This window comes from Slackia exigua ATCC 700122 (assembly GCF_000162875.1).
GTDB lineage: Bacteria > Actinomycetota > Coriobacteriia > Coriobacteriales > Eggerthellaceae > Slackia > Slackia exigua.
On the sequence record NZ_GG700631.1, the window covers coordinates 48,258 to 163,600 of the forward strand.

93 protein-coding genes, 1 pseudogene and 1 riboswitch (1 of these 95 only partly in view) are annotated in these 115,343 nt (G+C 61.8%); of the genes and pseudogenes, 31 read left to right on the forward strand and 63 right to left on the reverse strand.

Annotation, left to right across the window (positions count from 1 at the left end; translation table 11 throughout):
- A partial coding sequence (locus HMPREF0762_RS09330) for an IS3 family transposase (protein WP_040619359.1) occupies window positions 1-894 on the reverse strand: 894 nt, incomplete at its 3' end.
- Between the two features lie 276 nt (window positions 895-1,170).
- Window positions 1,171-4,290 carry a Cna B-type domain-containing protein gene (locus HMPREF0762_RS06375; protein ID WP_115314258.1) on the reverse strand — a complete coding sequence of 1,040 codons (3,120 nt, stop codon included), beginning with the start codon at window positions 4,288-4,290 and terminating at the stop codon, window positions 1,171-1,173.
- Between the two features lie 525 nt (window positions 4,291-4,815).
- A riboswitch (cyclic di-GMP riboswitch) is annotated at window positions 4,816-4,891 on the reverse strand.
- A 122-nt stretch (window positions 4,892-5,013) separates the two neighbouring features.
- Between HMPREF0762_RS06375 and HMPREF0762_RS06385 the strand changes: the two genes are divergently transcribed.
- Window positions 5,014-6,360 (forward strand): GGDEF domain-containing protein, encoded by a 1,347-nt coding sequence (locus HMPREF0762_RS06385; protein WP_245935540.1) that lies wholly within the window; start codon window positions 5,014-5,016, stop codon window positions 6,358-6,360.
- Here the strand turns inward: HMPREF0762_RS06385 and HMPREF0762_RS06390 are convergent.
- From HMPREF0762_RS06390 to HMPREF0762_RS06430, 9 genes are all read right to left on the reverse strand, one after another.
- A complete protein-coding gene (locus HMPREF0762_RS06390; protein ID WP_006362723.1) occupies window positions 6,326-8,701 on the reverse strand; it encodes an acetyl-CoA carboxylase carboxyl transferase subunit in 2,376 nt (791 codons plus the stop codon). The two genes, HMPREF0762_RS06385 and HMPREF0762_RS06390, sit on opposite strands and share 35 nt — an antisense overlap.
- 30 nt (window positions 8,702-8,731) lie before the next feature.
- The gene (gene fabZ / locus HMPREF0762_RS06395) at window positions 8,732-9,334 is read right to left on the reverse strand and encodes a 3-hydroxyacyl-ACP dehydratase FabZ (protein ID WP_245935539.1); all 603 of its coding nucleotides are present in this window, start codon (window positions 9,332-9,334) and stop codon (window positions 8,732-8,734) included.
- Window positions 9,335-9,354: 20 nt separating this feature from the next.
- Window positions 9,355-10,704 carry a beta-ketoacyl-ACP synthase II gene (gene fabF / locus HMPREF0762_RS06400; protein WP_006362725.1) on the reverse strand — a complete coding sequence of 450 codons (1,350 nt, stop codon included), beginning with the start codon at window positions 10,702-10,704 and terminating at the stop codon, window positions 9,355-9,357.
- A gap of 56 nt (window positions 10,705-10,760) precedes the next feature.
- On the reverse strand, window positions 10,761-11,582 hold the full coding sequence (gene fabG / locus HMPREF0762_RS06405) for a 3-oxoacyl-[acyl-carrier-protein] reductase (protein ID WP_040619364.1): 822 nt from the start codon (window positions 11,580-11,582) through the stop codon (window positions 10,761-10,763).
- Window positions 11,583-11,605: 23 nt separating this feature from the next.
- A complete protein-coding gene (locus HMPREF0762_RS06410; RefSeq protein ID WP_282644810.1) occupies window positions 11,606-12,553 on the reverse strand; it encodes an ACP S-malonyltransferase in 948 nt (315 codons plus the stop codon).
- Window positions 12,528-13,499 (reverse strand): nitronate monooxygenase, encoded by a 972-nt coding sequence (locus HMPREF0762_RS06415; RefSeq protein WP_006362728.1) that lies wholly within the window; start codon window positions 13,497-13,499, stop codon window positions 12,528-12,530. The genes HMPREF0762_RS06410 and HMPREF0762_RS06415 overlap by 26 nt, the downstream gene beginning before the upstream one ends.
- 12 nt (window positions 13,500-13,511) lie before the next feature.
- Window positions 13,512-13,736, reverse strand: coding sequence for an acyl carrier protein (locus tag HMPREF0762_RS06420; protein WP_006362729.1), 225 nt, complete (start codon window positions 13,734-13,736; stop codon window positions 13,512-13,514).
- Between the two features lie 233 nt (window positions 13,737-13,969).
- Window positions 13,970-14,485, reverse strand: coding sequence for a MarR family winged helix-turn-helix transcriptional regulator (locus HMPREF0762_RS06425; protein ID WP_009076150.1), 516 nt, complete (start codon window positions 14,483-14,485; stop codon window positions 13,970-13,972).
- Between the two features lie 79 nt (window positions 14,486-14,564).
- Window positions 14,565-15,416 carry a DegV family protein gene (locus HMPREF0762_RS06430; RefSeq protein ID WP_006362732.1) on the reverse strand — a complete coding sequence of 284 codons (852 nt, stop codon included), beginning with the start codon at window positions 15,414-15,416 and terminating at the stop codon, window positions 14,565-14,567.
- Between the two features lie 446 nt (window positions 15,417-15,862).
- On the opposite strand from HMPREF0762_RS06430, the gene HMPREF0762_RS06435 reads away from it, so the two are divergent.
- A complete protein-coding gene (locus HMPREF0762_RS06435; protein ID WP_006362734.1) occupies window positions 15,863-17,257 on the forward strand; it encodes a GntP family permease in 1,395 nt (464 codons plus the stop codon).
- Between the two features lie 215 nt (window positions 17,258-17,472).
- A complete protein-coding gene (locus HMPREF0762_RS06440) occupies window positions 17,473-18,651 on the forward strand; it encodes a glycerate kinase family protein (RefSeq protein ID WP_006362735.1) in 1,179 nt (392 codons plus the stop codon).
- An 862-nt stretch (window positions 18,652-19,513) separates the two neighbouring features.
- Here HMPREF0762_RS06440 and HMPREF0762_RS06445 read toward each other — a convergent pair.
- Window positions 19,514-20,986 (reverse strand): FAD-dependent oxidoreductase, encoded by a 1,473-nt coding sequence (locus tag HMPREF0762_RS06445; protein ID WP_245935537.1) that lies wholly within the window; start codon window positions 20,984-20,986, stop codon window positions 19,514-19,516.
- A 381-nt stretch (window positions 20,987-21,367) separates the two neighbouring features.
- Here HMPREF0762_RS06445 and HMPREF0762_RS06450 point away from each other — a divergent pair, with 381 nt between their 5' ends.
- Complete coding sequence (locus HMPREF0762_RS06450) at window positions 21,368-22,876, forward strand: helix-turn-helix transcriptional regulator (RefSeq protein ID WP_006362738.1); 1,509 nt, start codon at window positions 21,368-21,370, stop codon at window positions 22,874-22,876.
- 207 nt (window positions 22,877-23,083) lie between these two features.
- Here the strand turns inward: HMPREF0762_RS06450 and HMPREF0762_RS06455 are convergent, their stop codons facing one another.
- Both HMPREF0762_RS06455 and HMPREF0762_RS06460 read right to left on the reverse strand, forming a co-directional pair.
- Entirely contained in the window at window positions 23,084-25,630 is a 2,547-nt protein-coding gene (locus HMPREF0762_RS06455; RefSeq protein WP_006362739.1) for a Cna B-type domain-containing protein, read from the reverse strand.
- Window positions 25,631-25,921: 291 nt separating this feature from the next.
- On the reverse strand, window positions 25,922-27,499 hold the full coding sequence (locus HMPREF0762_RS06460) for a helix-turn-helix transcriptional regulator (protein WP_147286826.1): 1,578 nt from the start codon (window positions 27,497-27,499) through the stop codon (window positions 25,922-25,924).
- 209 nt (window positions 27,500-27,708) lie between these two features.
- Between HMPREF0762_RS06460 and HMPREF0762_RS06465 the strand changes: the two genes are divergently transcribed.
- Window positions 27,709-29,463 carry an FAD-dependent oxidoreductase gene (locus tag HMPREF0762_RS06465; RefSeq protein WP_006362744.1) on the forward strand — a complete coding sequence of 585 codons (1,755 nt, stop codon included), beginning with the start codon at window positions 27,709-27,711 and terminating at the stop codon, window positions 29,461-29,463.
- A gap of 236 nt (window positions 29,464-29,699) precedes the next feature.
- Here the strand turns inward: HMPREF0762_RS06465 and HMPREF0762_RS06470 are convergent, their stop codons facing one another.
- From HMPREF0762_RS06470 to HMPREF0762_RS06480, 3 genes are all read right to left on the reverse strand, one after another.
- A complete protein-coding gene (locus HMPREF0762_RS06470) occupies window positions 29,700-30,437 on the reverse strand; it encodes a MerR family transcriptional regulator (protein WP_006362745.1) in 738 nt (245 codons plus the stop codon).
- A gap of 83 nt (window positions 30,438-30,520) precedes the next feature.
- The gene (locus HMPREF0762_RS06475) at window positions 30,521-31,255 is read right to left on the reverse strand and encodes a membrane protein (RefSeq protein ID WP_006362746.1); all 735 of its coding nucleotides are present in this window, start codon (window positions 31,253-31,255) and stop codon (window positions 30,521-30,523) included.
- 243 nt (window positions 31,256-31,498) lie between these two features.
- A complete protein-coding gene (locus tag HMPREF0762_RS06480) occupies window positions 31,499-32,995 on the reverse strand; it encodes a helix-turn-helix transcriptional regulator (RefSeq protein WP_160150969.1) in 1,497 nt (498 codons plus the stop codon).
- 323 nt (window positions 32,996-33,318) lie between these two features.
- On the opposite strand from HMPREF0762_RS06480, the gene HMPREF0762_RS06485 reads away from it, so the two are divergent.
- Both HMPREF0762_RS06485 and HMPREF0762_RS06490 read left to right on the forward strand, forming a co-directional pair.
- Window positions 33,319-35,247, forward strand: coding sequence for an FAD-binding protein (locus HMPREF0762_RS06485; protein ID WP_006362750.1), 1,929 nt, complete (start codon window positions 33,319-33,321; stop codon window positions 35,245-35,247).
- 236 nt (window positions 35,248-35,483) lie between these two features.
- Complete coding sequence (locus HMPREF0762_RS06490; protein WP_245935536.1) at window positions 35,484-37,043, forward strand: helix-turn-helix transcriptional regulator; 1,560 nt, start codon at window positions 35,484-35,486, stop codon at window positions 37,041-37,043.
- 198 nt (window positions 37,044-37,241) lie between these two features.
- Here HMPREF0762_RS06490 and HMPREF0762_RS06495 read toward each other — a convergent pair whose 3' ends face one another.
- Together HMPREF0762_RS06495 and HMPREF0762_RS06500 are read right to left on the reverse strand one after the other, a co-directional pair.
- Complete coding sequence (locus HMPREF0762_RS06495; RefSeq protein ID WP_040619368.1) at window positions 37,242-39,044, reverse strand: flavocytochrome c; 1,803 nt, start codon at window positions 39,042-39,044, stop codon at window positions 37,242-37,244.
- A gap of 244 nt (window positions 39,045-39,288) precedes the next feature.
- Window positions 39,289-39,654, reverse strand: coding sequence for an MGMT family protein (locus tag HMPREF0762_RS06500; RefSeq protein WP_006362754.1), 366 nt, complete (start codon window positions 39,652-39,654; stop codon window positions 39,289-39,291).
- 1,069 nt (window positions 39,655-40,723) lie between these two features.
- Here HMPREF0762_RS06500 and HMPREF0762_RS06505 point away from each other — a divergent pair.
- The 5 genes from HMPREF0762_RS06505 (at window position 40,724) to HMPREF0762_RS06525 (ending at window position 44,979) form a co-directional block, all read left to right on the forward strand.
- Window positions 40,724-42,349, forward strand: a complete 1,626-nt coding sequence (locus HMPREF0762_RS06505; protein ID WP_050759696.1) for a P-loop NTPase family protein — start codon at window positions 40,724-40,726, stop codon at window positions 42,347-42,349.
- Between the two features lie 231 nt (window positions 42,350-42,580).
- Window positions 42,581-43,093: a methionine--tRNA ligase gene (locus HMPREF0762_RS06510; RefSeq protein WP_006362759.1), complete on the forward strand. Its 513-nt coding sequence runs from the start codon at window positions 42,581-42,583 to the stop codon at window positions 43,091-43,093.
- A gap of 175 nt (window positions 43,094-43,268) precedes the next feature.
- Window positions 43,269-43,487, forward strand: a complete 219-nt coding sequence (locus HMPREF0762_RS06515; protein ID WP_115314254.1) for a hypothetical protein — start codon at window positions 43,269-43,271, stop codon at window positions 43,485-43,487.
- Window positions 43,484-44,602, forward strand: a complete 1,119-nt coding sequence (locus HMPREF0762_RS06520) for a hypothetical protein (RefSeq protein WP_006362762.1) — start codon at window positions 43,484-43,486, stop codon at window positions 44,600-44,602. The genes HMPREF0762_RS06515 and HMPREF0762_RS06520 overlap by 4 nt, the downstream gene beginning before the upstream one ends.
- A complete protein-coding gene (locus HMPREF0762_RS06525) occupies window positions 44,599-44,979 on the forward strand; it encodes a hypothetical protein (protein ID WP_006362764.1) in 381 nt (126 codons plus the stop codon). Before HMPREF0762_RS06520 ends, HMPREF0762_RS06525 begins: the two co-directional genes overlap by 4 nt.
- A 148-nt stretch (window positions 44,980-45,127) precedes the next feature.
- Here HMPREF0762_RS06525 and HMPREF0762_RS06530 read toward each other — a convergent pair.
- Window positions 45,128-45,301, reverse strand: a pseudogene (locus HMPREF0762_RS06530) (FAD-binding protein); the annotation flags it as partial.
- Window positions 45,302-45,369: 68 nt separating this feature from the next.
- On the opposite strand from HMPREF0762_RS06530, the gene relB reads away from it, so the two are divergent.
- Both relB and HMPREF0762_RS06540 read left to right on the forward strand, forming a co-directional pair.
- Window positions 45,370-45,585: a type II toxin-antitoxin system RelB family antitoxin gene (gene relB / locus HMPREF0762_RS06535; RefSeq protein WP_009076098.1), complete on the forward strand. Its 216-nt coding sequence runs from the start codon at window positions 45,370-45,372 to the stop codon at window positions 45,583-45,585.
- A complete protein-coding gene (locus HMPREF0762_RS06540) occupies window positions 45,586-45,855 on the forward strand; it encodes a type II toxin-antitoxin system RelE family toxin (protein WP_006362768.1) in 270 nt (89 codons plus the stop codon).
- Window positions 45,856-45,949: 94 nt separating this feature from the next.
- Here HMPREF0762_RS06540 and HMPREF0762_RS06545 read toward each other — a convergent pair whose 3' ends face one another.
- The 6 genes from HMPREF0762_RS06545 to fic all read right to left on the reverse strand — a co-directional run bounded on the left by HMPREF0762_RS06545 (window position 45,950) and on the right by fic (window position 51,446).
- A complete protein-coding gene (locus HMPREF0762_RS06545) occupies window positions 45,950-47,431 on the reverse strand; it encodes a HAMP domain-containing sensor histidine kinase (RefSeq protein WP_040619371.1) in 1,482 nt (493 codons plus the stop codon).
- Window positions 47,419-48,081 carry a response regulator transcription factor gene (locus tag HMPREF0762_RS06550; protein WP_039993098.1) on the reverse strand — a complete coding sequence of 221 codons (663 nt, stop codon included), beginning with the start codon at window positions 48,079-48,081 and terminating at the stop codon, window positions 47,419-47,421. The genes HMPREF0762_RS06545 and HMPREF0762_RS06550 overlap by 13 nt, the downstream gene beginning before the upstream one ends.
- A gap of 101 nt (window positions 48,082-48,182) precedes the next feature.
- The gene (locus HMPREF0762_RS06555) at window positions 48,183-49,076 is read right to left on the reverse strand and encodes an ABC transporter permease (RefSeq protein ID WP_006362771.1); all 894 of its coding nucleotides are present in this window, start codon (window positions 49,074-49,076) and stop codon (window positions 48,183-48,185) included.
- Entirely contained in the window at window positions 49,073-49,978 is a 906-nt protein-coding gene (locus HMPREF0762_RS06560) for an ABC-2 family transporter permease (protein ID WP_006362772.1), read from the reverse strand. Before HMPREF0762_RS06560 ends, HMPREF0762_RS06555 begins: the two co-directional genes overlap by 4 nt.
- On the reverse strand, window positions 49,975-50,688 hold the full coding sequence (locus HMPREF0762_RS06565) for a lantibiotic protection ABC transporter ATP-binding protein (protein ID WP_006362773.1): 714 nt from the start codon (window positions 50,686-50,688) through the stop codon (window positions 49,975-49,977). The genes HMPREF0762_RS06560 and HMPREF0762_RS06565 overlap by 4 nt, the downstream gene beginning before the upstream one ends.
- Window positions 50,689-50,828: 140 nt before the next feature.
- Window positions 50,829-51,446 (reverse strand): protein adenylyltransferase Fic, encoded by a 618-nt coding sequence (fic, locus tag HMPREF0762_RS06570; RefSeq protein WP_009076085.1) that lies wholly within the window; start codon window positions 51,444-51,446, stop codon window positions 50,829-50,831.
- Between the two features lie 359 nt (window positions 51,447-51,805).
- Between fic and HMPREF0762_RS06575 the strand changes: the two genes are divergently transcribed.
- Window positions 51,806-52,504: a B3/B4 domain-containing protein gene (locus HMPREF0762_RS06575; protein ID WP_040619372.1), complete on the forward strand. Its 699-nt coding sequence runs from the start codon at window positions 51,806-51,808 to the stop codon at window positions 52,502-52,504.
- Between the two features lie 157 nt (window positions 52,505-52,661).
- Here the strand turns inward: HMPREF0762_RS06575 and HMPREF0762_RS06580 are convergent, their stop codons facing one another.
- The 8 genes from HMPREF0762_RS06580 to pdxR form a co-directional block, all read right to left on the reverse strand.
- On the reverse strand, window positions 52,662-53,543 hold the full coding sequence (locus HMPREF0762_RS06580) for a Fic family protein (RefSeq protein ID WP_006362776.1): 882 nt from the start codon (window positions 53,541-53,543) through the stop codon (window positions 52,662-52,664).
- Window positions 53,544-53,745: 202 nt separating this feature from the next.
- Window positions 53,746-55,503 (reverse strand): ABC transporter ATP-binding protein, encoded by a 1,758-nt coding sequence (locus tag HMPREF0762_RS06585; protein ID WP_006362777.1) that lies wholly within the window; start codon window positions 55,501-55,503, stop codon window positions 53,746-53,748.
- Window positions 55,503-57,299 (reverse strand): ABC transporter ATP-binding protein, encoded by a 1,797-nt coding sequence (locus HMPREF0762_RS06590; RefSeq protein WP_006362778.1) that lies wholly within the window; start codon window positions 57,297-57,299, stop codon window positions 55,503-55,505. The genes HMPREF0762_RS06585 and HMPREF0762_RS06590 overlap by 1 nt, the downstream gene beginning before the upstream one ends.
- Complete coding sequence (locus HMPREF0762_RS06595; protein ID WP_006362779.1) at window positions 57,296-58,837, reverse strand: ABC transporter ATP-binding protein; 1,542 nt, start codon at window positions 58,835-58,837, stop codon at window positions 57,296-57,298. The genes HMPREF0762_RS06590 and HMPREF0762_RS06595 overlap by 4 nt, the downstream gene beginning before the upstream one ends.
- Window positions 58,837-59,535, reverse strand: a complete 699-nt coding sequence (locus HMPREF0762_RS06600) for an energy-coupling factor transporter transmembrane component T (RefSeq protein WP_006362780.1) — start codon at window positions 59,533-59,535, stop codon at window positions 58,837-58,839. Before HMPREF0762_RS06600 ends, HMPREF0762_RS06595 begins: the two co-directional genes overlap by 1 nt.
- On the reverse strand, window positions 59,536-60,138 hold the full coding sequence (locus HMPREF0762_RS06605) for an MptD family putative ECF transporter S component (RefSeq protein WP_006362781.1): 603 nt from the start codon (window positions 60,136-60,138) through the stop codon (window positions 59,536-59,538).
- Window positions 60,139-60,334: 196 nt separating this feature from the next.
- Window positions 60,335-60,949 carry a TetR/AcrR family transcriptional regulator gene (locus HMPREF0762_RS06610; protein ID WP_006362782.1) on the reverse strand — a complete coding sequence of 205 codons (615 nt, stop codon included), beginning with the start codon at window positions 60,947-60,949 and terminating at the stop codon, window positions 60,335-60,337.
- A gap of 251 nt (window positions 60,950-61,200) precedes the next feature.
- Entirely contained in the window at window positions 61,201-62,634 is a 1,434-nt protein-coding gene (pdxR, locus tag HMPREF0762_RS06615; RefSeq protein WP_040619374.1) for a MocR-like pyridoxine biosynthesis transcription factor PdxR, read from the reverse strand.
- Between the two features lie 142 nt (window positions 62,635-62,776).
- Between pdxR and pdxS the strand changes: the two genes are divergently transcribed.
- The 7 genes from pdxS to HMPREF0762_RS06650 all read left to right on the forward strand — a co-directional run bounded on the left by pdxS (window position 62,777) and on the right by HMPREF0762_RS06650 (window position 70,562).
- Entirely contained in the window at window positions 62,777-63,652 is an 876-nt protein-coding gene (pdxS, locus tag HMPREF0762_RS06620; protein ID WP_006362785.1) for a pyridoxal 5'-phosphate synthase lyase subunit PdxS, read from the forward strand.
- Window positions 63,652-64,251 carry a pyridoxal 5'-phosphate synthase glutaminase subunit PdxT gene (gene pdxT / locus HMPREF0762_RS06625; RefSeq protein ID WP_006362786.1) on the forward strand — a complete coding sequence of 200 codons (600 nt, stop codon included), beginning with the start codon at window positions 63,652-63,654 and terminating at the stop codon, window positions 64,249-64,251. The genes pdxS and pdxT overlap by 1 nt, the downstream gene beginning before the upstream one ends.
- A gap of 364 nt (window positions 64,252-64,615) precedes the next feature.
- Complete coding sequence (locus HMPREF0762_RS06630) at window positions 64,616-65,608, forward strand: CPBP family intramembrane glutamic endopeptidase (protein ID WP_115314252.1); 993 nt, start codon at window positions 64,616-64,618, stop codon at window positions 65,606-65,608.
- 231 nt (window positions 65,609-65,839) lie between these two features.
- Window positions 65,840-66,442, forward strand: a complete 603-nt coding sequence (locus HMPREF0762_RS06635; RefSeq protein WP_006362790.1) for a helix-turn-helix transcriptional regulator — start codon at window positions 65,840-65,842, stop codon at window positions 66,440-66,442.
- Between the two features lie 170 nt (window positions 66,443-66,612).
- Window positions 66,613-67,278 carry a nitroreductase family protein gene (locus HMPREF0762_RS06640; protein WP_006362791.1) on the forward strand — a complete coding sequence of 222 codons (666 nt, stop codon included), beginning with the start codon at window positions 66,613-66,615 and terminating at the stop codon, window positions 67,276-67,278.
- A gap of 900 nt (window positions 67,279-68,178) precedes the next feature.
- Entirely contained in the window at window positions 68,179-69,582 is a 1,404-nt protein-coding gene (locus HMPREF0762_RS06645) for a molybdopterin-binding protein (protein ID WP_006362794.1), read from the forward strand.
- A 101-nt stretch (window positions 69,583-69,683) separates the two neighbouring features.
- Complete coding sequence (locus tag HMPREF0762_RS06650; RefSeq protein ID WP_006362795.1) at window positions 69,684-70,562, forward strand: MaoC/PaaZ C-terminal domain-containing protein; 879 nt, start codon at window positions 69,684-69,686, stop codon at window positions 70,560-70,562.
- 39 nt (window positions 70,563-70,601) lie between these two features.
- On the opposite strand, the gene HMPREF0762_RS06655 is transcribed toward HMPREF0762_RS06650, so the two are convergent.
- A complete protein-coding gene (locus HMPREF0762_RS06655; RefSeq protein WP_006362796.1) occupies window positions 70,602-71,678 on the reverse strand; it encodes a helix-turn-helix domain-containing protein in 1,077 nt (358 codons plus the stop codon).
- A gap of 155 nt (window positions 71,679-71,833) precedes the next feature.
- On the opposite strand from HMPREF0762_RS06655, the gene HMPREF0762_RS06660 reads away from it, so the two are divergent.
- Together HMPREF0762_RS06660 and feoB are read left to right on the forward strand one after the other, a co-directional pair.
- Window positions 71,834-72,058, forward strand: a complete 225-nt coding sequence (locus HMPREF0762_RS06660; protein WP_040619376.1) for a FeoA family protein — start codon at window positions 71,834-71,836, stop codon at window positions 72,056-72,058.
- Complete coding sequence (gene feoB / locus HMPREF0762_RS06665) at window positions 72,055-73,995, forward strand: ferrous iron transport protein B (RefSeq protein WP_040619378.1); 1,941 nt, start codon at window positions 72,055-72,057, stop codon at window positions 73,993-73,995. The genes HMPREF0762_RS06660 and feoB overlap by 4 nt, the downstream gene beginning before the upstream one ends.
- A gap of 77 nt (window positions 73,996-74,072) precedes the next feature.
- Here the strand turns inward: feoB and HMPREF0762_RS06670 are convergent, their stop codons facing one another.
- The 6 genes from HMPREF0762_RS06670 to HMPREF0762_RS06700 all read right to left on the reverse strand — a co-directional run bounded on the left by HMPREF0762_RS06670 (window position 74,073) and on the right by HMPREF0762_RS06700 (window position 87,183).
- Window positions 74,073-74,501 (reverse strand): hypothetical protein, encoded by a 429-nt coding sequence (locus HMPREF0762_RS06670; protein WP_006362799.1) that lies wholly within the window; start codon window positions 74,499-74,501, stop codon window positions 74,073-74,075.
- A 91-nt stretch (window positions 74,502-74,592) separates the two neighbouring features.
- A complete protein-coding gene (locus HMPREF0762_RS06675; protein WP_006362800.1) occupies window positions 74,593-81,645 on the reverse strand; it encodes an MBG domain-containing protein in 7,053 nt (2,350 codons plus the stop codon).
- 239 nt (window positions 81,646-81,884) lie between these two features.
- A complete protein-coding gene (locus HMPREF0762_RS06680) occupies window positions 81,885-82,469 on the reverse strand; it encodes a hypothetical protein (RefSeq protein WP_006362801.1) in 585 nt (194 codons plus the stop codon).
- A gap of 175 nt (window positions 82,470-82,644) precedes the next feature.
- Window positions 82,645-85,008 carry a LuxR C-terminal-related transcriptional regulator gene (locus tag HMPREF0762_RS06685; RefSeq protein ID WP_006362802.1) on the reverse strand — a complete coding sequence of 788 codons (2,364 nt, stop codon included), beginning with the start codon at window positions 85,006-85,008 and terminating at the stop codon, window positions 82,645-82,647.
- A 203-nt stretch (window positions 85,009-85,211) separates the two neighbouring features.
- Window positions 85,212-85,586 carry a hypothetical protein gene (locus tag HMPREF0762_RS06695; protein ID WP_040619381.1) on the reverse strand — a complete coding sequence of 125 codons (375 nt, stop codon included), beginning with the start codon at window positions 85,584-85,586 and terminating at the stop codon, window positions 85,212-85,214.
- A 154-nt stretch (window positions 85,587-85,740) separates the two neighbouring features.
- Window positions 85,741-87,183: a helix-turn-helix transcriptional regulator gene (locus HMPREF0762_RS06700; RefSeq protein ID WP_050759697.1), complete on the reverse strand. Its 1,443-nt coding sequence runs from the start codon at window positions 87,181-87,183 to the stop codon at window positions 85,741-85,743.
- A gap of 211 nt (window positions 87,184-87,394) precedes the next feature.
- Here HMPREF0762_RS06700 and HMPREF0762_RS06705 point away from each other — a divergent pair, with 211 nt between their 5' ends.
- Entirely contained in the window at window positions 87,395-89,203 is a 1,809-nt protein-coding gene (locus tag HMPREF0762_RS06705) for a flavocytochrome c (RefSeq protein WP_006362806.1), read from the forward strand.
- A 273-nt stretch (window positions 89,204-89,476) separates the two neighbouring features.
- Here HMPREF0762_RS06705 and modD read toward each other — a convergent pair whose 3' ends face one another.
- From modD to HMPREF0762_RS06740, 7 genes are all read right to left on the reverse strand, one after another.
- Window positions 89,477-90,337 (reverse strand): ModD protein, encoded by an 861-nt coding sequence (modD, locus tag HMPREF0762_RS06710; RefSeq protein WP_006362809.1) that lies wholly within the window; start codon window positions 90,335-90,337, stop codon window positions 89,477-89,479.
- Between the two features lie 12 nt (window positions 90,338-90,349).
- Window positions 90,350-91,066: an ABC transporter ATP-binding protein gene (locus HMPREF0762_RS06715; RefSeq protein ID WP_006362810.1), complete on the reverse strand. Its 717-nt coding sequence runs from the start codon at window positions 91,064-91,066 to the stop codon at window positions 90,350-90,352.
- A complete protein-coding gene (locus HMPREF0762_RS06720; RefSeq protein ID WP_248676519.1) occupies window positions 91,066-91,800 on the reverse strand; it encodes an ABC transporter permease in 735 nt (244 codons plus the stop codon). The genes HMPREF0762_RS06715 and HMPREF0762_RS06720 overlap by 1 nt, the downstream gene beginning before the upstream one ends.
- Window positions 91,801-91,914: 114 nt before the next feature.
- The gene (gene modA / locus HMPREF0762_RS06725; protein WP_050759698.1) at window positions 91,915-92,760 is read right to left on the reverse strand and encodes a molybdate ABC transporter substrate-binding protein; all 846 of its coding nucleotides are present in this window, start codon (window positions 92,758-92,760) and stop codon (window positions 91,915-91,917) included.
- Between the two features lie 229 nt (window positions 92,761-92,989).
- A complete protein-coding gene (locus HMPREF0762_RS06730; RefSeq protein WP_040619383.1) occupies window positions 92,990-93,628 on the reverse strand; it encodes a GSU2403 family nucleotidyltransferase fold protein in 639 nt (212 codons plus the stop codon).
- Window positions 93,609-93,908, reverse strand: a complete 300-nt coding sequence (locus HMPREF0762_RS06735) for a nucleotidyltransferase family protein (RefSeq protein WP_238319021.1) — start codon at window positions 93,906-93,908, stop codon at window positions 93,609-93,611. Before HMPREF0762_RS06735 ends, HMPREF0762_RS06730 begins: the two co-directional genes overlap by 20 nt.
- Before the next feature lie 192 nt (window positions 93,909-94,100).
- Complete coding sequence (locus HMPREF0762_RS06740) at window positions 94,101-94,799, reverse strand: TetR/AcrR family transcriptional regulator (protein WP_006362815.1); 699 nt, start codon at window positions 94,797-94,799, stop codon at window positions 94,101-94,103.
- Window positions 94,800-95,046: 247 nt separating this feature from the next.
- Between HMPREF0762_RS06740 and HMPREF0762_RS06745 the strand changes: the two genes are divergently transcribed.
- Window positions 95,047-96,009: a hypothetical protein gene (locus HMPREF0762_RS06745; RefSeq protein ID WP_040619386.1), complete on the forward strand. Its 963-nt coding sequence runs from the start codon at window positions 95,047-95,049 to the stop codon at window positions 96,007-96,009.
- 150 nt (window positions 96,010-96,159) lie between these two features.
- A complete protein-coding gene (locus HMPREF0762_RS06750) occupies window positions 96,160-97,122 on the forward strand; it encodes a DUF5692 family protein (protein WP_006362817.1) in 963 nt (320 codons plus the stop codon).
- A 37-nt stretch (window positions 97,123-97,159) separates the two neighbouring features.
- On the opposite strand, the gene HMPREF0762_RS09245 is transcribed toward HMPREF0762_RS06750, so the two are convergent.
- From HMPREF0762_RS09245 to HMPREF0762_RS09440, 9 genes are all read right to left on the reverse strand, one after another.
- Window positions 97,160-97,312 (reverse strand): hypothetical protein, encoded by a 153-nt coding sequence (locus tag HMPREF0762_RS09245; protein ID WP_006362818.1) that lies wholly within the window; start codon window positions 97,310-97,312, stop codon window positions 97,160-97,162.
- A gap of 193 nt (window positions 97,313-97,505) precedes the next feature.
- Window positions 97,506-98,321, reverse strand: a complete 816-nt coding sequence (locus tag HMPREF0762_RS06755; protein WP_040619527.1) for a nucleotide-binding protein — start codon at window positions 98,319-98,321, stop codon at window positions 97,506-97,508.
- Between the two features lie 186 nt (window positions 98,322-98,507).
- Entirely contained in the window at window positions 98,508-100,067 is a 1,560-nt protein-coding gene (locus tag HMPREF0762_RS06760; protein WP_006362820.1) for a nitrogenase component 1, read from the reverse strand.
- A complete protein-coding gene (locus tag HMPREF0762_RS06765; RefSeq protein ID WP_040619388.1) occupies window positions 100,060-101,556 on the reverse strand; it encodes a nitrogenase component 1 in 1,497 nt (498 codons plus the stop codon). Before HMPREF0762_RS06765 ends, HMPREF0762_RS06760 begins: the two co-directional genes overlap by 8 nt.
- Before the next feature lie 156 nt (window positions 101,557-101,712).
- The gene (locus tag HMPREF0762_RS06770; RefSeq protein WP_006362823.1) at window positions 101,713-102,864 is read right to left on the reverse strand and encodes an ABC transporter substrate-binding protein; all 1,152 of its coding nucleotides are present in this window, start codon (window positions 102,862-102,864) and stop codon (window positions 101,713-101,715) included.
- A gap of 101 nt (window positions 102,865-102,965) precedes the next feature.
- Window positions 102,966-103,763, reverse strand: coding sequence for an ABC transporter ATP-binding protein (locus HMPREF0762_RS06775; RefSeq protein ID WP_006362824.1), 798 nt, complete (start codon window positions 103,761-103,763; stop codon window positions 102,966-102,968).
- On the reverse strand, window positions 103,763-104,791 hold the full coding sequence (locus HMPREF0762_RS06780; RefSeq protein WP_115314290.1) for a FecCD family ABC transporter permease: 1,029 nt from the start codon (window positions 104,789-104,791) through the stop codon (window positions 103,763-103,765). Before HMPREF0762_RS06780 ends, HMPREF0762_RS06775 begins: the two co-directional genes overlap by 1 nt.
- A 267-nt stretch (window positions 104,792-105,058) precedes the next feature.
- Window positions 105,059-105,508, reverse strand: coding sequence for a hypothetical protein (locus HMPREF0762_RS06785; RefSeq protein WP_006362826.1), 450 nt, complete (start codon window positions 105,506-105,508; stop codon window positions 105,059-105,061).
- A 96-nt stretch (window positions 105,509-105,604) separates the two neighbouring features.
- Window positions 105,605-105,736 (reverse strand): hypothetical protein, encoded by a 132-nt coding sequence (locus HMPREF0762_RS09440; protein WP_281269794.1) that lies wholly within the window; start codon window positions 105,734-105,736, stop codon window positions 105,605-105,607.
- 81 nt (window positions 105,737-105,817) lie between these two features.
- Here HMPREF0762_RS09440 and HMPREF0762_RS06790 point away from each other — a divergent pair, with 81 nt between their 5' ends.
- Window positions 105,818-107,164 (forward strand): replication-associated recombination protein A, encoded by a 1,347-nt coding sequence (locus HMPREF0762_RS06790; protein WP_006362828.1) that lies wholly within the window; start codon window positions 105,818-105,820, stop codon window positions 107,162-107,164.
- Window positions 107,165-107,380: 216 nt separating this feature from the next.
- On the opposite strand, the gene HMPREF0762_RS06795 is transcribed toward HMPREF0762_RS06790, so the two are convergent.
- Together HMPREF0762_RS06795 and HMPREF0762_RS06800 are read right to left on the reverse strand one after the other, a co-directional pair.
- Window positions 107,381-108,397 carry a DMT family transporter gene (locus tag HMPREF0762_RS06795; RefSeq protein WP_040619394.1) on the reverse strand — a complete coding sequence of 339 codons (1,017 nt, stop codon included), beginning with the start codon at window positions 108,395-108,397 and terminating at the stop codon, window positions 107,381-107,383.
- Between the two features lie 142 nt (window positions 108,398-108,539).
- On the reverse strand, window positions 108,540-108,743 hold the full coding sequence (locus tag HMPREF0762_RS06800; RefSeq protein WP_006362833.1) for a type II toxin-antitoxin system RelE/ParE family toxin: 204 nt from the start codon (window positions 108,741-108,743) through the stop codon (window positions 108,540-108,542).
- A 155-nt stretch (window positions 108,744-108,898) separates the two neighbouring features.
- Here HMPREF0762_RS06800 and HMPREF0762_RS08985 point away from each other — a divergent pair, with 155 nt between their 5' ends.
- Window positions 108,899-109,138, forward strand: a complete 240-nt coding sequence (locus HMPREF0762_RS08985; protein ID WP_006362834.1) for a type II toxin-antitoxin system RelB/DinJ family antitoxin — start codon at window positions 108,899-108,901, stop codon at window positions 109,136-109,138.
- Window positions 109,139-109,207: 69 nt separating this feature from the next.
- Window positions 109,208-109,573: a type II toxin-antitoxin system VapC family toxin gene (locus tag HMPREF0762_RS06810; protein WP_407695454.1), complete on the forward strand. Its 366-nt coding sequence runs from the start codon at window positions 109,208-109,210 to the stop codon at window positions 109,571-109,573.
- A 281-nt stretch (window positions 109,574-109,854) separates the two neighbouring features.
- Here the strand turns inward: HMPREF0762_RS06810 and HMPREF0762_RS06815 are convergent, their stop codons facing one another.
- The 4 genes from HMPREF0762_RS06815 to HMPREF0762_RS06830 form a co-directional block, all read right to left on the reverse strand.
- Entirely contained in the window at window positions 109,855-110,670 is an 816-nt protein-coding gene (locus tag HMPREF0762_RS06815; RefSeq protein ID WP_040619534.1) for a class I SAM-dependent methyltransferase, read from the reverse strand.
- A gap of 99 nt (window positions 110,671-110,769) precedes the next feature.
- A complete protein-coding gene (locus HMPREF0762_RS06820) occupies window positions 110,770-112,257 on the reverse strand; it encodes a helix-turn-helix transcriptional regulator (protein ID WP_245935534.1) in 1,488 nt (495 codons plus the stop codon).
- A gap of 262 nt (window positions 112,258-112,519) precedes the next feature.
- Window positions 112,520-114,010, reverse strand: a complete 1,491-nt coding sequence (locus HMPREF0762_RS06825; RefSeq protein ID WP_006362838.1) for a flavocytochrome c — start codon at window positions 114,008-114,010, stop codon at window positions 112,520-112,522.
- 14 nt (window positions 114,011-114,024) lie between these two features.
- A complete protein-coding gene (locus HMPREF0762_RS06830; RefSeq protein ID WP_006362839.1) occupies window positions 114,025-114,651 on the reverse strand; it encodes a cytochrome c3 family protein in 627 nt (208 codons plus the stop codon).
- Window positions 114,652-114,963: 312 nt separating this feature from the next.
- Here HMPREF0762_RS06830 and HMPREF0762_RS06835 point away from each other — a divergent pair, with 312 nt between their 5' ends.
- Window positions 114,964-115,343: the 5' end (the start) of an ABC transporter ATP-binding protein gene (locus tag HMPREF0762_RS06835; RefSeq protein ID WP_006362840.1), read on the forward strand. 550 nt of this gene lie beyond the right edge of the window; 380 of the gene's 930 nt are visible here — the first part of the coding sequence; the start codon lies at window positions 114,964-114,966; its stop codon lies off the right edge, out of view.

The window sequence follows — 115,343 nt, forward strand, 5'->3', positions numbered from 1 at the left end:
GAGGGCCGCGTCGGGCCGCGGGCCCGCGGCCCAGCCGGCGGGCCTGCCGTCGAAGCAGTCCACGACGGCGCTCAGGTAGGCCTTCGAGCCGCACGGCAGGCGGAACTCGGTGATGTCGGTGAGCCACAGCTCGTCGGGGGAGTCGGCGCGGAAGTCGCGCCCGACCAGGTTGGGAGGGGCCTCCGAGATCTCCCCGGCGTAGGAGCTGTAGCGCCTGCGGCGGCGCCTCGCGTAGACGGCCCCGACGCCCTCCTCGCGCATGATGCGGCGCACGACCTTCTCCGAGACGAGGATCCCCCGCCGCCTCAGCCGGGCCCATATCACGCGGTAGCCCCAGGCCCGCCTCCCCTCCTCGGACAGGGAACGGACCTCGCGCCTCAGGTCGGCGTACTTGTCGCGCCCGAGCCTCGCCCTGTGGTACTCATAGGAGCTCTTCGATATCCTCAAGAAACCGGTGATCGAGCGGAGGGGCAGGCCGGTCGCCCGCCTCAATCTCTCGCCGAGCTCGCACTTGCTCCTGTTCGAGATCGAAGCCGGGTCCCACCCGCCCGCTTTTAGGTCGGCCAACACCGCCCTGAGCAGCAGGTTCTCTATCTGGGCAGGCTCAAGGCCCGCCAGCGGCCCGCTCCTCGGCGGCTCGTAGGTCCCCTTCTCGCGCTCGCTCGGCCCCATCGCGGCATCCTCCTTCGGCGCAGGCTTCGCTTCCCCCGTCGGCAGGATCCTACCACGCCGGCCCTGGAGCCTGAGCGGGACGCCGCGGTCGTGCGGAAGCCTTCCGGCCGCCCAGTTTCCCACGCTCACGCGACCGACGCCGGCGATCGCGGCGGCCTCGGCCTGCGTCATGCCCTCCTCGAGCGCCCACAGCGCCAGCTCGACGACCTTCCTGTCGTACATGCGGACCCCTTCCCGGACCTTCGCGGTCCAACTTTTTGTCCGCATCCCCGAACTTAAGAAATTCGGCATCAGCGACAAGAAGGAGCAACAGAGAGACAGGCGAAGAGCGACAAGGAGACAGAGAGTGCAACTTGGCTGCAACGTTTTCGATGCTGCATCCGTACCATAGGTTCTGCAAGAAGAGGGGGCTCCGGACGAATCGTCCGGAGCCCCCTCGCATGACGCGTCTCCGTCAGGCGCGGGCAGCGGCGTCAGGCCCCTGCGGGCCGCGCCGGGCTATTCAGCCCTGCGCCCGCGGAAGGCGAGGCCGAGCAGGCCTAAGGAGAGCAGGCCCGCGAGGCCGGCCCCGAGCGCCATGGCGCCCGTGCCGTCGCCCGTCTTCGGCATGGCCTTCTTGCCGCCGCCGGGGGCGGGCGCCTTGGGCTTCTCGTCCTTGGTGTTGGTGACGGTGAAGCCCTTGGAGGCGTCGCCCGTGACCTTGGAGGAGTAGCCCTCCACGGCGTCCTCGGCCACGGTGTAGGCGATCCTCTTGCCGTCCTTGAACGCAGGCAGGCCGTCGAAGGAGCCCTTCCAGTTATTGCCGGCGTTGAGCTTGAGCGACTTGCCCGCGTCCTTGCCGTCGGCGAGCAGGCGCACCGTCACCTCGCCGCCCTCGCCGCCGACCCATTTCTTCTCGACCGGGACCGACACGGTCTCGGGCCCATGGGCGTTGGTCAGCGTGTAGCCCGCCTTGGCGTCGCCCGCCACGGAGGCCTCGTAGCCCTTCGGGACCGAAACCTCCTCGACGGTGTAGGCGACGTCCTTGCCGGCCTCCTTCATGAACAGGCCGGTCCAGGTGTGGGTCCAGTTATTGGCCTCGGAGAGCTCGACGGGCGCGCCCAAGGGCTTGCCGTCCGCGTAGAGCTGGGCCTTCACGCTCGCGGGGCGGATCCCGTCTTGGTTGTTCGCGTCGGCCCACGCCTTGGTCACGGTGACCGAGGTCTTGCCGGGCGTGTAGGAGTTGGTTATGTCCGTGCCGTTCACCTCGGTGGCGTAGTTCGGGACCGCCTCCTCGGTCACCGTGTAGGCGTACTCGTGGCCGTCGGCGGCGTACTTGGGAAGGCCGGTGAACGAGTAGGCCCACGCGCCGGAGGCGTCGGGCGTCACCGTCCTGGAGTCGGCCTTCGCGCCGTCCCTCATCAGGTTCACGGTGATCGAGGCGGGGCGGACCCCGTCGCGGTCGTCGTCGTCGTCCCAGGACTTGGTCCCGGAGACGTCCACGGTCTCCTTGTTCGTGTTCGTGATGGTGAAGCCGGAGGCCGCGTCGCCGGCCACGGCGGTGCCGTACTTGGAGCTATCCACCCCCGACACCTCGGCCTCGGTCACCGTGTAGGCGATCTCGGAGCCGTCGGCGTTGTACTTGGGAAGGCCGTCGAAGGAGCCCTTCCAGCCGTTGCCCTCGTTCAGCTTGAGCTCCTTGCCCGCGACGGGATTGCCGTCGGCGAGCAGGCGCACGGTGACCTCGGAGCCCTTGGGCCCGACCCACTTCTTCTCGACCGGGACCTTCACGGTCTCCTTGTTGGTGTTCGTGATGGTGAAGCCGGAGGCCGCGTCGCCGGCCACGGCGGTGCCGTACTTGGAGCTATCGACCCCCGACACCTCGGCCTCGGTCACCGTGTAGGCGATCTCGGAGCCGTCGGCGTTGTACTTGGGAAGGCCGTCGAAGGAGCCCTTCCAGCCGTTGCCCTCGTCGAGCTTGAGCGATTTGCCGGTATCGGCGCCGTCGGCGAGCAGCCTGACCGTGACCTCGGAGCCCTTGGGCCCGACCCAGTTCTTCTCGACCGGGACCTTCACGGTCTCGGTGTTCGTGTTGGTGATCGTGAAGCCGCTCGCGGCGTCGCCGTCGACGGAGCCGTCGTAGTTCGCCACCGGGTCTTCCTTCACGGTGTAGACGATCTCGTCGGCCGTGCCGGCCTTGTACTTGCGCAGGTTGTCGAAGGTGCCCTTCCAGCCGTTGCCGGCGTTGAGCTTGAGCTCCTTGCCGGTGTCCGCGCCGTCGGCGAGCAGGTGCGCGGTCACCTCGGAGCCCTCGGGGCCGACCCACTTCTTGGTCACGTCGACGTCGACCTTGACGGGCCTGTCGCAGATGGTCTTGAGCGCGCCGCCCGCAGGCGTGACCTCGAGCGTGTACTCCTCGTCGTTGAGCTCGTATCCGTCGGGAGGCGTCTTCTCCTTGACCTTGTAGGTGCCCTGCGTGAGGACGCCCGAGGTCACGGTGCCGTCGGCGCCCGTCGTGAGCTCGAAGGTGGTGCCGTCGGGCGCGGTCACCGTGAACACGGCGTTCTTGAGCGGGATGGAGTTGTCGTCGCCGTCGACCTTGGTCAGCTTGATCTTGCTCGCCAGGTCGCCGCCGGCAGAGCCGCCGGAATCGGAAGACTTATAGGAAGCGCTGAATTCCTTATGAACCGCTGACGAGTCGACGGTCAAGTTGTTCTTGAGGTTCGTGCCTTTATTGTATGTCGTCTTGTAAATAAGACGGTACTGCTTGCCGTTCACGTTCCCCAGATTGATGGTGAACGACCGGCCGTCGGGAGCTATCTGAAGCTTGTCCGACAGGTCGATCGTCTGAATCACCTTGGTGGTATCGCCGTATTCGTCAAACTCCACTTCGCGAAGCACGAAGCTGTCCGCGATATAACGCTCGTCCCCGTTGCCGCCGGACAGGCTGTCGGAAATCACCAGGTTGGGAAGATTGGCTTTCTTATGGTTGATACGCGCCCACCACTCTGCCTGATCGGCATGGCCGTACACGCTCTGACCCCACTTGGACACATATTCATCTTGGACCGGCTTAGGACCGACGACCTTCACGCCATCGCTGATCGTTTGGGAATGACCCGCCACATCGGAATTGACCGTGACCGTGAAGGTATTCTCCTTGTCCTTGGTCACCTTGTCCTTGTCGAACTGGGCGGCCAGGTACATCGTGCCCTTGACGTTGTACTTGTTCTCCGCCGCCTTGGTGAAGGTGACGTGAACCTTGCCGCCCGAATCATTCGGTCCGGGAGTGACATGGGCTTTCGCCACGACGTTCCCATCGTCGTCCGTCAAGTCGAAGTCCCGCGCGGTCGTATCGGACGGGAACCTCATGTTGTCCGGGAGGGTGATATCGAAGTAGTCGCCTTCGTGGATGTTCGTCCCGGCGGCGCTGGCGTCCCAGTCCATCGCGAGGTAGAACCTGTCGGAGATGAAGATCTCGTGCGCTTCGGTCTTGTCGAGATTCTGGATCTGGAACTTCGTGATGTTGACGTTCACGGGAACGCCCCCATCGGCGAAGGCCGTCTGCAACGCACCTCCCGAAATGCAGATTCCGAGCGCCAGAACGACACTCAGCAGATAACAGAGCTTCTTCTTCATACCCATCCCTTCCTCGAATGGTCGTACCTTGCACATGGCGCGCTTCCGCACGGCCACGGCCGTTGCCTGCAACACCCTGCCGACCGCCTTCCCTCAAGAAAGCGAATCATCCTTCGGGCCGCGCAGGGAGGCGGCCCGAAGGATTATGCCCCGCCCGATGCGGTGAGAACGGGGCGTGATCTCCGCCGACTCGCATCATGCCGGGATGAACGCCCGCGGACCTCCCCTGCCGCGCCGTAAACGCCGCGTTGAGGAAGAGGGCCGGAACGACAAGATCCCGTCCGGCACGCCGGGGGCGACGGCGCTGCCGGAGATGGAGGGGGAGCAATATAGGAAAGGCGCGGAAGCCTCGGAGAAAAGTCGAAATATGCGTTGAAGAAGCGAAGGCCCGGGAACGAAGGCCGCACGCGGCGAATCCGAAGCGACGCACGCGAGCAGAACGATCGACGCGAACACGATGGCGAACGCCTTCATGCCCCCTCCTTCGCAGTAAAACAAGCGGCAGCCAGCCGCAACCCTTGAGAGAATCGCAGCTGGCTGCCATGCGAAAGGCCCTATAGCTTTGCGTCGCCGTCTTTCGACGGGTTTGCCATTATATTTGTGGGTACTATACGCCATTGTTGAATGACGTACAATGTCCTCCGGAAAAATGCACAGAAATGCGCGCCGAAGCGGATCGGTATCGGCCGCCGTGCGCGTTCGATATCGGAATCCGGGGAGTTCATGGATCCATCACAGACCACGCAGCAGGGAAGCGATCCCATACGTATCCTTCTTGGCATCAATCGTCTCTCCGACTATGAACGCGGGTTCATTCTGGATTCGAACATGCATGTCGGCATCGCGTTCGCCGGCGTCCTCATGGCGCTCGAGGCGTTCATGTTCATCAACAGCTTTGCCCTCTCGAGCCGCCCTGGTGCGATCGAGCATATCGGCATCGCTTGGATCATGCATCATCGCCTCGGCTACGCGACGCAGTTCGTGAGCGCAGCCGTCCTTCTCGGCGTCAGCCTTCGTCATGTCCTGGTCCGGCCATGCAGCCACGCCGTCCAAACGTTCGCTCTTGCGCAATGCCTGGGAATCATGCTCGTGCTCGGCACGTACGCCGCATGCGGCGATGTGTTCCGCGGAAACGGCCTCTATGCGCTGATTACCCAGATCGTCGCCCTCACCTGCATCTTCGTGATCCGTCCCGCGATCACCGTTCCCCTCACCCTCGTATCCATCGAGATATGCTTCATGTTCGCGAGCTACCGCGGCGCGCTTTCCCACGGCCTGATCGTGAACCTGAGCATGTTCTTCGCGTTCATCGTGATCGCCGCGTGCGTGCGCTATCTGTTCGCCGTGCAGAACGCTCAGCGAAGCGAGGCGCTCCTACGGCAGTCCAAAACCGATTCGTTGACGCGCGTCGGCAACGTTCGCCTGCTCAGGGAGGAAACCCTCGAACTCGTAGGGAGCACGGCCACGATCACGATTCTCGATCTCAACGATTTCAAGTCATGCAACGATCGCTGCGGACACGACATAGGCGATCGCGTGCTTATACGCGTCGCAGACGGGCTCGTCCAATCGTTCGGGAATGAAGGACGCTGCTATCGCATGGGCGGCGACGAGTTCATCGTGACGTCGACGACCCTTTCATACGCCGAGCAGAACGCCCGGCTGCTCAGCGCCCAGGAATTCGCGCGCAAAGCGATCGCGGACGAGGGCATCTGCCCGAAGGACATGGATATCTCGTTCGCGTTCGGAACCATCACGAGGCACATCGCGACGACCCGAGATCTGCGCAAGCTCGAGCGCGACGTCGACCGCCTCATGTATGTGGCGAAGAAATCTGGGACGACCCCCCCCCCCAGGCTCTTGACGACAGGATCGAAGAGGGCCTTCCGCGTGCGTAATGCGAGATGGATAATCTGGGCCCTGCGTTCCGCACGTCGAATCGCCTTTCCAACCGACGCGGATCGATGCGCGGTCCGCGGGATGCCGATCCGCAAGATGGACGCAGAAGATTCTTCGGGATGGGTCCTGATAGGGCCTAGAAGGCGCGATACCGTCCGTATCGCTGCGTGACCAGCTCGTCGGCGGACAGGTTGGACAGGTCTTCGAGCGCGCGCTCCACGAACGCGGTGACGCCGCGCGCCGCATCCTTCGGATTCTCGTGCGCAGGAGCCGGCCCTTCGGACAGCACGTCGTCGGCCACGCCTAGATCGCGCGCCTCTTCGGCGCTCATGCGCATGACGGCGGCGGCTTCGGCGGCGCGCGAGCGGTCCTTCCAAAGGATGGAAGCGAACCCTTCGGGCGACAGCACCGAATACACCGCGTGTTCCTGCATTGCGACCCTGTTGCCCATGGCCAGCGCGAGCGCGCCGCCTGAACCGCCCTCCCCCACGACGACGCTGACGATCGGAACGCGCAGCCCCGCCTGGGAAACGAGGTTGTCGGCGATGGCGTTGCCCTGGCCGCGTTCCTCGGATTCGGCCCCGCAGTACGCGCCCTGGGTATCCACCAGGCACACGACCGGACGTCCGAATTTCTCCGCCTGCTTCATCAGGCGCAGCGCTTTGCGATATCCCTCGGGTTGAGGGCATCCGAAATTGCGCGCGATGCGCTGCGTGAGGTCGGATCCCTTCTCCTGCCCGATGATGGTGACGGCGCGACCTCCTATCCATCCTATGCCTCCGACGATGGCGCCGTCGTCGCCGAACGCGCGATCGCCATGCAGCTCCACGAAGCCGCGCACCATCGATGCGATGTAGAACAGCGAGGTCGGACGATGGATATTGCGGGCAAGCTGCACGCTTTCCCATGCCTTGCCGCCCGTATGCCCTCCTTCGACGGGTTTTACATCGGGAGCATCGGCCAAGCCCTGACGGCGCAGCGCGCGCTGCACGTCGTTCGCGCCGCCTGCGATGCCGTCGAAGATCCCGCGGATGCGCCCCATCAGACCCGTCGATCGCCCCTGCGCATCATCGAGCGCCTCCCGTTCGCGCTGCACGGGCGTGCCGCAAAGCGCCGCCTCCACCGATTCGAACGTCGGCGCCTGACGGCTCCCATCGGCGCAGGGAGCAGCGGCAGGCTTTCCGCCGTCCGATGCGGCGTCGCACGCCCTGGGACGCGATGCATGGATCGCCAGGATATGGGCGAGGCGGCGACGCAGAGATGCACGCGGCACGATAGCGTCGATGAGCCCATGCGCAAGCGCGAATTCCGTCGTTTGGAAGCCTTCGGGCAAGTCCTTGCGAATCGTGTCCTGGATCACGCGCCTTCCTGCGAACCCGATGAGCGCATGGGGCTCGGCAAGGATGATGTCGCCTTCCATCGCGAACGATGCGGTCACGCCGCCCGTCGTCGGATCGGTGAGCACCGACACGTAGAGCAAACCGGCGCGCCCATGGCGCTCGATCGCCGCAGATACCTTCGCCATCTGCATGAGCGATGCCAGGCCTTCCTGCATGCGCGCACCGCCCGAAGCCGTGAAGATGACCGTAGGCAGACGATCGTCGGTCGCGCGCTCCACCGTGCGCGTGATCTTCTCCCCCACGACCGAGCCCATCGATCCCATCATGAACGACGGCTCCATGACGGCAAGCGCGACCGGCATGCCCGCGAGCAGCGCCTTGCCGCAACGCACGGCCTCGGACCTGCCGCTGCGCGTGCGCGCCCGTTCGAGCGTCGATTCGTATCCCGGAAAGTCGAGAGGGTTTCGCTCCTCGATGCCGTCGAACCATTCCTCGAACGTTCCTTCGTCGAAGACCTGGGCGATGCGTTCGTCGGAATCGAGACGATAGAGTCCCTGGCACGTCGGGCACACGCCGCCCGCCTCCATGACGAGCGCACGGTCATGCGACAGCCCGCAGACCGGACAGGCGCTCCAGACGGGATCGCGATCGAGCGCGGCCGTCGGGTCGAATTCGAAGCGAACCCAGATTTCGAGCGATTTGTCGTTCGCGAAGGGCGTAAGCGCAAGCGCGCCGGCCTTATGCATGATCGCGCGCGCGAGAGGGCTCACGCAGGCGTCGCGATGCGCGAAGAGCACCGTTTTCGCGCCGCTTTCGGCAAGCGCGGATTCGAGGCAGCATTCGTTCGAGAACAAGCGCTCGTCGAACGCTTCCCCGATGACGCACGGCTCGGCGATGCCCCCGTAGGTGAACGCCTTACGCTTGTCGGCGGTCGCCGTGGCGAAGACGGCATCGGCGCCCGCCTTCTTGCAGGCACGCGCAACGGCCTTGGCGGCATTGCCGAAACCGACGATGAGCACGCTGCCCGAGCCGGGAGCGGCAACGCTTGAAAGCCGATAGATGACCTGGGCGCGAGGTTCCCTACCCTCGACGGACACCGCGACGGCGGATGCGTCGCGCGCACCCTGGCCGTCGAGGGCTATGGTTACGTAATCAGTGCGATTCGATGCCATGATACTTCCTTCAAACCTACCGAACGGCCGTTACCCTTGACGCGCGATGACGTATTTCTGCGTCGCTTGCGCAGCCAGCACGTCTCCGACATACGCCGAGACGTCGGCCACGGCCATACGTGAAGAATCGCGTATGATGCGGACTTCGAGGCGCACCGTGTCGCCGGGATGCACCTGGGCGCGGAACTTCGCTTTATCGATGCCGGTCAGAAAGCCGATCGTGCCGGCCCGGCCCCGTCCGGACAGCACGCAGCACGACGCCGCCTGGGCAAGCGCTTCCATGAGAATGACGCCTGGAAGCACGGGGTGGCTGGGAAAATGGCCGGCAAACAGCGGCAACGCCGGATCGACATCGAGTTCGGCCGTAATCGAGACGCCGGGCTCGCACGCAAGGATGCGGCTCACCCATATGAACGGATCGCGATGCGGCAGCAGCGCCTCGACGCCTGCGCGGCCGCAGGGAAACGAGACGGCGGGTTCCGAAGCGGGTTCCGAAGCGGGTTCCGAAGCGGGTTCCGAGCCGGACTCTCGAGACGCGGTGCGTTCGCGAGCCTCGACGCGCACCGAGGATTCGGCGGGCGCACCCTTCGCCTCCCGATCCGGCATTTCATCTCTCAAGCGGTTCTCTTCCATCGATAGGCCTCCTTGACCGGTCATGCAACGTACGGAGACAGGGCCAAGGTGGCGTTATGCCCGCCGAAGCCGAGCGAATTCGAAAGCGCGACCTTTTGGCGATAGCCCGTGACCGGCGCATTCGACACGCGCACAGGACATGCGGGGTCGGCGTCGCAAAAGCCGGCCGTCGGCGGCACGACGTCGTGCTCGAGCGCGCACGCCATGACGACGGCTTCGACGGCGCCCGTGCCACCGAGCATATGCCCCAGCGCGCCCTTGACCGACATGACGGGGATCTCGGACGCGCGATCGCCCGCCAGCAGGCAGAGCGCCGTCGCCTCGGTCAGATCGTTCGCATGGGTCGACGTGCCGTGCGCGTTCAGATGACCCAGATCCTCGATGCCGAACCCGCCCTCGGCGAGCGCCTGGGCCATCGAACGGGCAACGCCTTCGCCCGAAGGGTCGGGAGCCGTCATGTGGTGGGCATCGCCCGTCGAACCGAAGCCCGTGACCTCGCAGACGATCCGCGCCCCGCGCGCGCGGGCATGATCGAGGTCTTCGAGGACCAGGGCACCGGCGCCTTCGCCGGGCACGAAGCCCGAGCGGTTCGCATCGAAGGGACGCGAAGCGATGCGCGGGTCGGTCTCCTTGGTGATGGCCCCGAGGTTCATGAAGCCCGCAAGCGCCATCGGCGCGATGGATTCCTCGGAACCGCCTGCCAGGACCATGTCGGCGCGACCGGACTGGATCAGGCGAAACGCGTCGCCTATGTTATGGGTGCCGGTCGCGCACGCCGTCACCGTGGATGTGCAGGAACCGCGCAGGCCGTAGCGGATGGACAGGTGCCCGGCGGCCATATTCTCGATCATAATGGGGATGAACAGGGGGTTCACCTTGCGTGCACCCTGTTCGGCAAGCACGGCCGACTGCTCTTGGAAGATATGCAGGCCGCCGATGCCGCTGCCGAACGTGCAGGCGAAGCGCGTCAGGTCCTCGGCCTCGAGGTCGATCCCCGATGCCGCCATGGCCTCGTCCGCGGCGATGATCGCATACTGGACGAAGGGCGCGAGCCGGCGCGCCTCCTTCTTGGAAAATCCCGCCTCGATCGGGTCGTAGCCGGGGATGCGCCCGGCGACGGCGACACGGTATTCCTCGGCCATATCGCTCGGAAGCGCGGTGATGGCGGTTTCGCCCGACATCACGCGATCCCAAAGGGCATCGACGCCGAATCCTGCAGGAGAGACGGCTCCCATACCGGTCACGACCACGCGACGGGGATTCGTCAGATGGCGCGCGATGGATTCCTGGTCGCGCCGCGCACGGGCCATGATCTCGGCGCCGCTTGCGGCGTTCGGCGCCTCGGAGGCGGGAATGTTCGTTTCGCTCATGGGCGATTCTCTTTCTCTCAAAGAAGGACGTTCGATGGAAACGTTCGATGGAAACGCTAGACTGCCATGCCGCCATCCACACGAATGACCTGGCCGGTTATGTATCCCGCCGCCTCGCTTGCAAGGAAGGCGACCGCGGCCGCGACATCCTCGGGACGGCCGAACGAGCCGAGCGCGATGCGCGAGACCGCGCTTTCGCGGATCTTCTCGCCCAGATGCGCCGTCATGTCGGTCTCGATGAATCCCGGAGCGACCGCGTTCACCGTCACATGACGGCTTCCCAGCTCTTTGGCCAGGCTTTTCGTCATGCCGATGACGCCGGCTTTGGACGCGGCGTAGTTGATCTGCCCGGCGTTTCCCGCAATCCCCACGACGCTCGACACGTTGACGATGCGCCCCGAACGTTGACGTGCCATGATCGGCGCCGCATGGCGCATGCAGTTGAACGCGCCTTTGAGATTGACGTCGACCACGCGGTCGAAATCATCCTCCTTCATGCGCATGATCAAACCATCGCGCGTGATGCCGGCGTTGTTGACCAGGACGTCAAGGCGTCCGAAACGGGCGCGCACGGCCTCGACGAGCTCGCGCGCCTCATCGAAGCCCGCCACATCGGCAGCGAAAGGCTCGGCCGCGATGCCGTACGCGCCTTCGAGCTCGTCGCAGAGCGCCCGAGCGGCCGCGGCGCTCGAAGCCCCCGAATGATTGACGGCGACGTTCATGCCCGTTCGCGCCAACGCATGGGCGATCGCCGCTCCGATGCCGCGACTGCCGCCGGTGACGAGAGCCGTCGCGCCCGACGTTTCGCCGTGACCGCGCGATGCGGCGGGCGTGGGCGCGCCTGCAGGGGCCGAGCGGACATTCAGCGTCTCTTCCATGGATGCTTCCTTCCTCGCGTCGCTCACGCCACGAAGGCGTCGAGTTCGTCCCGCGTGCCCATGCGTTCGCGCATGAGCGTTGCGTCTATACGTTTCACCAGGTTGAACAACACACCGCCGAAGCCTGCTTCGATAAAGCGCGTCTGGCCGCGCGCTCTGAGCGTGCGGATGCCGTCGTCGAAGCGCACCGGAGAGACCAGATGGCGGGAAAGCCGATCGGCCGCCTCGCCGGCGACGAAAGGGGTCGCATCGGTGTTGCATATGACGGGGAAACGCGGCTCGGCGAAGGACGTTTTCTCGCACCAGGCACGCAGCTCATCGGCCGCCTGAGCCATGAGCGGGCTGTGAAATGCGCCCGCGGTGTTGAGCCGTCGCGCACGCATGCCGAACTCCCGCACCCGCGCCTCGGCCCGGCCTATGGCCGCCGCGTCGCCCGAAACGACGATCTGGCCCGGACAGTTGTAGTTTGCAGGCACAAGCACGCCGTCTTCCGAGCAGGCGGCGCAGAGGGCACGAACCGCCTGTTCATCGGCACCGATAAGCGCGAGCATGGCGCCCGGCTGCGCCGCGCATGCGCGCGCCATGGCATCCGCGCGCACTTTCAAGAGAGAGAACGTCTGCTCAAGCGACAGCGCATCCGCAAGGCAAAGCGCGCTTATCTGGCCGAGCGAGAATCCGATGGCGCCTGCGACGTCGAGCCCACGCGCCATAAGGGCGCGTCCGACGCCGACGGACAGGGCGACGGTCGCCGCCTGGGATGCGCGCGCCTCGTCGATGCGTGCGGCATCGTCGCCCTGCACGACGGCCGCGAGGTCGAGGTCGAACGCGTCGGAGGCGCAGGCGAAAGCCTCCTTCACTTCGGGCTCGTCGAGCAAGTCGGCTCCCATGCCCGGCTTCTGGGCCCCTTGGCCCGAACACATGATCGCTGCCACTTCTCGCCGCCCCCTATCCGCGCCATGAGCGCGTCGCATTGCGTTCCAGACGGGTGCCGAGCGCGCACGCACCCCATGCTTCGCATCCCGCCATCAGGTCATCCATGATCGCCGCGGCGCTCTGCCGCGCCTTCACCAGACAGGCCGACTGCCCAGCCATCATCGATCCATCGTCGACATCGCCGTCCACGGCGCGCTTGAGCGATCCCGCAAGGCGAAGCTCGACGTCGGCATCGGTCGCAGCGCGATCGAGCTCGAGCGCACGCACCTCGCGCGCCCACCGGTTCTTGAGCTGGCGCACAGGATGGCCTCCCCCGCGACCGGTCACGATCGTGTCCGAATCCTTCGCCGCGAGGACGCGGTCCTTGTAGGCATCTGCGACGAGGCATTCCTCGGCGCAGAGGAACCGAGTCGCGACCTGCACCCCTTCGGCTCCGAGCGCGAAGGCGGCGACCATGCCGCGGCCGTCCGCGATGCCGCCCGCCGCGATGACGGGAATGGATACGGCCTCGCAAACCGCAGGCGTGAGCACCATGGTCGTAAGCTCGCCGATATGCCCGCCGGCCTCGCAGCCTTCGGCCACGACGGCATCGGCGCCCAGACGCTCCATGCGCCGCGCGAGCGCGCACGAGGCCACCACGGGAATCACTTTGATGCCGGCCTCGTGCCACATGCCCATATAGGCAGACGGGCTGCCGGCGCCCGTCGTGACCACGGGAACCTCCATGTCGCAGACCAGGCGCGCCACGTCGTCGGCATGCGGATCCATGAGCATCACGTTCACGCCGAAAGGACGCTTAGTCAGGGTCCGCGCGAGCTCGATCTGCGCACGCACCCAATCGAGAGGCGCGCCGCCGCAGGCGATGATGCCGAGCCCGCCCGCGTTGCTGACCGCCGCGGCCAAGCGGGCGTCGGCGATACGGGCCATGGCTCCTTGGACGATCGGTCGTTCGATGCCGAGAAGCTCGGTCACGCGCGTACGCATCGCATGAGCCTCCTACGCGTTCAAGCCGTCGATGTAGCCGACCAGCTGGCCGACCGTATCGATGCCGTCAGGCTCGCCGAACTCGATGCCGAGCTCGTCTTCGATGGCGCAGACGACCTCGGTCATGTCCAGGGAATCGATGCCGAGCGCATCGAGCGTGGCATCTTCGGTCACCTTCTCGGGATCGATGTCGAGGGTGTCGCTGAAAACGGTCTTGAGAGTGTCGAGAGTGGCCATGAAGGCCTCCTTTCATGATTTTGAAGACATGCGCATCCAAGCCTCGGCGCACGGCGGGATTCAGGCTGCGGCCGGGCGGTGGATGGATGCGGTTTCGGTGCTGCAGTTCGGTGCTGCAGCTCTATGGGGAACGGAAACGAGATCGTGCAGAACGCTGGGGCCGGGCAACGCGCCAAGCGGCGCGGGTTTCGAAGACACGCATCGGACGGCGCACGTCCTTCATGGGCGAAACGCTAGCAGGCGACGTCCGCAGCATCGACGCGGTGCGCTGCCGGAGCGGTGCGCAGCATCTCGTTCTCCTTGTCGAAGAATTCCTTGATGCGGCGGACCGAGCGCAGAAGCGCGGCTTCCTCGTCGGCGTCCATGCCGTCGAGAATGGAATCGATCATCCGCGCATGGAACAGATCGTGCGCGCGCACGGCCTTGCGGCCGCTCTTCGTGAGGTGCAGCAGCACCTTGCGACGATCCTCCTGACTCGGAACGCGCTCGACGTATCCCTTGCGCACCAGCCTATTCACGGCTGCGGTGACGGTCGCCGCCGTCACGCTCAGGCGCTGGGCGACCACGGTCACGGGCGTCTTGTCGTACATGCCGACCGCAACGAGGGTATGCAGCTCGGACATCGTGAGACCCGCCGTCAGCCGAAGCTCGATCGAACGTTCCTCGATGCTCATGATGGAATTGAAGGTCGAGGTGAGAAGATCATTGACAAGCGCTCGATGCTCCTGCTCAGCCGTACGTGGTTCCATCTCGTTGCCAGCCCTTCCGATCGACGTCGCTGCGCGCGCCCGTTGCGCCCGCAAAGCGGGAAATGCACGGACGGTCATTCTACCAGGCTTTGCATACACCGACGCCCAGAGCCCCGATGCCGAGGTGCGTCGCCACGGTCGCGCCGCACGAGGCGCAGCCCGCATCCACGAAGGCGATGCCTGCATCCGCGAGCTCCCGTCTCACGCGTTCCACTCCGTCGGGATTGCGCGTATGGCAGAAGCGCACGATCTGCGTGCCTTCCGAGCGCGTGCGTTCGGCGATGAGATCGACGTACCCCTTGACCACCCCCTTCATGCCCTTGGCCTTATCGTGGGGCTTAAGGGCGCCGACCTCGTCGAACGCGAAGACGGGCTTCACATTGAGAAGGGATGCCGCGAAAGCGTCGCCCTCGGACAGACGTCCGCCCTTGATCAGGTTGTTCAGCTGATCGCAGGCGATGAAGAACCGCACGTTCCCGATGTTTCGTTCGACCTCCGCGCAGGCCTCGTCGAAGGATGCCCCCGAATCACGCAGGTCGCAGGCGCGACGGAGCACGAGCCCCATGCCTGCGCTCGCGCTATGCGTGTCGATGACACGCACCTCGATGCCGGCATCCGCGGCGGCCAGGCACGCGGACTGGTACGTTCCCGAGAGCACGCTCGCGATGGTGAGCACGACGACCTGACCGTACCCCTCCCTTGCCAGCGTGTCGAACGCTTCCGCGAACTCATGGGGCGAAGGCTGGGACGTCTTGGGCAGATGCTCGGCGGCGAGCATGCGGTCGTAGAAATCCTCGGTGGAGATCTCGGTCTGGTCGCGCAGCACCTCCCCATCGATCTCGATGTTCAAAGGAGCGAGGACCACCTGGCGTGCGGCGCATTCTTCCAGCGTCCAGTCGACGGTCGAATCGCTCATGATGGCAAAGCCCATAGAGCCTCTTTCTTACGTATCTGCGATGCATTCGAAGCGGTGTTTCCGGCGCCCCCATCGGGGTTGCACCGTATTCGCCGGATCGATGCGCTTCGCCGGACTCGTTTGCAACCGATCCCGATAGCCGCATCGCGCAATCATTTTTATTTGATTATTAAATATTTATACTGTCTAAACAATTAGGAATACTAGCATCGAACGAGAATCGCGCAAGCGAAGGATTCGTGAATATGGACGTTCCTTGGAGCGCACGCGTGCGGGATGACGAGCTCTGCCAGAACCGTAGCGTAATCCGATGCGGCTGGAGCACGGGCGTGCGGGAATGGCGAAGAAAGCCTTACACCGTTCGCCGAATCGCTCGATTCGGCGATTTCGACGGTCGTCAGAGAAACGCACTTGAAATACTATGTGTCCGTCCGTTTTTTCGCCAAAAGGAGGCTGGATCCATGACAGGTATACCGCTCATCATCGCGTTCGTCTGCGCGATCGTATTGATGATCGTGATGATTTCGAAGCTTAAGATCCACCCATTCATCTCGATCATGCTGGTATCGCTGGCGCTCGGCCTCGTGGGAGGCATCCCGCTCGTCAACGCCACCGCCGAAGACGGCACCGCCATCAACGGCATCGCCACGGTTATCGGGCAGGGCTTCTCCGGAACCTTCACAAGCATCGGCATCGTCATCATCCTGGGCGCGCTCGTCGGCGCCATCCTCGAGGCGACGGGCGGCGCGTTCAAGCTCGCCGACATGGTCATCAAGCTCGTGGGCGAGAAGCACCCCGAGATCGCGATGGCGATCATGGGCTGGGTCGTGTCCATCCCCGTGTTCTGCGACTCGGGCTTCGTCATCCTGAACCCCATCCGCAAGGCCATCGTCCAGCGCACCGCCGCATCGAGCGTCATGCTCACGGTCGCGCTTTCGGCAGGCCTGTTCATCTCTCATAATCTGGTTCCGCCCACGCCCGGCCCCATCGCCGCGGCAGGTGCCCTCGGCCTTGAGGACAACCTGCTGCTGGTCATCGGCATCGGCATCCTCGTGTCGATCCTCCCGCTCATCGCGGGAATCGCCTACGCACGCTATATCGGCGCGCGCGTGAAAGCCAAGGACGAGACCGACCCCGAGCTCGCGCATGAGCTGTACGAGCAGATCATGAAGGAAGTCGGCAAGCTTCCGAGCGGCCTTTCCACGCTGGCCCCGATCATCGTCCCCATCCTGCTCATGGCCCTGGGCTCGATCGCCAACATGGCCGGCTGGACCGGCATGCTCAAGAGCCTCTGCACGTTCTTCGGCACGCCGATCATCGCCCTGTCCATCGGCGTCGTCTTCGCCGTGCTCACGCTTTCCCAGATGCATAAGCTCGATTCATTCTACGATCTGGTTCAGGATACGCTCAAGACGGTCGGTCCCATCCTGTTCATCACCGCTGCCGGCGGCGTGCTGGGCAAGGTCATCGCAAGCACCGATATGGTCCAGTTCATCAGCGACCACGCCAACGCGTTCGATGCGCTCGGCATCTTCTTCCCGTTCCTGCTGGCCGCCATCCTGAAGACCGCCCAAGGTTCTTCCACCGTCGCCATCACGACGACCGCCGGCATCCTCGGCCCCTTGATGGCGACCCTCGGCTACACCACCCCGGTCGGCGCCGCGCTCGTCGTCGCCGCCATCGGTTGCGGCGCCATGACGGTCTCGCACGCGAACGACTCCTATTTCTGGGTCGTCACGAGCTTCGGCGGCATGGAGCCTGAGCAAGGCTACAAGACGCAGTCCGCGGTCACGGGACTCATGGGCGTCGCCGGCATCATCGGTGTATTCGTTCTTTCCCTCGTTTTCGGCATCTAGCGTTCGGGCCGCGCGCCATGCAGGCCGCGCGGCCCATGTAGGCCACACGCGTCATACGGCTGTCGCCGTCCACGCCGGCCGCCGTATCGGACTCGAGCATTTTGAATCTCGATGCTGCGCGGCGCGGATCGTTCGAACCGTACGGATTCGCACGGGTTCTCGCATTCGATTGTCACGGACTCACCCTCTAGGATAGGAATCGCACGAGGTCAGGCATGTACACTACCGACTACAAGAGCTTTCTCATCGTTCCCGATTCGTTCAAAGGCACGATGAGCGCGATCGACGTCTGCCGCATCATGGAGGAGACGCTGCACGAGCGCTTTCCCGAGGCGAAGATCAAAAGCATCCCCGTAGCGGATGGCGGCGAAGGATCGGTCGACGCGTTCCTCGCCGCCATGCCGGGCATCAAGCGCACCTGTGTCTGCTCCGGTCCGTACGGAGAGCGAATCGAGGGATATTACGGGCTTCTCGAAGACGGCACGGCGGTCATAGAGATGGCCGCCGCGGCCGGCCTGCCGCTCGTCGGAGATGACCGCCGCGTCGAAGCGACCACCACCTACGGCGTGGGAGAGCTGCTCGTGGACGCCATCGACGCAGGTGCGACCCGTGTCATCATGGGACTGGGCGGGAGCGCCACCAACGACGGCGCCTGCGGCATGGCCGCAGCCTGCGGCGTGCGGTTCCTCAACGAGGACGGCGAGACGTTCGTGCCGGTCGGCGGAACGCTCGCGGACATCGCGCGCATCGATACGACGGGGCTTGACGAGCGCGTGCGCGAGATTCCCATCGTCACGATGTGCGACATCGACAATCCGCTATGCGGGCCGACGGGTGCCGCGGCGATCTTCGCTCCGCAGAAGGGCGCGAGCCCCGCGCAGGTTGACATGCTCGACGCGGGGCTCGCCCATCTTGAAGAGCTGTTCAAGCGCGATCTGGGAATCGACGTCGTAGAACTTCCCGGCGGGGGTGCGGCCGGCGGCATGGGCGCGGGCATGGCGGCGTTCTTCGGATCGCCCTTGCAGATGGGCATCCAGACGGTGCTCGACACCGCTCGGTTCGACGAACTTGTTCAAGAAGCGGACCTGGTATTTTCCGGCGAAGGGTGCTTCGACGGGCAGTCTCTGCACGGCAAGGTCGTCGTCGGCGTTGCCGGACGCTGCAAGGCGGCGAACAAGCCGCTCGTCGCCGTGGCGGGCGTCATCGACGACACCGTGGTCCCCGCCGCGCAGGAGCTCGGCATCGCGCATCTGTGCTGCATCAACCGCACGGGCATGCCGCTTGAGTTTTGCCTGCGCCACCCGCGATCGAACCTCGCGCACACGATGGGACTTCTGACGGAGCTGCTCGCCCAGACGCCCGAGGCCGAGATTCCCGCTCGAATCCATCTATAGGAACGGCAGGTGCGCGGCGGCGCATCATGCGGGGTCGCGCACCTGCATCTAGACAGCGGATGGACGTGTGCAATGTCGCCAGGACGGGGAATGTGCGTCGAACGGGGATATGCATCGGCGGTGTAGAAACGGCGTGCATGCGACATCGCACTTAGACGGGGACATGCGAAGCGCATCGCAGCGTCTGCGTCTAGACAACGGGTGCGCGGCGACGCAGCGTCCATGCCTGGATAGTAGGCGCGATGTACCGTACCTCGAATGTTGTCTGCAATCGCAACCGCAGCTGGTTGCGATCGCAGCCGCAGCTGTCAGAAATTCAATGCTTTGCGAAAAATCGCGTCTCTTTCTCGCGCAACTGTCAAAATAATTAAGCTTAGGGGGTATCCGAAGCGACCGGGAAATCCAATTGGCTTCCGCGCTCATCGCCTCAATATCGAAACACCAGTTCGCTGTCATGCGGCAACATCAGTTCGCAAAACACATCGCAACAATGACATGCAAAATGCCACTAAGCACCGATTTTCTGGCAATACGAGGGACGAAGCGACAAAACGGCAGACACCGCCCACGTCGCGTTTCCCAACTATATTCCGTCGAGATGCTTGAGCCGGCAACTTCCTCAAAGCGACACTCGGAAGCCGCCGGCCGCTTACATCCCGAAACCGTCCGCCTCAACCCCTCCGCACGATCCAACACGCCGCCGAACGACGCACGCATTATGGACCCCCGACGCAACGGCCCAGCCGTATAGGCGGCCGAAAGATCTCCGTGCATCTCCCGTGCCCATGAGGCATGCCATCGGCCAAACTCGAAGGCGGCCGAAAGACGGCCGGCATAGGGACCGGGGCTGCCGGCGTATAGATCAGACCACCGCCTTCGCAGCGTTCTCGCCGGAGAAGCGACCGGATGTATACGCCCAGTTAAGACCGCATCCGCCCGCGGGATACTCGTCATAGATGAAGGTGCCGGAGCAGACTTCGCCCGCTGAATACAGGTTCGGAATGGGCACGCCGTCGGTATCGAGAACCTGGAAGTCGGTATTCACGCGATAGCCGCCGAAGCTGCCGTGGCTCGTCACGCTCATCGTGAGGACGTAGAACGGAGCCTGCGTGATGGGCAGGAGATTCTCGGCCTTCTTGCCGAACTCGGTGTCTTCGCCGGCCTCGGCCATGGCGTTGTAGGCGTCGAGGGTCGCCTGGACCGTGGCGCCATCGAGACCGAGCTTCTCCGCCGCTTCGGCGACGGTGTCGCCTTGGGCGAACATGCCCTTCTCCATGCCGATCTTGAAATCGTTCGCAGGCACGCCTTCCAGCTTGTCGACCATGGCCTGGTCGTAGACCGCATAGAACTTCGTGCCGTCGAACTTCGCGACCTTGTAGAAGATGTCGTGCGTTTGCCCGGCCTCGTTCTCGAAGCGTTTGCCGTCGGGTGCGACCCATAGGGCCTTCTTGTCGATGAGCTTCGATTGGCCCGCCGCCGCGGGGCACCACAGGATGCCGTTCACGCCGCCGTGGCCGATGTAGTCCGCGCCGATATCCAGACCCATCCTCAGACCCTCGCCCGTGCTGCCGACGCCGACCTCGGTCGAGATCGAAGCGAAATCGGGCATGTATTCGGAAATCATCTCGTGGTTGCGGCAGAACCCGCCGGTCGCGACGATGACGCTCTTCGCGTTATAGCGGATGGCCTCCCCGATGTTCGTGCGCGCGATGACGCCGGAAACCGAGCCGTCGTCTTCGACGATAAGGGATTCGCCGGCGACGCCGTATTTCACCTCGGCACCCTGATCCAGCGCCCATTCATGCACGGCGGACAGCGCGTCCATGCCGCTGTTCAGGCAGCGCGCCTGACGCGGAACGGTATCGGAACCCTTGAGCAGCGGCTTTTCCTGAAAAGGAACGTTCAGATCCTCGGCAAGCCAATCGATGGTCTCGCCGAAGTGATAGGCGCAGAATTCCTGGACATCGTAATCGAGCTTGTCGCCGTTGCGCCTCATGAAGTACTCGAGGAGCGACTCGGGCGTGTCGTCGGTGATGCCGTAATTCCTTTGAATGACGCTGTTCGCGCCATAGAAGCCGCCGAGGCAGATGGAACTCGACCCGGCAAGCCAGTCCTTCTTCTCGAGCAGAATGGTCTTCGCGCCCGCCTCGGCCGCCTTGCCGGCTGCGGACATGCCCGCCCCGCCGCCGCCGAGCACGACGACATCGTAGTCGAAGCTCTTCTTCGCCTCGGACGTCGCTGCGGATTCGGGCGCGCATCCGAAGAGTCCGCCCATAGCAGCGACCGCCATGCTTCCTGCCATAAGACCCGCGAACCGGCGACGCGATATCGTCATGCCCTCTCCTGCCATCTTCGAACCTCCCCTTTCGGTCGGGCCGCACGAGCGACCCCGTCTTCTTGCTGAACCGCACGCGCAGCACATAGCGAGGCGCTGATGCCTCGACTTGACCGGGCCGACCCGCACTCGGTCGGATCCGATCGCGCAGGCGCAGCCGAGGTGCCGAAGGTGACATCGAAGGTTCCAACGGCCGCTGAGCCGAGTGCGCGCGACGTGCGTTGCCTGAAGGCATCCTATGGCCCCGCACGCATACCGAGAAAGCCACTAAAGGTGTGAATAACCAGCGATTTCCGCAAAGCTCACACTAAAGGTGTGAAGCGGTGGACGCAGCACGGGTGCGAATCGTACAATCTGACGATGCGTGGAAGAGGGGGATGCATGACCGACGATATCGATGCGCGGAACCGGGCGCATGCATGGAAGGCGCCGTGGGCGACGCCGTTTTTCGCACCGTTCCTCGGCCTTGCCGCGACGCGCGTCTGGATGCAATGCACGTTCTTCGGCGCGTATGCGCAGAGCGATGCAGGCACGCTCACGATCGTCAATCAGCTGTTCTACGGCCTTGCCATGCTCATCGGCGCGCTTATCGCCTTGAAGCACCATGCGATGCCGGAAGCGCGGCGCGCCGTCTCGTTCGCGGGAACCTTCCTCATGACGGTCGGGTCGATCCTCATCCTTCTGGGCTCGTCTTCTTCGAACATGGGCATCCTCCTGGCCGCGTGCATCCTCGCCGGCATCGGCGGAGCGCTCGGAGGCGCCATGTGGATCGAAGCCTACATCAGGCTCGACCTGAGACGTTGCATTCTCTACGCTTTTCTCTCGCTTGCTCTGGGATCGTTCGGCGGACTCGTCTTGAGCTTCGCGCCCGTCACCACGATGCTTGCCGCAGGCATGCTCATGCCCGCCCTTTCGCTCCTCTGCCACCAGCGCGCCGTGCGCATCGACATCGGAACCCCGCCGAAGCCGAAACCCGTCTTCGACGCCGAGCCGATTTCGACGGCGCTCATCATCGTCGGAGGGCTCGCCGCATTCGGCTTCGCCCTCGGCGTCGCCCGAGGTTTTCCCCTCGGCCAGCCCGTGCAGCTGGACGTCCCCGAACGTATGGTCCATCAGCTCGGCGTCATCGCCGTCAGCCTCTTCATCATCTGGTGGTCGCTCGTGAAGAATCGGCGGCTCGGATTCTCGTTTCTCTGGCGCATCGAAATCACCTTGGTCGCGTTCGGCACGTTGGCGCTGTCGCTTTTTCCCGACGACGCCCTTCCGCTCGCCGTCGCCGTCATCAACGCGGCCGATACGCTCATGCTCGGCATCATGTGGGTCACGCTTCAGGACGTCGCACGGCACACGAGCCGCGATGCATACGTTATATACGGGCTGGCCTGGGCCGCACGTGTCCTTGCACGCGATGCGGCTCGCGTGCTCCTCGTCTTCGTGGCATCGATGGGCGCGGCCGCCTACGCCGCGAGCGCCATCGTCGGCGCCATGTCCTTCGCACTGGCGCTCAGCATGGTCATGCTGCTGACGAGCGAGATACCGCGCACGCGTCCGCTGCTCACGTGGGACGACGAGGTGCCGGCCTCCCCTGCTTTGCCGTCCGGACGGAAGGAGGATCGGAATCCTGCAGTCGACAATGCCCTCGACGCGTCGGATGGCTCTCTCGAGCGCACCGAAGCATGGCTGCGCGAGCATTTCGGGCTTTCGAAGCGGGAAGCCCAGGTCGCCGCGCTCATCGCGATGGGACGCAGCAAGATCTACATAGCCGAACACCTGTTCATAGCGGACAATACCGTGCGCACGCATGCGAAGAACGCCTATGCGAAGCTCGGCGTGCATTCCAACCAGGAACTCATCGACCTTATAGAGCAGCAGGAAGCTCGGATGCGCTGACCAGACAGCAGCCCGGCAATCAACCTATCCTGAAAGCGGCATGCCGTCGAAAGAACCGGGGCCCGTCGCGTGCAACGGGCCCCGAAATCTCGAACGTATCCGCGGCAGGCCCGCGTCATGCACGACGCGTCCGACCGCGCTCATCAGATCTGATCTGTTTGCGCATCGCGCAATCGCGCACAATACATCTGTCCTCGAGGCGCGGACTTACCCGCGCATCTTCCTCCTAGCCGCAGCGATGCAGGCGATCGATGCAACCGACACACCTGCGAGCGCAAACGTCATCGCACCCAGATCGTCGCCCGTCGCAGGAATCTTGGAAATCCGCGGCTTCTTGGGCTGCTCCTTCGCCGGCGGCTTCGTCGGTTCCTTCACGTTGGTGATCGTGAAGCCCTCCGAAGCGCTGCCCGCAATGCGTGCCTTATATCCCTTCGGCACATCGACCTCGGCGACGGTGTATTCCACGGCTGAGCCGTCTTTCATGACAGGAAGCCCGGTCCATGTATATGCCCAGTTCGAATCGCTGTTCAAAACGACGGGATCCCCATATGCCTCGCCATTCGCGTAGAGCTGCACCTTGACGGATGCCGGACGCGATCCATCCTTGTTATCGGCGTCGTCCCACACCTTCTTCACCGAAACCGACGTGGACTTCGCATCGGGCGTGTTCGTGATCGTGAAAGCGATCTCGGTTTCGCTCACCTCTTCGCTCGTCACCTTCGCGGTCCAGCCTTCGACCGCCTCATCTTCCTCGATGCTGACATCCGCATTCAGAGGAAGGCCCTCGAAGGTATGCGTCCATCCGGAATCCTTGGTGAGCTCGACGCTTTCGATGCGTTTGCCGTCGATCAAGAGCCAGACTTTGATCGAACCGGGAATGGCCGCATCGGGATTCGCAGAGGTGTCCCAGACCTTCTTGACGACGACCTTCTTGGTGTAAACATTGACTTTGCCGAGCGTCGAAGCGCCGTTCGAGCCGATGCCGCCGCCCCGGGCAGCCGAGTTGTTCGTGATGGTCAGCTTCGCCTTGGACTGGGCCAGGTCGATCGCCGCCGGGGTCGGCGTCGCCTTGAGCGCGAAGATGTCGGTGCTCTCTGAGATGCCGGAAACCGGAACGTTGCTGCTCGACGCAGGATCGTAGCGCGGAGCATCGGGGTCGGGCTCGCCCAAGACGTGCGGCACGAGGATTCCGCCGTCCTTATACCAGTTGGCCGCGCCGCCGCCGAGCATGCGGTCGGAAATGGTCGTGGTGGCTTCTTCGCCCGCCATGCGGACGGCGGCCACGTCGTCCGCAGCGCCTTGGGCGTCGTTGCCGTAGACGGCTGCGCCGTTATTCACGGAGAAGGCCGCCTTGCCCGTCGGGCAGAACCAGGCGCCGCCGCCGATGACGCTTGCGTGATTGCTCGTCACGACGACGTCGTAGGCATTGAGCACGTACGGAACGGACCCGACATACGCGCCGCCGCCCTGGCGGTCGGCCGTATTTCCGTCAATCAGACCGGCATTGAGCGTGACCAGGGAGGAAGCGGAATACACGCCGCCGCCGCACCCGCCGTCGCCGGCCGCGCCGCCGCCTTCGGCCTTATTGCCGGTAATGGAGCCGCCGTTCATCGTGAACGCGGCAGGATAGAATTCAGGCCATTTGCTGAATACCGCTTCGTAATACTGACCCGTTGCGCTTGAGTACGGCACCTTCCCGAAGAATGTCACGAAGTTATCGAAGGCAGCGATGCCGCCGCCCATACCGGAAGCCTTATTGTTCGAGATGACGCCGTCGTTCATATCGAACGTGCTGCCGTTTTCCACGTAGACGCCGCCACCGCCGCCGGGAATGAAATCGCCGCTCGCAGATACGACGCCCGTGGCTTCATTGCCGGTGATCGTGCCGCCGTTCATCGTGAAGTACGCCTTCGAGCGGAAGTCGCGATAGTTGGGGCTGCCGCCGTACACGTACACGCCGCCGCCGAAGGGCGACTTGCAATTCGATATCGTGCCGCCGTTCATCGTGAAACGAGACGTCACACCGGTATCGGTGTTGTTCTCGCATGCGAAGACGAGGACGCCTCCCGAGGTTTGCAGCTGATGCCCTGCATCTCCGCCGGTGATCGTGCCGCCGTCCATCGTGAACGTGGAAGCGTTCACGAGCACCGAAGACGACAGCTGGTTCTGCACTGCCGTGGATTCGACCGTGCCGCCGTTCATGAAGCCGACAGCGCCTTTATCCAGGCAAACCGCACCCTGTCCGGAATACAGCGCGGTCGTGTTCGAAATGGTTCCCCCGTTCATCGTGAACGTGGCATCGGCGCCCTTGGAATACACGCCGCCGCCGTTGCTCGCGTGATCGCGCTTTCCGTTCTTAAGATCGCCGTCCTCGAGCGTGAACGATCCTTCGTTCGTCACGTAATACGCCTTGCCGTCACCATCGAGCACGAGCCCGCCGTCGATGGAAAGCGTTGCACCGGATTCGACTTTGACCAAGTAATTGATGGAACTCGTCGCGGCGATGAGGGAGCCTGACCCCCCGCCGGCGACCGTGAGCCTGATATTCTTCCCCGACGGCACGACGACCTGCGTCGCCGCGGATATATCGCCCGAGACGGCAACGTCCGTCTGCTCCCCGTCGGGCGCAGCGGCGATGGCAGCCTGGATCTCTTCGATGCTCGTCGCGTCGTCGGCGAACGCAAGGCCGCCGGGAATGCAGATGGCGAGCGCCGCAAGCGCGAGCGCCCAGCCGCACAACCTCTTGGATATCATGGATCCCTCTCCCCTGAACCGTCGCGCTGACGGTGCCCTGCCGCCCGCCGTACGCGATTTCCCCGCACACGCGCCAACACGATGGGTATGGCGATGTGTAGCTCAGGTTAGCTCTCTATATACCAGATGAGATAGGGCGTACGCTATATATATTCTTCTTAGTCGATGCATTTTATCGCTTTATGCGCGGGCGTAAGGATTTCGGAGTAAAGCCTTGCGACGCATGCATGACCTAAAGGCGTCGCGCGAGAGGCTGCGCAAGCTGGACATCGCTGCATCCAGCGCCCTCGTCTATGCCTTGACGCCGCCGCGTCCGCCTTTACCCTCGATGAGATCGAGAAGCTCTTGGCGCGAATGGACGCCGAGCTTCTGATAGATGTGCTTGATATGGGTCTTGACAGTGTTGTAGGAAAGCACAAGCTCCTGTTCAATGAACTTTCCGTCGCGCCCGCGCGCAAGCTGGCCCAGAATCTCGAGCTCGCGCGTCGTGAGCCCATATGCTCGAGCAAGCACTTCGCACCTCTCATCCAGATAGCCGCCCATACGCTCGATTCCCGCGTCTTCCACTTCTTCGATGCCTTCGATGGCGCGACCGAAGCTGAAATCGCGGAACCCGATCCAAAGAAACGCAACGAATGCCATGATGAACGCTGCGACAGCCGCTTGAGCAATGAATGGATCGCTGGCCAGGACGCCATTCACCCAATGGCCGCCCGCAGCGCCGAAGGTGATGCCGACTCCCGCCGCGATGCGCACGCCAGCGAGAACCGGCAGGGCGGCGAACACGTTACGTCTACCGATGGAATAGATGACGAGCCAGGTCAACATCGTGAACACATCGTGGCCGACGCGCAGAAGGATGTTAGGAGTCGTCGCATCGCGACCGAATGCGAGCGGCGCGATCAGGCAACCTGCCAGGACGAAGAGAACCACCATCGTGAAAAGCGCGTCATCCACAGAACGCCTCGGCCTGACCGTACCCGTCTTCTTGAATGTCTCCAGCACCACCGCGCCCACGATGATGAGAGAAAGGACCAGGCTATCGGACACCGTGACGAGCGGCGAATCGTTCACCTCGTTGAATGTGAGCCCGAAGCCCGTGGCCACGCCTATAAGAAGCATGCAGAGAAGCAGGCCCGCCACGGACCGCGTGCCGCCGAAGGTGTCGACTCCTAAGGCGCTTGCGATCGATGCTTGGCGGATACGCGTGAAATACGGCTCGCTATCAGGGTAGAGCAGGATGATGGGGATAGCCGCGGTCAGCGCAAGCGCGCACGATGCGACGTATGGTCCCGATTGGAACGCGGGTGCCGCAGAAAACCCAAGGCTTGAAGCTGCGACACCGATGCCGACGAGAACGACCACGATGCGCGCATCGGAAAAGCGCAGGACGGCAATGGCGAATACCACGATGGCCCACGCAGACGACACGGATCGCAAGAGCATGCCCGCAAGGACGAGAAGTATGCTCTGAGATGAAACCGCGAAACCGAGCAAGGGAACGACGACTGCGGCCATTACGAGTGCGATCTGGGAAAAACGGCGCGCATCGATGTGGGACGGCCGGCGCGTCGCAAGAACGCCCAGCAGAAGGAATGCAAGCGCCGTCATGAGGGTCGAAATCTCGCGTCCAATGCCGAAGAAGCCTGCGAGTTCGGGATAGACGGTTCCGTTCACGATAACGCCGGAAAGCTGCAGAAGCACGATGGATGCGACGAAACGGGTCGCGACGCCTGCGCGCGTTCCTCCGAAAGCGAAGGCGCGCGTGCGCGCATCGGGCGAGGTCACATCGAGCATTGGATCGGGTTTGATCGACGATGCGGAGAAATCCTTATCGGTTGACGCAGAGCGCGACGCTTGCCGAGACACGTTTCCCCCTCTTCTTCCTTCGAATCCAGCTTCTAGGATAGTCGAGCATCATGCCTGATGGAAGCATCTACCCCGCGAAATACCCCATCGTGGGTGAGCGGTTCTCGCGGCGAGTTCCGCACAAGAGGCCCCATCGGGGGTGATGCGGCAGCGAAACATGCGCCCTATCCTCGGGCGCATCGCGGGACGGCGAAGGAATCGTCTCGGGAATGAACGTCGTAGGAGGGATATACATGAACGAATCCAAGGGAATGTCGCGTCGCAACTTCCTAGCCGGCGCCGGCGCCGCAAGCGCCCTCGGAGCGCTTGCGCTCGCAGGCTGCGCGCCGAAGACGGTCGACGAAACCGCCGAGAAGGCCGTGGCGGCCGGCGGTGCTGCGCAGAACGCAGCCGGCAGCGACTGGCTGGGCGAGGCTCCCGAGATCGGCGATATCGCCGAGACAAAGGAAACCGATATCTTGGTCGTCGGCGCGGGTATGTCCGGCATCATGGCCGGCGCGACCTTGGCCGAGCTCGGCGCGAAGTACATCATCGTCGATAAGGCGCCCGACGCCGCAGCGGCCCACTTCGACATCGGCGCAATCCATTCCCGCTATCAGATCGAACAGGGCATCGACTTCAGCGAGGGCCGTTGGCTCAATGAATGGGCGCGCTACGCCTCCTTCAAGAACGACCAGTCCGTCGCCCGCACCTGGGTCGAGAACTCCGGCGCAACCGTGGAATGGATCGCCGACACCTACGAGAAGCACTTCGGCGAAGCCTCCGAAGTCGTCGTCGATGTGGAGAACGGCGGAGACGGCCAAGCGGGCGGCACCCTGTACTTCATTCCCCCTGAGTGCCACCACATCTCCAATCCCGGTTTCGTGGATGATCGCGGCCGCACCGACCATGTGAAGGCCATGACCCAGGTCATCGTCAACGACGGCGGCGAGGTGCTGTACAATTACGACCTCCAGAAGCTCGTCCAGGGCGACGACGGCGCGGTGGCCGGCGCCATCTTCAGCACGCCGGACGGGAACATCCAGATCAACGCTGCGAAGGGCGTCATCCTGGCTACCGGCGGCTACCCGGCCAACCCCGACATGCTCAAGGCACGCGATCCCGAGGCCGTCCGCTGCGTCACCTCGCTCAACTACAACCAGAACAACACCGGCGCCGGCATCAAGGCGGCGCTCTGGGCAGGCGCCGATATGGACGCCGTGGGCGCCACGATGGTCTTCGACCGCGGCGTCGTCGCCCCCGGCGTGGACGCAGGCATGGACGAGACCGGTGCGTGGGCAACGAACGGCCAATTCAACCTCGGTTCTCAGCCCTTTTTGAAGGTCGACCGCAACGGAGAGCGCATCGCGAACGAATCCGCGAACTACGATGCGATCCCCTTCGCCTCCGCGCAGCATCCCGGCGGCGTATGGTGCCAGGTCTTCGATGTGAACGCACCTGACGACGTGCAGAGGTTCCAAACCCAAGGATGCTCGGCCATGACCTGGAAAATGCAGCTCAAGGACAAGACCGTCGACGAGGCCTATGACGAGAAATATCTGAGCAAGGGCCTCATGATGAAGGCCGACACGCTCGACGAGCTTGCCGACAAGCTGGGCTTCACGGGCGATGCCAAGACCACCTTCCTCGCCACCGTCGACGCCTACAACGCCCTGTACGACGCCGGCGAAGATACGCAGTTCGGCAAGGAAGCCTATCGCCTCTCCGCCATCCGCGAGGCCCCGTTCTACGGCGCGTGGTTCGGCGGCAGCCTGCTGACCACCCTCGACGGCGTGCGCATCAACAAGCACACGCAGGTTCTGGGCAAGGACGGCCGACCGATCAAGGGACTGCATGCCGTCGGCACCACGTCGGGCAGCTACTACGCGGGCAACTACCCCGTGTATCTGGTCGGCAACTGCCTGGGCCGCCAGGTCACCTTCGGCCGCTACGCCGCCCGCTTCCTGGCAGGAGACATCGCGTAAGGATTGACCTATCCCGCCGCATCCACCCCTCCTTCAAGATGCGGCATACAACGAGGCAGCCCCTGGAAGCTTGCGCGACCAGAGGCTGCCTCGTTTTGCAAGTCATGGCCGTCGATCGTATCGACATACGCACGTGCCGGCTTCGAAGATGCTTCGTCCCATCTGAGGACGCGCGTTCGTTCATCCGAAGCCGCGCATATCCGATGTCCGAAGCCATGCTCTGCTTCGACGAGCGTCTATGCGCTCGCCTTCACGAAGGCCGTGATGGCGTCGCTCGCGTACTGCGCCGTACCCTCTCCGAACTTGTCGATATTCGCCTTGAAGCGCGGATCGGCCGCATACCCCTTGCCGATATGCCCGAACACCTCGATCGAACAATCGAACGAATAGGTCCTCAGCACGTTCAAGAGACGCTGCGCGATGGCGATGTTCTCCGCAGCGTCAGGCGCGATCCCCTGCTCCAGATTGCGCGCGAACGCGAAGAACACGTCGTTGAACGCATCGGTCGCCTCGTCTTCCTTTCCTTTCTGCCGCGCGATGCCGGCATCGATGACGTCGTTGCCGTAGCGCTTTCGCGCCTCGTTCTCATATTCCTTGCTGTCGTTCCAAGTCAAACCCTTGAACTTCTCTTCTGCGGTCATGATCGGCCCGCCTTTCTCCTCTTCGATGCTTCTCTTCAGCGTTCGCACAAGCTCTTCCATGCGCCGTTGCTCCTGTTCGATCAGCTGCAATTGACGCTCGAGCAGCGATATCCTGTCGATATCGCCCTGCATGAGCCCGGCGATCTCCTTCAGAGAAAACCCTAGATACTTGTAGAAAAGGATGCTCTGCAGAGTCTTGAGGTCCGCATCGTCATAGATGCGGTACCCGTTGTCGAGCTTGCGCGGCGAAAGCAGGCCGATTCGGTCGTAGTGGTGAAGCGTCCGGACGGACACCTTCGCGATGTCCGCTACTTCCTTGATCGAATGGCCCATGCGCAACCTCCTGTCCTTTCCTGCAGAAACAGGTATACCCCCTGACGTAACGTCAGGGTCAACCGGGAATTCGAAAAAATTTTTCAGTCTTTCGCATGACTCGACGAGAAGCGCATATGGAGCTTCAGCGCGAGATACGCGATGCCCATGACCGCATACGTCACCGATGTCGCCACATACGTGGGAAATTCCGAGGCATCGGTTCCAACGTAAACCGCATGCCCCATCCCGAGCAGGATGCCCTGCGCGACAAGCAGCGCCATGAACGGATACGCGAGCCTCTGCACCTTCTTCCAGGTTGCAGGCCTCATCTTCTTCCGTACGGCTTTGAACGACGTGATCCAGGGCACGAGAAAGCAGACGAGCAGCGGCGCGCCGATCACCGTGCAGGCCAAAAGCATGTACGGCGCCGCATCGCCCCAGATATAGCCCCAATAAAAGGTGAGCGACAGAGGCACCATGAACACGACCTTGACAACGTGCGCGCAGATGACGATGCCGCCGATGACGCTGAGCTCGGAACGCGCAGCCAGAAGCCTGCGCACGGCCTGCCAGCGCTTGGGCAATGCACCGATGAACATGACGACGAGGTAGAAGGCGACGCCCGTATAGCAGCTTGCGAACAGGTCCACGACGGTCTTGAACGCCGGATTCGCATCCATCGCAGGCAGGAAGCTCGCGAGCGAGAATGCCAGGAAGCCGAGATAGAACGCGCCTGCATGCTTCCTCATATACGGTGCGAGCACGAGCGAGAACACGATGACGAGGACAAGCGCCTGCAGAATGTTGGGAACGACGGCGGGAACGAAGGGAATCATGCGCACCTCCACATGCGTTGCCCGGATGCGGGCGAAAAGAGCTGACGGAACTGCCGCACTCGCAAGAAGGACGGCACATCGCGCAAGCCTACTCCGAGGACGAGCGCATGACTGTTGGAATCACAACGTATGAAGGCGATTGCACGGCCTTCGAACCGCCTGACGACATCGTCTCGAACCCAGTCGCTCCCTGAATCCCGAACGCCCCTCAATCCCCTCCCATAAGGCGAAAAGCAGACACCGTCATGAAACCGGGAAGCCCTCCTGCCCATCCGTTTCCTTAAGGGGGATGGATTCGGCGAGCGCCAGGAGCTGCTGGCGTGAATTCAAGTCGAGGCGCCCGTATATATGGCGGACATGCGTCTTGACCGTATTCTCTGAAACGCTGAGCGCATCGGCTATGCGCGCGTTGCTGTAGTTCTGCAGAAGCAGCTCGAGGACTTCCCTTTCGCGCCTTGAAAGCTGCGGGAAACGCGCCGCTATGACCTCGGCACGAGCTCGCGCAAGAGCAGCCTCGTCTATCACAGGGCCCGCGATCACATGCTCCACGACATGCTCGACCGTCTCCCTTTTACGCATGGACACGACGAACATGAGGAAGATGAAATATATGGCGAACAGCGCGGTCAGCGCGATAGCCGCCGTATCCAGGCCGAATGCATTGCGAACGACGCCGCCGACGAGAATGCCCAGCAAGGTGACGCCCGACGAGGCGCCGAGCAGAAGCGCAAGGTAGCGACGGGCGCCGATGGACGCGTTCCGCGCGCGCAGCGCCATGGCAACCAGGACGAAGGAAAAGAAGAGCGAGGCCTGCGCCAGAACGATGCCTATCCTGACAAGCCGCGAAGCATCCGATAGAGGCAGAAGCACGAGCGCGGTCGCCAAAAGAAGCGGATTCGCAAGCGAAAGGTACGTCATCGCCCCGAACCGACGCATAAGGCCGAGCACAGCGAAGGATACGAGCGCCGCCGCTCCCATGATGAGCGCCTGACTGCGCAGCAGCTCATCCGACGGCAAGGCGTCGAAATCGAAGCCGAGGATTCCCATGAAGAACGCGAATCCCAACATGCAGAAACACACGACCTGGAAAAGCGACCCTTGTTGAAAATCGGATTCTCCCTCGGCTTTCTCGAACAGTGCATCGTCGCTCAGGGCATGCCGTAAGGCGACGGCCGAGACGAGAGGAAGAATGCACAGGACGGCTCGCGCCGGCATCGCGGGCAGAACGCCCATCATGCCGAACATGCATGCAGCAATGAAAAAAGACGCGGATCCCCCGATGAAAAGATCGGAAAGAGACACACGCGTCACGACGGGCATCCAGGAACCGAGCAAGGCCGTCAAGCCTGCACCGCAGAGAGCTCCGTACGACACGCACGGCATCGTTTCGTCTCCGAAGAGCATGAGCCCTACCCCTCCGACGGTCATGAGCAACGACCCGCTTGCGAGAGGCCATACGGAAAGCCGGTCGTCATCCGAGGCATTTCCGCCCTTCCGCTCGAGGATGGCGATCGCGAGACATGAAACCGCCATCGCGATCAGCGCGGACAGCCAGGCTGCATCCGAACGCGGCTGAGAGAGGAGAGGGATGCCGAGCGACACGAATCCGAACGCCTTCATCCTGAAGACGAGACCGTTCCACACCACGATCGAAGCCATTGCGAAAGACAAGGCAAGAGAGCGGCCGAGCAGGCCTTTCGAAGCCTTTTCTTTGGCGCATGCAACGATCGACGACGGCACGGGAATCCTTTCACGTATACACGAGAAATCGATGAGAGCCATTGTAGTGCATGCGAGAGACGCCGCATGCATGCGGCCGAAACCGTATTCCGCGCGCATTCTCGCCATGCGCATGATGGGGCACCCCTCTCTCTCTTTCTCTCTCGCACGGCGAAAAATCGAGCGGAATGCTGTTCCCTTCCCCTAATCCTCTCATCATTCTCGGGTGATTTCTTCTCATCTGCGGCTTTTCCTCACCGCATGATGATTCGCATCGACCGGCCGAACGCTATCGTGCAGCGGTGAACGGACGCATCCGGCGTCCGCGAATAGGGAGGAAGAACATGATGAAACGTGAGAAGGGCACGGCCTTCGATATGGATCGCCGCGGATTCCTGAAAGTCGCTGCCGGCATCGGCGCGACGGCAGCCGCAGCCGCAGCGCTTCCCGGATGCGCTCCTGCGGAAAACGCTTCGAAATCGACGCAAGGAGCCGCTGCTGCCGGCGCTTCAACCGCCGGCACGCCCTCGTGGCTCGGCGAGGCGCCCGAAATCGACGAGGCTTCCATCGTCGACACCATCGAAACCGATATCGTCATCGTCGGCGGAGGCAACGCGGGCACCATGTGCGCTACCGCCGCCACCGAAGCGGGTGCGAAGGTCGCCGTCCTCGAAGCCCAGGACCAGAAGACGATGACCTACTACGGCCTGCATGACATCGCGAACCTCAACTCGCACTATCTGCTCGATCACGGCATCGAGCCCGTGAAGGTCAGCGAGTTCGTAGCGGAATACCAGCGCCGCAACCGCAATAAGACCAATCCGAGGCTCGTGAAGCAGTACGCCGAGAACTCCGGAGAAATGCTCGACTGGATCGTCGAGCGCGCACCCCAGAACGTCGTGGATGCCCTCGTGATCGAAAACGAGCCCGGAAGCTACGTGGGAGACGACTACTTCGACGAAGGCGCCGAGATCAACGGCTACAAATGCTATCGCGGGTGCGTCCAGGTGAACTTCCAGGACACGGCGCCGGTGCTCATCGAGGCCGCCGAAGCCGCCGGATCGAAATGGTACTGGCAGCACACGGGCGTCAAGCTCATCACCGAAGAGACGACCGAATCCGTCAAGACAACCGTGTTCGACAAGGACAGCAACACGATATCGGAGCAGATGGTAGACACCCCCTGCACGAAGGTGACCGCCGTTATCGCCCAGGACGCCGACGGCGCCTACCACAAGTTCGTCGGAACGAAAGGCATCGTGCTCGCCTGCGGCGATTACGGCGGAAACCACGACATGTACTACGCCCTCCAGGACGAGCGCCGCGCCCTGTACGAGTCGCATGGGCTTAATGTCGACGAGATGAAGTGCAAAGTGTTCGGCCGCGACGGTAGCGGCATCAAGATGGGCATGTGGGCAGGCGGCTCCATCGACCCGTCTCCCCATTGCCTCGTCTCGCCCCAGGTCATCTTCGACAGCGAAGATTTCCCCACCAACGTGCTTCGCTGGGGCGCCGGATTCAAGGTGACGGCCGACCGCCTCGCCGCAGGCGCAGGCGGCGCGAGCCAGAATCCCTGGGGCGCTCCGTTCGTCTGCCTCGACATGAACGGCAAGCGCTTCACCGACGAGGCGTTCCTCGGTATCTTCGGAACGCTCGACCAGGTCGAGCGTCGCAAGCCGGGCCGCTACTTCTACTTCTTCGACAACAAGTGGAAGAAGATGATGTCGAAGATGCCGCCTGAGCATTTCTCCCAGCCGATCGGCATCGCCGACGCCACCGACTACGACAAGCTCTTCCAATCCTGGGTCGACCGAGGCGCCGAAGGCGCGGAAACCGAAGACGGCGGCACGGTGTGCGCCTGGGGTGCGAACTCTCTTGACGAACTGCTTGGATACATGGGCTTCGACGACGCCATGAAGAAAAGCGTCACAAAGTCGATCGACCAGTACAACGCATACTGCGCCCAGGGCGAGGACGAAGACTTCGGGCGCGACCCCAAGCTGCTCCTCGACGTGAGCGAACCTCCGTTCTTCGGCATGTACAGCGTCGAAGAGAAGCCCATGCTCGGCACGGTTGCCCTGAACGGACTGGTCATCGATGACGACCAGCGCGTGCTTGACAAGAACTACAACCCTATCCTCGGGCTGTACGCATCGGGCAACAACAGCGGCGGCCGCTTCGCCGTGCAGTACTCGACCGCGATTTCCGGTCTGACCCTCGGCATGGCCATGACGCTCGGCCGCGTGCTCGGCAAGGCTCTGGCGAAGAAGTAGCTTTCTGCCGTCGCGGCTTCATCCCTTGCTCGTGCTCGAAATCCGAATGCAATGCGGCAACCGATCGTCTCAGCCGGCCGGCTCGGCAGACGACCATGCTAGAATCAATCGCATTCAGCGAACGAAGATCGTTCCCCGCCGCCGAAGCCGGACGCACGGCGCAAAGGACGAAAGCGGAGCGGGAGGCGCGCGATCGCGCATTCCCGCTTTCGGGCACACGGTTCAAGGAGAAGGCGTTGCGAAATCATGCCTGCGATGCGCCGCGCATGCGCGGCGCGAGGCTTCTCAGCATGTTCGGGCTTGCATGCTACATCGCCTGGAGCTTCCTGTTCTGGAACGGCCCCCTGCTCATGATAGGTCCCTGGGATGCTGCAGGCGCGAGCGTCGCGTTCGTGGTTCAAGGCATAGCGACGGTCGTCGCATCCGTCTTGATCGCGGGAATCGCCCTTCGCTCGCCCAGCGCTTTCCTCCGTTTCGCCGCATTCGCCCTGTTCTGCGGGCTTTCGATCGCCGCCGTCGTTCTGCTCGCGCTTTCGCGCGGCGACGAGTCGGTCCAGCAGCTCTCCATCGCATTCGCTCTCAGCGGAGCGGGAAGCACGTTGAGGCTCCTATGGGAAGAACGCATCAGCCTGGGCGGCGTGAGGACGGTGGCGCTCACCGTGGCGGCCGCCTACGTGCTCGGCTACGTGCTCTTCGTCGCATGCGCGCTGCTCGCAAGCGAAGCCGTCATCGCAGCCGCCATCGTGCTTTCGATTGCCGGGATGCTCTCGTTCCTTGCAGCCGATTCGATACCGAAAAGAAGCAAGGGCGACGGTGGCCAGGCGAAGCCTTCCGGAAAAGAGGCCGGCCCCGATGCCGTGCAGCGCAGCGCTCTGGGTTCGACCACGCACGGCGATGCGAACGCGAGCGGGGTTCTCGGGCGGAACGGCCGCGCAAGCGCGTTCTTTGCGCGGGATATCGGCACGAGCCCGGTCGCAACCCGACCTCCATCGCTCAAAGAGCTTGCAAAGCAGCTCCCCGCGACGCACCTCGTCATCGTCGCCCTCGCCTTCTTCGGATACGGAGCCATGCGCACAACAGGCGTGATCGGCGGATACGCGGCAGGCGGCGTTCTATCCTCGGCATTATCCGCCGGCGTGCCCGCGCTTGCGAGCCTCGTCGCCGTGCTCCTCGCCTACTGCCTGCATCAAAAGAACGCCTCCCTCACCTTCTATGTCGCATTTCCCCTCATGGTCATTGCCGCGCTCATTCCCCCGGAGCTCGATCCGTTCTCGGGGGGCGCCGCGTTCTGCATCGCGCTCGTCGGATCGGAGACGATCAAGTACGTGGTGTGGTTCATGCTGGTGCGCTCATTCGCGCAGGATCAGGTATCCGCCCTGTTCATCCTGGCCATGCTGCGTTGCGCCCAATGGCTCGGCAGCGTGGCCGGGCAATCCGCATCCCTGGTCGCGCCTACCGGCCAGACGCTCAGCATCGTGGTGCTCCTCGCGCTCATGATGGCGTTGCTCCTCGCCGTAGGGCTCCCTTCCCGAGGATTCTTCTCAACTCCGGAAGCTTCCGTGCAAGACCGGGCGAAACCACGCGACCACGTCGCGCTCGCCGTCAGGCGCTACGGACTCACGCCGCGCGAGGCCGAGATCCTCGGCTACTGGGCCGGCGGCTATTCCAGCCCCTACATAGAAAAGAAGCTCTTCATCTCGAAGAGCACGGTGAAGACCCATCTGGGGCATATCTACGAGAAGACGAAGACATCGAACCGCCAATCGTTGCTCGAGCTTCTCGAGAGCTTGGAATAGAGCCTGAAAAAATCCCGTCTTCATGCGGAGGGGTGGAACAAGACCTAAAAACCCGCCTTCACGCGGGAGGGGATCGCATGAAGGCGGGCGAGGCGGCCGATCCGGCTCGACCGATGCCGAGCACGCACGCGCAGGAACGGCTGCAGCATACGCCGCGCATGGAGGAGGGGTTGCGACAGCCATGCGCGGCAGGATGTCTTATTTCGAAACGGCCTCGCCGGCACGGCGGCCGAAGACGAACGCATCGGCGATCGAACACGAGCCGAGACGGTTGTCGCCCATCTTATGGCCGGCCACTTCGCCGATCGCCATCAAGCCGGAGATGGGTTCGCCTGCGTCGTCGAGCACCTGAGCCTGCGGATTGATGTGCAGGCCGCCCATGGTGTAATGGACCGAGGGCTTGAAGACGATCACGTAGTAAGGGCCTTCGTTGATCGGATTGAGGGTCCCGCGGTAGTTGAAGTCGTCGTCCTTGCCGGCGGCGCAGTAGCCGTTCCAGGTATCGATGGTCTTCTGAAGCTCGGCCGCGTCGATGCTGAAGGGCTTGCAAGCTTCCTCGAGCGTGTCTCCCCTGACCATCTTCTCGCGCGCCAGGAGGTTTTCGACCTCGCTCTTATTCGCATTGAACACGCCGGTCTTGTCGACCTGTTCCTGCGTGAAGACCATATAGCCGACGCCGTCGGTCTGCTGCGTCGTAGCCTCGGAGATGACGTCGCGGCGCTCGAGCTCCTCGACGTAGCGCTTGCCTTCCTTGTTGACGCAGATGGCGTTCTGGTTGAGGCGCATATTGCCTGTGTACAGAAGACCGCCGGTCTCGACATCGCAGGTCGGATACGTCTGGATGTACTGCATGTCGATGAGATTCGCGCCGATCGCCTCGGCCATCGAGATGCCGTCGCCCGTCGCGCCCACGCTGTCGGTGGACAGGATGTTCTCGTCCATCTTGGGGTTGTATTTCACGCGCATCTCGACATTCGAGCCGAAGCCGCCGGTCGCCAGGATCACATGCTTCGCTTTGAACGTATACGGATCGCCGGATAGCGTGTGCGTCGCCTTGACGCCGGTCACGGCGCCGCCTTCGACGACGAGCTCTTCGGCCTTCATATTGCGCACGATGGTCAGCCCGTCGACCTCCTTGCAGCGCTTGTCGAGCTTCACGATGATCTCGCTGCCCTCCTGGCCGTACGGCACGAGGGAGCGAGCAACGGAGTGCCCGCCGAAGAACTGCTGGTACGGCTGCCATGCCACGTCGGCCTCGAAGGTGAGCCATTCCATGGCGTCGTAGGCGCCCTCGGCGATGACCTGCACGAGCTCGGGATCGCCGATGTTGTCGCCGCCCACGAGCATGTCTTCGGCCAGCTTTTCGACGCTATCCTCGATGCCGTCGCGGCGCTGGAAATAGTTATTCGGAACGGAAATGGCGCCGCCCGAAAGAATGGTATCGCCGCCCGTGATGCCGAGCTTCTCGATCATGACGACCGACGATCCGTTGCGGGCCGCCGTCAGCGCTGCGGCATATCCGGCGCCGCCGGCGCCCACCACGACGACATCGACATCGGTCGGAATGCTGTCGGGCAGGGCAGGCACGGCTTTGGCACGCGCCTTCCATTCGTCGGCGTCTTCGCCCGCCTGCTTGAGCGCATCAGCGGTAGCCAAGATGAATGCGCGGCTCGAAAGCGTCGCGCCCGAGACGGCATCTACGTTGAGCGTCTGATTGTCCACGATAAGACTGCTGAGCACATCGATGGCCTCGGTGCCGACACCGGCGGATTCTTGCGATTTCAAGACGTTGATATGCAGAAGCTTGCCATCTTCGAGCACGCATTCGACGTTCAGCTCGCCGCCTTTGCCCGTCGACGAGCCCGATCCTGCGATCTGGCCGCTCTGCGGGATCTTGGCCGCGCCGCCGTCCGACGCGCACGCGCCCAGAAACAGGCTTGCGCCTCCGGCCGCCGCGATCATGCTCCCTGAAAGAAAGCTTCTCCGAGATAGCTTCGCCATCGTTTCCTCCTCTATCCCTTTTTCAGCCGGTCCCTTGCCGGCACTTGGGGACAGATTGGCGCGCAGGCGACGCGGAGGCTATCGCAGCGCAGGTCGGATTCGCAGGAAAACGGCATCCCCCCAGAGGGAGGATATTGATGCGATTCGCCACGAACGACCCGACACCTGGAATGCGGCAACACGGCCATCCAGCGCGCGGCCCAAACGACGAAGCCGACATGATAGGATGCGTGGCTCGACGGAATCAGTCCCCTATCTCGCGTTCCCAGTCGATATCGGTCGGACGGCCGAAGGTGTCTTCCCCAGGAGTCCAGGCGCACTTCGCCATATCGACGTGCGTATCATCGAGAAAGGGTACGCCCTCCTGCTCGAGCAGGCGTTTTTGCACCTCGGGACCGCCGAAGACATACGAATCGCAGATCGCGCCGTCTTTGAAGACGACGCGGTGGCAGGGATAGATATCCGGATCAGGATTGTTACGCATAGCGTAACCCACGAAGCGGGACTTGCGAGGCTCGCCGATCGCACGCGCGACAGCGCCGTAGGACATGACGCGTCCGCGCGGAATGCGTCGCACGATGTCGAATGCCTTGTCGGAGAATGCGCCCATGGCAGCATTATAGAGGTTTCGGGTGTAAGGGCCTCAGTGCCTCCTGCATGCTCCTCCAGGAGGTCTTGGGTCTTGGGTATTGGGTATCGGGTCTTCGGTTTTGGGTCTTCGGTTTTGGGTCTTCGGTTTTGGGTCTTCGGTTTTGGGTCTTCGGTTTTGGGTCTTCGGTTTTGGGTCTTCACCTTCCGCTTTTAGCTCCCGGTCTTCGGTCTTCGCTCTCCGTTCTTCGCTCTCCGGCCTTCGCTCTTCGCTCTTCATTCTCCAGTCTCCGGTCTTCGCCCTTCGCTTTTAGTTCTTCGGTCTTCGCTCTTCACGCGAAGGCATTCATGAGAGTCCCGCGAGGACGAATGCGAAAACCAATTGAACCCTCCTTGTAAGCCCAATCGGACCCTTCTGACAAAATATCTACGCTTAGTGGCATTTTGCAAGTCGCCTTCCATGAAAGAGGCCATGACGAGCTCACTATATAGTGTTATTACGTCTTGACACACTATATATTGCATCATCATTCACGGAGCGCGACAGAGTTTCCAACGCGAATCGTGTTCAAACCCCTCTAAGCTCGCAATTTCTGGCAGTTGGACACGAAATAGCTTTGTAAATTCGCAAAGCTCGCGATTTCTGGCAAAAACAGCGGGAGAACTCATTGCAGTTTGAGAAGCGGTTAATCCGAACATCCCGACCCCCCCTGAACGCAACGGCAACGCACATGAGCAAGGCTTCCCGTATGCGGCCGGCCATGACAGGATGCGCGGGTATTTCCTGCGCTTCCGTGCTCTGGTATGGTTCTTTTGGGTCGAAGACGAACCGAGCTCACGTCGCTTCTCGGTCGTGCGGTCTGAAAGCGAACCGAATCCGTGTCTACCCTACGATCTCTCAAGTCGAAGGCCGCAAACGAACCGATCCTCTATCGCCTGCGCGCTCGCGGACCGAGCGAAGTTGGCGGCCAGGACCTGAGGAAGCGAACACTATCGCTCGCGCGCTCGCGAACCGAACCCCTATCGTCTGCGACTTGCGGAATCAGAACCAGATCGAGCACATGCCGTCCTACGAGGAAACGAGGTGCCCCATGGCTGTTGCCTACGAGGAAAACCCGCTTACCGTGCATTGCGAGTCATGCGGAGGCGCGGCGAACTACGACATCGTCACCCAGAGCTACCGCTGCCCCTACTGCGGCGGCACCACGAGCGTAAAAGGCGCGAAGGCGCAGGCCAAAGGATGGAGAGATGCTCGTCAGGTGCAGTTCCGCGAAAATGCCCGAGATCTTGCGCAGGCGACCTACACCTGCCCGAATTGCGCGGCCAAAGTGGTCGTTCCCGAAGGCGAGGCCCTTGCCGCCTGCAGTTTCTGCGGCGGCAAGCCCGTACGGAGCGAATTTTTCGACGATGACAGCTTCCCCGAGGTCGTCATCGGCTTCAAAATCACACTCGACGAGGCACGCGCACGGCTCGAACGCTGGTGCGAAGAGAATGCAAGATGCAAACCCGAAACGGACGGCATCAGGAAGAACATCGGGAAGCTCGCCGGATACTATCTCCCCTACCAGCTTGTGCGCGGCGGTATATCCTGTACCGCGCGCAGGATCGATTCGTCGCGTGATTACGTCTGCCGCGGATTCGCCAACGGTATCGCCGTCAACACATCGCAGCAGATGAAAAACGAGCTGCTTGATGCCATGGAGCCTTTCGACTGGACGGAATGCGCCCCGTTCGACTTCGGCTACGTGGCCGGCCAGCGCGTCAAACTGCAAGATCTTCAGAAGGATCGGCTCGAAGGGCGCGTCAAACGAGAGGTCGAGCAGGGGTACCGCCCCATGGTAGAGAAGGTCATGCAATCGAAGGCCGTGAGCATGAACGCCGACATCAGCAGTATGCTCATCATGCCGGCGCTGCTGCCGGCCTATGTGCTGCACAGCAAGGCATGCGATGTCGCAATCAACGGCCAAACAGGGAAGGTAGCGGTGCTCTCGCAGCGCATAGGTCGAAGCATGCCTTGGTTCGTCCCGCCGATAATCGCCACCGCGATCTGCGGCATCCTCGCATTCGCGGTCGCCTTTCTCCTTGCGGACACCTCGGATCCCGCGAACACGGCAAGTATAGCGGCCGGCATCACAGCCGTCATAGCCGCCATAGCGTTCACCGCATATAGCCGGAACCGCGGCCTCAAAGGCGAATGGAATCTGCTGTTCACCAGCAAAGATTCAGTAATTGAACGACAAGGGGGAACGCTTGTCTGGGGAGCGGGCGAATCACGCCCCGATCCCGATCCCGTGTTCTTCGAACGCATCGGCGGCCTGGAAGAACCCGTGCGCATACGTTTCCACCCGCCCGCACGCATCGCGAAATGGGTGGCGCTCATCGCGCTCTGGAACACGTTCCCGCTGCTCCTTGGGTTCCTATTCGCAGGCTTCGATACGTCGGGCATGTGGCTGGGCGGCATCGTCGTGTGGCTCTGCATCTCCATCCCCACCACACCCGCATTCATCATGAAGTTCTTCCATATGGAAGTCTACGATCGCCCTATCCTCTACCGGATACTGCCCGACGGCACGACGAAACGTGTCAAGGCCGATGGCGAGAAGGCGAATTGGAGGGAGATTTTGAACGACGCCTTCGAGATGAAGGGACTCATCGCCGGGCTCGCGCTGATTCCCCTCGTCATCTCGCTCGTGATAGCCTTCGGAGGAAGCGCCTAGACGAGCTGCGCGGCATGCATTTCATGATCGTGCGCGAATACGCAGGCCCAACATGCGATGCTACGGAATCGCTGAGCCGTTCTGCAACGCCATGCGCAGGAGCTATCGCATACGATGCCCGCATCGACCGTCGCTCTTGCAAAACCAGCGGCATCGAGATGCGCCCGCCGATTCCATCAGGTAGAATCAGGGCAAGACACATGTCCGCATTCAACGATTGGAGACGTCGCCATGTCCGAAGAGCCCATCGATTCCCCGATCAACGAAACCGCGACCGCTGCAACCGACAGCGTCATGCATGACAAAGCGCCCACGAATACCGAGGCAGAACCCAAGGTCGGCACCGTCACGAATGCAGGGGCCGCGAACAACGCAGAGGCCGTCGAGACGGAACCCCTCGCCGGCGAAGAGGTCGACTTCGAAACCTTCAGCAAGTCCGACTTCCGCGCCGTCAAGGTGAAGGAATGCGAAGCCGTCCGCAAGAGCAAGAAGCTCCTCAAGTTCGTGCTCGACGACGGCACCGGCACCGACCGCGTGATTCTTTCGGGCATTCACATGTACTACGAGCCCGAAGAGCTCGTCGGCAAGACGCTCATCGCCATCGTGAACCTGCCTGCGCGCTCGATGATGGGCATCGACTCGTGCGGCATGCTGCTCTCGGCGATCCATGAGGTGAAGGGCGAAGAACGCCTGAACCTGCTCATGGTCGACGATGCGATACCCGCAGGCGCGAAGCTCTACTAGCTCGACCCAAGGGCCGGTGCCCGCGCGCATGAAGGAAGCCCGCGCAGCGGACGAACGTTCCGTCCGTTGCGCGACTGGCCTCGGAAGCCGCCGAAAGCCCCATGGCGTGCATGTCGCACACCGGCTTCGCCGAGCGACGCGGATGCATCCTCGCGCCAGGAAGATTGGAGGCATTATGGACCCGAAGAAGACCGGATTCGCCCTTGCTGCCGCGATCGCATGCGCGTGCGCCATGCCTTCGTATGCGTTCGCCGACATCGCGCCGATTCCCTCGTATCCCACGCCGTCGGGATTCTTTGATATCGCGCTCATTGCGGGAGTAGCAGTGCCCGTCATCATCGCCTCGATCGTTGCGCTCGTTGCGATCGTGATCATTCTGAACGAACGAAAATGACGGGCGATTCGGCACGCGTGCCGATGACCGCGGTCTACGGAGTTTCCCACTTCGTCATCGACCTCGCCTGCATAGCAACCATGCTCGGCGCCGTATCGCGCACGCTCGGCATCGAGGGAGCGGAAGGCGTGGTTGCGGCCATCGTCGCCTACGATCTGCTCGCCTTCTGCCTTCAGCTCCCCTTCGGCGCGCTGGTCGATCTCGCGGATCGCAATGCACGCGCCGCCATGGTCGCCTGCGGGTTGGTGGCGGCAGGCACGTTCGTCTCGGCCGCGCCGCACGCACCTGCGGCCTTGGCGGCGGTGGCGCTCGTCGCGGTCGGAAACGCGCTGTTCCACTGCGCAGGCGGCCTTGATGTGCTGAATGTCGCCCAAGGAAAGGCGACGCTTCCCGGAGCCTTCGTTTCGACAGGGGCGGCAGGAGTCTTCCTCGGAGGCCTCATGGCCGTATCGCACGCAAGCCTCACGCCCGTGCTGGCAGCGCTGCCCGTCGGATGCATCTTCGCGATCGCCTCCGTCGATCGCATGAATCGACGCATATGGAACGTGCGCAACGAGCCGTTCGGGCTCCCTCGGCCGTCCGTTCGCTTCATCGGCGCCTGCGCGCTGCTCGCCGCCACCGTTGCGCTTCGCAGCTATGCGGGCATGGAAATGGCATTCCCCTGGAAGGCCGACATCGCGCTCGCAGCCGGGCTGGTCACAGGTATCGTCGCCGGAAAGGCGGCAGGAGGCGTGCTGGCCGATCGCCGCGGGCTTGCCGCCGCCTCGATTGCATCTCTTGCGGGTTCGGCAGCCCTTTTTCCCTTCGCAGCGGCATTCCCCGCCATCGGCATGCTTGCGGCGTTCCTCTTCAATTTCACCATGCCCGTCACGCTTATTTCGCTTGCAAACCTCATGCCCGCATCCAAGGGAATCGCCTTCGGAATCGCATCGTTCTCACTTGCGATCGGCGCGCTGCCGGCATTGATCGGATTCGATGTCGACGGGCCGATGGCCTTGAGCGTCCTCGCGATCGCCTCGCTTGCCTGCCTCCTGCCTGCGCTTCGGCTCGCACGCGGCATTCAGAACGAGCCTGACGCGCAGGCCGCGACCCTCCAGGCAGAGGGTCGGGCATGACAGGATCCTCGTGGGCGATCGCAGCGATGTTCCTCACCTGCCTTGCGCTGACTATCGTCGTCGAGCTCGTTGTCGCTCTCGCCGTATTCCACGTGCGCGGCGCGTGGCATATCGCCGTGGTCGCATTAGCGCAGACCGTCACGAATCCGCCTCTTGTGCTTGCGACGATCGTCGCCGGCGTCGCCCTCGATTCCGAACTCGCATTCGCCACGATACTCATCGTCCTTGAGACGGCGGCCGTTGTGGCAGAAGGCGGCATCTATCGGTATGCCGGGCTTTCGGACAGGCCTTATATCCTTTCCCTCGCATGCAATGCAGCTTCGTTCACGATAGGGTTCGCGATATCCCTCGTTTCATGCGCGCTTTCATCCTTCTAGAATAGTCGGCTCGAGAGACGGGACCGCGCCTCGAACCCTGAGGAGGAATTCCAGGGCGCCGAGGCGCGACCATCGTCGAAAGCCGTTGTCAAGAACCGAAGCGCAACCGCAATCGGCATGCGGGGGATTTCATATCATAAACCGATTCCTACCCGACGTAGTCGGCCGCATTGTCGCCGGCGACGCGTCCGAAGGTGTAGATATCGGCCATAGACGTGGAGCCCAGGCGGTTCGTTTCCATCTTACGACCCGCAACCTCGCCCGCGGCGAACAGGCCGGGAATGGGCTCATCGTTCCCATCGAGCACCTCGGCGTTCGGATTGAAGCGATTGAATCCGCTCATGGCACATGCTAGAATACATTGTATTCAACGAAATGAAAGAGGATGCCATGTCCACATTAACCATGCGCATAGATGACGCCGACGCCGCCGTCGTTCGCAAGTACGCCATGTTCGAAGGCAAAACCATTTCCGATTTCATCCGCGATGCCGTCTTCGAGAAAATCGAGGACCAGGAAGACCTGAAGGCTCTTCGCTCGGCGATAGCCGAGGATGATGGAACGCGCTACGCCCACGATCGGATTCTTTCCGAACTGGGACTGTAAATGGCCTATCGCGTTGAATACACGTCAGCCGCCTTAAAGCAGCTGAAGAAGATGGATCGTTTCGATGCGCGACTCATCGTTTCCTGGATCGACAAGAACCTTGAAGGATGCGAAGACCCACGCGTCCATGGAAAAGGCCTCACGGCCAATCGCGCGGGCGAATGGCGCTACCGCGTCGGGAGCTATCGCATCCTATGCGTCATCCAAGACGACCGGCTCGTCATCGAGGTGTTCTCCGTCGGACACCGCAGCACAATCTACGAAGGATGACGATCGCTCTACGCATTGAGCCTTTTTCTTGATTCACCTGGAAGTATGTCTCTCTATCTCTCGTCTCTAAGCTCTTGCCGATGTGCAGCCGATGCTATGCAGGCGGCGCAGCAAGAGGGAGCGCGATCGTCGCGCGTGCCCCCAAGATATCGCCCGCATCGTCCGTACGATTGGCAAGCTCCAGCCTGCCGCCATGCGCGGAGGCGATATCGGCGGCGATGGAAAGTCCCAACCCGAAATGCGTGCCGCCACCGCCCGCGCCGCCAACATTTGCCCGCGATGCATCCCCGCGGAAGAACCGCTCGGTCCCGTGCGCGAGAGCCTCAGACGAAAGGCCGGCCCCGTCGTCCTCGATAGCGATGTAGACGGTTTGCGATGCGACGTCGTACGAAAACGCAAGGACCACGCGGCCGCCACATGCATGGTCGCAGGCATTGCCTACCAGATTGAGCGCGGCGCGCTCAAGGGCATCCGCATCCCAGAGCGGCAGCGCCCCCTCCCCTTCGCGCATCGCGATGCATGCATCGTGGAACGCGCGTGTCCTCGCGGTTTCGAAGGCGAAGCCGCGCGCTGCGACGACCCTCTTCGCCGCGCGTTCCACGCTATCGGCAAGAACCCAGGGATTCACGGATTCGAGATGCGATTCGTCCGCCCGTCCGCGAGATGCTTCCACAATTCTGGTCACGAAGCCATCCATGGAATGCGCGGCCTCCCGTATCGCCTGCGCGCACGCAGCCTGATCAGCGCCGAGCATACCCGAAGCCGCATCCTCGGCAAGCAGCTCCGCATTGCCGATCGCCACCGTAAGGGGCGTCTTGAGGTCGTGAGCAAGCGCGGCGACCTGCTCCCGAGCCTGCCGTTCGGTCGCCTGCTGCGCCTCGCGCGCGTCTTTCAACGAAATCCGCATCGCTTCCATCGCGCGCAGCACATCGTCGATCTCGGCCACATCGCTGCTACCTGCAGGCGTATCCAAATCCTGCCTGCCGACGGCTTGGGCCGATCGGGTCAAGGGATCCATCTTGCGCGTGAGCACGCGTCCGGCACGCAGGGCGATGAGCATGATCGCAAGGACCAGCGCGGCCAGCACGGTCCAGAGAAACAGGTCCTGAGGATTCGGCAAGGCGTCGCGCATGCCCTTGTAGACCCACTGAGGCACGATATCGTAGGAAAGCACGCAGCACCCGCCATCTGCAAGACCGACCGCATCGTAGGAAGGATACGAGTCATCGAACGCCTCGCGCGAAACCGCGACGGCATGCGCGGTATCAAGCTGACCGACAGGCATGTCGGTTGCCAGAAGAGAGCCGTCCGCGCCGAAGCGGGCGTAGCGATACGCCGAGGGAATGGCATCGGCGTCGAAGGAAGCCTGGCCGGCGAGCATATCTTCCACCTCGCCCAGGTGGGTGTCGCCGTAGTTCGCGACCGATACGGCATCGGAAGCCATCTGCCAAGCGAAGGCGCCCGTCGGAATGCCCACGGCGAGAAGCGCGCCGACGAGCACGTAGAGGAAGTAGCGGGACACCACCAGGAACAGAGGGATCCTCACGCGTCGGCGCGTATGCCCTACGCCTGCCACTTATACCCCATCCCACGCACGGTCTCTATAGGATCGACGTTCGCCCGACGGAGCTTCGCGCGGGCGTTGCTCACGTGCATGGAAATCGCATCGTCGCCCGCGTCCGAAGCCCAGCCGAACGCGCGCTCGCGAATCTGCTCGCGCGAAAGCACCTGGCCGCGATGCATGGCGAGGAGCTCGCACACGGCATACTCGGTAGGCGTGAGCGGCACAGGCGAACCATGCGCGGAAAGCTCGCGTGCATCGAGATCGACGCGAACGTCGCCCAAGGCGAGCATATGGGTGCGCACCCTTTCTTCCCGACGCACATGCGCGCCGACCTTCGCACGAAGCTCGACGATGCCGAACGGTTTGCGGATATAGTCGTCGGCACCGAGGCCCAATCCGAACACAGCATCTTCCTCAGCCACCTTCGCAGTGAGGAAGAGGATCGGAGCGTCTACCAGATGCCGGATGCGGCCTACCAGCTCGAAGCCGTCCATACCGGGCATCATCACATCGCAGAGAATAAGATCGTACCGTGACAAAGCGAGGCCAAGCACGGAAACCGGGTCGTTCGCGGCATCGACGGCATGTCCGTCGCGCGCAAGCACGCGGGACAGCAGGTCGGTGATCGCCGCATCGTCATCGACCACGAGAATCCGCGCCATGCCTTTCGCCTCCTCGCATGCGTCTTGCAGACCCCTTCCAAGGCATCCTATCGTTTCCATAGGCGTCGCCATGATATATCAGATCCCGGGCAGCCATCTTTTCATTCTCCATGCCGAGCAGGCTCGAAACGGGAAATCCATGCCGCCAGCCCGCCTGCAAGCAGAACGGTCGCGACAGCGCATAAGCCTGCGAGCGGCCAGATCGCACCGGCGACATGAGCCGCAGCATCCAACGAACCTGCAGATCCGCCAGCGATCGAAAGCTCGATAGGCAATGATCCCAGAAGCGCGGGCCAGCTGGTCGGCAGATACGACAACGCATTCGCATCAGCGGCCGTGAGCGCCCCGGTCATAAGACCGTGCGCGAGCCCTCCCATCGAGAAGAACGAGAGCATGAGTCCTGCCGCGCCGGCAACGATCGCCGCATTGCGGCCCCATCGTAGCGCAGCGACGTAGAGGACAAGATAGAGCGGGATGCTGCCGAATGCGAGGCCGACGACGGCACCCACCCAGGCGGCCGGCCCCAATGCCTGTCGCCCAACCAGGATGAGGGGCGCGGCGAACGCGGCTGCGGCAAGCACGAGGGCGAACGCCCCCATAAGCCAGAGCGTGCAGAGCCGTGCGGCAATCGCCTTTCGCCTCGACGGGACGGCGAGCATGCCTGAAAAACAGGTCGCCTCCCGCTCGGCATCCACGTCCAGGCCGCAGACGATGCCCGCCATAAGCGGCATCATGGCGCCCAGCAGCTGCACGAAGGCGTCGGCACCCATCGATGCATCCCAGGGAGCTGTGGCGAAGTACGCCCCGCACGCCGCCCCCGCCGCCAAAGCGCATATCAGATGCAGAGGCACAAGGGACAACCGACGCAGGCGCAGCGTCTCTGCGCGCAAGGAACGCGGAAACGTCATGCTCGGTCCAGATGCCCGCGCATCCTCGCCTTCGCTTCCGCTCGCGTTACGGATATCGTCCGCATGATCCGTCGCGCGTCCCGTCATCGCCGCTCCTCCGATTTCTCGAACCATGATGCGCCGGCAACGACGAGCACTGCCGTGAGCGCACACGCGATGCCGAGCGCAAGCGCGATAGCATCTCCTTGGGATACCGTTTCGACGATATCCATGCCGACGCCGACGGGCTCGCCGCTTGGCAGGACCGGAAGGAAGGCCGTCGGCAGCATGACGGTGGCCGAAGGCGGGCATGCGGGCCAGAACGGCACGACCGACCAGCTGAAAGCCAGGGCGATCTGCACCGCCAACGGCACGAAGACGCCTGCGAGCATCCCTGCGCGCATCGTGAGGAAAAGCGTCGTCGGAACCATCCACGAACTTGCGACGATGAGCGCAAGCGCCGCGGCCAGCATCGCCGGCATGCTCGCCGCACCCTGCGGCGCTGCGATCGACGCTGCAGCATACACGGCGAAGACGACGAGGTTCGACAGCGCCGAGAGAATCAGACACCAGACGACCTTGGCGCCCCACGCCTGACGCAGCGGCACGCCGCTCGAAAGCAAGGCGCGGTTGCCTAAGCGTGCATCGACCCGCGCCACCGATGCGGCGGCAAGCGTGATCGCGACCGGCATCAGCAGCGCATACCAGTAGTTCCACGGCGCATACGTAAGGCCCGCCTGCGGGGCGAGCAGAGCCCCGAGGACCGCCAGCAGCGGAAAGGGCAGCGCCAAGACGATAGCCAGGCGCAGCGGTGCGGCATGCTTCGATTTCAACGCTTCCGCGCGCAGAGCGCGAACGAAGGATCCGCGCATGGGAACGGGTTTCTCGTCGGTCCCTGTCGCACATGGCATTGCCGGTTCATGCCGCGGCGTCATCCCGCACGATAGCGCTGCCGCATGCTGCGCCCCTGACATGGCCGTCGCCTCGGCCGCGCGCTTCGTCTCCTTCATCGTCCGGCCTCCTTCCGGCACACGTCCATGAAGAGCGCTTCCAGATCCTCGCCCTCATGCAGCGCATCCTCGTAGGCGAGCCTGCCGCCGACGATGATGCCGACGACATCGGCCGTATGCTGCACCTCGCCGAGGATATGGCTCGACAGCAGCACCGTGATGCCCTGTGCGGGAAAGCTTCGGATAAGACCGCGTAGATCTTCGATGCCGATGGGATCGAGCCCGTTGGTCGGCTCGTCCAGAATCAGCAGACGCGGATGGGCCAGCAAGGCCAGCGCAATGCCCAGACGCTGCTTCATACCCATCGAAAACCTTCCGGCGCGCTTGGATCCCGTATCCGCAAGACCCACCGTCGCGAGCGCCTCATCTATGCGTGCCTCCGACAGCCCCAGCAGCGTGGTGCGCACGCGCAGATTCTCTCGTGCGGTCAGATTCGGATAGAGAGGCGCCTGCTCGACGAGCGAACCGATGCGGTAGAGGTCGTCTCGCGTCCACGGATGCCCCTCGAACAGCATCTGCCCCTCCGTCGGATGCAGCATCCCCGTGATCATCTTGAGCGTGGTCGACTTGCCCGCACCGTTCGGGCCGAGCAGGCCGTAGACCTTTCCCTCTTCTACATGGAGGGACACATGGTCCACCGCCGTCTGGGCGTTGCCGCCCCGCCCGAACCGCTTGACGAGCCCACGCGTTTCCAAAACGCATTCCGCCATGGAGCTTCCTCTCTTCCGCCGTCCAACGTCTTGCTTCTCAGTCTGGACGGGGTTTCTAAAGAAACGCTAAAGGTCGGAAGACCGCGGGCTATTTCAGACAATTGCAGAGGAAGAGCTGACGGCAGCAGACGTGTTCGAATTCACTTTGCACCGCGATCGGCGCTCGGACGAATGCCCTTCACCAGATCCTCTGCGCGATAGGCGGCATAGCCCTCGTATGCGTACGACGCATCGATGCCGCGTGCGAGCAACGTGAAGCTGTCGAGCCGATCGGATAGGGCCTCGCGCACCAGTGCCTTTATCTCCACATCGCGCACCGGGCTGCGTTCCATGGCAAGCAGGTAGTCTTCGCGATCGATTTTGCTCCAATCAACAGTGAATCCCAGGTTGCGCCGCAGCATATGGTCGAGCCATATACGACCCGACCTCCCATTCCCCTCGCGAAAGGGGTGCGCCACGTTCATCTCAACGTATTTTTCGAGAATGCGCTCGAAACCATCCTGCGGCATCTTCTCAATGCTTTTCAACGCCGAACCGAGATAAAGAGCAGAGGCGAAACGGAAGCTGCCTTTGGCAAGATTCACGGTACGAATCTTGCCCGCAAAGTCATAGATCGTGCAGAACAAAGCCCTATGAATGCTCGTCAGCGCATGAACCGTACCGGATTCCAGCGTATCGAGCGCGCCGTCGCGATACATCAGCAGCGCTGCCGTTTTAGAGAGGCGCTCTTCTTCGTGGGCAAGCTTCACGTCGTCCATTATGCCCAATCTGTTTTCGAGGGTCATCCAACCACCTGCCTGCCGGTACCGAATTCGGATATATCATCGCATAGTTCTACATTCCAGACGATGCACGAAGGTTATCGAAAGGTACCTGCGGCACAGTATTATGCCTGCTTTCCCCGTTGCGCCATCGCGAGCAGAATGAAAGCCGTCAAGAAAACAGCGGATGCAAGACCGCATGAGGGAAAGGATCCCGAGTTGATTCCGGCCTGGAAATCCAGAGATGAAGCTGAACGCGACGTATGCCTGCGTGAACTACGGCGAGGCATGCGCCCCTGGCGAAATTCGCGACCGTTCGATACCATTGAATGCAGACACCGATGAAGGAGGTCGCCATGAAGCTGCTGGTCGACGAAAGCATCGCAAAACTCGGCATCGAAAGCGTCGTGATCGGCATCGCGAGAGACGTGGACCCGAACGCTCCCCTGCCCGATTCGTTCCTGAAAAAGCAGAAGGACATGGAAGATTGGGCGTTGGGCTGCACCATGGACGACGTGCTCGACCTTCCGGTCGTCCGAGGTTACACGGACCTGCTGAAACGCGTGAAGCGAAGCGTCAAGAAGAACCCTCCCACCGTTCCCGCGCTCATCCGCAATATCCAACACCGCGGCTCCATTCCGCACATCAACAGCGTCATCGACATCTACAACGTCGAATCGCTGCGCTCGCGTCTAGCCATAGGCGGACATGACCTCGACAAGGTCGACGAACGGATAGAATTCACCATCAACAAAGAGGAAGACTCCTTCCTTCCGATCCTTTCCGCCGAGAAGCACGTGGCCGAGACGGACTACGTCTATCGGGACGCGAAAGGAATCATGGCATGGCTGGACGTTCGCGACGGCGAGAACTACAAGTTCGACGATGCGACGAAGAACGCCATCTTCATCATCCAGGGCAACGCCGAAACATCCGCCGAATACCGCCTGGAAGCGCTCGAGCGGATTCGGGACGACCTGGCAGCATGCATGCCGAACGTGAAGTTCGAGACATATGTCGTGCACGCCGGAGAAGAATTGGACGTGCAGGGCTGAGCCGACAAGCCGCATATCGCGCATCGGTGCCTTTCCGGCTCGGAAGACGCCTGTGCATCCCACGGATGCAGCACCCGCTCTGCGACCATCGCATGGCGGGTGCTCGTTTCCAGGATAAGCGTCGAAGATGTCGCGCTGTTGAAGAACCCGGCGTGTCTCACGTCTTCGAATGCAGCGCTTCTTCAGAATCGATGTTCCTGAGCAACGAAGGATTCTCGAAAAGCTGCGTGCAGATCATCTTCTCGCGGTCGAGCTCATCGGCCTCCCGCCCTATAAGCCTCTTATAAAATGAAACAAGAAAGCGCTCGTCAGGGAAAACACCCGCAGGCGCGTTTCTGTACATCGCACGCACCAACGCGTCGCGATAGTAGCGCGCATGCTTCGCAAACGGATCGTTGGTTACCTGGAACCCCAGATTGTTCAAGTAGAGCTCCGAGAACACGGCGACGGTGCGGGTATTGCCTTCGTAAAAGGGATGGATCTGCCAGAGAAACGCGATGGTGTGGCAGAAGTCCTTGACCTCGTCGTCTGAAAACGCTCCATATGACCGTGCCGATTCCCGAGCGAAGGCGCCGTGCAAAGACATCTCGTAGGCCATCGGGTCGGCATACAGCACGCTGTCGCCGTTGAGGATTTCCTCCTGTTTGACCATTCTTTCGGTCTTGAATTCGCCGGGATGGTACTTCGACCGATCAAGGTCTTGAAAAAGATATGCATGGATTCGGACGAGCATTTCAGGCGCCAAGAAGAATGCGCCCCGCGACAAGAGCTCGGCGATTCGTTGGCTGACAAGATCGGCCTCGGCCGCCCCCTCGTCCTTGCCCGACGCATGATGCGCGCGCACGAGCTTGCCGACCTCGCCCAGCGACTTCTCGCCGGAAACATACGAACAGGACTGAGCGCGAAGATAATCCGAAACCTCGAGCCCATCGACATCCTGCAAGCCGATCGCAACCGCCCAGTAATGCCGACGCTGAGCCTCCGACGTATGATCGGACGCCCGTTCGTATTCGAAATCGTCGAAACTGTCAGCAGACATGCGCTATGGTTCTCCTCTGTCTTTTGGAAAACACCATGCCATCATGCGTCGCCGCACCGCCATGCATGCGGATGCGGACGATACGCTTCGGCATGCATGGTAGCATGCCGAAACTCGATGCGATGCCCTGCATGCGGGAACTCCGCAGTCTCCTTGCCTCGCTCGAGGTTGGAAGCGTACATCAAGCCCCGCATCCTTACCCTCACACTCCCCCTCGTGCGAGGCGCCAGCCGATGGCCCGGCTTCTCATGCCGACGAATCGCCGGTATATCCCTTCTTCCGCCATCAGCTCGTCGTGCGTTCCCCGCTGCACGATGCTGCCGCCGTCGAGCACGACGATCTGATCCGCCATGCGCACCGTGGACAGGCGATGCGCGATCATGAGTATCGTCTTGTCCTTGGTCAGTTCGGCAATCGCCTTTTGAAGCTCCTGCTCGTTTTCCGGATCGACGCTTGCCGTCGCCTCGTCCAGGATGACGATAGGAGCGTCCTTCAGAATGGCACGCGCGATGGAGATGCGCTGACGCTCTCCGCCTGAAAGGCTCGACCCTCCTTCGCCGATATGCGTCTGGTAACCGTCGGGAAGCGCCATGATGAAATCATGGCAGCAGGCCTTCTTCGCGGCAGCGATCATCTCTTCCTCCGTCGCCTCCGGCCGTCCGAAGCAGATGTTGTTCGCAACGGTGTCTTCGAACAGATAGACGTTCTGGAACACGATGGCGAAGTTCTTCAGGAGGCTATCACTCGTATACTCCCGCACGTCCCTGCCGCCTACCAGGATCTTTCCTGCATCCACATCCCAGAAGCGGGCAATCAGAGAACACAGGGTGGTCTTGCCGGAACCCGACGGCCCGACGATGGCGCAGGTGCTTCTCTCCGGCACGGTCAAGTCGATATGATGCAGGATCTCCGTGCGGTCGTATCCGAAGGAAACGTCCTTGACTTCAATGGTGAACGTATCGGGATCCAAATTCGCGCCGCCCTCGTCCAAAGACGGCATATGGGTCACGACATCCAACCTGTCAAGCGATGCCTCGACCGCGCGGGCGACGGACGACATGCTGCCCGCCACTTCGACGGTGGCATAGATCATGAAGCTCGCCACGAGCAGAAGAAGGCACTTCTCAGCCGTGATCTCCCCTCCGATCAGGAGGTAGGGAGCAAAGACGAGAATCGCCGCGCGCGCGAACTTGAACACGGTCTGATAGAGCGCCGTCATCTTCGAGAACGCCTTTTCCAAAACGGTATTCGCATCCCTGCTCTCTCCGATCGCGGCGTCCACGGCCTTCTCGGACCTGCCTGCCAGGCCGAAAGCCTTCACGACCCCCATGCCCTGAACGTATTCGAGCATGGACGTGACAAGACCCGCCTGAGCCGCCTGTCTGCGGGGCGCGTATTTCGTGCCGACCCTGCCGATGAAGGCGTACACGATGAGCGCCACGGCAAGCCCTGCAAGGGAAAGAAGCCCGATGCGCCATTCGTAGACCAGAAGCCACGTGCCGATCACGACGGCATGGATGAATCCCCCGGCGATGTGTTCCATGATCGCGACGGACTGCTGCTCAAGGTCGCCCAGCGTGGTGGTCACGGCCGCCGTGATATCGCCCAGCCTGTTCTCGTTGAAATACCCCATCGGCGCCTTCTTCAGACGCTCGCCGATCTCCATGCGTTTCTCGGCGCCGAACGCGAAGCTGCCGAGCGTCCTCGCGTTCGCAGACAGACCTACGAACGCGATCCTGCCGGCGATAGAGACCAGCATGATGCCGAGCGAGATCCAGATCGCGTCTGCAGGCATGGCGCCGCCATCAAGCGACGCCAAAATGCCTGAAAGCACGACGAGAATCGCCATGATGGGAAGCATCTCGAAAAACGAGCTGACGAGATATGCGAGAAACGATCGTATGAGCCGGCCTTTCTGGTTACCCGCAAACGCGAGCAGCCTTTGGAACAGACGTATCATCACGCCACCTCCTCTGCGGTATCGCGACTCGCGACGTGGGCATTCCAGAGCTGCCCGTACAGCGGGCTTTCCGCAACCAGCTCCTCATGCGTCCCTTCGGCGGCGACGCGGCCCCGATCGATCACGAGGATCTTGTCCGCATCGACGATGGTGGAAAGCCTGTGGGCGATCACGATCAAGGTCTTTCCCGCCACGAGCTTAGCGATGGACGCCTGTATAGCGGCCTCGTTCTCCGGGTCGGTGAATGCGGTCGCCTCATCGAGCACGACGATCGGGCTGTTCTTCAAAATCGCCCGCGCGATCGCGATGCGCTGGCGCTCGCCTCCGGAAAGATGGCTTCCCGCATCGCCCGCCAACGTGTCGTATCCCTTCGGAAGAGAGAGGATGAAATCATGGCAGCTCGCCTTTCGCGCCGCATCCTCGATTTCCGCATCCGTCGCATCCGGCTTGCCGATGCGGATGTTCTCCCGAATGGAAAGATGAAACAGGAAGTTGTCCTGCGACACATAGGAAACGAGCTCCATCACCTGCGACAGCGGCATCTTCCGCACGTCCACGCCGCCGATGCGGACGAAGCCGCGCTCCGCCTCCCAGAACGAGGCTATCAGTCGCGCGATCGTGGATTTGCCGGAGCCGGAAGGCCCGACGATCGCGGTCATGCCGCCCTTGGGGCAATCGAAGGAAACGCCGTGCAGCACCTCCGTGCCGTCGTGCTCCGAGCCGTCCCCTTCTCCATCGCCGGAAGGCGCGCCCTCGTATCGGAAGGTGACGTCTTCGAAGGAGACGTGCGTATCGACCAGCGGTGCCTTTTCATCCGGCCTTGACAGCTCGGGAAGGTCGAGCAGGGCCTTGACCTCCTTCACGGTGGAATCCACCATAGCAAGGCTATCGGTGTACTGAAGCGCCTGGATCAGAGGCTTCACCAGACCGAGCGCAAGGACGATGCAGGTGATGAACGTTCCCGCCTCTATGCTCCCGTTCATGAACAGCCAGCTTCCCAGCGGCAGGACGCCCGTGAGCGTTGCCGTCAGAATGGAAAGCCCCACCACGTAGTAACCGTTGGTCTGCCTGAACCACGTCTCCTTCGACGCCCTGTTCTCGGCCACGGCGTCCGCGTACTTCTTGTACGAACGATCCCCCTGGTTGAAGGTCTTCACCACTTCGATACCGCCGATGTATTCCACCGTCGCGGCATCCATGCGCTTCCCCGCCGTCAGCACCCTCGCATACCGGCGCTCGTAGTCCTTCAGCATTCCCATGTAGCAGAAGACCCCGACCGGGATGGTCGCAAGGGATATCAAGGCCATCCTCCAATCGAGGACGAACAGGTACGCAAGCATCATGGCAGGGATCAGGGTGTTGGCGGTCAATTCCGGCACCATGTGGGCCAGCGGGAGCTCGAGCTTCTCGACGGTATCGACCGCAACGGTCTTGAACGTGCCGGAAGGCGTGTCGAGGATCGTCCCCATAGGGACGCGGGAAAGCTTTCCCGTGATCGCCGTGCGGATATTCCCCAGAATCGTGAAGGCGGCCTCGTGGCTTTTCATCGTAGAGAACGTGCCGAGCCACACCTGTCCCAGATATCCGGCAAGCGCGATTCCCGCAAGCAGCGCGAATACGCCGAAGTCGTAATCTTCGCTGCAGACCATGATGATGCCCCGCGACGCGGCGATGTACGGAACCATACCGCACAGCGCCCCGAGCACCGCCAGCACGACCGATCCCGCAAGCATCCCCTTGCACGGCCGCGCGAAGCCCATCAGGATGGACGCCGCGCTCTGTCCTGCATTGCTCATCGTTTTCCACCTCGCATCAGATCGACGATCAGATCTCGTTTCCCACCCGACAGATCCGCGGCCACGCATCCGTTCTCAAGAACGAGGATGCGGGTGCAGATGCGCATCATGAATTCGATGTCATGGGTGATGATCAGAAGAATCTTTCCTTGATCCGCAAGAACCCGCACCAACCCGCCGACTTCCTCCATGCTTCGAAGATCCAGGCCGCTGGTAGGCTCATCGAAAACCAGCAGATCCTTCCCGCAGATCTCGCTGACCGCAACGGCGAGCCGCTGCATCTGTCCCCCCGACAGGGAAAGAGGGTGGCGATTCTTGCACGCCAGCAGATCGACCCTGCGAAGCGCCGATTCGATGCCGTCTCTATCGGGATCCTTGATGCCCAGACGGCATTCCTCCATCACGCTGTCGGAAAAGAGCTGGTGGCCGACGTCCTGCATGACCATATAGGCCTTCTTGCGCCGCACGCGACGGTTCAAGGGGCGCCCGTTCCACCGCACGGTTCCCGAAACATCGTTCGCAAGCCCGCAGATCGCCCGTGCAAGCGTCGTCTTCCCTGCCCCGTTCGCCCCCGCGATCGCGATGATCTCGCCGGCATTCGCCTGGAACGAGATGCTTTTCAATACCTCGTTGCCGCCAAGCCGGACGCTCACGTTTTCAAGGGAAAGGACATTGCCGGAAGCGCTCGGGAATGCTGTCGCCTCGGGTTGCAAGGCGGCAAGGTACCGGGAACGCAAACCCCTGCTGCGCATGTCGCGTTCCGAAAGTCTCCTGAAGCCTTCGATGGGCATGTCCGAAACGACCGCCCCATCCTGCAGATAGATCACGCGATCCACGATGTCCATCAGATACCAGATGCGATGCTCTGCGATAAGGATCGTCTTTCCCTTCTCCTTCGCCGTCCTCATGAGCTTCGCAAGCTCCTCGATGGACTTCATGTCCAGGTTGGAGGACGGTTCGTCGAAGACCAGCACATCCGGATCGGAGGCATAGACGCTGGAGAATGCGACCTTCTGCTTCTCCCCGCCGGAAAGCTCGAACACGCTTCTTCCCCTCAACGCCTGGAGATGCAGCTCTTCGGTGACATCATCCAGTCGAGCGCAAAGCTGCGCCCGCGCGATTCCCCTGTTTTCCAATCCGAACACGATCTCGCTGTCGACATCGGCGTTGAAGAACTGGGTCCGGGGATTCTGAAACACGGTTCCCACCGCATCGGAGAGCGTGGCGATCTCCGTTTCTTGGGAATCCATGCCGTCCACGCATACGGTTCCCGCGATCTTTCCTTCGAAGAAATGGGGGATCAGCCCGTTCACGAGCCGGGCGACCGTCGTCTTCCCGCAGCCCGATGCGCCGCAGAGCAAAACGCATTCGCCACGATCTATGCGAAGGGACAATCCGCGCACGCCGCCCCTGCCGCTTCCATCGTTCTTGCCGCTTCCGCCGCCTCTGCCGTCCTTCGCACGGCCCAAGCCGTCTTCCCTCTCTTCCCCGGAGAAGGCCGCCCGATACTCGAAAGAGACATCCTGCATCTCGATCATCAGAACACCCCCTTGACGTTCGCGAAGACCATGCCTGCGACCAAGGCCGCGTAGGCAAGGACCGCTGCCGCATCGACGGCGGAAAACGAAGGCTCTTCCAAACAGGTCCTCTCGTGCGCATGCTCGATGCCGCGCGTGATCGCGGCCTGCGTGATCTCGTCGGATATCCTCGATGCGGACACAAGCAGAGGAACGTACACGTGCTCCGTCGTCTGCGCAGGATGACGGAGCACCCCGCCTACCGAGGCCGATATGCCGCGAAGCGCCATGGCGTCTCGAATGGCGGCCCATTCCTCAGCCAGGGTGGGAAGGAACCGGAGCGTGACGGCAAGGGCGATCGTCAGGCCTTCGGGCAGCCGAAGCTTCGCGAGAGCAGCCAAAAACGTGCTCACGCGCGTTGTGGAGATCAGATAGCTTCCCAGCATGAAGCAGGGCAGAAGCTTTCGGATGTACACGGCGAACATGTAGACGATCCCGCCGGCCGCCACCGGAAGCTGGGGCACCGCGCACAGCTGCACCGCTAGAAGCAGGATGAAGAACGAACCGTACCTCGCCGCCTTCTTCGGCTGCCCCGACATCGCAAGCATCAGAAGCGGAATGCCTGCATACGCGCATTCGACGGCGATGCTCCTATTCAGAAAGACGGAAACGCTCGTGATCGCCAGAATCAGGAGCTTCGTGCGCGGATCGAGCCCCATCTATGCGATCCCCGCCTTCTCGAAATGCTTCCTCAAAAGCTTCTTTCCGATGAATCCTCCGATCAGCGCGCAGATGACGGTCCCAGCGACCAGCGCGGGAAGGATCCACCACGTTCCCCCGATGGCATGGATGATTCCCTCGAAGGAGGCAACATCCCCTTTGCTCCTCATGAAGGCATCGAACTGTTCCGGCATGACGACCATGGGAACATACGCGCCGAGAGGCGCAAGCGCCATCACGCAATAGGCAGCCAGATTCTTCCTGAACGACCTGAAGCCTCCCGATGCGCAGATTCCGTCCGCCACGATCCCGAATACCAGGAAGAACGCGGACATCATCCAGAACATGCCCGTGACGAACAGCAGGATTGCGGCGATGACGCCGAGGATGGAAAGCGCGCCCCTCTTCGGGATCTTGGCCACATACAGCATGAAGACCGTTCCCGTGAACAGGGCCACGATCATGGGCATGAACGGAAACGTGACGGGCGTCATCTGCGCCACGCCGCCGACCACGAACGCCACCACGGCATAGATCAGGGAGAAGATGCCGACGGAAATGAAGTCCCTCGTCTCCAGCTTCTCCGAACCCGTCTTGCTCATGATTCGCCTCCAAACGATACGTTGGTTTGTAAGATTCAGCTAACTCGTGGTGAAAAAAGAAGGGATTTCCCCATCGGACGATGCTCCTGTCGAAACCATCCCGCTTTAGTCGAGGGCTCCTTCGAGGGATCCTCGCCCCAGGTGAAAACCTTTCGGCAGACTCCCCTTTTCGAGCAGCGTCCCTTCCAGAGGATGCCTATTCCAAGCGAAGAAGGCCCTCCCAGCCGGCATTGAAGAATTTCGCGAGCTCCTCGATGTACTGCATGGCCTCGTCCTTCGGCATGGCGTGGACGATGGGTTCGCACACAGCCGCGAAGTAGGCGCTCGTGATCATATGGTGCAGCTGCCGGGACATCCGTCCGCTCAGTTTCCCCTTTTCGCGAAGAGCCTTGTAATACGACTCCGTTTTCTCCACCTCCCTATCCACGAGGTCATGGAGGAAGGAAGCGTATTTCGTGCCGTCCGCGCAGCACAGGATCAGCCTGAACTCGTCGAAGTGGGCGTACAGGTATTCCACGAACGAGCGCAGATACTGCGTGGACAGGGCAAGGCTCTCGTTCGTCCTCTCTTCGGGAATCAAGTCGAAATGGGCGTCCTGCGCGGCTTTGAATCGATCCACGAGCCCATCCGCCGCCTCTCGGACGATGTCCTCGAAGAGGGCCGCTTTGTCCGGGTAATATCCGTAGAATGCGCCCTTCGTGAACCCCGCTTCGGCGACGATCCTGTTCAGAGACGCATCCTTGAAGCCCTTCTCAAGGAATTCCCGCTTCCCGACCTCTAGGATCTTCATCTGGGTTTCTGTGCGTTCCATAGGCTCTTCCTCGAATATACCACTAGTATATACCGATAGTATATTCAGCGAACCCAGGTTGTCAACGAGATATTCCGCGAGCCGGCGCCCGCCGAAGCGGTTCGACGGAGATGGCCGATTCGGCAGCCCGACGTACCGTCATTCAGCGACTCGACCTATCGTTGGCCCGCTTGACGCCGGCATGTTTTCCGTTGGTTTGCCTGCCATCGGTTTGCTTGTCGTCGGTTTGCCTATCGTTGCTCGACCTGCTGCTATTTCGCCTGCCGCCGTTCAGCGCGCTCTATCGATTCGCAAACGATGGCGGCCGCGCGCATAAGCGTTTCGCGCTCGATGCCGTCATACTGCATCACGAAGCGGACGCGGCCATCCGGGGCCATCATGCCTCCCAGATCATACCGTTCGAGCGGCGCCAATCCGACACCCCGCTCGGCCGCACGTCTCGCGATGTCCTCGGCGCGGGCGGGCGTGTCCACGCAGAGCACGAAGTGCAGGCCCGAATCGCATTCCTCGTACGAAAGCCGGCCTGCGATCGGGCTTTCGCGAAAAGCACCGATCAGGCAATCGCGCGCCGCGCGGGCCTTGGTGCGATACCTGCCGACATGACGCTCGTATCCCCCTGACTCCATGAGGCGGGCGAGCGCGATCTGGTCGATGGCCCCGACCGTCGATGCGAAACAGCCCAGCACGCGTTCGAGATCCTCATCCAGCTCGCTGGGGAACACGCCGAACGCGATGCGCAGCGACGGGCTCAGGCTCTTCGAGAATGTGCTTAGATAGATGACCTTGCCCTCGGCATCGATGCTGCTGAGCGACGGGATCGGTTTGCCCGAAAGCCTGAACTCCCAGTCGTAGTCGTCTTCGACGATGTACCGATCGTCTGCCTGCGATGCCCATCTTAAGAGCTCGTAACGCCGCGATACCGTGGTCACGCGCCCCGTGGGGAACTGGTGAGAAGGCATGACGTGGACCAGGGATGCCGCGCTCTTCTCGAGCATGGAGCAATCGATGCCCTCGACATCGAGCGGCATCGGCGCAACGCGCCAGCCCATCGTTTCGTAGATGCCCTTGATCATCCCGTATCCGGGCGATTCGAGCGCAACGGCCCCGGCGCGTCCCCGCCGCCTCCGCATCAACGCCACAAGCCCGTAGAGCATCGGAGCGCCGGCAGCGACGACGATCCTGTCCGGACCGGTCGTGATGCCGCGAGCACGCGCAAGCCATGACGCGATGCATTCCCTCAGCCTCTGCGATCCCTGGGGCGGCTGTCGCGCGAACAGGTCCTGCTCGGATTCATGCGCGATGACGTCGCGAAGCGTCTTCTCCCAAAGCCGGGCGAACGATCGGTCGGAGCATGCGGGCGCCGACGAGAAATCCGCGACGGCGAAGGTCGGACGGGACGTCACGGCACGCGACGATACGGGCCTTGTCACATGAGGGCGCGTCGCGATGCTGCGCACGTAGTATCCGCTGCGTTCGCGAGACACGATGTACCCTTCGGCTTGCAGCTGGCGATAGGCGCTTTCGACGGTTATCACGCTCACGCCGAGGTCGGCCGCCAGGCTTCGTTTCGAAGGAAGACGATCGTCCGGCAGCAGATTCCCGGCAAGGATGTCATCGCGGATATGGCGGTAGAGACTTTCGTACAGACTCAAGTTCCCGCGATCCGCAAGATCGTAGATGCGCATGGCTTCCCTTTTTTGGTCATATCGAAGTAACTGTTCTGACTATATTCTGACATTATCATTTTTGCATTCATTGAATATTCCGCCATATTCAATGAAGCACTATGCTTCGCCGAAACCATGGCTCGGATGAAGGAGATGCCCCATGAACGTCGACAGGATCAAACTCAACAGAGAGCTCGCCCAGATGCTCAAAGGCGGCGTCATCATGGATGTGACGACGCCGGAACAGGCGCGCGTGGCGGAGAAGGCCGGTGCGTGCGCGGTCATGGCGCTCGAACGCATCCCCGCGGACATCCGCGCGGCCGGCGGCGTCTCGCGCATGAGCGATCCCGAGATGATCAAGGGAATCCAGAAGGCCGTGAGCATTCCCGTCATGGCCAAGGTCCGCATCGGCCATTTCGTGGAAGCGCAGATCCTCCAAGCCATCGACATCGACTACATCGACGAATCGGAAGTCCTCTCTCCTGCCGACGATGCCTACCACATCGACAAAACCGCGTTCGACGTTCCGTTCGTCTGCGGGGCGCGCGACCTCGGCGAGGCGCTGCGCCGCATAGCCGAGGGCGCGACGATGATCCGTACGAAGGGAGAGCCGGGCACGGGCGACGTCGTGCAAGCCGTGCGTCACATGAGGCTCATCAACTCCCAGATCAGGCATGTGCGGTCTTTGCGTGACGACGAGCTGTTCGAAGAGGCCAAGCGTCTGGAAGTGCCCGTGGAGCTTATCCGCGGCGTGCATGAAAGCGGCCGCCTTCCCGTCGTCAACTTCGCGGCCGGCGGTGTCGCCACGCCCGCGGATGCCGCGCTGATGATGCAGCTCGGTGCAGAAGGCGTCTTCGTCGGAAGCGGCATCTTCAAGAGCGGGGATCCTGCGAAGCGCGCCGATGCGATCGTGAAAGCCGTCGCGAACTACGAGGACGCCAAGCTGATCGCGGAGCTCTCGTCAGGTCTCGGCGAGGCCATGGTGGGCATCAATGCGGATGAAATAGAGCTCATCATGGAAGAACGCGGCCGGTGATGGGTGCCGAACGCGTCGGGATCCTTGCGGTGCAAGGCGCCTTCGCCGAGCACGAACGCATGCTGTCTGAGCTCGGCGTGGAATGCATCGAGCTCAGACAAGCGTCCGACCTGCATAAAGGATTCGATCGTTTAGTATTGCCGGGAGGAGAGAGCACGGCTCAGGGCCGGATGCTGCGAGAACTCGGCATGCTGGAGCCTCTGCGCGACATGATCGAGGCCGGCATGCCGACGTTCGGAACCTGCGCCGGCCTGATACTCATGGCCGAGCGCATAGACGGCATCAATGGGGATGGAAGCGCTGTGGACAGCCAGCACAACGCTACCTGGCTTGGGACGCTTCCGGTCACGGTCAGGCGCAACGCATACGGACGTCAGCTCGGAAGCTTCAGGACCAGGGCCGATTTCGACGATGCAGGCGCCATTCCGATGACGTTCATCCGAGCCCCGTTCGTCGTGGAGACGCGCGACGGATGCGACGTGCTCGCCCGCGTCGACGGGAACATCGTCGGCGTGCGCTGGCGCAATCAAATCGGAACGTCCTTCCATCCCGAACTCGACGAGGATGCGCGCGTGCACCGGATGTTCCTATCGCTCTGAGACCGAACCCGTTGCGCTGGGTTGAGGATGCGCGATACGTACGACGGCACGAACGCACGCCTGACATATCCGGAAATACCATGGAGCGGAGAATCTCCCCGACGACGGCCCAGCCATCTCTTCCAACGAGCACGACGCCCATGATATCGGCAGCTTTCCTCGCCTATGCAAGATGCTTGGCATGATGCGAAGCTCTCCGGCGAGGAGAATCCGAGAAAAAGCGGAATTATGTTCATTCGCTCGATGTTCTCCATCAACACCAAAGGGTGCCGCATAGTGTTCGACCGTCAACCGCCAAACACCTCTCGGGGCGACAGGTACGAAAGCGGAGAAATCGGATCGGATGCGCGACGGAGGGTCGTTGATGAAAAAAGCGCTTAAGAGCATAGCGGACAGCTGGTTCGGCTACCTGGTCGGCAGCGTCTTCCTGACAGGGATCGGCGGCTTGATCGGCGGACTGCTCACGGGAGCTTTCGTAGGAATCTACGCCGGGTTGGCCTATGGAGACGAAATCGTCGGAATGACGGACGCGCAGGAAATCGCTTCAACCATGATGGGGTTGCTTCCTGATTGGCTTGCAACCGGACAAGCGTATCTGGCATCCATCGGAGTATGGCTCGTCGCGCTCCTCTGGTTTCTGCGCAAGGCCAACAAGCCGATCTGGAAAGCCATCGACAGAAGATCGGCGGGAAACAACTTCAGGAACCTGATGATCGGCTTCGCCCTCGGCGCGGCGCTCAACGGATTCTGCGCGTTCGCGGCGTGCATGCTCGGAAGCATCTCTCTTGACTTCAGCTCATTCAACATAGCCTACGCGCTGATCCTTCTCGTATGCGTGTTCGTCCAGTCGTCGGCGGAAGAGCTGGTCTGCAGAGGATACCTATACCAGAAGCTGCTGAACAAGTACAAGAGGCCGGTGGTCGCGATCGTCGGGAACGCGGCGATATTCGCGGCGTTCCACCTTCTGAACCCAGGAGTGACCGTGCTGTCTATCGTGGACATCATGATCTGCGGGATCTTGTTCTCCCTCCTGGTCTACTACTTCGACAGCATCTGGATGGCCATGGCGGCCCATGCGGCGTGGAATTACCTTCAAAGCATCGTCCTCGGGCTTCCCAACAGCGGGAATGTACTCCCCTACTCGATTTTCAAGCTGGACGAGGCCTCGGCTCGCGATGGTCTTGCCTATACGACGGGCTTCGGGCTCGAAGGCTCCATAATGGCCATCCTGGTGCAGGTGGTCGCAATTGCAGCGCTCATATATCTGATCAAGAAAAACGGCACCCGTATCACCGACATCTGGGAGACGCGGCCCATCATGGACGAAACCGATGTCGAATCGAAGGAGACGACATAAGCCGAGGCGAAACGCCAACGAATGCCGGACGACGGCAAGAAGCGGCGACCGCACGGGCGAACGCATGGGATCGATCGAATGGAAGCGCGCTCTATCGATTCTTGAGCGCAACTATCGGTTGCGGACACGAATTGCAAGCTGGAATTGGTGGCGCTCGCGATGGACGAGACCGAGCATGGTGCCATGCAGCTGCAAGGTTCATGCCGACCATGACAGAGAAAGGTCCCCCTCATGAAGATCGAAATAGCGAAGAGGCTCTACGAATACCGTCGCGCATCCGGACTTTCCCAGGAGCAGGTTGCCGCCAAGATCAGCGTATCGCGCCAGGCGGTGTCGAAGTGGGAATGCGCCGAATCATCCCCCGACACCGACAACCTTATCGCGCTCGCCATGCTCTACGGAGTGACGGTCGACGAGCTGCTGTTCGCCGATCCCGAGAAAACGGCCGCTGAAACGACGAAAGGGACTATAAGGACGAACGACGCCGAGGAAGACGCCGGGAAAACGAATTCGACCGACGGAGCATCCGGAAAAACCGAGGACCGATCCGACGGCGGCGAGAACGCGGGCGTTGCCGGCGGTGATCCTCGAAAAGCCGAAGAGACGCCCGATGCCGCGGAGAAGGAGCCCGCTTGGCAACGCCCTGAAAACCCCGAGCAGGATTACGTCGACATCAGCTTCTCGCAAGGCGTGCACGTCCGCGATTCCAAGAAGGGCGAAGAAGTCCACGTGGGCTGGGACGGCATCCATGTCGACAACGACAAGGAGCATGTGCACCTGGACTTCAGCGGCCTTGCCAGGATGATCCGCGAGTTCCGCAAGGATCAGGAATAGTCTATGGGGCAAGAACTGAACGGAAGCTGCCCTTGCTCTGACCATAGACGCATCAACGGCATTGATATAACGTTGATGCGTCTATGATCGAAGAAAGCACGGACGAGACGAACGGACGCCGAACGCACCGAAATGCAGGGAATGGAAGATTGACGGACAGGAGCCATAGCATGGGTATGACGATGAAAGAGGCGATGCACGCCCGCCACATGGTGCGCGCGTACACGAAAGAGCTGCTTTCAGAAGAGCAGGTGCGTCTGCTGGAGGAGCGCATAGACTCAAACAACCGTAATCATGGAACGTCCATCCGGCTCGTGCGCGGCGACTCCAAGGCTATAAGCGGCGTGATGCGCCTCACGATGGCCAAAAACGTACGCGAGTATTTCCTCATGGCCGGCCCCGACGCGCCCGACTTGGACGAGAGGCTCGGATATGCAGGGGCGGATCTCATGCTCTACGCGCAGACCCTCGGACTCAATACCTGGTGGGTGGGCGGCACGTTCAACCGCAAACGCGTCAAAGAGCGCGCAGGCGCCGACAGGCCCGTGGGTATCGTGGCCGTGGGGCTCGGCGCCACGCAAGGTAAGCCGCATAAAAGCAAGTCGGCGACAGATATCAGCTCCTACGAAGGCGAGGCGCCATGTTGGTTCTCGCGTGGCGTAGAAGCGGCGTTGCTCGCCCCGACGGCGCTGAACAAGCAGGCATTCAAGCTGCATGGCAAGGGTGACGTCGTGAATCTTGAATGCGGTAAAGGGACGTTTGCTGGAGTGGACGCAGGGCTCGTACGCTACCATTTCGAGCTCGGAGCGGGCAGAGAGAATTTCTCGTGGATGTGATCCTGGAGGAACAGGCCGCGAAATCATGCGTGCGAGCGGACGCAAGCGGCTACACCGATCCTCTGCTCGTCGTCGGCAACGACGAATCACGCCTAGACACGTGATGATGCCTGGTTTCAACGGATTCGAAACGCCGGAACGCATCAGGAAGATTTCCTTGCCGTAGCCCGATCATCGCGCTATCCGTCCGGAAGCGCGGATACTACCTGTTCGGAGCGGGCGTGTTCTTCCTGCTCGGCCTGGTCAGCCTGTTTGCCGGAAAGTCCGCCTTGACGAACGTTCCCCCATTACCGCTGGATATACGTTGACGGATTACGCGGACGGCCTCGAAACGGCATCACCGCTCGTTTCGATTGCGGTGTATGCGGTACTGATATTGATTTTGGCGGTCTGCATCCATTACCTGCCGTCGTATGATGATTTGAACGCATGAGCAAGAAGCGCGCTTCCGCATCATTGCAGGTCCTTGCCGCCGGCGATGAAGCTCATGAAAATAGCGCCGCATGAGCCCGGTTGCCCCTTCGGCGCATCCGGCCTGGGAATCGCCCGATCGGCTTTTTCGGTTCAAGCTGCGTTCGGATGTTGCGTAACGTTCTGGCGTATGTATGAATGATTCTAAGATGAGAATAATTTTTTGTTCGACTGCATAAGCGGTCAAGAATGATATGCTGAGCGACAGAGCGGTTCTATCTGGAGTTTTGCAGGCTGCAACGCACTGTTGCCCTATGACCCATAGGCATAGTATTGTCGCCAAAGAATACCTGCAGAACGGGCGCGATGCGGTTAGCCGAGACGAAGCGTTGCTGCCGAAACGCAGCAGTCGGTCGGATACGCCTCTCCTCGCGTCGTGTTGGAGGCATCCGCACCGATTCGGATTCGGTTGCGCGAAAGGGGCGTTCCATGAGGGATCATTCGAAGCATATCCAGCTGTCGCGCGAAGAAGCGGTCGCACGGACGCTTGCAATGCTTGACGAGCTTCCCGAGGGCTTCGGTTGGCGCGGCGCATTGCTGCAGGCAGCAGGTGCCTCGGACGACGCGGCTACCGCGCACGCACGCAATGTTCGACGCAAGCTGGTCGAACGCGTTTCCCTTGCGGAATCCATCGGCCGCGTGCTGGCATACGACGTCGTCGCGCAGAACGACATGCCGAGCGCGCTCACATGCGCGATGGACTCCATCGCGCTGCACTGGTCCGATTTCGCGGATCTGCCTGAGGGCCAGCTGCCCGACACCGGCGCATGGGTGCGCGGCGTGGATTGGCAATTCGCGAACACGGGCGTGGCTATGCCCGAGGGATTCGACACGGCCATCGTTATCGAGCATGCGCAGGTTTCCGCCGACGAGCAGCACATCGTCATCGATGCCGCCCCGTCGAAGCAGGGCGCGGGCACCCGTCCGGTCGGCAGCTCCATGCGCCGCGGCGACGTGCTGGCGCAGGCAGGTTCCATAGTAACGCCCGATCTGGCCGTCCGTATCGGTGCCGGTAACAATGCCAGCGTAGCCGTAGTGCGTCGCCCACGCGTCGCGTTCATTCCTACAGGCAACGAACTGATGACGCCCGGCGTTCCGTTCGACCCCGCGCACACCGACAGCTTCGCCGCGCGCGGTCGCACCTTCGAGACGAACAGCGTGCTCGTCCGTGCGAAGTGCGAGAAATGGGGCGGGCGGTTCGTGCCGTTCGACATCGTGCTCGACCGCCGCGACACCATCGAAGCCGCCCTCGAACGTGCCGTGGAAGTTGCCGACATCGTCGTGCTGAACGCAGGTTCATCGAAGGGCAGCGACGACTGGTCGTGCGAGGTCATGGAAGAGATGGGGCGTATGGTCTGCCACCAGACGAACCACGGGCCGGGACATCATTCCAGCGCCGCCGTCATCGACGGCACGCCCATCGTCGGCATCTCCGGACCGTCGGGCGGAGCATCGTTCACGCTGGACTTCTATCTGCGGCCGCTCATGCGCGCGTTCATGGGGTTGGAACCCGAGATCGGACGCACGCCGGCCGTGCTTGCCGAGGAATTCCCGCCGGGCGGCCCTGGCAGCGCCAAGAAGCACGGCGGCCCCGTGCGCGGAGAGGAACGGCCGGCGGAGCACCCGGAACACGAGCCCGGCACGCCCGAGTTCTATGGCGTGAGGATGCTGCGCGTCGAACATGCCGAGGACGGCACGCTGCGCGCCTGGCCCATCGCGGGCTTCCCCGGCAGCGCGGAGACCTTGGCGGCGAACGCATACTGCATGCTGCCGATGGGTCCGGGCATCGAAGCGCCGAGGCCCGGCGACGTGATCCGGGTCGAATGGCGCTAAAGACCCCGATAGACCCTCATCGTTTCGATAGACGAACCACGCATCCAGCCTTGCGCAAAACTGCCGCGTTTTCATATGCAGCATTCAGAAAGGGGAACGAAATGGCTATTTCTACTGAGATCGTCGGAAAGACCTTCGGTCCGTTCGTGCGCGATTACACGTTCAAAGACCTCGAGATCTGCGCGCTTGGATGCGGCGCAGGCTGGGATGGCCGTATTGACCTGGAGTATGTCAACGAAGGCGATGCCAAGAACCCGAATCTCAAGGTTCTGCCCATCTTCGCCGTGCCCCTGACCGTTAACGAGGAGATGACCACCACCCTCGATTACGGCTTCGATTACTCCGGTTCCCTGCACTACGGCATCGACGTGCGTTTCCATGCGCCGTTCAAAATGAATGACCGCATCGAAACCTTCGTGACCCAAGAGGCTGTCTGGGATCGCGGAGAAGGTCGTGGCTCCCTCTCCAAGCAAGTCGGCAAGTCCTACTCCGCCGACGGCACCCATCTGTGCACGGTCGACACCTACGATTGCTGCATCTACGACGGCGGCTGGGGCGGCGAGCGGCCGCCCCAGGATTCCGTGGAATACCCCGACCGCGAACCCGACTGCGCATTCGAGGAGACCTACGGCTACAACTGGCCGCTCGTCTATCGCCTGATGGGCGACTGGCATCAACAGCATATCGACTGGTCTTACACCGAGCAGACCGGTCTCGAGCGTCCTATCGCCCATGGCGTGAGCAGCGCCGGCGTGGCTATGCGCCATGTCATTTCCCTGCTGTTCCCGGGACATCCCGAAGCCATGACCCGCTTCAAGTGCCGCTTCACCTCCCCGGTGCTGCCCGGCGTCCGCCTGCGCACCATTGCATGGAAGACCGCCGAGGGAGAAGCGAGATTCCGCATGGTTAACGCCGATGCCCCCGATTCCAAGCCGTTCCTGAACCACGGCATCGTCGAGTGGGACGCCACCTGCGCGTAGCGATTTCGCATCACCGAAAAGAAGCTCTTTGCAACGGCATCATGCGCTCGGCAGGCTTCTTCCTGCACAACCAGACCGTTTTCGGAACTCGGAAGGCGTCAGGCCCGTTTCGCGCTTGAACGCGGCGGCGAATTTGCTCGGATTGCCGTACCCTGCGGCGCACGCCGCAGCCGACACGCTCTTTCCCTGTTCAAGCATTCCTTGAGCCAAGCGGATCCGACGACGGCGCGCATACGAGGCGATCGTCATGCCGTACACCTTTTCGAAATAGCCGTTGAGCGTGGTTGCGGAAACGCCCATATCGAAGGCCATGTCACGCGCATCATGAGGTTGGGCGGGCGCGGATTCTATCAGATCGTGCGCCGTCTTCGCCATGCGCAATTGCATCGGTGCAAGCAGCGTCTGAGGCTTCGCCAGACTGCAATCGCGACGAGACAGCGCCCAAAGAAGCTCGAGCACCGCAAGCTTCGCCTGCGTCCAGTCGCCCGACCGGACCGCCGATCCCGCACGTTTCATCTGGCCGATAAGCTCCTCGTCGCCTGAGAACACCGCCGAGGAGCCCATCCGGCGCCATGCGCCGACCACGTCGGGATCCATCTCGCGCAAAAGGCCGAACTCAGGTTCGTCGACGACCGCCGCGCACACGAACACCTCGATGCCGACGTACCGCGCAAGCGGATAGCGAAACGAACGGGGCGGTTCGAATTTTCCGTTCGACGCGCAGGCGAAGCTCACGCACACATCCGACTCGCCCACCACGGCAACGCCTACATGCGGGATGTCGGTTTCGCAGCGGCCTTCGATGCAATAGTTGATCGAAAACCACTCATCTGCATCCGAGCCTCCGAGGCTCTCCGAAGCCGAACCCGCCTGCACGGCGTTGCCGGCACGTCGCGCGGTTCCGCCGCCGAAAAACCGGCTTGCCGGCATCATGCTCGGACATTCCTCGCACGCGAAATCAACCAGGCATACCGCCACATGGGAAGAAAGCAGGTACCCCGTCATCGTGCCTTCCCCGATGGGATCGGACAGCTTCAGCTCCACCGCACGATCGCCCGGGAAGGAAAGCGCCATGCCTTTGTGGGTAACGAAGTCGAACGGCAGCGGATTCGGCATGGGTCCCCTTCCTTATTTTCACGTGCTATCGATAGGATAACCGAGATATGGAGCTATCTAAGTCAAATGGAGTTGCAGCCATATGACTTCTTAGATATTCTCGCCAAACTAACAGGTACTTTGCAATGTGCCTTATTCGATTGAAGGAAACGATCATGAAACTCAGCGAAATGGAAACGGGGCGAAAAGGAACAATCGCATCCGTTTCGGGGACAGACCGTTTCGTGTCGCACGTAACGGCCATCGGACTTACCGAAGGCTGCCGCATCGAGATAGTGCAGAACGCCAAGCGGCGTCCGCTGCTCGTGTTCGAACGAGACAGCGTGGTGGCCCTCGACCGGACCGATTGCAAGAACATCGAAGTGGACGTGCTCTCATGAGCTGCGAATCCTGCGCAAGCACGACACCCTCTTGCGAGCATTGCTCGCATGGTTCGGTTGAGTTCACGAAACGCGGCGATGCGTGCATAGCGCTTCTGGGACAGCCGAACTCAGGTAAATCGACCCTGTTCAACGGCCTTACCGGGTCACGTCAACACGTGGGGAACTGGCCCGGAAAGACGGTCGAGCGCAAAGAGGGCGAATTCCTCCGCAACGGCAGAACGTACCAGGTCGTCGATCTGCCCGGTGCCTACGGGCTTGCGGCGAACTCGCCCGAAGAGCAGATAACCGCCGATTTCGTGGCATCGGGGGCGGCCGACGTGACGCTCGTGATGGCCGACGCCTCCCAGCTTGAGCGCAGCTTGTATATGCTGACCGATTTCGCGTGCACCGCACACGACGCACCATGCGTGCTCGTGCTCAATCTCATGGATGTGGCCGAACAGCAAGGCAAGCGCATCGACGCGAAGAAGATCGAGCAGCGCCTCGGCGTTCCTGTCGTGCCGTTCGTGGCGGCTGAAACTTCGAACTACGACGCGCTGCTCGAAGCCATCGATCGCGCGTTGCGCGAGAAGCCCCTCCTGAACACCGAACTGCTGAACGCCGAGATATCCTGCCGCGCCGACACCATCCAAGGACGCGGCGCAGCGAAGTTCGCCTGGATCGAACAGATCATCGAAGGCGCCGAAACCGCGCCGAAGGAGGCTCACGCGCTTTCCCGTTTCGACCGCCTGGCCACCGCATCGCGCGCATCGAAGCCGCTTGCCATCGCCATGATCTTGGTCGGCTTCGTGCTCGCGTTCATCCCAGCGACGCCCATCATGCTTCTAGGAAGCGGCATATCCAGTCTGGGCCAGATGGCGGCCGCCGCACTCATCGACGCAGGAGCGCCGGCGATCCTTGCCAACATGCTCTGGGGCGTCGTCGCCAACAGCCTGTGTTTCGCCGTCATGATGACGGGCTACGTCTTCGGCATCAACCTCGTGTTCCTTGCGTACGAGGAATGGGGCTACATGGCGCGCATCTCCTACGTGTTCGACGAGACGCTTTCGCATTTCGGCCTGCAAGGCAAATCGCTCATGCCGTTTCTCATGTGCTTCGGCTGCACCATGGGAGGCGTCTCGGGCGCGCGCGTGATCGACTCGTGGGGCCAGCGTATGCTCACGATGATGATGGCTTGGGCCATTCCATGCGGTGCCACCTGGGGTATCGTGCCTGTGCTGGCCGTGATCTTCTTCGGCGCGGGAGCCCCGCTTGTGATCGTTGCCATATTCGCCGTAAGCCTGCTGCTCATGTGGCTCATCGGCATCATCTTCGGACCGCACCTCGTTCCCAAGGGCGACCGGGCCGGACTCGTCATGGAGCTTCCTCCTTACCACAAGCCGCGCATGAAGAACGTGTTGCGCGGAGCCCTTATCAAATGCTGGAGCATGTTCCGCCGCGCATTCAAGGTGGTGGCGACGTTCACGCTGGTTATCTGGCTGCTCACCTACACCGCAAGCGGCAACGTGGAAGATTCCGCGCTCTACGCCATCGGTACGGCGATCGAACCGATGACGCGTATCTTCGGCATGGGCTGGGAAACGTTCACCGCCTGGTTCTGCGCGTTGGCCATCAAGGAATCGGCCGTAGGCGTGTTCTCCGCGCTGTTCGCAGGAGGATCGACTCCCAACGAGGCCATCGTGGGCGCCGTCACAGGCTCGGCATTCGTGGCGTCCAACATCGGCGAGCTCATCGCCGCGCATATCTCGGCGCCCGAGGCGCTCGCGTTCATCTTCGCATTCACGTTCAACGTGCCGTGCGCCGCAAGCTGCTCTATGACCGTCGCCGAAGCGCATTCTCCGAAGTGGGTTGCCGTGACCGTCGCGTTCTATATCTGCGCATCCCTGCTTTTAGGATGCGCCGCCTATCACGTGGGATCGCTGCTGTTCGGGTAAGCGACTCTAAAAGCCGCTACCCCGCTTCACGGGGAAGGAAACACCGTTCTTCCGGTGGCTGCGGCCTGCAATCGCGGCTAAACGATGCCCTTTCTGGTTTCGATGACGCCATAGAGATACAGCGCTGGAAGAATGGTGCCTACCGCGGCGTTTGCGATGGAGCCCGCCTCACCGGAGCCGAAAGAGGTGATGATGCCGCAGACGCCGAAGACCACGCTGATGATGCCCAGCACAAAAGCCAGGCTGTTCCTGCCGTTGCGCTTGGAGACCTTGAAGCCCACCACGCCCACGAAGAGGTTGAGGAGGCCGCCGAGGAAGGCGACGATGCCCACGATGGCCGCAACGCCGGCTGCAGCGTCGACATCTGCGTCGGCAGCAAGCACATAGACGCCCATCATCATGAACAGGCCCGCGACCAAAGCGATGACGGCATAGACGATCAGGATGATCGACGTCACGCGAAGGATGCCGCTGCCGGCGGGCTTGTTGGTGCTGTTCTGATCCATTTGAAATCTCCTTGATCTGCATCTCTCCTGGGCTCAGGGCATCGAGCCCCCATTCGACAGGACATGCTAAAAGGCAGCGTCGCCCGCTGCATCATCCCAAAGTATGAGTAGCGCACGCCCGCTTCGAAGACGCAGCACCGATGATGATTGCGAGCGCAGCGATCGCACCAAGCGCGAGAGCCGCGATCGGAGTCGTATCGCCTGTGGCGACGATCTTCGTCGCACGCTGCGCAGCCTGATCGCCTGCAGCCGCAGGAGCCTGGGCGCGCCACACCGCCGTGAACGTATGGTCGCCTTCAACCTGATATTCATCTCCCGGCTGGTAACTGGAACCGTGCCATTCGACAAACCTGTAGCCGTCGCGTATGGGAGCTTCAGGCAGCGTGATCGCTTGACCTTCGCGCACCTGCCACACAATCGGATCTTCGCTGCCGTTAAGCGTGCCGCCATCAAGATCGAAGGTGATGGTGCGCATCGGCAGACCATCATTCGTGATGGTCAACGTTCCAGGCACGTAGACCACGTTGTACACGCCCTGGACGCTCTCGCCTGTAACGGTAATCCGATAGACGCCCTCGGTCTCGCCCTCCTCACGGGAGAATTCGTATTCAACAGTATCGGAACCCAGCGTGCCGACTACCTGAGCGGTGAACTCCGGGTCTTTCGCGCCGACGGGCTTGACCAGGTTGTCGGCGGCCACTACCACGTTCACGGGTTCGTCGGGCGCCGTCACGACAAGCGTGCCCTCGGCGGTCTTGGCGTTGTAGCCGAATGCGGACGCGCGAACGGCATAGTCCACCTCGCCGACGTCTTTGATGGAGGGAGCAGTAGCGCTCCACGTGTCTCCGCCATCCACGCTGTACTCGAACGTGGCGCCGTCCACGTTGGCGGTGCACTCCGCCGTGTGGATCCGGCCATCGTAGACAGCCGAGTAGTTGCCGGCCGTGACCGTAAGCGCATCGGACGTTTCAACCGTCAGCGTGCCGATCTTTTCGCGTATGCGGTAGTTCTGCTCTTTGGCGGTCCCGTCCCACGTCAACGTATAGGTATCAAGCGTCGAGCCCGGGTCGGTCAGGGTACCCGTGGCTGCAAGGGTCGCGGTCTCGGAACCTATCAGGCCTTCCATAGATGCCGAACCCACCAGCGGGCTTCCGTCGTACGCTTTGGTTGCCGAGGTGGTCTCGATCAGCAAGCGAGCCGGCTTGATCTTATACGTCGCGGAAACTTCACCCGTATACGCACCCGCGCCCGTAGCCGTCACCGTCACGCTGCCCGCATTGGTCGTGTCGCCGTCGTAGGAAAGCGTGTAGTCGGTGCCTGCAGCAAGCACGCGACCGCCCTCGCCCGTCACGGTCATGGCCTGCTCGTGCGGCCGGCCGTCATACGTCACGTCATCCGGGACGATTACGTCAAGGTTCGAGATGTCGTTTTCCAAGACCGTGAGCGTGCCCACATCCACGTTCGTCCGGTAATTCATGCGGTTTGCGGTGCCGTCCCACGTCAGCTTGTAGCTGTTGGGAGACGATCCCACCTCGGTCTGGGTTCCTGTGGTTTTGAACGTAGCCGTTTCGCCCGCCGCAAGGCCGCTCATGCTGCCTTCGGCAGTGAGCGCAGACCCGTCGTACAGCCTGGCCGCACTGGGTGTCTTGATGGTAAGCTCTGCCGGCAGGATCTCGAGCTTGCGCACCACAGAGCCCGTATAGTTGCCCGTGCCCGTCACCACCGCACGAGCGGTGCCGGCATTCGTCGCATCGCCTGCAACCGTTACGTCGTAGTCGGATTCGGACAAGGGCGAAGCGGAGCTTGCACCCGCTTTCACATCGGTTACCTGGATGTCGGATTCCGCGACGGCATGTGCGCGGCCGTTGTACACCACCGGCTCGACCTGGCCCACGGACACGCGCGATGCATCGCGAAGCGAAGCCGGCGCAACCGTCAGCGTGCCAGGGGCGAACGTCACGTTGTAGTTGGCAGACTCGCCGCCGACGGCCGTAATCTCGCCCTCATACGTACCCGCATCAAGATCCGCGAACCCATCCGGGCCCGAAACTGCGGGAGCAGTGGTGAACACGCCGGCCACGGTATCGAACGAAGCCATTCCCGCATCCGCTTGCCGATTGGCGGGCAAGTCGGCGTCATATGTGAGCGCATATGCGGGCTCCGCCCCACCGTACACGCCCGTTGCGTCGGCTGCCGAAATCACGACGTTGCGCTTGGCAACCTGCACGCGGGCTTGCGTCAGCGTAAGCCGGTAGTCCGCCAGATCATACGTGGTGCTTGCGCCACCTCCGCCTGCGCCGGCCGTGCGCCTGGCGATCTTGACGACAGCCGTGTCCGCAGGCGTCGCCGCATCCAAAGGCTGCGCTGCAAGCGCGTCGCGTATGCGAGCGGCTTCAGCGTCCGTGGCGTTGCCGATCGAAAGCACGTAGCGGGAAGGATCGGTCGGGATGGAACCGTACACGACGCTCGTCTGAGGTGCGCCGCCCGCTTCATCCATCAGCTGAGACGCAACGATGATCTCTTTTTTGGCAACGTCGATCTCGACGGTCGCCTCGACCGGTTCATACAGATCGCCCGTGCCGTCCGTCAGCGTGACTTTCACAAGAGCGCGGCCGGCATGCTTGATCGAAACGTTGCCTTGGTCGTCGACGGCAACGACCGCCTCCTTTCCGTCATCGACGACCTCGTACGTCCACATGTCATGATCGGTAGCGGGGACGGCCTGGGCGGAAAGCTTGAAGTCGGCATCGCCATACGTCTTGCGGTACGATGAGTCCACGTCTATCGTGCGAATGCTCTTCTCCTTGTCAAAGGTGCGCTCGGTCTGAGACGTCACGTAATTGGGAGAAGCGAACGTGGCGCTTACCTTGTACGTTCCCGCAGGCACGTTCTCGACCGTGAATTGAGCCGTATACGTAGTGCCAGTCGCCGTTGCGACATCGACCACGCGCGTTTCGGTCGAACCCTCGACGGTAAACGTCACGCTGCCGGCAGCTTCATGCAGCCCTGAAACCGTGGCCGTCACGGTGGAAGCGGCACCGGACTCGTGCGCCGTCAAAACGACCGTGGTCGGCGCAGGCGAAATCACGAAGTCCTCGCTTATGCTCGCTTCGGAATAGTTGCCTGACGCAGCCACCTGTGCCGTCACGGTATAGTCTCCCGCTTCGGTCGGAGGAACGACCGCGTTGTACGTCTTGTCAGTTGCCGTGTGCCCTCTATAGCTCAACCTCACGTCGCCGGGACTGTTCGTATAGACCTCAGGATGTACCGCTGGCTGTCCGTCATACGTTTTCGAGGGCGAATCCATGAAGCTGATGAACGTATCGATGGCCTCTACATTGCCGGTATAGGTTGCCGTATGGTTCCAATAGCGCTCATCGTCCTGATCGGCGGCCGTGCTCTCGGCGGTAACCGTATACGGACCTGCTGCCGTGGCGGCCATATCGACGCTCGCGCCAGGAGATGCGGTGGATGCCGCGTTCGCAACGCGTGCGGCTCCCGTGGACGTGAACGTCCAGCCCGTATCGCCAAGCGATGCATCGTCGAGGCTGAGCGTGAAGGGATTGCCCACGGTGATCTTTTTCGAAAGCGGAATGAACTCGGCCGTGCCGCCCGTCTTCAGCCAGCCGGAACCGTCCGTCTTGGTGGTGCCCCAGAAATACTCGCTTTCCGGAATGCCGTCGCCGAAACGCGAGTAGTGCAGGGTGGCGTGCTGAGCATCTGCATCGGACGCAGGAAGATACGACCATACGCGCGCACTATCGAAGTGCGAATACATATCGTTCGTCCCGTAATGCGCAGCGGTCGCGATGCCATCCGGATCGACGGGCACGTTGGGCGCGATCGCCTTCAACGTGGTTCGATGCACGCGTTCGTCAGCGGAGTTCTTGGCACCCGTCAGCTGAGCGCTGATGCTTCCGCCATCGATGATCGGCGAATCGACGTTCCACGTATCGGCAAGAATGGTGCCGCCCGTTACGTTCCAAACGCCGGTGCCCTTGTTTTCAGTACCGACGCCGCAGCCGATATCGTCGGCGCCGGAGCCGCCTGCAACCGCTTCGATATAGCCGCCGATCACCGTGAATCCGTTGATCCTATCGCTATGCGACTTACCCGAACGTGCGGCGCCCACGCCGATGCCAGGGCCTGCTCCCGCAGCGCCGGCTCCGATTCCGCCGCCCTTGGCGTACACGTATCCGCCCGAAACGGCAACCGACACGCCTTCGGAGCCGGGCTGCACCGCCCCTTCGGTCGCTGCGCCCGAACCGATGCCGGCGGCGCCTCTGCCACCCGTTGCCTTAACGAAATTGGTGAACCCATGGTTGCTGGAAACTTCCGGGTCCTGGACCGTGGTAAGGGAGATGTCTATCGTTTTGACCGCCGCGCCGAAAGATCCGCCGATGCCCGCACTGCGATCGCCGCCCGTTGCCGTCACTTGGCTTGCACCCGAAATGGCAATCGTATGATCCATATAGAGGGAACCCGTGACAGCGGTCTCTCGACAGCCTGTGCCGATTCCGGCGCCGTCCCCTCCGCCCTTGGCGTCGACCACGCTGTCCGCGATCGTGATGTCTCCGTCGACCGAGCCGTTGCGGGCGCCGCCGATGCCTGCGCCGCCATAGCTTCCGCCACGAGCCGTCACGTTGGAATCGGCGATCGAGATGGTGCTCGTCTTGATTCCGGCCGTCTTGATGATATTGGCGATGCCCTCGCTGATGTCGTACACATCGAGCATGCGGGTATCGATGCCGCCCGAGCCGATGCCCGCGCCCGTATGCTTGCCCGTTGCGACAACCGTGGAATCGGAAATCTCTATAGGCCCGCAGTTCGCAAACGAACCCGCGCCGATGCCTGCGGCACCCTTGTATTTGTCGTTGCCCGCAGTCGATGTAACGGTGCTGCCCTTGATGGCGATCTTATCCACATGCGAATTCCCGCCGCACCCGATGCCGGGAGACGCGGCAATGTAGTAAACCCAGATGCCTTTATCGGGGGGAGGTGCCTGCACCTTGCTTTCGCCGCCGACGGAACCGGTGGCTGTCACGGTAGAATCGCGAATGGTAATGGAATCCGTGCTGCCATTATGTATGGCCGTGATATCGGAAGCCGCTTCATTGAGCGCACCGCCGTTGCCAATGCCCGGACCCCCGCTGATGCCGTTCGCCACAACGGTGGAACCGGTAATGGCGATGCTGCCGGCGCTGCCTTCAAGGCCGGCACCGATGCCGGTTGCGGCTTCGCCCTCGTCGTTTTTAGCCAAAACAGGCTGGACGGGGGTGGCCGTTATGTTGCTGTCCGTAATGGTGATGGCCCGAACGTCGCCATGATAGCCCACGCCGATGCAGGTTCCCACGTAATCCGTGTCGGAAAGGGAGATGGACCCGACATCGCTCCTTTGTCCGGTGGCGCCGATGCCCACTTGCCGACCCTTGCCGTTGGTTATGGCATATCCGTCCTTGTCGCGCTCTTGAGTCTCGATAGCGCAGTTATCGATCGTGATTTTTTCGATATCGCCATGTTCGGCGGTTCCGATCGCTGCCGCATGCGTGGATGGCGTAGCGGTGATGGTTGCGTTTTTCAGGGTGATATCGCCGACATGTCCGCTGCCGCCACCGATTGCCGCGCAGCAATCCGGATGGTCGTTGCCGCTGTTTCTGTAGGACGCGGCATGTACGATCAGCTTGCGGACGCCGGCAGCGCCTTCTATGGTGATCGCACCGGCGGATTCCGCATCGGCAGACCCGATGCCGGACGCATAGTCGTCGCCTTCGGCGTGTATCGTGCCTGTTCCGGAAATGGAGATCGTTCCAGACTCGTCGTTGCCCGATCCGATGCCCGCACCGTCGTTCGTGCCCTTTGCGTTGATGGTGCCGCCGTCCATGGCGATTTCGATGTCACCCGATTCACCATTGCCCGAACCGATGCCTGCACCGTTTTCTCCGCCTTGCGCGTTGATGGTGGCCGAATCTGCGGTCGAGATCTTGATGGGGCTCTTGCCCGTCGGATAATTGCCTGCAGCGCCGCCGATGCCCGCGCCAGACTCTCCGCCATGCGCGGTGATGGTGCTTTCGCCCTTGGCGGAAATAGTGATGGTTCCGAGCTTTGCGCCGACGGTCAAGCCGATGCCGGCTGCCTCTTCGTGCGCACGAGCCGTCACGCTGGCCGTACCGGATGTCGTGATGGAAATGGAGCCGACGCGTCCGTCGTCTTTGGGCGAGCCGTCCGAGGCGCCGATACCTGCAGAATCGTCGCCCTCGGCCGTGGCGGAGATCGAGCCGCCCGTGATGTCGATCTCGATCGAACCTACCGAACCTTTGTATGCAGCGCCGATAGCCGCTGCGTCCTCATGCGTGGTCTTGGCCGTCACGACAGGAGCGCCCGTGATCTTGATAGAGCCAAGGTCGGAGTCGCGGCCGGTACCGATGGCCGCGCCGTCTTGTTCGGGAACGTCCGCATCCACGGTTCCGCCCGTTATGACGATGGAGTCGTTTTCGTCCCAATGGGCGTCGCCATTGCCGGACTTGTAATCGTCGCCCGTGCCGATGGCGGCGGCTTGGCCCGATCCGTGAGCGTTAATGGTCGGAGCGCCATCGACGTCGGAAATCACAAGCGCGCCGCAGCCCTCGTTATGCGAACCGCCGATGCCCGCGCCGCCATCGGAACCGGACGTCCCGTTCTTAGAATCGTCGCGACCATGGGCATTCAGCGTTCCCGGACCTGTGATGGTCACGTGAGACCCCGCCGTGCGCAACGCCGCGCGACCATAGCCATCGATCGCAAAGCCGCGTCTGGCACCGCCCTTAAGCGTGGCGGTGCAGCCATCGTCCAACACGAACTTCGCGTACGAGCCGCTCTCGACGTTGACGGCGGACTTATCTTCGTCCGACATGTCAAGCAGCAGGTTCTGAAGATGCACTACGATCGGGTCGTCCTCGGTACCGCCCTTGACCGTCAAGTTATGGTCGTGGCTTTCGCCTCTGACGTAATACACATCGGACGGATTGTCCGCAGTGTAGTCCTTATCGGCATCGCCGAAGTCGATCGTAACGTCTGATGCCAACGCCATGCTTGGCGAAGCGGCCAGCATGAAAAGGCTCAGCAGTGCTGCGAACAACGCTGTTTTGTCCGTCTTGATGAGCTGCATATGATCTACTCCCGAAATGGTATGCCAAGGTCTTCATGGAGTGCTGCACACGTTTCCAGCATGTTCGCATGGGCTGCGGACGGCGGATTTTCTTTATCGGCGCATGTGCTTTTCGAAAAACGAGACGACCCCCGGCCAGTCTCGGCTGGCCAGGGGATCGGGGGCGGGAAAGCCCCAAGGGAGGGATAGGAGGAGCGAGATGCCGGAGCCGGGAGGGGGCGGCGCCGGAAAGGGATGCGCTAGCCCACCTGGGAGGTGTAGCTCTGGATGGTCTTGATGGCGTCGACGGCCTCGGAGACCTCGCACGGGGCGAGGAGGGCCTTGCCGAGCTCGCTGCCCATGTCGATGGTGATGCTGCCGTCATCGTTGACGGTCACGCCGAAGGTGATGGAGTTGCCGGAGAGCTCATCGGTGATGGTGATGAGCCTCTCGCCGTTCTGCTCGGTCGCGGTTGCTGCGCCCATGAAGCTCACATGAGCCATCTTCTCGGCATCGAGGAAGAAGATGCCTGTCTTGGAGCCGTCGCCGTTGCCCACGTAGTAGACGGTCTCGCCGCTTTCGGCGACGCCCATGTAGGCTTCGGTGATCTCAGAGGTGGAGATGGAATAGGTCTCGCTTGAGCTGCCGTTCGCCGCACCGTTGGAGGCGTTCGAATCCTGATTCATGGCGGTGTCATTGCTTTTCTGTCCGGCGGAGGTCGACTCGGCGACGGGGGCGGTGGAATCCTCGCCGGCATCGGAGCCGCCGCAGGCCGTGAGAGCGAGCGGGAAGGCGAGAAGTGCGAGGGCGAGAGCGCCGGTGACGATACGGTTCCTGTTGAGCATGGTGGTTCCTCTCTGCGTGCCGTGGTTTTCTGAGGGCTGCCGCGCTACCGCGCTGCCGGGAGGAATTCTATGGAACCGCCGTCGCCCGTACATCATCCCAAAGTATGAGAGGCAAAAACGCGGAGCGTAGGTGGCGCCGGGGCGGCAAGACAGGGGACTACCCCGTCTCGCATCGTCACACCAGATGGAGACGACGGGCTTCACGGGCGGCCTGAACGCGCCTGCTCACGCCGAGCTTGGCGAGAATGTGGCTCACATGGGTCTTCACCGTGGACAGCTTGATGCCCAGAAGCTCGCCGATCTCGACGTTGCTCTTGTCCTGGCAGATGAGATGCAGCACTTGGATCTCCGTCTTGGTAAGGGGCTCCGTCAGCCCCGAGGGCGGCGACATGAAATCGGGGTACCACAGCGCCTGGGCTCGGGCGCCCTTCACAAGGCGCGCCAGCTGCTCTTCGTCCACGTCCATCTCCTCGGCGTGTTCCTGGATCTCGGTGAGCAAGGGAAGCACGGCTGCGCCGTACAGCGTGACGGTACGCACGTAGCCATAGCGTTTCGCCTGTTCAAGCGCATCGGTGATCCATCGTTTCCAATCTCCCTTGCCGCTGCGCCATGCGGCGATGGCCGTGAGCACGCCGTAGTGGATGCGGTCGATGACGCCGTTGCGCGACTTCACATGCTCGTCAAGCATGGAAATGAGTCGAAATGCCTCGTCATAGCGCGATTCCGAGATATACGCCTGGCTTACGGCTCGGTAGATATAGCGATTCAGGAAGTCGAGCGGCCTGGAGAGATCCGGTGCGTTCTCCTCGACCCACGCATGGGCGCGTTCGGCCTGCCTCAGGCGCAGCCAGGCGTGGCAGCGCAGCGCATCGAGGTTCGCGATGATCCTTTTGCGCTCGAGAATCTTGCTCTGGGCAAGATGGCGCCTGTGGAGATCGAGAAGCGTCAGCGCCTGACGCGCATCCCCGCAACACATAAGGTTTTTGCACTGGATGCCGATGGCGGCGAACTCGACGGAAGGGTCGCCTTTGCGCCTGATCTTGGGGAGGACGGCGTTGACCCGCGCAATGTATGGGGTGACGTCCTCGCCCTTTTCGAACTTGCTCTCGCAGAGGGCGATCTCGGTGCAGCCCACCGCGAGCTTCCCCAAGGCGGCCTCGGCGATCTTGCCGATGAGGGCGCTGGTCATCTCGTCCGTGGGAACCCAGAGGCTGAGGTCGCGCCCTCCGTTGATGATGCTGGGCATGGCGCTTGTCATGGAAGGCATGAGTTCCGGGTCGTCGCTCGCCCTCACCTTCGCAAGAGCCCCCACGGCATCCGTGAGGCTCGTCAGGCAGCGATGAGGAAGCGCCAGGTCAAGATACGCGAGGTTGGCATGGGCAACGAGCTTTTCGTCCCGCGTGCGCTCCGGTGCGCGTGCGTAGCTTTCGAGTTCGGCGTACCAGCGCTCCGATCCAACGATGTCCACGAGCATCGAGTCGAGAAGGCTCATGGTGCGCATGAGCCTGGGAGAGGCGCATATCATGTCTTCGGGAAGGTCGTGGTAGTAGCGTTCGAGCTCGCAGTAGGTTCCGGTGCCGGGATTGAGCCGCGCGTGCTCGTCCAGAACCGCAAGCATGCGCACGCTGTCCTTGGCGCGCAAGCATAGGTCGAGCGCATCGATGTAGTCGCCTTGGGCCACGTAATAGTTTACGGCGCGCTCGATTATAGACGAGCGCGCGGCATCCTCGTGGCGGCGCATGCGCTCCCACTGAAGAAAGCCGCGCATGCCTGGCTTCACGTTCCAGCCCTGGTCGTCGCGCGTGACGAAACATGTGACGTGCTGAAGCGCGTCGAGAAGGGCCTTGCCGTCGGCTTCGCCGAGCACGTTCGCGAGAAAGGGCTCGTCGATCCTGTCCAAAAGCGGTATGAGCAGCATGAGCTCCTGGATCTTCGGGTCGAAGCGTCGGTTGAACTCGGACTCGAAGTAGCGCATGACCTCGTTGGTGAGGTCGGCCTCCCATGCATCCTCGCCGTGCAGGATGTGCATAAGCGCGAGCGAGACCGCCAAAGGGTAGCGGGACGTGGCGGCGGCGATGCGCTCGACCAAGAAAGGCGTGGGCGCAAGGCCGTTGGCCACCAAGAGACGCGCTATGTCCGTATCGGTGAAGAAGAGGTCGTCGTTCGTGACGATGACCAGGTCGCCCTTGGCGAAGAAAGGCGTGAGCCATCCAGGCATGGGCGCGCGCGAGATGAAAACGAAGCGCGTGTCGCCGCATTGCGCGACCACGGACGCGAGCGCTGCGCCTTGGGAAGAGGAGACGGCGTCATGGATGTTGTCCACAAGGACGGCGTCATGCCCCTGCGCCGCTTCGACGGTGACGGCAACGCCGACGTCGGTCGTCTCGGCGTCGACCTCCAGCACGTCAAGGCCTTGGAGCATCCGATGGGCGAGCTCGGTCTTGCCGAAGCCGAGAGGAGCGCAGATGAGCGCGATGCGGGTGCAGCTCCATTGCGCCCAGAGGCATTCGTCAAGCTCTAGAGGAATCTTGTTCAGCATGGGCGTTCACTGTTTCCGGGGGACATGCGGCGCGGCGACCGGCGGCGTCAGCGATGCCATCTGGACCCTCCGAATCTTCCAAGACGAGCGAGGCGCCCAGCCGCGGATGGTTGCCATGGTAGTGGAAAAGACGCCGGGCGCCAAGCGCAGACGCAAACGGTCGTAAGGGCGCCCCCGTTCGAGGGCGCCCGGAAGAGGCCCTTCTACAGGTTGAGCGCCTCGAGCTCGGAAGCCGTGGCCTCGACGAGCCTCTCGATCTCTTTGACGTTGCCGCCGAAGACGGAGCCGAAGGAGAAGATCCCGTGGGTCACAGTATCGAAGGCGGCGTTGACGAGCTGGTCGCCGACGCCCACCATCTGGTTCTTCTGGATCAGGATCTTGTTTTTGCCCTGGACCATCACCCACACCTGGTTCTGGCGGTCGAGCGGCGGGAACACTATCACGTCCGCGAAGCCGTTCTTCACGAGCTCAGGCTTGCCTGCCGTGAAAGCCTCGTCCTTGATGCGGTCGAACAGCTCCTTCTCGTTCGCGAAGCTCTGGCTGGTCCTGACGGTCTTGAGCTTGAATCCAAGCGCCATGTCGGTACTCCTGTCCGTGCAAGGTCTTCGGGCGCGCATGGTGCCGCCCCGGTTGGACGCAGTGTGCAGGCTCGTCCGACGAATGTCCTCATCCCAAAGTATGAGCTTCGCCCGATCGCCGCAGGAGACCGTGCGTGTTCCGGCCGATTCCCCGCTACTCCCCTGGATGCTCCTCGGATCCCTGCGCATGCAGCGCGTCCAGCAGCTCGCGGCGGCTGTGCACGTCGAACTTTCGATAGATATGGTTGACGTGCGCCTTGATGGTCCCCTGCGCGACGAAGAGCTCGCGTTCCATGTCTTCCATCGATTTCTCGCGCGCCATAAGCTGCAGCACCTCTTCTTCGCGCGGCGTAAGGCCGTGCAACTTCGATAGGTCCGATACGCGCATGGCAAGACGCCCGGCGCCCGCATCCTCATTCGACGAGAGGTCCTCCATGCGGATGCCCCACTTCGACGACAGATTGCGCTCGGAGACGAATACCGCCACGAACACGACCATGAGCACGATCGTCAACGCGATATACGCCGTCGCGTATGCGCCGGTATCGAGCGACGTCGCCATCCAGGCGCCCGCCGCCCAGCCGACGAGCTCGACCAGATAGCGTATCCCCCGCTCGATCCCGTTTATCCAAACCGCACTGATGCCGAAACGATACGTGATGTTGCTCATGATGAGCATGATGAACATGGAAAGCATCGTGTATCCGGCGTCATAGCAGAACGCCGTAAGCTCCCCCGACAGGGAAAACGACGACGACACGAGCAGGAACCCCACAATGAAGAACGGAAACGCGAGCTGATAGACCGTATCGAAGTTGAACCACTTCGCCGTGGACAGCGCACCGAGGAACACCAGCGCCGTGACGGCAAGCGCGCCGGCCACGTTGCCGATGTTGAGCGTGAGCGCGGGCAACGTGCCGAAGCCGCCGGCGAACGTGCAGGCCGACATCAGCAGGATCGGCTTCCAGGGAAAGACGCGCGTCGCATCCTTGCTCGTGGCGCGCGGCAGGTCGTGGGCAGGCAGATGGTTCATGCTCGCGCGCACCTGGGATAAGGACACCAGCGGCAAGACGAGCGCGAAGAACGCCAGGTATGGCGCCGCAAGCCCCATGAAGAGCCACTTGATGCACTCTCCCGTGAAGATGGCCATCGCATGATACACGGCGACGCGCATGGGATTGAGCATCCCGTAGAATTCCGCCCACATAAGAATGAGCGAGCCGAGCCCGCATCCCGCAAGCACGAGGCCCGCCGCCTTGAGCGCCGCGAGCGGCCAGATGAAGCAGGATACGATGACGAGCGCCGACCCTCCCGACATGAACAGAGCCGTGAGCGCACGGGCACGGCCGTTCGACCAGAGCGGCGTGATGCGCGTCGCGGCGAATGCGAGGACCAGCGAAACCACGCCGATCGCGCCTTCGAACATGAAATAGTCGAACGGACCCACCGTCGGGAACGCATCGAAACGAAAGAATATGGACAGCCATGCGCGGTAGATGCCGACGCCGAAGAACACGAACGGTATCGCAGTTATGCGCTTCGACACGTCCTTCCAGCGGCGTGCCGACACGCGCGCGCGAGCACGTATGGATTCCAATGGACCCTCCTCCCGCACGCCATCATAGCCCACCCGCGGCCCAGAACGCCGAAATAGCCTTTCACCTGGTCGGGTTATTTTCGGGTTATCGATTTAACCGGCACGGATAATTGGCTTCGCTCCCCTTCCGCGCTAGATTCCATGGCAACGGGCGCGCCGCGCAGGGAGGCGCGGCAACCGATGCCCGACGGTCTAGAGAGAGGGGTCTCCCATGAAGAGGATGTCGAGAAGGTCGTTTCTTGCAACCAGCGGAGCAGCCGCCATCGGCGGCGCGCTCGCGCTTTCAGGATGCGGTGCCGGCGGGTCGAAGGCCGCAGGAGCCATGGCCGACGGCGCATGGGTCGGTTCAGGCGTCGGCAAGCACGGAACCTTCAACGTCGAGGTGGCCGTGAAGGACGGCGCGATCGAACGCATCAACGTGCTCGACGCACGTGAAACCCAAGGCATGGGCGACGTCGCCATGGAAGAGATCTCGAAGCTCATCGTCGACAACCAGACGCTGAACGTCGACGGCGTCTCGGGCGCGACCCTCTCGAGCGGAGCGTTCATAAACGCCGTGGGCGACGCCCTCACGCAGGCGGGCGCCGATGTGAGCGAATGGAAGACGCGTGCCCATGCGGGCATGTCCGATGCGGAAGACATCCCGACCGAAGCCGACGTCGTGGTCGTCGGCGGCGGCGGAGCCGGATTCGCAGCCGCGATCACGGCCGCCAATGCCGGCAAGAAGGTCGTCCTGCTCGAGAAGCTCGGCATCCTGGGCGGCGATACCTCCCTGTCCGGCGGCGAGATGGCCGTGCCCGGCAACTGGATCCAGCTCAAGCAGGGCGTCGAGGACTCGCCCGAAACGCTCGCCGAGGACATGCTCAAGGGCGGCGACAACGTGGGCGACCCCGACCTCGTCAAGGTCATCGCCGAAGGCACGCTCGACTCAAGCCAGTGGCTCACCTTCGAAGGCGGCGTCTCCTGGGAACACGACCTGCTCTTCTTCGGCGGCCATTCGGTCATGCGCTCCATCATCCCCCAGGGCCATACCGGCTCCGAGATGATCGTGAAGCTCACTAAGCGCGCCGGCGAGATCGAGAACCTCACCATCGTGAAGAACATGCGCGCAACCGAGCTCGTCAAAGACGCTTCAGGCGCCGTCGCCGGCGTGAAGGCCGAAAGCCAGCTATCGGGCAACGCCCATGAATTCAAGGCGAAGGCCGTCGTGCTCGCCTGCGGCGGATTCGGCTCGAACGTCGACATGCGCGTGAAGTACAACGCCGACATGGACGACAAGATCCTCTCCACCGACTCGGTCGGCGCGCAGGGCGATGGCCTGACCATGGCATCCGCCATAGGCGCCGAGCTCATCGACATGCAGTACATCCAGACCTATCCCACCTGCGATCCTGAAACCGGCGCGCTGCTCTACGTCGATGACATGCGCCTTGAGAGCCGCGCCATCATGGTCAACAAGGAAGGCGACCGCTTCGTCGAGGAGCTCGACCGTCGCGATGTGCTTTCGAACGCCATCAAGAGCCAGACCGGCGGCATGGGCTACATGCTGTGGAACCAGGCTGCGGCCGACGAGACCGGCCTGCTCAAGCAGCATGCCGATGAATACGACAACCTCGAGAAGCGCGGCATCATCGTGAAGGCCGACACGCTCGAGGAAGCGGCGGCCCACTTCGAGATCGACGCGGACGAGCTGAAGAAGACGGTCGAGCGCTGGAACCAGTTCGCGAAGGACGGCAAGGACGCCGACTTCAACTATCGCGCCGACCTCTTCACCATCGATGCCGGCCCGTACTACCTCAACTCCTACAAGCCCGCCGTCCACTACACGATGGGCGGCCTGCACATCACGACGAATGCCGAGGTCCTGGACGAATCGGGTGCAGCGATCCCCGGCCTGTACGCCGCCGGCGAGGTGGCCGGCCATAAGATGGGCACGAACCGCCTCGGGTCGTGCTCCATGGCCGATATCTACACCTTCGGCCGTATCGCCGGCGATCAGGCGGCCAACTTCGTCGGGTAGACGGATCCGTCGGACCGGGCGGCTCGCTTCGTCGGATGACGGACGATCCGACTGGATGGTTCGCACGCCTCCTGCGCACGGTCCCTTCCTATAGAACGTGCGCTCGACGGCGTCATGATCCGCACGTCCTCCTCCGAGCAGGATCCCCTCCTCCTGCTCGGAGATATGTTCGAAGCGCCCTGCGCACGCCCCCGTTCATCAACCAGGCCACGGTGCTGACGAATGCGCTCACCTGGACGATGAACTCGATGGCGGGCACCGCCATCCGACCGGCTACGCAAGACGCTCCATGCGCACGCCCACATCGATCGGCTTCGCGTTGAACGGAGCCGTCGTGGCGAGCCCATCAACGCCGGTCGCCGCATAGGCGGCGGCGTTCGTTTCATCAATGCCGCCCGCAGCGATGATCGTGAGACGGGGATCGATCGCACGCAGCTCGCGCACCAATTCGCTCGTCTCGGCAACCTCGACCTTGTCGAGCTGGACCCCGTCTATCAGAGGCATGCCTCTGACGCCGCGCGCGAGCACGCGCGCCTCATCGGGCGACGCTTCCACGAAGATCTTCTTCTCCACGCACTTCGCACGCATCGCGGGCAGCGCGGCACGCAGCCCTTCGAATCCTCCGAGAAACTCCCTGTGCTGCGCGAAGATGAGCACCGTTTCGGAAACGCCCAATCGATGCGGCCATGCTCCACCCGCCATGACGGCAAGCGTGAGCAGATCCTTCGCGCCAGGCTGGCTCTTGCGCGTGGTCAGGATCTCGCACGCCGGATTCGCCGCATGCGCGGCGTCGACCATGGCGCGCGTCTTGGTGGCCACAGCCGACAGATGGTCGTAGACGTTCTGCCCCACCTTCCACATCGCATGGAGCGAAGATGCACGGCCGCTCACGACCATAAGCGCGCTTCCCGCGCGCGCACGGGCACCATCGCATACCGCCTGTTCGACGGAAAGGCCTAGCCGCTGGGCGATTCTGCAGTTCGCATCGGTGCCGGCGACAATGCAATCCTCGCGCGTCACGTAGGTCATGCGGCCCTGGTTCTTCTCGATGCCCAGAAGCTCGGTCGTAAGATCGATATAAGGCACGTCTTCGGCGATAAGCGCGTCGATGCGCGCATCGGCCATCACAAGCATTGCCGTCCTCCTTCAGCCGTCCATTCCCAAAAACGACGATACGTCGGCATCATGCGCCGCATCGAACAGATCATCTGCCGCAACGACCGCCTTAAGCCCGCCATCAAGCACGATGCCCACGCGATCCGCAAGCTGCTGCGCTTCGTTGAAATCATGCGTGACGAACACGATCGTGCAATCGAAATCCCGATGCACCATGCGCAGCAGATCGTGCATGCGTGCCTTCGTCGTGGGATCGAGCGCCGAGAACGGCTCGTCCAGAATAAGAAGACGGGGCCTTAGCACGAGCGCGCGCGCAAGCGCGGCGCGCTGCGATTCGCCGCCGCTGATCACGCCAGGCATCTTATCCGCCAGGCCCCCGATGCCGAATGCTTCGAGCATCTCCCCGACGCGACATCGTTCTTCGTCCGCGCCTACGTGCGCACATTTCAGCCCGTATGCGACGTTATCGCCCACCGTCATGTGGGGGAAAAGGACGTAGTCCTGATAGAGGATGCCGATGCCCCGGTCTTGGACCGCGATATCGCGTGCGTCACGTCCGTCCAGCAGCACGCGACCCTTATAGTCCTCGAATGCGCCGGCGATCGTTTCCATGAGCACGGTCTTGCCCGAACCGGTCGCGCCCAGCACGGCGAACACCTCGCCTGCCTCTATCGCAAGATGCGGCACGCGCAAGGCGAACGTACCGCGACGAACCACGAGATCCTCGACGTCCACGCGCATGCCCATCAGGCATCGCCTCTCACCCGCGTCGCATGCGACGGCCCGTTCAAAACATTGGCAAGCACGAGGGTCGCAGCGCTCACGAGAAGCATGATCATCGCCGTCGCCATGGCGGTATCGGTATTGCCGGTGGAAATGCTCAGATAGATCGACCCAGGAAGCGTTTCGGTGCGCATGCGCGTGACGCCTACGAGCATCAGCGTCGCACCGAACTCGCCCATGCCACGCGCCCAGGTAAGAACGAATGCCGAGATGACGGCATTGCGGCACAAGGGCAGCGTGATGGTTCTGAACGTATCGAACGGAGACGCGCCCAGCGTGCGTGCGACGAATTCCATGCGCGGATTCACATCGGCCATTGCCGTGCGCACCATGCGCAGGGAAAACGGCAGGTTCACAATCATCTGCGCGAACACGATGCCCGCAGGTTGGAACACCACGGAAAACCCTGCATGCGCAAGCGCCTTGCCCGCAGGCGAAGAGAACATCACCAGCAAGGCGAAGCCCAGCACGATATAAGGCAGCGACAGGGTGAGCTCCATCAGCACCTCCATCGCACGTCGCCCAGGAAAACGCACGTGCGTGAGGGCATAGCCTGCGGGAAGCGCGAGCAGAAGGCATATCGTCGTGGATATCGTCGACGTCACGACGCTCATGCGCAGCGAGAACATCACTTCGTCGGAGGATACGGCCTCGTGGAAGTGCGTGATGCCGCTCACGGCGATCGTCGCCACCGTCATACCTACGAAAAGCAGCACGACCAGCGTGGCGGCACCGCATACCAGCGAAAAGGCCTCGCGCGGCCGACGCGTGGGTTTCGATACGCCCTTCATGGTGCGAAGCGGCGGCGCGCGCTATGCGATTTCGTAGCCGGCTGCCGTCCAGACGGCCTTGGCCTCGTCGCCGCCCAAGTAGCTCATGAACGCGTCGAGGGTTTCCTGGTCCTGCGTATAGGAAAGCTCGACGGCCAGAATGGTCTTGGTGTATGCGCTCATCTCGTCATTCGCGACGGACACGACGCCATCGACCATGTTCTCTTTCCACACGATGCCCGCGTCGCCCTGATCGGATGCAAGCGCGGTGGCGATCTGAGGAGCCGTGGTGGTCGTGGTGATCTTGTCTTGCAAAGAATCCCACAGTCCGGCATCGCTCAGGGCCTTCTTCGCGACCTTGCCGATCGCCACGGATTCGGGATCGCCGATCAGAAGGCTGTCGACGTTTCCAAGATCGGCGAGCGCATGGACGTCCTTGGGATTAGACGAGGGAACGACCAGCACGGGGATGTGCTTCACCAGATCGGTGGACTTAGTCGTCACGTCGGCCACGCGCTTGGCCTCCTCGTCCGAGCCGGCGATCCACAGATCTCCCGATTCCGATTCATTGATCTGGGTTTGGATCTGGGCCGCATTCGCATAGGTCACGTTCATCGTGCAGCCTGTTTCGTCCTGGAAGTCTTGGGCGATCTTCTTGAACGGTTCGGTCATGCCGGCGCCGCAATAGATGTTGAGCGTCTTGCCGGACAGATCGGCAGCTGTTTTCATTTCCGCATCCGAAGCGGGCGAATCCGATGCGGCATCGCTCGAAGCAGACCCGCCATCGCGTCCGCATCCGGTAACGGCGAGCAGAGCAGCCGATGCTCCGAAAACGCCGGAAAGCTTCAAGAAGTTGCGACGGGATAGGTTGCTTGCATTCGTGTTCAATGTAGTTCCTTCCTTGATTTGCGCAGTTCGAACGCACGGCGATCGGCTGCGCCTCCCCGCCATGCGCCCCTCCGGCACATAGCCGACGCCGTCCATGCACCCGTTTCCGCACATGCGGCACGCATAGAAACGAATTATATATTCCTATTTCAGAATATTTCAACCAAGGGATAGGGTATGAATTTAGGATCGAAGAAGTGAGCAGGAGTTCCGAGAGCGTGAACGCACCCTAAAACCCTAAGACCTCTTTCATGAAAACACATACTGCGGCGTCTTCTTTCTTCGTAAGAGAGCGCCTGATTCGATCGATTTCATCCATATTGAGATGGGGCCAAATGATCCTCGCTGCTTCAGCGTCCTTTTCCTGCTTGCCTTTGCGTTCCTTGTTGATAACCATCTTATGCACCGCATAGGCCTCCGGCGATGGCACGAGCAAGGTCATGCCCAGATAGCTGACCTCAACAGTGTTTCGAGAGAGAATATCCATATGCCAAAGACTTTGGGCCGAAACGCCGATATTGGTCTCCAGGGAGGATTCCGCACCGGCCCCCATCTTGCCGATAAGAAACTCCATCTCCAAACCTGAACGGTCCATTATCTTGGTGGTGCCGGTCAATCTGTCCGATTCGACAATATACCCTGCATTTCGTGCAGCTGAAGCAAGATGTATGGGCTCTGCAGGCTTTCGCGCATTACGTACCAAGAAATCAACGTCCAAGGTTCTGATGTTCGGCTCGAATCCTTCCAGTATGCCAAGCTTGCGAAATAAGTACTCTGCCCATGAGCCGACCAAGATGACATGCTTGAGACAGCCCGTGGCATCCAGAAGCTTAATGAATCGAGCGAACTCATGCTCTTGAATGCTCATCGACATACCCCCTTCCTAATGCTTTCACTATTTGGCGACGACTCTTTGCCTGTTCCTTCAAGGCCGCTTCGTTCTCTTTGCGTCGAGCTATGCCTTGAGCGACGGAGTCGACATCCACCGCCTTCACGTATTCGCTTTTCACATGGACTCCGTCGCGGTACTGCAAATAATAGTAAGGGCGGCCACCGATCATGCGTTTACGCACGCTGCCGCGGGGAAGCGAGTCATTTTCCGCCTCCATGGCGCGGGATATGCGCAGGGAACGATCGTATTCCTCCATGAGCACTTCCTCTAATATCGACATTGCTCCTCCTTTACCCTACATTTATATAATTATATTTAAATGTAGGGTAATTTTGAAATGAAGTCCAGATATCCGAGCCGTCGCATGGAATAAAAGATGGGACGTCGCGCCACGCGAAACCGACAAGGCCATGAGAGCAGCCAGACACGTCGAAGCGAGACGCCTGCCCTACAATTCCAATCGCCTGTTCGTCTCCCGATCCCTCGGCGCCACGGGCTCCATGTCCAGCCGCAGCGCCTGCTCGACCACCTTCATGAGGTCTTCGTCGCAGATGGTCGGCCTCACCTTCACGAGCCCCACCAGGCCGAATATCACCAAGCAGAACATCTCGTATACCAGGTGTATCTCGATCTGATGATACGCCGCGTATTCCGCAACGATGTGATCGTTCAGGCAGTCCACCGTCTCCACCGTCGCACGCACGTCGAACGCATCGCGCACCCCGAGCTCTTCGAGCACGGAAATCATCGGCCGCGGTTCCCCGTCCGCATCGTAGAGGGCATAGCGGAACGTATGGACGCAGGTGCGCAAAGAGCCGGCCGTATCGCCGAACGCGCGTGATTCATTCCATGCGATAACGCTTTCCACCAGGTCTTCCGCATAATCGTCGAGCACCGCCTCGATGATCCCGTTCTTATTGCCGAAGTGGTAGTACGCAAGCTCGCGGGTCACGTTCGCCTCACGCGCGATGGCTGTCACCGTGGTCTTCCGAACGCCGTCGCGCTCGAAGAGCGCCCGGGCTGTCGCTGCGATCACGCCGGGCGTGCCTTGAAGACGCCGCGTTTCAGCAAGATTCTCCCGATGCCTGCGTACGTGTGCGGCAGCCTCCTGCGGCGTTCGCTCTCCATAGCGCCGTATCGTCGCCATGACCGTCCCTTCTCTTTCATACGTCTTCGTCCACGTGAGAGTGCTTCTCTACCGCGACCTGGAGATCTTCCGCAAGACCGAATAGCCTGCGGGTTCGAACGCGTTCTTCTGCGCATGATCCGGAAGCTCTCCGATGGTATTGCACATACAAGAGCCTTTTGTGAAATCATATTATATTCCATGATGCTACACTCCGGGTAATTTCACCATCCTGACTTGGGAAAATGTCTCATCAAGGAGGTATGGCATGACGGTTCCCGTTTGGGTCACTCCCGTATCCATGGCGGTCTACACCACGCTCCTCATGCTCTTCACGGAGTTCATGCGCCGCCATTACCGCACGTCCATGTGGTTCTGGGTGGTTTCGCTCGCCACGGTCCCCTTCTGGATCATGAACATACCTTCCGACGACTGGTTCCGCTGGGCGAAGAACCTTTCGGTCATCCTTCCGCTCATCTATGCAGGCATCGGGCGCTTCGCCGCCGTGGAGCAGAAGGACACGCCGTTCTGGCGGCTCATGCGCAAGCGCTGGGTACGTTGGACGCTCTACGGCATCGTGTTCTGCAACATCGCCGAAGCCACGCTGCGCGACGTGGAAATGGGCAACTACATGAACGGCCTGGCGGGCCTCATCCTCTGCATCACCATGCCCTTCGGCGACAAGTACTGGAAGTACGACACCGCCCATTACGGCGAGATCATCGCCTATACGGTTCCCATGTGGAACTTCCTCTACACCACGTGGAACGCCTGCTTCGTCTACGCCGAAGGCCACGAGTTCTTCGCCAGCACGTGCTGCATTCTTGCGGCGGCCGAGCTGTACCCCCTGATCAAACGTCAGCCTGAGCTCTACATCACAGGACGTATCTACACGCTCGGCATCCACCTGCTGCTGCGCAGCTGCTTCCCGCTGCTCTTCCCCACCATCATGAACAGCGCCGCCTGGTTCAACCCCGACGTGATGTATTGGTGGGGTATGTTCAACGGCATCATCGGCCTGCCGTTCGTGTTCTGGTACTGCTACCAGCTCCATGCGGGCAAGGCCGATATCTCCTTCCGCCGCCGCAAAGCCCGCGAGGCATACCTCATCGGACGCGAGAAGGGCCTCATCGACGACTACGGCGATCCGGTGAATCCCACGGCATCCGCACGCGCGCAAGCCGCGGCCGCGAGCGTCCAGGCAAGCGATGCATCGAAGACGTCCCGGTAAGACATCGACCTTTGCGCCGATAAGGCTATCGACCCTTGCGCATCCCTTATTCCCCATTCGTCGTCGAGGCGAAGAGCGCGGCCGCTGCGTTGGAAGCGGTGGATGCCGCGTCTCAAGAAACGTGGCAGAAGAAACATTCGAGGAGCAACGATGGGAATCCTCTATCAAGCAGCCGACCCGATCTATTGGGCGATATGGGTGTTCGTGCTTTTCGCGCTGATGGCCTTCAACGAACTCGGCCGCGTGAAGCCTTGGTGCGGACTGGCCCTGTTCGCCGTCGTCCCGATCGTGCTCACCCTATTCGTCTGGCCCCAAACCGCCGCGCCCGGCAACGAATACGGCACCGGCACCTGGTTCAACTGGGTCAAGACCTACTCCGCCCTTGCCGGCTGCCTCGGCTTCATGGCCCTGCGCTTCGTGAAGTGGCAGGGCGCGGACGGCACGACGCACCACCTGTACGAGAAGAGATGGGCGCTCTGCTTCCCGCCATTCATCCTTGCTCTCAACATCGCCGAGGCGGTGATCAGGGATTTCCAGGTATACGGATTCGGTCTTTGGGAAGGCGGCCTGGTCGAGAACCTGTGGACCATCTCGGGGCCGTGGAACATCATGAACGGCATCGCCGGCATCCTGAACATCGTGACGATCTGCGGGTGGTTCGGCATCTTCATTTCGAAGGATCGTTCTAAGGATATGATCTGGCCCGATATGATCTGGGCATGGATCATCGCCTACGACCTCTGGAACTTCGCCTACACCTACAACTGCATCTCCGACCATTCGGCCTATTGCGGCTTGGCGCTGCTGCTCGCATGCACCATCCCCACGTTCTTCATCAAGCGCGGCGCATGGCTGCAGCACCGCGCCCAGACGCTGGCGCTCTGGATCATGTTCGTCATGACCGTGCCCCAGTTCGCCGACGTGCTGGCGCCCATCCCGACGACCCACAACCCCACGGCATTCTTCATCGTGAGCCTCGTCGCCCTAGCATCGAACGCGGCTGTGGCGGCCTACCAGCTCCATCGCATGCGCACGCGGAAGCTGAACCCGCTGAAGGACCAGATCTATGCCGATACGAAGGTCTATCGGCGCGTAGCGGACGAGAACCGCTGACGGGACGGACCTCTTCCAAGCGAATTCAAGCGCTTCCTCACGCGCTCGCCGACATGTCGACAGCCTCCCCCGCGCTCGCGCTTGCGCCGTCGTACTCGACGCCGTTCACGTAGAGCGTATGGCCGTTCAGGTCGATGCTGCCCGACACGCAGGCAAGGCTCGTGGTGTGGCACCGGTGATCCCTGGGCATTCGTTTCTCCCGCGCAGCCGACGAGCGAGAACGCCAGCGCAGCCGTAAGGCCTGCGGTTTCGATAAGATGCTTCTTCATGGTCGTGCCTCCGTTCGCGTTTCCGCCTGATACCGGAGGCGATAGCCGCTCAAACTGAAAAGCGTCTGAACGATGAAGCATCTAAGCCGACCGAAGATACCCCGCCGCGCCAGGCTAATCACCGTATCGAAGCACCAGGTCGCGAAGCGCCTCGCGCGACAGCGGGTCGGGCACGACGAATATCTCGTTATCCTCGAGCGCCTGCGCGAGCTTCCGATACGCCTGCGCCTGACTGCTTTCCGGAGCATGCTCCACGACCGTCTTCTGATGGGCTTCCGCTTTTTGCACGAGCGCGTCTCGCGGCACGACGCCGAGCACAGGACACCCGATCGCCTTGGCGAACCCGCTCACCAAATCCATCTCACGCTCGACATTGCGGCAGTTGCAGATGATCCCCCCGATGCGTGCCTGCCCCGACGAGGCGTAGCGGCGCACGCCCTTGCAGATGTTGTTTGCCGCATACAGCGACATCATCTCGCCGCTGGTCACGAGATATATCTCGCGGGCGAACCCCTGGCGGATCGGCATCGCGAACCCACCGCACACGACATCGCCGAGAACATCGTAGAAGACGAAGTCAAGCGAGTCGTCGATCAGGCCTTTGCGTTTGATGAGATCGATCGCCGCGATTATCCCGCGACCCGCGCACCCCACGCCCGGCTCGGGGCCGCCGGCCTCTATGCATGCTATGCCTGCGAATCCCGTCTTCACCACGTCGCCGACGCCTTCTTCGAGACGGGATCCTCGAGAAAGCGCGCGCACCTGCTCAAGCACCGTATCGTTCAAGAACTCCCCGGTAAGCATCGAAGTGCAGTCGGCTTTCGGATCGCACCCGACCACCATCACCTTGCGGCCGGCGGACGCCAGGGCGGCCGCTATGTTCTGGCTTACGGTCGATTTGCCGATCCCGCCCTTCCCGTAGAACGCCACCTGACGCGGTTCGGTACCTCGATCCTGATGAGAGTAGGTCCCCTGTTGAAGACCGATGCCCTGACGCGGGTCGGATATCGATCGCGGGCCACTGCCCTGATGCAGGTTGATTTCCTGTTGCACGTCAATCTCTCGGCGCAAGCTGGAGCCGGACCGCCCGTTCGCGTTATCCATGACGTCTCTCCCTTAGAAATAGCGTGCGATCGGAAGCTCATGCGGTTCGAGCGAAGCTTCTTCCGCTTCAATGAGCGCACCGGCGATGTCGCGCAGCAGACGAATCGTCCCGCGATACCCCATGTACGAATCGATGAAAGAAAGCGACCGATCCGCATTGGGAAACCCCACCCTCACCAAAGGAACGCCCGCGCGCGCCGCCAAACGCTTGTTCCTGCTGTCGCCCAGGATGATATCCACGGAATGCGCCGCCAGCCACTCCTCCGCATCGAGCCAATCGGAAGGGACAAGCACTGCGCATGGCAAAACGTTTGCGGCGCTTCGCTCCCCCGACGCGGAGGCGATGCACCCCTGCAGACGCTCCTCGAAATCGGAGGCGGTATCGCCCGCCACGACGCAAGCGGGCACCATTCCCGCATCCACCAAGAATCCCGCCAAGCCGCATGCCGCGTCAGCGTCGCAGATCACCATGGCGCGCTTGCCATAGAGCAGATCGGCCTGCGACATCAGGGCTTCGACCGCCCGGCGACGCTGCTCGGCGATGCGGTCCGGCACCACGCGACCCGACATCTCATGGGCCGCCCTCACGATCGCATCGGAGGCCGTGACGCCTATGGGAAGCGCGGATCGCACGATACGGGCAAGCGGCGACGCTTCTTCGAAGGCGCGCGCCGCCGCTTCGGTCGCCTCGATCCCGATGAACAACCCGAATCCGCACGATGCGACTTCTTCGATCCTGCGCAGCGGCGTCCCTCCCGGAGGGTAGATATCGGCCGCATCCGAGGGCCGCACGTCATACACGTCGCGTATATCAGGCAACATGATCGTATCTGCGAAGAACGGAGCGACCAGCTCCTCGATGGCTTCGACGTCCGCCGGATCGCACCACCCGGGCACCAAGAGCGCCCTGTCGCCACGCAGCCCGCACGTATTCACGCCTCCGCTGTCGGCATCGCCCCGATCGGACCACGTTTCCGAACATGGGGAATGCACCTCGGACTGCGAAAGCCATGCATCCGATCGCGCAGGATGGGCATCGAGCCGCGATAGCGGCGCTTCCTGGCGCAAGGGACGCGCCAACTGACCGATCATCGCCGCGACGCACGCGCCGTACCCTGCAAGATGCGAACCGGTGTAGCTCGGCGTCGAAACCCAAACCGCACGCTTCCCCTCAGGAACATCCAGCCTGTCGACGATGCCCTGCATATCGTCGCCGATCGTTTCAGAAAGGCACGTGGTGAACAGCACGATGGTTTCAGGGTCGTACAGCCGGAAGACGTTCGCGACCGCCTCGCGGACGTTGTCTTCTCCCCCATACATCGCCGCCCGATCGTCGAGCATCGTGGACGGAACGTGCAGCACGCGCTGGAAATGCCGCGCGATCTCCATTCGCTGAAAACGCACGCATCCTGATGCGCCGTGCGACAGCGGCATCGCTCGATGGATGCCGAAAGCCGCGTACATCGCGCCGAGCGACATGCAAGGATTCAAGGGGTCTATGGTCAAATCGCGACGATCGGGCCTATCGCCGAACGTGCATTCGTCGCTTGTCCTGCGCGCCGGATCATCCATCTTGCCTACCCTCCGTCAGCCATGAGGGTTCCGTATCCAGCCAATGCCCCAATTCGGATGCTATAGCCAGATCGCGGGCGAAGCTCATGAACCCTTCGAACCCTCCGTAGTCCGTGCCGCGCTCGTCGGAAAGGAACTTCTCGGAGCGCATGGGCGTTCGGATCCTGCCGAACCGCTGTTCTACGCCGGCGAAGCATATATCAGGATTCAATATCGAAAGCGCATCGGTCACCTCGCGCGAGGAAAACGTCGCGCGCACCCAGTCCGCATCTCGCGCAGATACCGGACGCAACGCATGCTCGCAGCCCGGAAGCGACGCTCTGCGTTCGCCCGACGGAAACCCCGAACAGGCGATCCTTCCGGCCAACGCGACGGGGACGTTCATGCAGAATCCTTGGTCCGTATAGTGCTGCGCAGCATAATCAGGAGCGATCATGATCACATCCATACCCAGTTCAAGAGCCATGGTGGCGAAGGCATCGCTCCGGAAGATATCTTCGAATATGACCGCGATGCGTCTGGCGTAGCGTTCCCGCGCCCTCTCGAGCGCAGGCGCGATGCGCTCCATCGACGCCGAGATGACCTGCTCGGTCTTGAGATCAAGCTCCTCCGACCCGAAAGAGCGCGCCATGGCGCGAAGCGATCTCGCGATGTTGCCGAGGCCCGTGAACGACACGCGCATGAATCCCGTTCCATACCGTTCGCCATACATCTGAGGAACGGCGTCTATCGCCTTGCCCGAATCCAGCACGATAAGGCGCGCATCCTGGCTTGCACGGATGTCCTCATAGGTGGTGGCGCCCATCAGCGAACATACGACATCGTAACCGACCTGCTCGAGCAGGGAGGAAGCGACGCCGTTCCCGAAACGGGCCGATTCGCTCATGTAATGGATGGGATAGGGTCCGCGCGGGCGCGTTTCCCGCCCCACCCATTCCTCGAATATGCGCCTTCCCCCTATAAGCCAGCCGGGCTCGCGTTTGAATCCCTCGCATGACAGCGCGAGCACGTCGATTCCATGGCGGATGGCGGCATCGCGCGCCACTTGCTCGATATCGTCGCCGATGATGCCGACCGGACAGGTGGCGCACACCGCTATCGCTTCCGGATGGTAGCGGGCCACTGCCTCGTCGATGGCGTTAGCGAGCTTCTCTTCCCCTCCGAACACGATGTCCGACTCATCCATGCAGGTGACGAATGTGCGCGCCGCGAACGCGGGAACCTCGACAGATGCCGCCGTCGCATCGGCGCCTTCCTTCGCGTTCGCACCTACACCCAGACCGGGACCTTCGCAACCGCTGATGCCCGCGTAATAGGCGCAGCCTATCGGTCCGTGCGAGATGAGCAGGACATCGCTGATTCCGCCGAGCATAAGCCCGCGGCATGCCATGTAGCAGCATCCGCCTCCGTAGAACACGCCGGGAATCGGCATGAGCCTTCGTTCGACGGCCGATGCCCCATCGCTCGGACCGTTTCGAGCATCGATCATCTGCCCCCTCCTTCGTCAGGGGTTTCGTCGATGGGAACCTGCACCGCCGCGCATGTCCGAAAGGCGCGCGGCGGTGCCGATCGTTTCAGCGGGAGAACCGATGACGGTGGCGGCAGGCCGCAACCGATCAATCCGCCCAGACTCCGAGCGATCGAGCTAGCGAGAGGCAGAGGCCTTCGCGCCCGTGAAGCTTATCGTCTCCTGCTGCGTAAGCTCCGCAAGCTGCTCGTCGGTCAGATCGACGTTGTAGAACAACTTGAAGAAATCGGAGATCTCTTGGTCGACGTCCATATCGATGTCCGGATAGCACACCTTGGCGAACCATTCGATACCCAGAAGGCGCATCGCGTTCGGCGGGCGGTCGAACCAGTTGAAAGGCTGTGCCGGCGTATTGTAGACGCGCCCGTTCTGCACCGCCTGGATGTCCGCCCATTGCGGGTTCGACACGATGTCGTCGGCAAGGACGAACCCCGAATGGCACAGGATGATCTGAGGATTCCACTCGATGACCTGCTCGATGGATACTTCGGTGCGACCCTGGCCTTTCTTCATCTCGACATCGGCGACATTGATGACGTGCACGTAGGAAAGCACCTCGGTATGGCTCGAACCTTCGGGGTCGGTGGCCAGACCGTCCGTGTTCTCGGCATAATAGACCGTCGGATGCTCGGATGCGGGAACGGCGTCGAGCTTGGAGGTGATGTCGGCGAAATGCTTCTCGTAGTAGGATGCCAGCTGTTCGCCGCGGTCGGCCTTGTCAAGCCAATCGCCCAGCTGACGATACACGGTCGCCGTATCGGCGAGGTCGCTGGAGACGACCACGACAGGAATGCCGGTCTGCGTCTGAATATCATCGGGAATGCTGGTGTCCGAACCGATGGACTTGCCGGATCCCATGTAGATGATCACGTCGGGATCAAGGGCAATGATGTCTTCGATGTTGGCGGTCACGTTCTGGCCCATCCAGCCGCCAACCACGGGCATCTTGGCAAAGTTCTCCGGAAGGTATCGCAGAGCCTCCTCGGACGGCTCGTTCACCCAGCCGATCAGCTTGTCCGGAGCAAGGGTTGCGACCGTCGCCTCCCCTGTCGGCACCGCGCAGTACACGCCCTTGACTTCGGTCGGAATGGTGACTTCGCGTCCCGCCATGTCCGTGATGGTGCGCTCGGTCGCGTGCGCGGTCGATGCGCCCTGCTGCCCGCTGGACGCCTGATCGGAATCGCTCGCAGCGGAGTTCGCACATCCCGCCAGCATGCCGAGCGCCAACATGAGCGCGAGAACCGCTGCTGTCAATCCTTTTCTCTTCATCGTCCTTTCCCTTCCTTTCCCTTCCTTTCGCTCCTCTCCCGAAGCGCCTTCGGACAGACCGCCGTTTCGGCCGATATCCCTTAATGAGCGCGGTCGTCCGTTCAAGCCGGATCGTTCCGGTAGCGGACGACGGGCACGCAGCTTTTCAGAAGGCCGACGTCGTCGAGGTTCTCTTCGATGATCCGCACATCCACGCCGTACGTCCCGCGCAGCGAGCGCTCGGTCACCACGTCGTCGGGCGCGCCGAACGTCACGTTCTTGCGGGTGATCAGCCCTACTTTGCTCGACGCGAGAAAGGCATGGTCGGGAAAATGCGACGTCATGACGACGGCAAGGCCTTCGTCGGTAAGATGGGAGATCTGCCTGAGAACCTTCACCTGATTCCCGTAATCGAGGCTTGCCGTGGGTTCGTCCATGATCAGGATGCTCGGCTGCTGCGCGAGGGCGCGGGCGATCAGCACCATTTGCCGTTCGCCTCCGGAAATCCGGGTGTAGAGCTTGTCGGCCAAGAAATCTATTCCGAGATGCTCGAGGCACGAGCGGGCATATGCCGTGTCCGTTGCGGACGGCGAGGCCATGGCGCCTATGCGGGCCACGCGCCCCATGGTCACGACATCGATCACCGAATAGGCGAACGGCGGAGTGTGACTCTGAGGGACGTATCCTACCTGCCGCGCGATCTCGCGCACCGTCATGGCATCCATGTCGCGGCCGTCTATCAAGATCGACCCGGCGAGCGGCTTGAGAAATCCCAGCATGCCGCGAAAGAGCGTGGTCTTGCCGACGCCGTTCGGGCCGAGCAGGCAGAGCGTTTCTCCCCCGGACACGGAAAACGAGATGCCTTCGAGGATAGGCTCTCGAGCGTAGCCTACCGACAGATTGCGAACCTCGAGCTCCATCAGGCCCACGTCCTCTTCCCTTTGACCAGCAGGTAGATGAAGAACGGAGCGCCGATGATCGCGGTCGCGACCGAAAGGGGAATTTCCAGGGAAAGCAGGCAGCGGCACACATCGTCGATCACGAGCAGGAAAATCGCACCGATCAGCAGGGACGCCGGGAGCAGCTGCCGGTAGTTGGGCCCCACGATCATGCGGGAAAGATGCGGGATGACGAGGCCCACCCAGCCGACCATCCCCGCCGCAGCGACGGAGGCTGCCGTGACCAACGTCGCGCAACCGATGAACAACGCTCTGACGAACGCCGTATTCACGCCGAGCGCCCGAGCTTCCTCGTCGCCGAACGAGAGCACATTGACCTGATAGCGAAGCAGCAGCATGGGAACGACGCCGATCAGGAAAGGAACGACTAGCATGGGCAGGTCGTCGGGTTTGGTGCCCGAAAGCCCGCCCATCAGCCAATAGGTGATCGAAGGCAGGGTATCGTCGGGATCCGCGACATATTTCGTGATGGATATGAACGCCTGGAACAAAGCCGAGACCACCATGCCGGAAAGAACGAGGCTGAGCGTCATGTCGTTGCCGCGACTGACCGTCTTGCCCACCGCGTAGGTGAGCATGACCGCGACGATGCCGACGGCGAAGGCCGAGGCCTGCACGAAGAACGCGTTGAGGCCGAGCAGGAGCGCATAGCATGCGCCGCACCCAGCGCCGGCCGACGCGCCGAGCAGGTCGGGCGAGACCATCGGGTTCTTGAACAGCCCTTGAAAGCTTGCGCCCGCCGACGAGAGCGCGGCCCCGATGACGATGGCGCCGATGATGCGGGGGAACCGGACCTGCATGATAACCGTGACGATAGCCGGCGCTACGTCGTAGGAGGTGCCGAAGAGCTGATTCGACGTCACCTGGAGGACTTCGCCGACCGTCATGTCGTAATGGCCGAGCGTGAACGAGTACAGCGCAACGGCGACGAGGATGGCAGACAGCACGGCAAGCGTGCTCCTATAGACAAGTCGGTTTCTCTTCTTCACTACGCACCTCGTTGCGCGGGCGATACGTCCCATCTGCCGTCCATTGGCTACTATCCTTTATTGAGGATAGTATGTTCACGCAAATATAGCATGGTCGATGACGTGGTGCATAGAGCGCGCAGGAAAACGGGTGGAGAGTGAGCCGAATTCGATCAGCGCATGCTTCACCATAAGGCTGTCGCAGCCGATCATCTGTTCGCGCGCAAGACGGATGCCCGGAGCGATCGACTCGCTTGAACTTAGCTCAAAGATATCCTCCGACCATGCTCATGATCGGCGTTGGCTCCTCCTTCTGATAACGAAGACCAGATACCCGAGCGCCATGCCGACCAGAGAGATCGCGGCACCCGCAGGCACCATGGAAGCCTCCGGCATGTTCACCTTGCCGAACGCGAGATTGTTCGCCATGCTGAACGTGGCGTACTCCGCGAGCATGTACATGACGCCGAATCCGATGCTGAAAACCCATTTCCCTCCTCCCCAATAGTCGTTCCTGCCGATCAGGAACGAGACGACCAAGGTGGTCGCCGGGAGGATGATCCAGAAGAACACGAGCGAATATCCCATAGCGCCTTCGGCGTACGTCATGGCGAAGGCCCAGAACACGACGATCGCCACGGCCCAGATGACTAGATACGACGCAATCAATGCCAGTTTGGAGGGTTTGCCCTTCGCGGCATTCGTGCTTTCATTCCGATAGCCGATAGGACTGCTCATGATCGTCTCTCCCTTCGGAACCCTCGGTCAAAACTCCTTTGCATCCCTCGCATCGAACATACGCCTTCTTGAGCGCTTTCTCCAGCCGCTCGCCGGTTAATCGGGAAGCAGGATCGCCAGCACGCCCGAACCGGCAGCCAAGCCGACCGATGAGCCGGGATTGGAATAATACGGAACGCAATACGAGCTTCCCTGATCGACGCCGGCGACATACAGGCCAGAAGTCAAAGGAACGTTGACCGGCCCTCGAACGTCCTGAATTCCACGGCATGCTATAATACGTACATTCGTTCGTATTAAGGAAATGCCATGAAACCCTCTTTGGTCGAACAGGACTCCCTTTTCGACGCACAGGTCGATGCGGCACGCCCGCTCGCCGCACGACTGCGCCCGCGCTCGCTCGATGAGGTCGTCGGACAGCAGCATCTGATCGGCCCTGGCAAGGTGCTGAGGCGCATCATCGAATCCGACCAGGTATCCTCCATGATCTTCTGGGGGCCTCCCGGTGTCGGCAAAACCACGCTCGCCCGAGTCATCGCAGATCAGACCGAAGCCCGATTCATAAATTTCTCAGCTGTGACCAGCGGTATTAAAGAAATACGCACGATCATGCAGGAAGCGGACGCGCAGCGCGGTCTGGGAAGGCGCACGATCGTCTTCGTGGATGAGATCCATCGCTTCAACAAGGCCCAGCAGGACGCCTTCCTCCCCTTCGTGGAAAAGGGCGCCATAACGCTCATCGGCGCCACGACGGAAAACCCTTCGTTCGAGGTGAACGGGGCGCTCCTGTCGCGCTGCAAGGTGTTCGTGCTCAAGGCGCTCACTGAAAACGATGTCGTCGAGCTTCTCAAGCGAGCACTTTCCGATGAGCGTGGATTCGGCGACGCCGATGTGCGCATCGAAGACGACCTGCTGCACGCAATCGCCCTCTTCTCCAACGGCGATGCCCGCAGCGCGCTGTCCACGCTGGAAATGGCGACCCTCAACGGCGACGAGCAGGACGGCATCATCGCGGTCACGTCCGATACCGTTGCGCAATGCACGTCGAACAGACGGCTTCTTTATGACAAGGATGGCGACGAGCACTACAACATTATCTCGGCGCTGCACAAATCCATGCGGAATTCCGACCCGGATGCCGCCGTCTACTGGCTTGCGCGCATGCTCGAAAGCGGCGAAGACCCGCTCTACATCGCGCGACGCATCACGCGCTTCGCCGCGGAAGACATCGGGCTCGCCGATACGAACGCCCTCAACGTCGCCGTGAACGCTTTCCACGCCTGCCACTTCATAGGCATGCCCGAATGCAGCGTGCATCTGTCGGAAGCCGTCATCTACCTGTCCCTCGCGCCAAAATCAAACAGCAGCTATATCGCCTACGAGCATGCCAAAAAGGATGCTCTGACCACCATAGCCGAGCCGGTCCCGCTCGTCATCCGCAACGCGCCGACGCGCCTTATGAAAGACCTCGGCTACGGCAAGGGGTACAAGCTTGCCCATCATGAAGAGCACAAGGTGGCCGCCGGCATGCGATGCCTGCCCGATTCGCTTGCGGGCCGCACATACTACCAACCTACCGAAGAGGGACGGGAATCCTGGCTCAAGGAACGTCTCGAACAGGTGAAGGCATGGCGTGGGCATGCGTCGGAGGAATAAAGCGCGCAAGGAAATGCTTTCGGTATCTTACCGATGCCGAAAGCATCTATTATGTTGCAGTTAACCGCCGTTCGACCTACACGTGGAAAACCTTCGTATGAAGCGCTCTCTGCCAAGGCCTACCATGCCAAGTTGAACGCCGAGGGCGTCGCAATGCCGTCTTCCGACTGGAACGATGAAGGTGAGTGATCGCACGCGGCCAGCCCGGCAATCCCGCTATGCTTCGTCGGACCCGTATTCTCCCGCAGAGATAGCGGGCTCGGGCGCATCGATCTTAGACACGTCGCCCTTCCCCGCCGCCACGAGCAGGATAGTGCCTACCATAAGCGCAAGGCCGATCCAATCCCACGACGAAAACGACGTTCCCACGAGCACGGCCGAGCACACAGTGGCGCTTACGGGCTCGATGGCTCCCAGCTGGCTTCCCTGCACCGCTCCCACCAGAGCTATACCGTGCAGGTACAGGAAGAACGCCGCGAAGGTTCCGACGGCGACGATGACCGCAAGCACCGCGACGCCTGCAACGTCGAGCTGCGGGATGAGCGCGGTTCCCATGGCGTTGCCCGCGCTTGCGACGGTATCGATCCCGGGGACGAAGAAGGCCGCTATCCACACCGCAGCGCCGGCGACGCCGCCCGCGAACATGCCCAGCCCCGTCGTGACGAAGCTTCCCCATCCACGGCTCAGGGGCGTCGACAGCATCGAATACGCAGCGGCCGTCGCCGCAGTGGCGAAACCCCAGAACAACGCCGCACCTGAAAGCGACAGCGTCCCAAGGTCGCCCTGCGTGGCAATGACTGCGGTCGCGACGATCGCCAGCACAAGCCCTGCCACCTCGGGCCTTCGAGGAAGGCGCCTCGCAAGCATGCAGCTCGCGATCATGATCATGACGATGTTGAGGCTCTGCATGACCGTCGCCGTGCCTGCATTCGTATACCCGATGGCGATCACGTAGGTAAGCTGGCAGAGATACAGGCCCGCGATGCCGAAGAGCAGAAGGCGCCGACGCGCACGGCGGTCGGCAAGGATCCCCCGCGCCTGCGCACGATAACGAACCGCGATGAGCGCGATGAACAGAGCACCCGCGCCCAACATGCGAACCATCGTGATGAACAAGCTCGATATGGCATAGCTCTCCAGCAGGAACTGCGAGCATGTGCCCGAGAACCCCCAGAGCGCCGCCCCTGCGAGCGTTGATGCTATGCCTATCGTCCGTTTTTGCATGAAAGGCATTATAGAGCGACCGATGCCTCTATCCGCGCGCGCCGCCGTGCGCATGATCCGGAAATGATCAACTGCCGACGAGAATCTGTCCTGCGCCGCGAGCACCAACTATCGCAGCGGGAGAGCCGTATCCCGTTCGGATGCATGTCTGCTAGAAGGATTCGCAATGCGTCCACATGCTGAGAACCCTCACGATTCCCTCGTAGGCAACACCGCCTTCTTCGAGCTCTCCCTCGATGACCTCATAAACGAAGCGATACTGACGATCGATGCGTCTCGAATGCATACCCTGCAGGCTGCCAACCAGCTGCTCGACGAGGCGCTCGTCATCCTGAACGACGCCCTGAACGACCATTTCCGTTGGATGATCGAACGGCAATGCGACATGCTTGCGAAGAGTCGACTGATCGGCGTGCAGTTCGATGTCCTGCTGGAAGGCGGGTTTTCACCCTCCTTCTTATATTCAAGATGTATTACAATAATAATACAATACGATTGTAGGTGGAAAATATGGCGAAGACATCGGTCTTGCAAGTACGCATGGACAGCGATCTCAAAGAACATGCCGAAAGCCTGTACAAGAATATGGGCACCTCGCTCGCCGAAGCGGTAAGGATATTCGCCCGTCAGAGCGTCCTGGAAAACGGCATGCCCTTCATGGTTCACGTGCCCGCCGGCCATGACAGCCGCACCTTAGGAATCGCCAACGGGCGCTACACCATCCCCGACGACATCGACGCAGACAACTAGGAAATCGCCGCCCTGTTCGGGGTGGTCTAGATGAGAGTGCTCCTCGATACGCACATCGCGCTCTGAGCGCTGGCCGAAAGCTCGAAACTGCCCGAAGAACTCGTGCCTCTCCTTGAATCGCGCGACAACCTCGTCTGCTACAGCATCGTTTCGGTATGGAAAGTCGCCATCAAGCATGCCATCCATCCTGAGAGCATGCCTATGCCGGAAGAGGACTTCGTCAAGCTCTGCGAGCAGACGGGCTTCGTTCGCCTGCCCCTCGAGCCTGCGCACATCTACGCTGTCAAGACGCTCTCGCGCGAAAGGAATGCCGCACGGCATAACGACCCCTTCGATCGTCTGCTCATCGCGCAAGCGAAGGTCGAAGGACTCACGTTCGCGACACATGACCAGTCGCTTCCCTCCTATCGCGAAAGGTGCATCACCTTATTCTGAGGCCCGGATCGAAAGTTGCGTTCTGAAGGTCTGGACCGAAAGCCACAGAAACGATTTGGAGACAGGGCCATACGACCGCCGAGCGCACGGGCAGCGGAACCGAGAACTTCATTGCCTAGATGAAGGAATGCTGCAAGGCGTGGAACGATCCGGCCTCTCCGTCGCAACCGGCTCGCGGGAATCGCGCGCTATGGCAATGCCGACAGAACGGTATCGCCTTTCCGGTTACGACCAGCTCGGCATAGAACTCCCTTACTCCGTCATGCAGGCGCCAAACGCCGTCACTTCCCTGGAAAACCCAGGCGTATCAACTTCGTGCGGCGCTTCTTGTCGGCCACGCGCATCGATATGCGCGACACGATGCCGAGACGCCGGCCGATCAGGCGCAGGGCGTCTTCGAAGAACACCCGTTCCTCCATGAGCGTCGTCGACGTCTCGTCCGCGAAGGCGCGCGCGTCGTTCACGAAGAACCGCATGAGGGCATCGGCGTTACCCGTGCGCTTGATAAACCAGTTCGCGAATTTCAGGCCGTCCTCGTTCGTGGCGTCGAAAGCCATCTCTCCGCAAGGAAAGGCAGCGGCGCAGGCGTGCACGAAATCCTTGACCTGATCCGGCTCGAAGTATTGGAAGACGCCGGACACGACGAGAAGCGTCGGGCGTGACGCGTCGAGCGCGCCGACCCATCCCATGGCGAACATGTCGCCCTCGACGAGCGTGAGCGCATTCTCTTCGCCGAATGCCGCCCTGCGCTGCGCGATGGTTTCGGGAAGGTCGACGCCGAACCAACGTACATCCTTATCTGAAAGCGCGGAGCCGAGACGATAGACGGCGGTCTCGAGGCCGAGGCCGAGCAGCACGACATTGCATGCCTCATGCGCCTCCGCGAACGCGGAGATCATATCGTCGAGGTTGTAGTATCGGGCGACCGAAGCCACGTTCGAATACTCGTACGACCCCTTCTCCGCACCCGCGGGGATCTTCGCTTCAAGATCGAGGGCCGCCTGGTCGAAGAAATACTCGGGGAATCGTTTCGAGACAGCGATGCGCGCGATGAGCGGAACATACGTTGTGTTTGCCACGCCTTCGAGCTTCTTCATGCGCATCATCTCCTTGGATGCCGAACGCCGACGCGTCTGCCGCACAACGGCATTTCCCCTGAAAATCCAAGCATATCAGCTTCGTGCAACTTTTGCGCGTCATTCTGCGCGACGGTGCTCCATCTTGGAAAGCGTATCGAGCAGCTGTTGCTTCGAATGCACGCCGATCTTCACATAGAGGCTTCTCGTGTAGCCCTTCACGGTATTCTCGGAGATGAACAGCTCCTCACTGATGCGGCCCTTGCTGCGCCCTTGGGCTATGTACCAGGCCATGTCCCGTTCACGATCGGTCAGGCCGAAAACCTCCTGAAGCTCGGCGCAGCGATGCTCCAATGTATCGGCCGCAGAATCGCGCTCTTCAACGGATGGACGTTCCGACGCCTGCGCTGATCGCAGAGAGTCGTTGTACCGGCCGTCCGATCCGAGATCGGCGAAGAAGGGTCGAGACGCAGGCACGTCATCCCGAAGCACGAAAGCCATGCTGAGCGCAAGCAGGCACACCACGATCGCGATGGCAACGGTAACGAACCCATCGGTCACACCGACAGCGGATATGAGATGCCGACCGACCTCGCGCGGTAGAAGATGTATGACCCAAACGCCGCCGAGAACCAGATAGGGCTCATACGAGCTGTGTCGCGAAAAATCATAGGCGCAATACCAGAGCAACCCGAGCATGAGCGTGTTCGCCATCGTGACAAGCACGGCTCCTGTCTCCGCAAACGGCTGGTCGAGCGAGGCGATGAGCAACACGCCCGCCACCATGAACGCTATCTGGAAACGCCACGCAGATCCGAACCCGAACCGCGCGCCGCGTGCAAGCACCCGCCAGACCACGGCGATGCAGATGAGAGCGACTCCGACCTGGTGGACGATCTGAAACGGCACCGAAAGCGCAATCGATTGACCATCGGGAAACCCGCGCGCGATGCCGAGGGCGAAATCGAGCAATGCAAGTCCGCATGCCAGGCGTATGAACGTCGATCGGGGCTCGGCGTCATACGCATGGTCGCGCGGCACCGCATCGCCCCCCAAGGTTCCCTCATCAAGCAGCGCGGAAGCACGCCAATACGCGACAAGGGCGAGCGTAGGCAGGAATGCTGCGATGACATAGACCAGGTCTTGCGGCAGAAACCCGACGACAAGCCCGCCGAGCGCACTTGCGGCAAGACAGGCGAACGCATAGAAGAACGCGACCCTAGGCGCTAAGCGCACGAAGATGCCGATCCACATGCCGGCGCCCCATACGAGCCCGAGACCGCCGATCACGCATGCGAACAGATCGAAAGGAACGCCAGGCGCAATCGGCTGCACGAGATGAAACACGGGCGCCAACGTCATCGCCGTGACGGAAAACCAGCTCAGATTGCGCTGGACGACGCGTCCCATGCTTCGATGTGAGAATACGACAAGAAGCAGCACGATGAACGCGACGCGGATGAGGTTTGCGAGAACGGTATATGAGCCGAAATCGGTCGCAGCATATCGGCCGTAGATGATGGCCTGGATCCAAATTCTCACGACCGCAAGCCCGAGCAGACACGGCACAAAGGAAGAGACGCGCTCGCGGAGGATGGCCGCGGTCATGCGCATGCCATCGCGCGACGCATGCGCGCCTCGGACCTTCCCCTCCCCCATCTGGCAGCCTCCCATTCCTGCGTTATACGTCCGTTCATTATAGAGGTACGACGCAAAGGCGGCACGACCCCTCCGAAGGATGGATCGTGCCGTATGCACAATGCCGTGCCGCCATTCGTTGACGAGGCGGCGCGATGCTGCATCGTTGATACAAGGAAGGCTCCAAGAAGCGTCCGTCGGATCAACGTGTACGAAAAGCCCTTGTCCTCCCCTATGCGAAAACGTACGCGCAGGCCGTCTCCTGGGCTTGACGGCCGTTCACGTTGATGTCGCAGACGGCGTTGCCGCCCAAACGATTGCCGCCGTGGATGCCGCCGGTCACTTCGCCTGCAGCGAACAAGCCCGGAATCGGATTGCCGTCGACATCGAGCACTTCGGCAGCGGCATTCACGCGCAGACCGCCCATGCAGTGATGGATGCCCGGCGCCACCTTGACGGCATAGTACGGAGGGTTGACCAGAGGATTCAGACTCTTCACGCGACCATAGGGATCATCTATGCCATTGGCGATATTGTCGTTGTACGACGTGATGGCCTCGACCATAGCATCGGCAGGAACCTCCATCTTATCGGCGAGAGCGGCGAAGTCGTCAGCTATCTGGATGAGACCGCGCGCAACGAACTTCTCCTCGATGGACAGGTTGTTGTCATGGACGGACTGGTCGAACACGGCCCAGGCGAACTTGCCCGGCTGATCCCATTCGCTTGCAGACACGACATCGCGCGTACGCAGCTCATTGCCGAAGCGCTCGCCGTTCGCGTTGATGAGCACGGCGCCATCGCCGCGGATGTTCTCCGACAAGAGCGTTGCGGTCGTCTGCTCGACGGTGGGATGCACCTGAATCTCTCCGATATCCACCAGATCGGCACCGATGGCCTGGGAAAAGACGATGCCGTCGCCCTGGGTTCCCGGCTGGTTCGTAGTCACTGCATCGATAAGCTCGGGACGATACTGGGCGAGCATCTCATGATTCGCGCCGAATCCGCCGGTTGCGACGATGACCGCCTTGCACGCATACACAATGGGAATCCCGTTAGGATTCGTCGCACGTACACCCGAGATCTTCCCGGCATCGTCGACCATAAGCTCCTCGACCTTGGTATTGCAGATCGCGCTGATGCCGCGTTGACGGCACTGTTCAGTCATGCCTTTGACGATGTACTTGCCGACAGCCTCGCCAGTCTCAGGACGATGTATGCGCTTGACGCTCGCACCGCCCGAGGTGCCGAGTTTCGAGAGCGTGATGCCCATGCTGTCGAGCCAGTCGATGGCATCGCTCGAGTTCTCGCACATATGGCGGATCAAGTCGAGGTTGCCCTTTTCGTGCCCGCCTTTGTACGTGTCGCTCACCATGAGATCGACGCTGTCTTCGATGCCCTCGGCGGCTTGGAATTTCGTGCAGCACGCATTCATGCCTCCCTCGGCGAAACACGTGTTGCCGCCCGCCACAGGCATCTTCTCAAGCAAACAGACGCGTGCGCCCTGATCGGTCGCACCGACCGCAGCAGCCATGCCCGCACCGCCGGCCCCGATGACCACGATATCGAATTCGCCGCCGTCGATCTCGGTCGACGCCGCCTCATCCTCGAGGCTGCGCGGATTCCCGCAGCCTGAAAGCCCGAAAGCCATCGTGCCTATGCCGGCGACGAACGCGCTGCCGAGAAACGAGCGTCTCGTGACGCCCCTCTTCATTTCAGCCATGATTCCCTCCCCTGCTACTTCTCTTGACGATACGGAATGCTCGCCCAGCCCTCAGGCACGTTCTCGGCGGCCTGGTAGTGGCATTCGGAGCACACCATCACGGACTGATCGTGCATCTTGTGGCAGCTGCCGCATTCGGTCACGCCATGCTCGGTGAAATCATGCGGGTTCCACGCCATGCTCGAGGTCTTTTCCCTCAGTTGATCCAGATCCATGTTGTGACAGCTTTCGTTCAGGCAGAATTCTTGCGTGGCGAACTCTTCGCTACGCGGCACGAGGTTGCCGCTCGCCTCATCGTAGGCATAATCGCCCGTCACCCAATGGCCCGCCTCCTTGACCTGCTGATCCAGCTTAGCCGGATGGCAGTCGAGGCAGCTCTTGCCCGCAAGCTTATGCACGTGGGCGAGCTGGGTGCCGTCATCGTTGCAGTAGCTTGCCACGTACGAGTCCATCGGCGTATGGCAGATGGCGTTGCAGAATGTCGGCTGCTCGTGCCAAACGGCGAAGCCTCCTATCGCCGCGACGATCACGGCCGCCACCACGCCGATCGCGATCGCGCGTTTCCTCTTAGCCGCAGGCGCCTTCGCTTTCGCGGAATCATGGCCGGAGGGCCCGTGCCCGTCCTCATGGATTTCGCCCATGGTCTTTCTCCTTCCTCGTCCCCCTGCGGCCGGAATCCCCTTCGCCCGTCCGCTCGATACCGTTCAGCTTAGAGGGGCAACGCAGCGGCCTGCACGCCCGAAAGGGGTGGTTTGCAGCTCTGACAGGGTGGAATGCAAACCGCCCCAAGGAGTTTGATGCGAAAGGGCAAGACCTGCCAACGTGCTCCGCATGCCAAGAAGCAAGCTGCTTCTGATTTTTCTCGAAATATCCTTGCGTTTAAAGTTAACGTTGTTAACATTACTGACAGCCGGCAAAGTTTACGTTGTTAACTCTAAGAGAAAGAAGCCGCCATGCAAACGGAACGCAAGACGCCTCTCATTGATCTAAAGGGCGTGAGCAAATCCTTCGGAACGCACCGAGTCCTCGAAAGCGTCGACCTCAAGGTTCATTCTGGACAAGTGCTAGGCCTGCTCGGAAGGAACGGGGCAGGCAAATCAACGCTCATCGACATCATGTGCGGAATGCTCGCCGCGGATGCAGGGAAGGTCTCGATCTGCGGATGCAATCCCGCAAGCCGTCCGGCGAGAAAACTCATAGGGTGCGCGCCCCAGGACATCGGCGTCTATCCCGATTTGACGGTACGACAAAACCTTGCCTGCTACGGAGCGATCGAGGGGCTCTCCCGTCGAAAGTCCCTCGAACGAGCGCAAGAGGTCATGAAGCTCCTCGG

What these genes read in the sequence shown, in the direction of transcription:
- HMPREF0762_RS06375 (WP_115314258.1), bottom strand. Translation starts at nt 4,290, where the DNA reads ATGAAGAAGAAGCTCTGTTATCTGCTGAGTGTCGTTCTGGCGCTCGGA.
- HMPREF0762_RS06385 (WP_245935540.1), top strand. Translation starts at nt 5,014, where the DNA reads ATGGATCCATCACAGACCACGCAGCAGGGAAGCGATCCCATACGTATC.
- HMPREF0762_RS06390 (WP_006362723.1), bottom strand. Translation starts at nt 8,701, where the DNA reads ATGGCATCGAATCGCACTGATTACGTAACCATAGCCCTCGACGGCCAG.
- fabZ (WP_245935539.1), bottom strand. Translation starts at nt 9,334, where the DNA reads ATGGAAGAGAACCGCTTGAGAGATGAAATGCCGGATCGGGAGGCGAAG.
- fabF (WP_006362725.1), bottom strand. Translation starts at nt 10,704, where the DNA reads ATGAGCGAAACGAACATTCCCGCCTCCGAGGCGCCGAACGCCGCAAGC.
- fabG (WP_040619364.1), bottom strand. Translation starts at nt 11,582, where the DNA reads ATGGAAGAGACGCTGAATGTCCGCTCGGCCCCTGCAGGCGCGCCCACG.
- HMPREF0762_RS06410 (WP_282644810.1), bottom strand. Translation starts at nt 12,553, where the DNA reads ATGCGACGCGCTCATGGCGCGGATAGGGGGCGGCGAGAAGTGGCAGCG.
- HMPREF0762_RS06415 (WP_006362728.1), bottom strand. Translation starts at nt 13,499, where the DNA reads ATGCGTACGCGCGTGACCGAGCTTCTCGGCATCGAACGACCGATCGTC.
- HMPREF0762_RS06420 (WP_006362729.1), bottom strand. Translation starts at nt 13,736, where the DNA reads ATGGCCACTCTCGACACTCTCAAGACCGTTTTCAGCGACACCCTCGAC.
- HMPREF0762_RS06425 (WP_009076150.1), bottom strand. Translation starts at nt 14,485, where the DNA reads ATGGAACCACGTACGGCTGAGCAGGAGCATCGAGCGCTTGTCAATGAT.
- HMPREF0762_RS06430 (WP_006362732.1), bottom strand. Translation starts at nt 15,416, where the DNA reads ATGGGCTTTGCCATCATGAGCGATTCGACCGTCGACTGGACGCTGGAA.
- HMPREF0762_RS06435 (WP_006362734.1), top strand. Translation starts at nt 15,863, where the DNA reads ATGACAGGTATACCGCTCATCATCGCGTTCGTCTGCGCGATCGTATTG.
- HMPREF0762_RS06440 (WP_006362735.1), top strand. Translation starts at nt 17,473, where the DNA reads ATGTACACTACCGACTACAAGAGCTTTCTCATCGTTCCCGATTCGTTC.
- HMPREF0762_RS06445 (WP_245935537.1), bottom strand. Translation starts at nt 20,986, where the DNA reads ATGACGATATCGCGTCGCCGGTTCGCGGGTCTTATGGCAGGAAGCATG.
- HMPREF0762_RS06450 (WP_006362738.1), top strand. Translation starts at nt 21,368, where the DNA reads ATGACCGACGATATCGATGCGCGGAACCGGGCGCATGCATGGAAGGCG.
- HMPREF0762_RS06455 (WP_006362739.1), bottom strand. Translation starts at nt 25,630, where the DNA reads ATGATATCCAAGAGGTTGTGCGGCTGGGCGCTCGCGCTTGCGGCGCTC.
- HMPREF0762_RS06465 (WP_006362744.1), top strand. Translation starts at nt 27,709, where the DNA reads ATGAACGTCGTAGGAGGGATATACATGAACGAATCCAAGGGAATGTCG.
- HMPREF0762_RS06470 (WP_006362745.1), bottom strand. Translation starts at nt 30,437, where the DNA reads ATGGGCCATTCGATCAAGGAAGTAGCGGACATCGCGAAGGTGTCCGTC.
- HMPREF0762_RS06475 (WP_006362746.1), bottom strand. Translation starts at nt 31,255, where the DNA reads ATGATTCCCTTCGTTCCCGCCGTCGTTCCCAACATTCTGCAGGCGCTT.
- HMPREF0762_RS06485 (WP_006362750.1), top strand. Translation starts at nt 33,319, where the DNA reads ATGATGAAACGTGAGAAGGGCACGGCCTTCGATATGGATCGCCGCGGA.
- HMPREF0762_RS06495 (WP_040619368.1), bottom strand. Translation starts at nt 39,044, where the DNA reads ATGGCGAAGCTATCTCGGAGAAGCTTTCTTTCAGGGAGCATGATCGCG.
- HMPREF0762_RS06500 (WP_006362754.1), bottom strand. Translation starts at nt 39,654, where the DNA reads ATGGGCGCATTCTCCGACAAGGCATTCGACATCGTGCGACGCATTCCG.
- HMPREF0762_RS06505 (WP_050759696.1), top strand. Translation starts at nt 40,724, where the DNA reads ATGGCTGTTGCCTACGAGGAAAACCCGCTTACCGTGCATTGCGAGTCA.
- HMPREF0762_RS06510 (WP_006362759.1), top strand. Translation starts at nt 42,581, where the DNA reads ATGTCCGAAGAGCCCATCGATTCCCCGATCAACGAAACCGCGACCGCT.
- HMPREF0762_RS06515 (WP_115314254.1), top strand. Translation starts at nt 43,269, where the DNA reads ATGGACCCGAAGAAGACCGGATTCGCCCTTGCTGCCGCGATCGCATGC.
- HMPREF0762_RS06520 (WP_006362762.1), top strand. Translation starts at nt 43,484, where the DNA reads ATGACGGGCGATTCGGCACGCGTGCCGATGACCGCGGTCTACGGAGTT.
- HMPREF0762_RS06525 (WP_006362764.1), top strand. Translation starts at nt 44,599, where the DNA reads ATGACAGGATCCTCGTGGGCGATCGCAGCGATGTTCCTCACCTGCCTT.
- relB (WP_009076098.1), top strand. Translation starts at nt 45,370, where the DNA reads ATGTCCACATTAACCATGCGCATAGATGACGCCGACGCCGCCGTCGTT.
- HMPREF0762_RS06540 (WP_006362768.1), top strand. Translation starts at nt 45,586, where the DNA reads ATGGCCTATCGCGTTGAATACACGTCAGCCGCCTTAAAGCAGCTGAAG.
- HMPREF0762_RS06550 (WP_039993098.1), bottom strand. Translation starts at nt 48,081, where the DNA reads ATGGCGCGGATTCTCGTGGTCGATGACGATGCGGCGATCACCGACCTG.
- HMPREF0762_RS06555 (WP_006362771.1), bottom strand. Translation starts at nt 49,076, where the DNA reads ATGACGGGACGCGCGACGGATCATGCGGACGATATCCGTAACGCGAGC.
- HMPREF0762_RS06560 (WP_006362772.1), bottom strand. Translation starts at nt 49,978, where the DNA reads ATGAAGGAGACGAAGCGCGCGGCCGAGGCGACGGCCATGTCAGGGGCG.
- HMPREF0762_RS06565 (WP_006362773.1), bottom strand. Translation starts at nt 50,688, where the DNA reads ATGGCGGAATGCGTTTTGGAAACGCGTGGGCTCGTCAAGCGGTTCGGG.
- fic (WP_009076085.1), bottom strand. Translation starts at nt 51,446, where the DNA reads ATGGACGACGTGAAGCTTGCCCACGAAGAAGAGCGCCTCTCTAAAACG.
- HMPREF0762_RS06575 (WP_040619372.1), top strand. Translation starts at nt 51,806, where the DNA reads ATGAAGCTGCTGGTCGACGAAAGCATCGCAAAACTCGGCATCGAAAGC.
- HMPREF0762_RS06580 (WP_006362776.1), bottom strand. Translation starts at nt 53,543, where the DNA reads ATGTCTGCTGACAGTTTCGACGATTTCGAATACGAACGGGCGTCCGAT.
- HMPREF0762_RS06585 (WP_006362777.1), bottom strand. Translation starts at nt 55,503, where the DNA reads ATGATACGTCTGTTCCAAAGGCTGCTCGCGTTTGCGGGTAACCAGAAA.
- HMPREF0762_RS06590 (WP_006362778.1), bottom strand. Translation starts at nt 57,299, where the DNA reads ATGAGCAATGCAGGACAGAGCGCGGCGTCCATCCTGATGGGCTTCGCG.
- HMPREF0762_RS06595 (WP_006362779.1), bottom strand. Translation starts at nt 58,837, where the DNA reads ATGATCGAGATGCAGGATGTCTCTTTCGAGTATCGGGCGGCCTTCTCC.
- HMPREF0762_RS06600 (WP_006362780.1), bottom strand. Translation starts at nt 59,535, where the DNA reads ATGGGGCTCGATCCGCGCACGAAGCTCCTGATTCTGGCGATCACGAGC.
- HMPREF0762_RS06605 (WP_006362781.1), bottom strand. Translation starts at nt 60,138, where the DNA reads ATGAGCAAGACGGGTTCGGAGAAGCTGGAGACGAGGGACTTCATTTCC.
- HMPREF0762_RS06610 (WP_006362782.1), bottom strand. Translation starts at nt 60,949, where the DNA reads ATGGAACGCACAGAAACCCAGATGAAGATCCTAGAGGTCGGGAAGCGG.
- pdxR (WP_040619374.1), bottom strand. Translation starts at nt 62,634, where the DNA reads ATGCGCATCTACGATCTTGCGGATCGCGGGAACTTGAGTCTGTACGAA.
- pdxS (WP_006362785.1), top strand. Translation starts at nt 62,777, where the DNA reads ATGAACGTCGACAGGATCAAACTCAACAGAGAGCTCGCCCAGATGCTC.
- pdxT (WP_006362786.1), top strand. Translation starts at nt 63,652, where the DNA reads ATGGGTGCCGAACGCGTCGGGATCCTTGCGGTGCAAGGCGCCTTCGCC.
- HMPREF0762_RS06630 (WP_115314252.1), top strand. Translation starts at nt 64,616, where the DNA reads ATGAAAAAAGCGCTTAAGAGCATAGCGGACAGCTGGTTCGGCTACCTG.
- HMPREF0762_RS06635 (WP_006362790.1), top strand. Translation starts at nt 65,840, where the DNA reads ATGAAGATCGAAATAGCGAAGAGGCTCTACGAATACCGTCGCGCATCC.
- HMPREF0762_RS06640 (WP_006362791.1), top strand. Translation starts at nt 66,613, where the DNA reads ATGGGTATGACGATGAAAGAGGCGATGCACGCCCGCCACATGGTGCGC.
- HMPREF0762_RS06645 (WP_006362794.1), top strand. Translation starts at nt 68,179, where the DNA reads ATGAGGGATCATTCGAAGCATATCCAGCTGTCGCGCGAAGAAGCGGTC.
- HMPREF0762_RS06650 (WP_006362795.1), top strand. Translation starts at nt 69,684, where the DNA reads ATGGCTATTTCTACTGAGATCGTCGGAAAGACCTTCGGTCCGTTCGTG.
- HMPREF0762_RS06655 (WP_006362796.1), bottom strand. Translation starts at nt 71,678, where the DNA reads ATGCCGAATCCGCTGCCGTTCGACTTCGTTACCCACAAAGGCATGGCG.
- HMPREF0762_RS06660 (WP_040619376.1), top strand. Translation starts at nt 71,834, where the DNA reads ATGAAACTCAGCGAAATGGAAACGGGGCGAAAAGGAACAATCGCATCC.
- feoB (WP_040619378.1), top strand. Translation starts at nt 72,055, where the DNA reads ATGAGCTGCGAATCCTGCGCAAGCACGACACCCTCTTGCGAGCATTGC.
- HMPREF0762_RS06670 (WP_006362799.1), bottom strand. Translation starts at nt 74,501, where the DNA reads ATGGATCAGAACAGCACCAACAAGCCCGCCGGCAGCGGCATCCTTCGC.
- HMPREF0762_RS06675 (WP_006362800.1), bottom strand. Translation starts at nt 81,645, where the DNA reads ATGCAGCTCATCAAGACGGACAAAACAGCGTTGTTCGCAGCACTGCTG.
- HMPREF0762_RS06680 (WP_006362801.1), bottom strand. Translation starts at nt 82,469, where the DNA reads ATGCTCAACAGGAACCGTATCGTCACCGGCGCTCTCGCCCTCGCACTT.
- HMPREF0762_RS06685 (WP_006362802.1), bottom strand. Translation starts at nt 85,008, where the DNA reads ATGCTGAACAAGATTCCTCTAGAGCTTGACGAATGCCTCTGGGCGCAA.
- HMPREF0762_RS06695 (WP_040619381.1), bottom strand. Translation starts at nt 85,586, where the DNA reads ATGGCGCTTGGATTCAAGCTCAAGACCGTCAGGACCAGCCAGAGCTTC.
- HMPREF0762_RS06705 (WP_006362806.1), top strand. Translation starts at nt 87,395, where the DNA reads ATGAAGAGGATGTCGAGAAGGTCGTTTCTTGCAACCAGCGGAGCAGCC.
- modD (WP_006362809.1), bottom strand. Translation starts at nt 90,337, where the DNA reads ATGCTTGTGATGGCCGATGCGCGCATCGACGCGCTTATCGCCGAAGAC.
- HMPREF0762_RS06715 (WP_006362810.1), bottom strand. Translation starts at nt 91,066, where the DNA reads ATGGGCATGCGCGTGGACGTCGAGGATCTCGTGGTTCGTCGCGGTACG.
- HMPREF0762_RS06720 (WP_248676519.1), bottom strand. Translation starts at nt 91,800, where the DNA reads ATGACGGTGGCGACGATCGCCGTGAGCGGCATCACGCACTTCCACGAG.
- HMPREF0762_RS06730 (WP_040619383.1), bottom strand. Translation starts at nt 93,628, where the DNA reads ATGAGCATTCAAGAGCATGAGTTCGCTCGATTCATTAAGCTTCTGGAT.
- HMPREF0762_RS06735 (WP_238319021.1), bottom strand. Translation starts at nt 93,908, where the DNA reads ATGGAGGAATACGATCGTTCCCTGCGCATATCCCGCGCCATGGAGGCG.
- HMPREF0762_RS06740 (WP_006362815.1), bottom strand. Translation starts at nt 94,799, where the DNA reads ATGGCGACGATACGGCGCTATGGAGAGCGAACGCCGCAGGAGGCTGCC.
- HMPREF0762_RS06745 (WP_040619386.1), top strand. Translation starts at nt 95,047, where the DNA reads ATGACGGTTCCCGTTTGGGTCACTCCCGTATCCATGGCGGTCTACACC.
- HMPREF0762_RS06750 (WP_006362817.1), top strand. Translation starts at nt 96,160, where the DNA reads ATGGGAATCCTCTATCAAGCAGCCGACCCGATCTATTGGGCGATATGG.
- HMPREF0762_RS09245 (WP_006362818.1), bottom strand. Translation starts at nt 97,312, where the DNA reads ATGCCCAGGGATCACCGGTGCCACACCACGAGCCTTGCCTGCGTGTCG.
- HMPREF0762_RS06760 (WP_006362820.1), bottom strand. Translation starts at nt 100,067, where the DNA reads ATGGATGATCCGGCGCGCAGGACAAGCGACGAATGCACGTTCGGCGAT.
- HMPREF0762_RS06765 (WP_040619388.1), bottom strand. Translation starts at nt 101,556, where the DNA reads ATGATCGATGCTCGAAACGGTCCGAGCGATGGGGCATCGGCCGTCGAA.
- HMPREF0762_RS06770 (WP_006362823.1), bottom strand. Translation starts at nt 102,864, where the DNA reads ATGAAGAGAAAAGGATTGACAGCAGCGGTTCTCGCGCTCATGTTGGCG.
- HMPREF0762_RS06775 (WP_006362824.1), bottom strand. Translation starts at nt 103,763, where the DNA reads ATGGAGCTCGAGGTTCGCAATCTGTCGGTAGGCTACGCTCGAGAGCCT.
- HMPREF0762_RS06785 (WP_006362826.1), bottom strand. Translation starts at nt 105,508, where the DNA reads ATGAGCAGTCCTATCGGCTATCGGAATGAAAGCACGAATGCCGCGAAG.
- HMPREF0762_RS06790 (WP_006362828.1), top strand. Translation starts at nt 105,818, where the DNA reads ATGAAACCCTCTTTGGTCGAACAGGACTCCCTTTTCGACGCACAGGTC.
- HMPREF0762_RS06795 (WP_040619394.1), bottom strand. Translation starts at nt 108,397, where the DNA reads ATGCCTTTCATGCAAAAACGGACGATAGGCATAGCATCAACGCTCGCA.
- HMPREF0762_RS06800 (WP_006362833.1), bottom strand. Translation starts at nt 108,743, where the DNA reads ATGGTCGTTCAGGGCGTCGTTCAGGATGACGAGCGCCTCGTCGAGCAG.
- HMPREF0762_RS08985 (WP_006362834.1), top strand. Translation starts at nt 108,899, where the DNA reads ATGGCGAAGACATCGGTCTTGCAAGTACGCATGGACAGCGATCTCAAA.
- HMPREF0762_RS06815 (WP_040619534.1), bottom strand. Translation starts at nt 110,670, where the DNA reads ATGAAGAAGCTCGAAGGCGTGGCAAACACAACGTATGTTCCGCTCATC.
- HMPREF0762_RS06820 (WP_245935534.1), bottom strand. Translation starts at nt 112,257, where the DNA reads ATGACCGCGGCCATCCTCCGCGAGCGCGTCTCTTCCTTTGTGCCGTGT.
- HMPREF0762_RS06825 (WP_006362838.1), bottom strand. Translation starts at nt 114,010, where the DNA reads ATGGCTGAAATGAAGAGGGGCGTCACGAGACGCTCGTTTCTCGGCAGC.
- HMPREF0762_RS06830 (WP_006362839.1), bottom strand. Translation starts at nt 114,651, where the DNA reads ATGGGCGAAATCCATGAGGACGGGCACGGGCCCTCCGGCCATGATTCC.